75 protein-coding genes and 2 pseudogenes are annotated in these 86203 nt (G+C 34.0%); 12 read left to right on the top strand and 65 right to left on the bottom strand.

The window, feature by feature from the left end; genetic code table 11:
* On the top strand, nt 1-280 hold a 280-nt coding region (locus BLT22_RS07990; RefSeq protein WP_143020620.1), incomplete at its 5' end, for a transposase.
* A 194-nt stretch (nt 281-474) separates the two neighbouring features.
* Here the strand turns inward: BLT22_RS07990 and fliY are convergent.
* The 15 genes from fliY to BLT22_RS07915 form a co-directional block, all read right to left on the bottom strand.
* Nucleotides 475-1602: a flagellar motor switch phosphatase FliY gene (gene fliY, locus BLT22_RS07985; RefSeq protein WP_091762311.1), complete on the bottom strand. Its 1128-nt coding sequence runs from the start codon at nt 1600-1602 to the stop codon at nt 475-477.
* Nucleotides 1595-2599 (bottom strand): flagellar motor switch protein FliM, encoded by a 1005-nt coding sequence (gene fliM, locus BLT22_RS07980; RefSeq protein ID WP_091762309.1) that lies wholly within the window; start codon nt 2597-2599, stop codon nt 1595-1597. The genes fliY and fliM overlap by 8 nt, the downstream gene beginning before the upstream one ends.
* The gene (locus tag BLT22_RS07975; protein ID WP_091762307.1) at nt 2599-3012 is read right to left on the bottom strand and encodes a chemotaxis protein CheW; all 414 of its coding nucleotides are present in this window, start codon (nt 3010-3012) and stop codon (nt 2599-2601) included. The genes fliM and BLT22_RS07975 overlap by 1 nt, the downstream gene beginning before the upstream one ends.
* Nucleotides 3013-3097: 85 nt before the next feature.
* Nucleotides 3098-3460, bottom strand: a complete 363-nt coding sequence (locus tag BLT22_RS07970) for a response regulator (RefSeq protein ID WP_091762306.1) — start codon at nt 3458-3460, stop codon at nt 3098-3100.
* A 22-nt stretch (nt 3461-3482) separates the two neighbouring features.
* Nucleotides 3483-4082, bottom strand: a complete 600-nt coding sequence (locus tag BLT22_RS07965) for a chemotaxis protein CheC (protein WP_091762303.1) — start codon at nt 4080-4082, stop codon at nt 3483-3485.
* Nucleotides 4079-6112 (bottom strand): chemotaxis protein CheA, encoded by a 2034-nt coding sequence (locus BLT22_RS07960; RefSeq protein WP_091762301.1) that lies wholly within the window; start codon nt 6110-6112, stop codon nt 4079-4081. Before BLT22_RS07960 ends, BLT22_RS07965 begins: the two co-directional genes overlap by 4 nt.
* Nucleotides 6113-6135: 23 nt before the next feature.
* The gene (locus tag BLT22_RS07955) at nt 6136-6915 is read right to left on the bottom strand and encodes a CheR family methyltransferase (RefSeq protein ID WP_091762299.1); all 780 of its coding nucleotides are present in this window, start codon (nt 6913-6915) and stop codon (nt 6136-6138) included.
* 4 nt (nt 6916-6919) lie between these two features.
* Nucleotides 6920-7927, bottom strand: a complete 1008-nt coding sequence (cheB, locus tag BLT22_RS07950; protein WP_091762297.1) for a chemotaxis-specific protein-glutamate methyltransferase CheB — start codon at nt 7925-7927, stop codon at nt 6920-6922.
* A gap of 38 nt (nt 7928-7965) precedes the next feature.
* A complete protein-coding gene (locus BLT22_RS07945; RefSeq protein WP_091762295.1) occupies nt 7966-8448 on the bottom strand; it encodes a chemotaxis protein CheD in 483 nt (160 codons plus the stop codon).
* A gap of 19 nt (nt 8449-8467) precedes the next feature.
* Nucleotides 8468-8947, bottom strand: a complete 480-nt coding sequence (locus tag BLT22_RS07940) for a chemotaxis protein CheW (protein WP_091762293.1) — start codon at nt 8945-8947, stop codon at nt 8468-8470.
* 24 nt (nt 8948-8971) lie between these two features.
* Complete coding sequence (locus BLT22_RS07935) at nt 8972-11224, bottom strand: methyl-accepting chemotaxis protein (RefSeq protein WP_091762291.1); 2253 nt, start codon at nt 11222-11224, stop codon at nt 8972-8974.
* Between the two features lie 347 nt (nt 11225-11571).
* A complete protein-coding gene (gene hflX / locus BLT22_RS07930) occupies nt 11572-12810 on the bottom strand; it encodes a GTPase HflX (protein WP_091762289.1) in 1239 nt (412 codons plus the stop codon).
* Between the two features lie 4 nt (nt 12811-12814).
* A complete protein-coding gene (gene miaA, locus BLT22_RS07925; RefSeq protein ID WP_091762286.1) occupies nt 12815-13750 on the bottom strand; it encodes a tRNA (adenosine(37)-N6)-dimethylallyltransferase MiaA in 936 nt (311 codons plus the stop codon).
* A 123-nt stretch (nt 13751-13873) separates the two neighbouring features.
* Complete coding sequence (locus tag BLT22_RS07920; protein ID WP_091762284.1) at nt 13874-14203, bottom strand: hypothetical protein; 330 nt, start codon at nt 14201-14203, stop codon at nt 13874-13876.
* 86 nt (nt 14204-14289) lie between these two features.
* Complete coding sequence (locus BLT22_RS07915; RefSeq protein ID WP_091762282.1) at nt 14290-17574, bottom strand: DEAD/DEAH box helicase; 3285 nt, start codon at nt 17572-17574, stop codon at nt 14290-14292.
* Between the two features lie 149 nt (nt 17575-17723).
* On the opposite strand from BLT22_RS07915, the gene BLT22_RS07910 reads away from it, so the two are divergent.
* A complete protein-coding gene (locus BLT22_RS07910; protein ID WP_087058456.1) occupies nt 17724-18365 on the top strand; it encodes a pentapeptide repeat-containing protein in 642 nt (213 codons plus the stop codon).
* Between the two features lie 192 nt (nt 18366-18557).
* Here the strand turns inward: BLT22_RS07910 and BLT22_RS12575 are convergent, their stop codons facing one another.
* From BLT22_RS12575 to BLT22_RS07835, 16 genes and pseudogenes are all read right to left on the bottom strand, one after another.
* Nucleotides 18558-19196: a glycoside hydrolase family 127 protein gene (locus BLT22_RS12575; RefSeq protein ID WP_369596178.1), complete on the bottom strand. Its 639-nt coding sequence runs from the start codon at nt 19194-19196 to the stop codon at nt 18558-18560.
* Nucleotides 19197-19226: 30 nt separating this feature from the next.
* Nucleotides 19227-20504 (bottom strand): annotated as a pseudogene (locus BLT22_RS12490) (glycoside hydrolase family 127 protein); the annotation flags it as partial.
* A gap of 240 nt (nt 20505-20744) precedes the next feature.
* Complete coding sequence (locus tag BLT22_RS07900) at nt 20745-22346, bottom strand: xylulokinase (RefSeq protein WP_091762280.1); 1602 nt, start codon at nt 22344-22346, stop codon at nt 20745-20747.
* Nucleotides 22347-22429: 83 nt separating this feature from the next.
* Nucleotides 22430-23854 (bottom strand): L-arabinose isomerase, encoded by a 1425-nt coding sequence (araA, locus tag BLT22_RS07895; protein WP_091762278.1) that lies wholly within the window; start codon nt 23852-23854, stop codon nt 22430-22432.
* Nucleotides 23855-23880: 26 nt separating this feature from the next.
* Complete coding sequence (locus tag BLT22_RS07890; protein ID WP_091762276.1) at nt 23881-24576, bottom strand: L-ribulose-5-phosphate 4-epimerase; 696 nt, start codon at nt 24574-24576, stop codon at nt 23881-23883.
* A 189-nt stretch (nt 24577-24765) separates the two neighbouring features.
* A complete protein-coding gene (locus BLT22_RS07885) occupies nt 24766-25878 on the bottom strand; it encodes a GntR family transcriptional regulator (protein WP_091762274.1) in 1113 nt (370 codons plus the stop codon).
* 180 nt (nt 25879-26058) lie between these two features.
* A complete protein-coding gene (locus BLT22_RS12485) occupies nt 26059-26295 on the bottom strand; it encodes a DUF6171 family protein (protein WP_087058448.1) in 237 nt (78 codons plus the stop codon).
* A 2-nt stretch (nt 26296-26297) separates the two neighbouring features.
* Complete coding sequence (locus BLT22_RS07875) at nt 26298-27746, bottom strand: alpha-N-arabinofuranosidase (protein ID WP_091762272.1); 1449 nt, start codon at nt 27744-27746, stop codon at nt 26298-26300.
* A gap of 24 nt (nt 27747-27770) precedes the next feature.
* Nucleotides 27771-29399, bottom strand: a complete 1629-nt coding sequence (locus BLT22_RS07870) for a glycoside hydrolase family 43 protein (RefSeq protein WP_236048893.1) — start codon at nt 29397-29399, stop codon at nt 27771-27773.
* A 27-nt stretch (nt 29400-29426) separates the two neighbouring features.
* Nucleotides 29427-30389, bottom strand: a complete 963-nt coding sequence (locus BLT22_RS07865; protein WP_176935398.1) for a glycoside hydrolase family 43 protein — start codon at nt 30387-30389, stop codon at nt 29427-29429.
* Nucleotides 30390-30403: 14 nt separating this feature from the next.
* The gene (locus BLT22_RS07860) at nt 30404-30835 is read right to left on the bottom strand and encodes a hypothetical protein (RefSeq protein ID WP_091762270.1); all 432 of its coding nucleotides are present in this window, start codon (nt 30833-30835) and stop codon (nt 30404-30406) included.
* Nucleotides 30836-30855: 20 nt separating this feature from the next.
* The gene (locus BLT22_RS07855; protein WP_091762268.1) at nt 30856-31707 is read right to left on the bottom strand and encodes a carbohydrate ABC transporter permease; all 852 of its coding nucleotides are present in this window, start codon (nt 31705-31707) and stop codon (nt 30856-30858) included.
* 15 nt (nt 31708-31722) lie between these two features.
* Complete coding sequence (locus BLT22_RS07850) at nt 31723-32640, bottom strand: carbohydrate ABC transporter permease (RefSeq protein WP_091762266.1); 918 nt, start codon at nt 32638-32640, stop codon at nt 31723-31725.
* Nucleotides 32641-32730: 90 nt separating this feature from the next.
* A complete protein-coding gene (locus tag BLT22_RS07845) occupies nt 32731-33993 on the bottom strand; it encodes an extracellular solute-binding protein (RefSeq protein WP_091762264.1) in 1263 nt (420 codons plus the stop codon).
* A 454-nt stretch (nt 33994-34447) separates the two neighbouring features.
* The gene (gene arfA, locus BLT22_RS07840) at nt 34448-35947 is read right to left on the bottom strand and encodes an arabinosylfuranosidase ArfA (protein WP_091762262.1); all 1500 of its coding nucleotides are present in this window, start codon (nt 35945-35947) and stop codon (nt 34448-34450) included.
* Nucleotides 35948-36292: 345 nt separating this feature from the next.
* Nucleotides 36293-37264 carry an aldo/keto reductase family protein gene (locus tag BLT22_RS07835; RefSeq protein WP_091762260.1) on the bottom strand — a complete coding sequence of 324 codons (972 nt, stop codon included), beginning with the start codon at nt 37262-37264 and terminating at the stop codon, nt 36293-36295.
* A 188-nt stretch (nt 37265-37452) separates the two neighbouring features.
* On the opposite strand from BLT22_RS07835, the gene BLT22_RS07830 reads away from it, so the two are divergent.
* Both BLT22_RS07830 and BLT22_RS07825 read left to right on the top strand, forming a co-directional pair.
* On the top strand, nt 37453-39054 hold the full coding sequence (locus BLT22_RS07830; protein ID WP_236048891.1) for a PTS transporter subunit EIIC: 1602 nt from the start codon (nt 37453-37455) through the stop codon (nt 39052-39054).
* Complete coding sequence (locus tag BLT22_RS07825; protein WP_236048890.1) at nt 39044-40372, top strand: 6-phospho-alpha-glucosidase; 1329 nt, start codon at nt 39044-39046, stop codon at nt 40370-40372. The genes BLT22_RS07830 and BLT22_RS07825 overlap by 11 nt, the downstream gene beginning before the upstream one ends.
* Before the next feature lie 62 nt (nt 40373-40434).
* Here the strand turns inward: BLT22_RS07825 and BLT22_RS07820 are convergent, their stop codons facing one another.
* A complete protein-coding gene (locus BLT22_RS07820; RefSeq protein ID WP_171034312.1) occupies nt 40435-41181 on the bottom strand; it encodes a MurR/RpiR family transcriptional regulator in 747 nt (248 codons plus the stop codon).
* Nucleotides 41182-41331: 150 nt separating this feature from the next.
* Here BLT22_RS07820 and BLT22_RS07815 point away from each other — a divergent pair, with 150 nt between their 5' ends.
* Complete coding sequence (locus tag BLT22_RS07815; RefSeq protein ID WP_236048888.1) at nt 41332-42171, top strand: DUF72 domain-containing protein; 840 nt, start codon at nt 41332-41334, stop codon at nt 42169-42171.
* 44 nt (nt 42172-42215) lie between these two features.
* Here BLT22_RS07815 and BLT22_RS12355 read toward each other — a convergent pair whose 3' ends face one another.
* Both BLT22_RS12355 and BLT22_RS07805 read right to left on the bottom strand, forming a co-directional pair.
* Nucleotides 42216-42932 (bottom strand): VanZ family protein, encoded by a 717-nt coding sequence (locus tag BLT22_RS12355; RefSeq protein WP_176935394.1) that lies wholly within the window; start codon nt 42930-42932, stop codon nt 42216-42218.
* 38 nt (nt 42933-42970) lie between these two features.
* Entirely contained in the window at nt 42971-43912 is a 942-nt protein-coding gene (locus tag BLT22_RS07805) for an aminopeptidase (protein ID WP_218127255.1), read from the bottom strand.
* Between the two features lie 111 nt (nt 43913-44023).
* On the opposite strand from BLT22_RS07805, the gene BLT22_RS07800 reads away from it, so the two are divergent.
* The gene (locus BLT22_RS07800) at nt 44024-45046 is read left to right on the top strand and encodes a zinc-binding alcohol dehydrogenase family protein (RefSeq protein WP_091762252.1); all 1023 of its coding nucleotides are present in this window, start codon (nt 44024-44026) and stop codon (nt 45044-45046) included.
* 48 nt (nt 45047-45094) lie between these two features.
* Here the strand turns inward: BLT22_RS07800 and BLT22_RS07795 are convergent, their stop codons facing one another.
* The 14 genes from BLT22_RS07795 to BLT22_RS07730 form a co-directional block, all read right to left on the bottom strand.
* Complete coding sequence (locus tag BLT22_RS07795) at nt 45095-45991, bottom strand: sensor histidine kinase (RefSeq protein WP_091762250.1); 897 nt, start codon at nt 45989-45991, stop codon at nt 45095-45097.
* A gap of 43 nt (nt 45992-46034) precedes the next feature.
* Complete coding sequence (locus tag BLT22_RS07790; RefSeq protein WP_091762247.1) at nt 46035-46829, bottom strand: hypothetical protein; 795 nt, start codon at nt 46827-46829, stop codon at nt 46035-46037.
* Nucleotides 46822-47742, bottom strand: coding sequence for an ABC transporter ATP-binding protein (locus BLT22_RS07785; protein ID WP_091762245.1), 921 nt, complete (start codon nt 47740-47742; stop codon nt 46822-46824). The genes BLT22_RS07790 and BLT22_RS07785 overlap by 8 nt, the downstream gene beginning before the upstream one ends.
* 124 nt (nt 47743-47866) lie before the next feature.
* Nucleotides 47867-48556 carry a response regulator transcription factor gene (locus BLT22_RS07780; protein ID WP_091762243.1) on the bottom strand — a complete coding sequence of 230 codons (690 nt, stop codon included), beginning with the start codon at nt 48554-48556 and terminating at the stop codon, nt 47867-47869.
* 386 nt (nt 48557-48942) lie between these two features.
* The gene (locus tag BLT22_RS07775) at nt 48943-49923 is read right to left on the bottom strand and encodes a permease prefix domain 1-containing protein (RefSeq protein ID WP_091762241.1); all 981 of its coding nucleotides are present in this window, start codon (nt 49921-49923) and stop codon (nt 48943-48945) included.
* Nucleotides 49920-50252 carry a PadR family transcriptional regulator gene (locus BLT22_RS07770; RefSeq protein WP_091762239.1) on the bottom strand — a complete coding sequence of 111 codons (333 nt, stop codon included), beginning with the start codon at nt 50250-50252 and terminating at the stop codon, nt 49920-49922. The genes BLT22_RS07775 and BLT22_RS07770 overlap by 4 nt, the downstream gene beginning before the upstream one ends.
* A gap of 152 nt (nt 50253-50404) precedes the next feature.
* On the bottom strand, nt 50405-52003 hold the full coding sequence (locus BLT22_RS07765) for an ABC transporter permease (RefSeq protein WP_091762237.1): 1599 nt from the start codon (nt 52001-52003) through the stop codon (nt 50405-50407).
* Entirely contained in the window at nt 52003-52902 is a 900-nt protein-coding gene (locus BLT22_RS07760) for an ABC transporter ATP-binding protein (protein ID WP_091762235.1), read from the bottom strand. Before BLT22_RS07760 ends, BLT22_RS07765 begins: the two co-directional genes overlap by 1 nt.
* Nucleotides 52903-52927: 25 nt before the next feature.
* Nucleotides 52928-53569: a TetR/AcrR family transcriptional regulator gene (locus BLT22_RS07755; protein WP_091762233.1), complete on the bottom strand. Its 642-nt coding sequence runs from the start codon at nt 53567-53569 to the stop codon at nt 52928-52930.
* 96 nt (nt 53570-53665) lie between these two features.
* Nucleotides 53666-54739, bottom strand: a complete 1074-nt coding sequence (locus BLT22_RS07750; protein WP_091762231.1) for an ABC transporter permease — start codon at nt 54737-54739, stop codon at nt 53666-53668.
* Entirely contained in the window at nt 54740-56008 is a 1269-nt protein-coding gene (locus BLT22_RS07745) for an ABC transporter permease (protein ID WP_091762229.1), read from the bottom strand. It abuts the gene before it with no gap.
* A 13-nt stretch (nt 56009-56021) separates the two neighbouring features.
* The gene (locus BLT22_RS07740; RefSeq protein WP_091762227.1) at nt 56022-56954 is read right to left on the bottom strand and encodes an ABC transporter ATP-binding protein; all 933 of its coding nucleotides are present in this window, start codon (nt 56952-56954) and stop codon (nt 56022-56024) included.
* Nucleotides 56955-57067: 113 nt separating this feature from the next.
* Complete coding sequence (locus BLT22_RS07735) at nt 57068-57703, bottom strand: response regulator (RefSeq protein WP_091762225.1); 636 nt, start codon at nt 57701-57703, stop codon at nt 57068-57070.
* Complete coding sequence (locus BLT22_RS07730; protein WP_091762223.1) at nt 57700-58806, bottom strand: sensor histidine kinase; 1107 nt, start codon at nt 58804-58806, stop codon at nt 57700-57702. Before BLT22_RS07730 ends, BLT22_RS07735 begins: the two co-directional genes overlap by 4 nt.
* A 398-nt stretch (nt 58807-59204) precedes the next feature.
* On the opposite strand from BLT22_RS07730, the gene BLT22_RS07725 reads away from it, so the two are divergent.
* Nucleotides 59205-59732 (top strand): hypothetical protein, encoded by a 528-nt coding sequence (locus tag BLT22_RS07725; protein ID WP_091762220.1) that lies wholly within the window; start codon nt 59205-59207, stop codon nt 59730-59732.
* Between the two features lie 77 nt (nt 59733-59809).
* Here the strand turns inward: BLT22_RS07725 and BLT22_RS07720 are convergent, their stop codons facing one another.
* The 17 genes from BLT22_RS07720 to BLT22_RS07640 form a co-directional block, all read right to left on the bottom strand.
* A complete protein-coding gene (locus BLT22_RS07720; RefSeq protein ID WP_091762218.1) occupies nt 59810-60913 on the bottom strand; it encodes an NADH-dependent flavin oxidoreductase in 1104 nt (367 codons plus the stop codon).
* A 152-nt stretch (nt 60914-61065) separates the two neighbouring features.
* Nucleotides 61066-61557, bottom strand: a complete 492-nt coding sequence (locus BLT22_RS07715; RefSeq protein WP_091762215.1) for a hypothetical protein — start codon at nt 61555-61557, stop codon at nt 61066-61068.
* 193 nt (nt 61558-61750) lie between these two features.
* A complete protein-coding gene (locus tag BLT22_RS07710; protein WP_091762213.1) occupies nt 61751-62488 on the bottom strand; it encodes an SDR family NAD(P)-dependent oxidoreductase in 738 nt (245 codons plus the stop codon).
* 333 nt (nt 62489-62821) lie between these two features.
* Nucleotides 62822-63466 carry a ribulose-phosphate 3-epimerase gene (rpe, locus tag BLT22_RS07705; RefSeq protein WP_091762210.1) on the bottom strand — a complete coding sequence of 215 codons (645 nt, stop codon included), beginning with the start codon at nt 63464-63466 and terminating at the stop codon, nt 62822-62824.
* The gene (tkt, locus tag BLT22_RS07700; protein WP_091762313.1) at nt 63459-65465 is read right to left on the bottom strand and encodes a transketolase; all 2007 of its coding nucleotides are present in this window, start codon (nt 65463-65465) and stop codon (nt 63459-63461) included. The genes rpe and tkt overlap by 8 nt, the downstream gene beginning before the upstream one ends.
* 99 nt (nt 65466-65564) lie before the next feature.
* On the bottom strand, nt 65565-66011 hold the full coding sequence (rpiB, locus tag BLT22_RS07695; RefSeq protein ID WP_091762208.1) for a ribose 5-phosphate isomerase B: 447 nt from the start codon (nt 66009-66011) through the stop codon (nt 65565-65567).
* Nucleotides 66012-66103: 92 nt separating this feature from the next.
* Complete coding sequence (locus BLT22_RS07690) at nt 66104-67096, bottom strand: zinc-binding dehydrogenase (protein ID WP_212745545.1); 993 nt, start codon at nt 67094-67096, stop codon at nt 66104-66106.
* A 42-nt stretch (nt 67097-67138) separates the two neighbouring features.
* Nucleotides 67139-68188, bottom strand: a complete 1050-nt coding sequence (locus BLT22_RS07685) for a galactitol-1-phosphate 5-dehydrogenase (RefSeq protein ID WP_091762203.1) — start codon at nt 68186-68188, stop codon at nt 67139-67141.
* 33 nt (nt 68189-68221) lie between these two features.
* Complete coding sequence (locus tag BLT22_RS07680) at nt 68222-69502, bottom strand: PTS galactitol transporter subunit IIC (protein ID WP_091762201.1); 1281 nt, start codon at nt 69500-69502, stop codon at nt 68222-68224.
* 58 nt (nt 69503-69560) lie between these two features.
* Nucleotides 69561-69845, bottom strand: coding sequence for a PTS sugar transporter subunit IIB (locus tag BLT22_RS07675; protein WP_072695076.1), 285 nt, complete (start codon nt 69843-69845; stop codon nt 69561-69563).
* Nucleotides 69846-69859: 14 nt separating this feature from the next.
* Entirely contained in the window at nt 69860-70336 is a 477-nt protein-coding gene (locus BLT22_RS07670; RefSeq protein WP_091762199.1) for a PTS sugar transporter subunit IIA, read from the bottom strand.
* 11 nt (nt 70337-70347) lie between these two features.
* On the bottom strand, nt 70348-72441 hold the full coding sequence (locus tag BLT22_RS07665; RefSeq protein WP_091762197.1) for a BglG family transcription antiterminator: 2094 nt from the start codon (nt 72439-72441) through the stop codon (nt 70348-70350).
* 428 nt (nt 72442-72869) lie between these two features.
* Entirely contained in the window at nt 72870-74138 is a 1269-nt protein-coding gene (locus BLT22_RS07660; protein WP_091762195.1) for an MFS transporter, read from the bottom strand.
* Nucleotides 74139-74533: 395 nt separating this feature from the next.
* The gene (locus BLT22_RS07655) at nt 74534-75382 is read right to left on the bottom strand and encodes a PRD domain-containing protein (RefSeq protein WP_091762193.1); all 849 of its coding nucleotides are present in this window, start codon (nt 75380-75382) and stop codon (nt 74534-74536) included.
* A 41-nt stretch (nt 75383-75423) separates the two neighbouring features.
* On the bottom strand, nt 75424-76878 hold the full coding sequence (locus tag BLT22_RS07650) for a glycoside hydrolase family 1 protein (RefSeq protein WP_091762191.1): 1455 nt from the start codon (nt 76876-76878) through the stop codon (nt 75424-75426).
* A 6-nt stretch (nt 76879-76884) separates the two neighbouring features.
* Entirely contained in the window at nt 76885-78735 is a 1851-nt protein-coding gene (locus BLT22_RS07645; protein ID WP_091762189.1) for a beta-glucoside-specific PTS transporter subunit IIABC, read from the bottom strand.
* Between the two features lie 236 nt (nt 78736-78971).
* A complete protein-coding gene (locus tag BLT22_RS07640) occupies nt 78972-80060 on the bottom strand; it encodes a glycerol dehydrogenase (protein WP_091762188.1) in 1089 nt (362 codons plus the stop codon).
* Nucleotides 80061-80348: 288 nt separating this feature from the next.
* Between BLT22_RS07640 and BLT22_RS07635 the strand changes: the two genes are divergently transcribed.
* From BLT22_RS07635 to BLT22_RS07610, 5 genes and pseudogenes are all read left to right on the top strand, one after another.
* Complete coding sequence (locus tag BLT22_RS07635; RefSeq protein WP_091762186.1) at nt 80349-82157, top strand: DUF4153 domain-containing protein; 1809 nt, start codon at nt 80349-80351, stop codon at nt 82155-82157.
* 132 nt (nt 82158-82289) lie between these two features.
* Nucleotides 82290-83180, top strand: coding sequence for an SDR family oxidoreductase (locus BLT22_RS07630; protein ID WP_091762184.1), 891 nt, complete (start codon nt 82290-82292; stop codon nt 83178-83180).
* 557 nt (nt 83181-83737) lie between these two features.
* The gene (locus BLT22_RS07620; RefSeq protein WP_091762180.1) at nt 83738-84550 is read left to right on the top strand and encodes an aldo/keto reductase; all 813 of its coding nucleotides are present in this window, start codon (nt 83738-83740) and stop codon (nt 84548-84550) included.
* A 99-nt stretch (nt 84551-84649) separates the two neighbouring features.
* The gene (locus BLT22_RS07615; protein ID WP_091762178.1) at nt 84650-85756 is read left to right on the top strand and encodes a bifunctional glycosyltransferase family 2/GtrA family protein; all 1107 of its coding nucleotides are present in this window, start codon (nt 84650-84652) and stop codon (nt 85754-85756) included.
* A gap of 255 nt (nt 85757-86011) precedes the next feature.
* A pseudogene (locus BLT22_RS07610) lies at nt 86012-86203 on the top strand (IS21 family transposase); the annotation flags it as partial.

Genomic DNA, 86203 nt, shown 5'->3' with positions numbered 1-86203 from the left:
CAAATCTATTTTAGAGAACGATAGCTTACTGACCTTTTATGACTTTCCCGCTTCAATCCGAAGAAGCTTGTACTCCACTAATTTGATTGAGTCTTTTAACAAACAAATTAAAAAATACAGTCGGCGTAAAGAGCAATTTCAAAATGAAGAATCTATGGATCGCTTTTTAGTCTCAAATTTTGATCTGTACAACCAGAAATTTTTAACTCGAAGCCACCGCGGTTTTCAACAAGCTGAAGCAGAACTTTGGGAAATGTTTGGAGAACTAGAAGAAAGATAAGTTTTTTACAGAAGGAACTTTTTATTTACACAAACTTCTTGACGCTCTCTCCTACAAATTTACTATCGGTATAGTCTATTAATTGTTAAGGTAATTTTGAAATTAAGTTAGCTTTTATATTATAAAGCAAATCGATCTACGATTAAAGTACAATAAAAGCACCGGTCAATACCGATGCCTTTATCGTCATTTATTTACTTCAAGTGGCTAATTCGCTGTTCTTTACTTAAAATATTTGTAATACGGATACCAAAGCTTTCATTAATTACTACAACTTCACCTTCTGCAATCAATTTCCCATTAACATAGATTTCAAGAGGTTCATCCGTCATTTTATCTAGTTCTACTACAGATCCAGTACCAAGTGAAAGTATATCTCTAATGGTTTTTTTACTTTTACCGAGCACAACACTGAAATCTAACGGCACATCCATAATAAGATCCAAATTACGAGGCGCTGATTTCATTCCATTTGGTTCCAACTCTTGGAATTGAGGCTTCTGGACGCTTACTGGTTCGGGTTCTGGAGCTTTCTTAGTTGTTGGTTTAGCTTCAGTCTCTTGACGTTGTTCTGAAGCCGATACTTTTTCGGTATCATCCGTATCTCGTCCTTGCAATACTTCAGCTTCATCCCCAAGCATGATATCAACAATTTCATTAGCTGTTTCCATCGGCAAGATCTGCATAATTTCACTTTCAAGTAATCCCTCAACACTTAAATGAAAAGAAGTTTTACAAATCAAATTCTTATCTGTAATATTTTCTATAGTTGCTTCTTCGGGACTATTCCACATTTCTACTTCTGGTGGCAGAATGTCAATTTTTTTATTAAACATCGTAGCCATTGCTGTAGAAGCAGAACCCATCATCTGATTCATCGCTTCCGCTACTGCACTTAATTCAAGTTCAGTAAATTCTTTTCCTTCAACATTTTTTCCATCGTTCCCCATCATTAAATCCGCAATGATAATGGCATCTTCAACATCAATCATCAATATATTATTACCTACTAGACCTTCTTTGAAACCAATCGTCGTTACGACTTTTGGTACTTCACATTCATCTAAGATCTGTTTTAAAGTAACACCAGATACTTTAGGTGTAGTAATTTTAATCGTACGATTTAATAATTGAGAAAGAGTAGTAGCCGCTTGAGACATAGAAATATTTCCTACTTCTCCGAGAATATCTTTTATATTCTGACTAACTTGATCATCAGGATCTATTGTTTCAGTTACTGACTCTTCTTCAGTAGTTGTTGCTGGGCCAGTACCATTCAACATCGCATCTATCTCTTCTTGTGATAATTGTCCGCTACTCATCTGCACTCTCTCCTCCCATAAACTTTAATACTTCAACTGCAAGGTTATCTTCAATCATTCCAGGTTTAACTTTATAGTATGGTCTATCTTCAATATACATCGTCAAAGGTTTAGAAGTTTTATCATTCAATTGAATAATATCGCCTTCTTCCATCTCTAAAAAGTCCGAAATCGTCATCTGAGATTCACCAAGCAATACTTCTAGATTAACAGGCACATGATCTAGATTTTTAGATAATTGGCCTCTTTCTGACGAATCAAATTCTTTTCCAGAATGGAACCAATTTTTAAAACTTAATTTATCCAGAATTTCTTCAAAAAATATGTAAGGTACACACATGTTAATGAACGTTTTTTGCTGATCAAGTCCTACTGAGAAGGTCACAAGCAATACAGGTTCATTAGGTGACATAGTCTGAAGTAATTGTGGATTTGTTTCTGTATACTCTAATTCTACAGACATTTCTACGATTTCTTTCCAGGCTGTTTCAAAAGAACGAAGAAACGATTTAGTAATATCTTCTAGAATAGCTCTTTCAATATCCGTGAAACTAGTTTTTTCAGTTACAGAAGCTTCTTCTGTAACTTCATTATATCCGCATAGTAATTCAATCATTTGTAGACTAAACTGAGGATTAATTTCGATAATCTGCATTCCATTAAGCGGTTTGCTTTGAAAAATACCCATAAGTGTAAAGCTAGGTACGGAATGGACAAATTCATCAAACGAAACCTGCTCAATCGCTGCAATCTTAATATCCACGGGTTTTCTTAACTGAGTAGACAATAAATTGACTGCTAACTTTGCGAAGTCTTCAAATATCATCGTAATAGTTGATAGATATTCTTTAGACAGGCGAACGGGACGACGAAAATCGTACGGCTTTACTTTAGGGGAATCCAGTTCCTCTACCATCTGTTCTGTATCGATCTCGCCACTGTCTATCGCACCTAACAACGCATCAATTTCTTGTTGTGATAGGACTTGTTGGCTCACTATACTTCCTCTTTCTCCTTAAAGATCTGGTCTAAATCGATGATACTAACAATATCATCGTTCACTGATATATATCCAGAAATTATAGATTCTTCTTCCCCACTTGCTTGTAACTGTTCTTCTAAAACATCACTTACTCCGATTACAGGTCCTACTTTTAAAGCGATAGGATTTTCTTCAGTATGGATGATGATTGTATTTTTATACCATTCATCACTTGAAGAATCTGATTCGTTCAGCAAAACGTCTAAGTCAACAAGTGTCATCACTTGCCCTCTTAAATTGACTAATCCAACTGTCCAGTCAGGTGACTGGGGTACAGGTGTGGAAGTAAGCGTGGTTGTTATTTCTTCAACTCTATCAGTGGAGAATCCATAAGTTCTTTCTCCTAGACGAAACACGATGATCTGCATAACTCGTCTCTCCTTATTATACGTAATTTAAAACGGTGTAGGTGTGACAATTTTTCGACTTTCACATCTTCACCGTTTTAGTTTATTATTGACTAGCTTTATCTAACGCTTTAATGACACGTTCAGTATCGAATGGTTTAACAATAAAGTCAATAGCACCGGCACGAATAGCATCCATAACCATAGATTGTTGTCCCATAGCAGAACACATTAACACAACTGCATTAGGATATTGACTTTTTATTTCTTTTAATGCTTCTACGCCATCTTTTTCCGGCATTGTGATATCCATAGTAACTAAATCGGGTTGAGTTTCTTTATATTTTTCTACAGCTTCAATTCCATTTTGAGCTTCTGCTGCAACCTCATAACCATTTTTTTCTAAAATATCCTTTAATTTGATTCTCATGAATGCTGCATCATCAACGATCAATACACGTTTTGCCATTTTTAATTTTTCCCCTTCCAATCTATAATCCAAGTTGTTGCAATAATAATTCTAACACACCAGGCTTAGGTACAAAATATAAACTTCCTTCAATTTTGTGTCCAAGACTGTAATATTCATTTTTTATTATTAAAATTTGTTGATCATATTGTTCTTGTTCCATATAAACGCTACTAATAATTGAACCAAACATATCTTCAGCCATTATGGGTACAGTAGATACCATTTTTATAGCAATGATTTTCATAATAGCGGTCATGAAAGAATGAACTAAAATATTAACGATTTCACTAACCGCAGAATCTATAAGTTCATTAGTTAGCTCTACACCACTAGGCGTAATCATCTGCGCAAGTTTTTCAGCGTTTTTCGGATTGACTACGAATAGAAAAACACCATATTCTTCATCTCCAATAAGATTCATTAAAACTGCTTTTACGACTTCGTCTTCTTTTCTTATTTTTTGATAGATTTGATCATATTCCATGATCTCGAGTGTCGGAACTTCCATTTCAACTTTTCGTTCAATTAATTTTGATAAACTGGTTGCCGCATTTCCACCACCAATATTGATGATCTCTTGTAAAGCATCTAAGCGAAACAAGTGTCCATCTTGAGTCATTGTTTTGCTTCCTTTCTTCCTTTACAGATAGAAGTCAAATCAAGAATTAAACTAATACTTCCATCACCCATAATGGTCGCTCCAAGGAACTGCTTCATCACTCCTAATTCTTTACCTAACTTTTTAATTACAATTTCTTTCTGTTGCACCAGTTCATCAACTACTAGACCATGTTTTTCATCGCCGATCGAAACAATGATAATATGCGGTGAAGTATAGTTTGAATCATCTAAATTCAAAGCATTTGTTAAGCGCGTAATGGGTATCGTAGTATCCTTATATTTGTATACTTCTCCTTGGTGGACTTGAATCGCTTCTTCTTCATCGAATCGATTCACCTTGTCTATAATCGCTTGAGGTAGTGCAAAGGTTTCTCCACCTGTTCGGACCAACAATGCTTGAATGATTGATAAAGTCAACGGTAGAATAATTTTGAACGTTGTTCCTTTTCCAACTTCACTAACGGTTTCTATGGTTCCATTTAGACTGGAGATTTTTTCTTTAACCGCGTCCATACCGACGCCTCGACCGGAGATACCCGTTACTTTTGCTGCTGTAGAAAATCCCGGATGGAAAATCAGTTGCTGAATTTCTTCATCTGATAATCCAAGTGTAGAAACGCCTTTCTTCTCAGCACTTGCTTTTATATATTCAGGATTTAATCCTTTACCATCATCTGACAAGGTGACAACTACTCGGTTCCCTTCAGGATAAGCAGCCAATTTAACAGTACCAAGCCTTGGTTTCCCTAGTCTTTCTCGTTCATCAGGCATTTCAATGCCGTGATCAGCTGAGTTTCTCAACAAGTGAATCAAAGGTTCTCCAATTTCAGAAATGACTGTACGGTCTAATTCTGTATCTTCCCCCTCTGTTACTAACTGAATCTCTTTTCCTAGCTCATTAGCTAAGTCTCTAAGCATTCTTGGGAAACGCTGTAGAACAACATTGAAAGGTTGCATACGCAGCTGTAGGACTAATTCCTGTAACTCTGTTGTAATTCTTCCTACTTCTGTAAGAGGTTCAGAAAGTTCAAGCAGTTTTTCTTTTTCTGATAGATCTTCTAACCGCGTTCTATGAATAACAAGTTCTGAAACCAGATTCATAAATTGATCTAATCTCGTTAAATCTACACGAATTGTCTGTTTAGAAATAGATTTCTTCGGCGTCTCTTTTTTTGAAACATCCTGACTTTTATCTTTAACTTTGTCAGTCTCATTAGAAACTTCCGCTTCAACAGGAACCTTTTTATCTGATCGAAGTGACTGAGTCTTATCAAAAATCGCAATCTGAACTTCATCAATTTCACTGGTCTCAAGGATATTATTTTTGATATCTGATTGATCAAGTTTGCTTAACAAGATCATTTTAAAATAATCTTCAAAATCTCCTTCTTCGATTTTATCTGCAGAAGGTTCCGTATAGATAATATCCCCTTCTTGTTCTAACTTATTCATAACTAAAAACGCACGAGCTGCTTTCATAAAACTGTCACTATCTACTTTTACCGTTATAACATAGGCTTGATAGTCAGTCTGTTCTGCTTGATTAATTACTGTAAAATCCGATTCTTCCAAGTTAGATAAAACTAAATCAATTTCTTTTGACTTTGTCTCAGTTGTTGTTTCCACATAGGCTGCTTCAGTATTTTTTTGATTGGCCACATTTTCTAAACGTGATACAAGGTTAGCTATATCAAGTTCATCACTCTCATCGGCTCGCAGTGCTTCTACGATGTCTGTTAGTGTATCTAAACAATCAAAAACCAGTGAAACTGTTTCAGTATCGACTTTTGCTTTTTTTGACTTAAATAGTTCAAATACATTTTCGACTGAGTGAGTCAATTTCGCCATCGTATTATATCCCATTGTAGCTGCCATACCCTTTAAAGTATGTGCAGAACGGAATATCGAATCAATGATCTCTGTATCTTCAGGATTCTGCTCTAATCTTAAAACTTCTTCGTTTAATATTTCCAAATTCGAATCTGTTTCTTCAAAAAACAGATCACGGTAAGCACTGTTGTCATCCATGTTCGAATCCCCCTTTTATTTCTTTATTCTACTTTCTCGTAAATAAATGAAGCAATTTTCTTTAATCCATACTTTTCAGGTTGATAAATCGTTTCTGTTGCTCCTGTAAACAATAAACCACCCGTAACGAGTGAGTCTGCCATTTTTAGATAAATTTTATCTTTAATATCATTTTTAAAATAAATGGTTACATTTCTACATACAATAACATGAAAATTTTGTTCATAGCGTCCTTGAACTAGATCATGTTGTTTAAACTGTACTTTGCTTTTTATATCACTTTGTATAGTATAATACCCGTCTTTAAAATCAAAATAAGTATCTTTATCGACTAAAGAAACATTTTTCAATTCATTTTCTTTAAAGTAGCCTTTTTTGGCTCTCTCCAAAATGGTTAGATCAATATCTGTTGCTATTATTTTTTGCTGAAGTTTGATATTATTCTTTTTCACTATCATAGCTAATGAATAAGGTTCTGCTCCTATAGAACAAGCAGCACTCCAAATTTTAAGACTATCAAATTTAGTAGAAAGATGGGTATTGATCATTAATTCGAAATTATCAAAAAGATCTTTGTTTCTGAAAAATTCTGTAACATTAATCGTAATATAATCTAAAAATTGCTTTTTCAGTGTTTCATCAACAGATAATATCGTCGCATACTCTTCTAATGTAGTTGCGCCTGCTTGTTTCATAATTGTACCAATTCTACGCTGCAATTGTTTTTCTTTGTATGCATTTAAGTTGATTTTTAAGTTTGATAAAACCCATTCATAAAAAAAATCAAAATTTAGTGTGGACATATAATCACCCAATCATTTTTTTTAAAATACTGCCAATATCGTATAAACTTGCTACTTCGTCTGAAAAGCCTTTTTCTTCGACGTTTCTTGGCATACCGTAAATTACTGAAGTTTCCTGATCTTGAGTAATAACATAGCCGTTTTCTTCTTTTATAGATTGGCAGCCTATTGCGCCGTCATATCCCATACCAGTCAGCACTACACCGATTAAATGGTTTTTATATTTTTTTGCTGCGCTATTAAATAAATAATCTACAGCAGGTTTTACCCCATGAATTTTATCGTCATCATTTAACTTAATTTCCTGATCTTCTATAACCATGTGCATTCCACCAGGAGCAAGGTAGATTTTATCTTTAATAATTTTGTCACCGTCTTTAGCTTCAACTACTTCTAATTTAGATAACGTATTTAACCGATTAGCAAATGAAGCAGTAAACCCTTTAGGCATATGCTGAACTATAAAGACTGGAACGCCAATTGAAGCTGGGAAATCTTTTATCACTTCAATAATGGCTTTAGGACCTCCAGTTGAAGCCCCAATTACGATAGCTTTAACAGGTTTCTGAAATTTACTCTTATCTTGTTTCACCATCGGTTCAACCTGTTCTGCATAAAACTGATTTGAAAAATGAATTTTTATTTTACTTTTTAATTTTTCTTTAAATACGTTCCAATTCTTATTAATATCATTGGGTCTTACGACAAAATCTAGTGCACCCAACTCTAATGCTCTTAAAGTGATTTCTTTTTGGTCAGTTGGAGAGCAAATCATTATCGTTGGAATCGTGTATTCATGACTAATCTGTTTTAAAAGTTTAAATCCTTCTATATTTGGAATTTGAGCATCCACAAAGATAAGATCTGGTACTTCTTTTTCTATTGCAGCTACTGCTTCTTTCTCACTTCTGACAGCCTTACATACATTAACTCTATCGATTTCCTGAAGCATATGACTCAGGATTTTTCGCATCAATGCCGAGTCATCTATAACCATTACTTTTACCGACATCGTCCAGCTTCCTTTACTAATAATATTTAATAACTCTATTACAAAATATGATATTCTCTATTGACCATTCGTATTTTGACTTCAAAAGTCTCTAAATCTACAAACATAGATCTCCCCATTTCTCCACCCGTATGATCTCCTAAAATGGGGATGTTTAATGCTTTAAGGGTTTCTTTTACTGATGAAATATTTCTTTTTCCTATCTGCATGGAATCTGGTTTAGAACCAAAAGAGAACATGCTAGCTCCTCCAGCAATCTTGGCAATTAATTTTTTTTTGCCAGTTTTTTCAAAGATTTTTTCAGCTACTTTGGGAATTGCCAAGTCAGCAAATTTCTCCCATTTAGTGGTGTCTTTAAATCCTTTGCTATCTGGAAGCATGATATGAATAAGCGCCCCGACTTTAGTAGTGGGTTCATATAATGCAATTCCCACACATGAGCCAAGTCCTATTGTCACTAGTTGGTCAGGCGGTTCTGACATCTTATAATCTGATATCCCGACCTTGACTTGTTCTGACATGGCTTCTTCCTCCGTTTGACTAATGTCCATCATTAATTTGTTCTATTTTAAGCAATGCCTGTAATTCTTTTGCTTGTTCATCATCAAACAATAGTTGAGGGTCTAGAATCGGTATGATTTTCTCATCAGTTTGAACAAATGCTGAAATATATGATGTAGGAATACCTTCTACTTTTTCCATATCAACTTTGTCTGAAATTTGATTTTCATAATATGTTTCAACCGATAGTACTTCATTAACCGTCAATCCGATTTTTTCATTTTTCCAATGAACAATAATGGTATCTGATTTTTTTAGATCCTGAATTTTTTCGGAAAAAAATCGTTCAGTTAAATCAACTAGTGGAGTGATCGTCCCTTCAACATCTTGTATACCAATAATGTGAGATGACATGTCAGGTATAATCGTTAAGTTTTCAATATGAACAACTCGGTCCGTACTGGATATCGGGATAGCAAAGATCTGATTGCCTACACGAAATAAAATATGTTTATTCATGACTATTCCTCTTTTCTCATTCTTTTATACATACTCTGTTGAAAGATTATCTTCATCATTTGAATCAAAGTTATTTTCTTGCTTTTGATTAATTTCAAATTGTTCAGCAGAATGTTTTAGTGTTATTGCAACATCTTCTAGATTTTTAATTTGAGAAGTGAAATCTTCCATAGTGGCAAGGATTTCTTCAGCATTAGCCGATACTTCTTCAGTTCCAGCTGAATTTTCTTCAGCAGAAGCTGCAATATTTTCCAATTGAGATACAACTTGATCTTTTCTTTCATTGATTACAGAAGATGATTGGATGACGATGATCATACTTGCTACCAATTGTTCTAATGAACTTGCAACACTTTCAGAAGCTGATAAAGCCTCACTAATTTTTTCGGTTTGTACCTTACTATCTTCATTAGTCTCTTCTAAATGATTAACCATATCCGTAGATTTATTTTGAACCGTATGGATAATATTTTGAATATCTTTTGATGATTGAGCACTTTGCTCTGCCAGGGTTCTAATTTCTTCTGCGACTACAGCAAAGCCTCTTCCAGCTTCTCCAGCTCTTGCTGCTTCAATAGAAGCATTCAATGCAAGTAAGTTTGTTTTCTTTGCTATATTGGTGATTGCATTGACAATTCCTTCAATATTTTGGATGTCTCCATCCACTTCTTTGATTTGATCTTTTAGTTGATCCATCGTGCCTAATGTTTCTTTCCAGTTTTGATCTACATCTTGTGTAGCAAAAATATTGTTACCGTTAAGAATCATTGTATTATCAGCATGGCCGCCCATAGTACCGACAGCTTCATTAATTTCATTTAATGCCTGAGACAAATCTTTCATTTGATTTGCTGTTTCCTCAGTATCTTCTGTTTGTGTACTTGTAGCTTCAGCGACCCCTGTGATTGTCTGCGCTACTTCTGATGTAGCACTACTTGTCTGATCAGAAAGCTCTGTTAACGTAGCAGCCATTTCTGATACATGTTGACTATTTCCTTGAATTGTCGTTATCGTATTTTCAAAAGTGTCCATTGTTTCATTGAACGCAATAGCTATCTGGTGTATTTCGTTTCCTTTAGGGTCTAAATCATTTTTACTTGAGTTAGCTTGATGACTATCTTTTGATCGTTTCTTTTTAATCATCACAAATGGATTTTTAAAATTCACTAACTCTTTATATTTTAACCGATTAGTTAGATTACCTTGACGAACTTCACCGAAGATCTTCATCATTGCATTTGCAATAGAAGTAATAATTCCTGCAGCAAAGTAGGAAATAACAGCCGCTAGAATAACCGTAATTAGGATAATCGTAATAAATGTTTTTATGATGGCACTTGTTTCTTCACTCATTTCATTTTCATTTACCATACCAAATACAGTTAGCCCTATACTAGGAACTTTTTCATAATATAGACCAAACTTCTCACCATTTACTTGGTCATCATAAATGATTCCTGAGTCTGAATCAGATTCTTGATTTGATATCGTTTGGAAATAAGGTTTTTCATTATGGTTTTCTCCAATTAAAGAAGTATCTGGAGAAGCAAGAACTATTCCCTCATCCGTAAAGATCTGAATAGAACCTGTATTAGCGATCTTAGCTTCCGCGACATCTTTTTTTATTGTCTCAAAATCTAAATCGACTGCAAGGACTCCAATAACTGCTTGTCCACCGAATAATGGTCTTGATACTGCAATTCTAGTACTTCCATTTAAAGTATATGGCTTAGACCACTGAATTCCATTTGAAGTGGACGCTGATTCCAACCAAGGTAATTGTTCTGACAGGTCATCAGCATTAGATAAAGTATTAGTTGTAACAATATCTTGATCTTCTCCAATAGGAATATAATAGGCATCTGATATATATCGATTTCCAGAAGAAATGTATTGTAGTCTAGAGCTTAATTGCGACTCTGCTCCACTTATGCCAGCAGATACTTGGTTTAATATGCTATCCATTGCGAGTTTCTCGACTGTGGATTCTGCTGCTGCAGTAGCATTGTTAATTGTACTTACGATGTTTGAAGTAATCTGCTCCTCTTGAGCTTCAACTCGTTCAGTCATAATCTTCGTAGTTTGTATGTATGAAAAGAATAGGGCTGTCAGTACAGGTACGAGCATAACGATAGTTAATAGTATAGTTATTGGCCATCTTACACTTTTATGGTTTCGTTGAACACCAGTGCCACCTTTGGAAGGTTTAAATCTTGACCAGTTTATCTTATTTATATTCACTTTTATATTTCCCCATTGTTTCTTTACTTTATCCATTAATTTAACGCGCTCCTTTTCAGTGTATTATGCATATACACATTTATTCGTATTTTTAATCTCTAAAGAATACCTATTCTACTTTGTTTACTATCGGTAAGAGTTCTTAAAAGTTTATATATTAAATAGAATAAAATAATATAGGTATTCAGTTTCTTGACACAATTTTGTTACAATATATTTTGCTAAGTAATTTTTAACATTTTAGTTTATCAAATAATCTAGATTTAATTAATCAAGTATGCCGTCTTATTGTAGGTTTACAACTATTTAAAATATTAAAAAACTTACCACTGCAAGAGTTGATTTTACTCTTCGTGATAAGCTTTTTTAAGTTTTTATTCAATTTAATGCATTCTATTCCATCTTGAGTTTTCTCGGGTATACCCTTCAACAAAATAAACTTGATTTTCTTCATCATATAACTGTCTTTCAATAATGGTTTCATTTCTTAACTGGATCAATAGATCCCCGCGAGCGCTTTCTATTTCTATTGTATAAGGAATCATTTGTTTTTTTATACTTTTTTCGATCGCTTCAAATAAATTGTCTATATCATCATCATCTCTAGCTGAAATGACTATATTTGGATACAGACCAGGCTGGAAATCACCTTTTATTAAGTCTTTCTTATTGTAAACTGTAAGTCTAGGAATTTCATCCATATTTAGTTCTTTTAACAATTCAATAACGGTTTGTTCATGACCTGCGATATTGTCTTCAGAGGCATCTACAACATGAAGTAATAGATCAACAGCTTTAGATTCTTCTAATGTCGATTGAAAGGCTTCGATCAGTTGTGTCGGCAGATCTTGGATGAAACCTACCGTATCCGTCATTGTCGCTTGCAGTCCAGAAGGGAATTCAACTTGTCTGGTTAACGGATCTAAAGTAGCGAACAATTGATTTTTTTCCAATGCAGATGTCTCAGTGGTAACATTTAAAATTGTAGATTTTCCTGCATTGGTATAGCCTATTAACCCAATCTGGAATATATTGCTTTGTTTTCGCTGTTCTCTACTTCGTTCTCTATGTGCTTCAGTTTTCTTCAGTTCATGTCTGATATCAGTCATTTGTTTCTGAATATGCCTTCTATCCGTCTCCAGCTTCGTTTCACCTGGCCCACGAGTCCCGATGCCAGCTCCTAAACGCGACATGTTAACACCTTGACCTGCTAGCCTTGGTAATAGATAAGAAAGCTGCGCCAATTTCACCTGCAAGCGTCCCTCTTTACTTTGTGCCCTTAAAGCAAAAATATCCAAGATTACTTGAATGCGATCAATTACCTTTGCTTCTATTTCTTCTTGGATATTTCTAACATTTCTAGGTGAAAGTTCTTGATTAAAGACAATTGTGGTTGCTGAAAGCTCTTCACTTAAGTGTTTTAGTTCCGTTAATTTACCCTTACCTACAACTGTTTTTGCATCCTGTCGTTCTCTTTTTTGAGTTAATTCTCCAACTACTTCACCCCCGGCATTCTCAACTAATTGCTTCAGTTCTTCCAAAGAATAGTGAAACTGGTTATCCGTTTCTGTAGTTTGAACCCCAACAACGACGACCTTTTCATATTGTTCTTCGTTTGACAAATACTCACATCCTTAAAAAATTTTCTATTTTATTTTCTAATTCTTTCTGTTGTTCAGGTACTTGAACTAAATCCCACCAACTACTGATTTCTAGACGATTTCTAAACCAAGTCAACTGTCTTTTGGCATATCTTCTCGAATTCTGTTTAATTTGTTCTGTTGCTGATTCTAGATCAATACAATTTTCAAAATAAGGGATGAATTCTTTATAGCCTATTCCTTTTACACTCTGTGCTGTTATAGGAACTGTTTCCAGCAATATTTTAACTTCTTCAATCAGTCCTTGCTTCAACATAAGATCGACTCTTTGGTTGATTCTTTCATACAAAAGTGAACGATCCGTTGTTAGTCCAACTACATAAGCATCGTATAGTTTTTCTTTCTCACTCTTTTCCATCTGTAATGATGAGAATAATTGCCCAGTAGAATGGTAAACTTCAAGTGCACGAATCACTCTGCGCGTGTTATTATAGTGAATTGATTCTGCTGCTTTCGGATCAATTGACTGCAATTTCTCCCAAAGTTTATCTTTTCCGTTTTGCTCAGCAAAAGCTTCTAAACTATTACGATAAGTTAGATTCGGCTTTGCTTGACCACCGTGTGAAACGTTATATAAAAGTGATTCGATATACAGACCCGTTCCACCCACAATAATCGGCACTTTACCCTTAGCTGTTATATCATGGATTAATTTTTTTGCTTTAGATTTAAAATCAGCAACCGTATAGTTTTCACTAGGGTCAATCTCATCTATTAAATAGTGTGTCACTTCTTTTCTTTCATCATTGGTAGCTTTTGCAGTACCAATATCTAGCCCTTTATAAATCTGCATCGAATCTCCGCTAATAATTTCCCCATTAAATTTTTTGGCTAATGATAAGCTCAGATTTGTCTTTCCCACAGCTGTAGGACCCACAATTATAATTATTTTTTCTTTCACATTTTTCCTCCGCTGTTAAATCTCTTATTTTTTAGTATACCATACACCTAACTTGTAAACAGGTTATCTAAATAAAAACAAAAAGCAGCAACTTTTTATAGTCACTGCTCATTATAAACTACGCTACTTTAGCTGATCCTCTAAAGCATTATAGAACTCATTCCGATTCGTTACAACTAATGTATATTCATTACCTTGGCGGTCCCCAACAATGATTCGATTCGGAAAGACTATCAGAGAATTGCCTTTTCTCAATACATGTATATCATCTAAAACAATACGTGTGGCATCTTCTTTTAAATTTAATTTGTTTGAGTTAAAATATAAGGCTTTATTCGTTAATATAACTTTACCGCCAATATAGTTGTACCATTTATCTTTGATATTAGCTCTTTTTTCAAGAATGACTTTCTCATCCGGCGGTAATATTAAAGCAGATTGCTTATTTTCCATTTTACACACCTTCTATGATCGTTCAATTTTGATTATCGTCAGTTTAAGTCTTCTATGGTTTTTTTACAACTAAATACACTTTCATCCTATTCTGTCAGTAAAGACAAAACTTCTTCTTTTGTAAGGCTAGAAATCGGCTGTTCATTTCCAGTTTCTATAACAGTATCAATCAGTTCACGTTTTTTTGCTTGCAGTTCATTTATTCGTTCTTCTATTGTACCAGTAGCAATTAACCGGATGATCTGAACAGCATTTTTTTGCCCATATCGATGCACCCTGTCAGCCGCTTGGTCTTCGATCGCAGGATTCCACCATGAGTCATAAAGAATCACAGTATCTCCACCCGTTAAATTCAGACCGGTTCCTCCTGCTTTTAGAGAAATTAAGAATAAATCCTTTTCTCCCATATTGAAACGAGTCGTTAACTTGAGTCGGTCTTCATTTTTGGTTTGTCCATCAAGATAATGATAGTCAATGGACTGGCTGTCCAATCTTTCTCTTATAATACTTAACATGGAAGTAAACTGAGAAAACAAAACAACTCTTTTTCCATTCATCCTAGCCTCTTCAAGATATTCCAATAACCGTTCAAGCTTGGATGAAGTCCCGGTATAATTATCCATAATCAAAGCTGGATCACAACAGATCTGTCTAAGTCTGGTCATTCCGGCTAAAACTCTTATACGATTTTTATCAAAAGTATTTTCTTGTATCATTCCTTTGACCTCTTCACGAATCAGAGTCAGTTGTGACTGATAGATTCGTTTTTGCTCTGTAGATAAATCAATATACTCTGTTGTTTCAGTTTTAGCAGGTAAATCACTTAAAACATCGCGTTTTAATCGTCTTAAAACAAAAGGACGAATTTTAGCAGCGATCCGAGTTTGAGTTGCTTTTTTATAAGCTTTTCTATTTTTAAACAATCCCGGTTGGACAATAGAAAATAAAGACCAAAGTTCACCTAGGTTATTCTCAATCGGTGTACCTGAAAGAGCAAATTTCGTTCCTGCTTTTAAATGGTGGACGGCTTGAGTTGTTTTAGCAGAACTATTTTTAACATTTTGCGATTCATCTAAAACGATTGTTTTGAAATGATAATTATTATACAAGAGAAAATCTCTTTGAATCAGAGGATAACTTGTTATTAGGATAGAAGTTTTCTCAGATTCCATTTCTTTGATTGCTGCTTCCCGTTCTTCAATTGACCCTGCAATCAGAACCGTCTTTAATTCCGGTGCAAATTTCTTAAACTCATGTTGCCAATTATAGAGAACACTGGAAGGACAAACAATCAGATATTGACCGCCGACTTCTTGCGTTTTTGATAGTAGAAACGCTATGGTTTGTAACGTTTTCCCAAGTCCCATATCATCAGCAAGAACCCCACCAAATCCATAATAGTCTAGTGATTTCAGCCAATTATACCCTGTTTCCTGATAAGGTCTTAGCGAAGCATTTAAAGTATCCGGCAAATCAAATGAAAGATTTTGAGGTTCTAAAAGCTGCTGAGCTAGTTTCCGGAATCTATTTCCTTTTTTGATAATAGAATCTTCTAACACGGTCAGACCTTGGAAGACGGGCACAGTCATTTGTTCGCTAATATCATCTGACTCAATATCCATTTTCTGCACAGTATCATTTAGTTCCTTAAATTTTTCTTCTTTTAGATTCAATATTTTACCATTCGATAAGCGGTAAAATTGTTTGTTATTATTTAATTGTTTAATAATTTCTCTTAACTCATCTGTTGCAATATCTTCAGCGTCAAAATTTATATCTAATAGATTTGAATTCCGATTTAACTCTATTGAAATTGACGGGGCAGATTTCGGCTCATAAATGAGTTGTCTAGCATCCGTAGACATGAAAATCTCATACTCTTCTGATAGCATAGGCAAACTTTCATATAAAAACTCACTTAATTCATCTAATGAATCAAGAACCCAATGACCATCCACCACCACTGCAGTACTTAAACATTCATGAGCAAGTCTTAATAGTCCATCCTCTTTTATAAGTTGTCGAATAATAACTTTGTCTACCGATTCTGTAATCGGTTGATCCCTTAAAGGGTAAATCGATACTTCACCGTATTTGAATACTGGACTGACTAATAATTGATCATTTAATGTATCAATATAGCATTGAGCAATCATATCTTGCCTATATACAGTTTCTTGAACTGCTTCTTCTACTTCAATGTCCAAGAAAGAAGATAACTGGGACAAAACAGTGGATGCAAATTCCGTTAAATCTTTAGAACGCATCACTAATGGCGCTCTTTCATTTTTATTAAAGACTTCAATCAGATTACTGAGTAACTTGTATTGTTCGGAACTTAAGAAAAAGAACGCTCGATTCCATTCAACTATATTGGCACCACGATGGAAGTTCAATTCCAATTCGTCTACATCGTCGTCTGCAAACGAAAAATGATAAAGTTGATCATTTTTCTCAAGCTTAAATTTTAAAGGAAATTGTTCAAAAGACTCTTTAATCAATACTTTATCTAAATCACTTAATCTCATCAAATGTTTTGGCGGGCGACCAAATCGAATAAACCCTCCATCAGTTTTCTCTAATGTCCTCAAAACCAATTTTAGACTTCGAGCTGGTATTTCTAACTCAGTCTTATTCTGATAAGATTGTCCATATCCAACAGGTGTAGCTGATTTGACGAGCTGGTATAAATCATACAAAACTTCTAGCATTTTTCTGTCAGAAGGATGCAAGCCATGTTTTTCAGGATCAAAGGTGAAGTTTTTACCGAACTCATAAGTTCTTCCTTCAAGAATTTCCGAAATGACAAATGGAACATTTTTCACCACATAAAGTCTGTCAAGGCCGACTTTCATATAAAAATCATAGGCATAGGCATAACCAGTACCACTAACATTTAAAACAAATTCAAATTTCATCGATTGGTTTTTATAATCATTTGTTTGTCTTGAGATCTCTTGTTTAGATATCTGGATTAGCTGATTAAGCGCTTCTTCACTTTTTTTGTAAGAAAACATCGGCTTACTGGCAGATATAGACCTATTTGCTTTATTTACTTTTTTCAAATCTGTTTGTTGTATTAAATTCCCCTGCAACATACTTGCAACTACGTGCTTGCAGGCACCAGAATTTTTTTCGAACGGAACACACGTACAGTGATACTTTTTAGCTACACCATTAGGATAAAAACGCAAATGGACTTGTTCTGTTTTGTGATCCTCTACAGAAAAAGTTAACGTATTTTCTTTATCATCAACAGATAGAAGCTTGACTACTTCTTTTTTAAATAAAGAAGCACCATCTGAGTACACATTTGCATTAGAAGCAAGTGTTTTTATTGTAGTTTCGGGGAAAAATTGCTTTTTAAACATGAAAGCCATCCTTTAAACAGTTTTAAACAGTTCAGATTTCTTTAGATCTAATCATTGTTCATCTATACATTATACCAAACATTAAACAAACTTGTAACTGAATTAAGAAAGAGATACACTATTTTATATAAACGAGTAAAGGAGTAACTATGAAAAAGAAAGTTATTGAACCTGCTATTTCCTCTGACTTGCTTGAACAAGATTTTGTCTCTCTTATGGACGAGGAAGATCCTATTATCGAAAATGCTCTGATTAAAGATTGCACTATTACAATTGATTCAATTAAGAATATTGAATTTAAGAATGTAATCTTTGAAAATGTGATTTTTGATTATTTTAGTGTCCCAAATGCATATTTTAGAGATGTTAAGTTTGATCATTGTCAATGTATCAATGCTGAAATTCATGAATCCGGATTAAAACGAGTAGAATTTCTTCAATGTAGGATGAATGGCGCATCTTTTGGTGATAGTTTTCTTGAAGATGTCCAATTTAAGAGTTGTATGATGGATTTGGCTAACTTCGCTTATTCCAAACATAAAAATGTAGTCTTTAATGCTTCACAACTCAAAGAAAGTGATTTTTACGAAAATACTTTTCAACACATTTATTTTGAACAATGCGAACTAAGTGGGATAAGATTCTTGAATACTTCATTAAAAGGTATTGATTTAAGAACAAGTACTTTTGACGGAATAACAGTTGATACGGAAAATATTAAAGGAGTCATCGTCACTAACGAACAAGCCCTAGGATTTCTTCAGTTATTAGGCTTAGTGATTAAAGATTGACAAAAAGCAAGAACTCACAGTTTAAGAGTTCTTGCTTTTTTAGTTTAATCCTATTTATATAGCCCACCAATATTTTCAACGTATTCTATATTACATCTATGAACAGAAATATTCATTTTCTTAAAATAGAATATAAGAAACCTTTAGCAATTTTAAATATAATTATCATTATTCTGTTCATATAAATGTCATTTATTTTTTATGAATCCAGACCTGCATTTCACCTTCTGTTCGATTCCCCCATAAATGATATGGAATAAAAGTAAGATCATTTTTTGTAAAAGATGGTTTTTCGTAGCCTCGATAAAGCTTTTGTTCCCATTCTTTATCAATAATTTGTTTTTCACCTTTTGCTTTAATCGAAACTAGCTTACCTAAGTCACAATGATTTAAGACTTCTGTTTTAAATTCATCTAGTACTCTAATTAAGTGAATATCTTTTCCATTATCTTCTTCCTCTAAGCAATAAACAAAAGGCCCTCTCTGCAATGCGACTTTCCCGTAATCATCTTTCACCTTAGGATGAGCTTGATGCATGACCACAGGAATATCAAAGGTTAGATTTAGTGTTGTTGCTTGATCTATCGTTATAACCGCATAACCTCTAATAACTTCATAGCAAAACTCTTTTGTTTCTTTTTTAATCACCATATTTTCTACCCAAGTAGGAATACGCAATGCCAGTTTAATCGGGTTTGAAGATTTAACTTTCAATTGAATAGAGCCTTCACTTTGTAAAGAAATTTTTTGTTCAACTTCAACTATTTGTTTTTGCATTTCAACCCTTCCATGGTGATCCATATATAAATTGACATATAATGTATGATTCATTTCGCTATATATATATTGTTCTAAAGAAGTTAACGTTCTAGCAATATTCGGTGGACAACAAGCACAACCGAACCAGGAAGGTCTAGTAGGTTTGACATGACTTTTAGTTGGATCCAATCTACTTGATTCTGGATTCACTTCGAGTGGATTAACATAGAAAAAGTGTTTCCCATCTACTGCCATCCCACTAATGACAGTATTGTAAAGTGCACGCTCCATAACATGAGCATATTTTGCATCCGGTTAATTCTTAAGCATAGCTTTAGCAAAAAACATTAGACCAATGGAAGCACAGGTTTCACAATACATTGTGTCATTTGGAAGATCATAATCAAAGGTGAATGCTTCACCTAGTACAGTGGATCCAATACCTCCAGTAATATACATTCTTTTCTTCACAATGTTTTTCCAGATGCGTTTAGCTGCAGTAAGCATTTTTTTGTTTTTAGTATGATAGGCAACATCCGCCATTGCAGCTGCCATATAGACTAACCTAACCGCATGACCAGCTGCTTCTTCTTGTTCATAAACCGGTTTATGCGCTTGATAATACACTGTATTAATTGAAAATGGATGCTCTTTTCCCAATCCAAGTTTTCTATTTTCATCCAATTGCTTTTGGTAAAATTCAGGATCTTGACCACGTATTTCCAAAAACCATTTGCTCAATTCTAAATATTCTTCATTTTGAGTTACTTCGTATAATTTTACCAGAGCAAGTTCAATTTCCTGATGCCCGTCTGCTCCATTGATTTTACCTTTCTCAGAACCAAAATGATTTTGAATACATCTAATAAGCTTTTCTACTACTTGTATAAGTCTGTCATCATTCGTGGCAGCTTGGTAAGCAATGGCAGCTTCAATTAAATGTCCAGCACAATATAGTTCATGACTTTCAAATAACCGACGAAATTTCAATTCTGGTGCATCAATCTGATAAAAGGTACTCAAATAACCATCTTCGTCTTGAGCGTCTTCAAGCAAATCAACCACTTCATCCATCATTTCTTTTAATTTCTCATCTTGAGCAATACTATATACATTCGCAGCTGATTCTAACCACTTATAAACATCCGAATCTTGAAACAACCAGCCATAATGATGTCCTTCCGATCTACCAGCTGCAATTTTAAAATTTTCAATTGCATGACTTTTGTCCGAAGGAATGGAGGCATCATTACGTTCTTTATCAATTGTGATATTTCCCTGATCATGCAAAACATCCCATTGAAACGGTATCATTTCATTTTTTATTAATTCAATATATCGCTTCCAAAATTCATCTGTAATTGTAATTTCTGATATCAACGGGCTCCCACCTTCCTACAATATATTTTAATTTTTTATGAAATAGTTCAAAGCAAAAGCCACTAAAGTATTTTAGGGTTGGTTTCCTAAGTAAACTTCTAGTGGCCTATTATTAAATCAAGTTTTTATCTCTTTATTTACATCTCTTAATGAATAGTACCTTTACGCTCTTCTTTAGAGTAGAATAAATCACTACATCAATTGTTTTCTGATAAATTATTTAAACCTATCACTTCTAAATTAATTCAAAGATTGAACAGCTGTTTTTTCAATTTTTAACATTTTAACGTATCTCTCCATGAAAATGTCAAAACTATTTGATCCTAAATCATCCGGTTCAACAGAGTAGGGTACTTCAAAAGAAAATACTTGCGTATCCAAGAAATCTTCTAAAGATTGATTTGCTTCTTTCCTTATCAAGAAGCTGGCTAGAATAGCCATCCCCCATGGTCCACCTTCTCCAGCAGTATTCATAACAGAAACAGGTACTTTTAAGGCATCAGACATTAATTGTTGCCCCACTTTTTTTGTTTTAAAGAAACCGCCGTGACCTAATAGCTGGTCTACATTTACATTTTCTTTTGCAGTTAAAATATCCATGCCTAACTTCAAGGTTGCTAAAGCTGAGTATATTTGTGTTCTCATAAAGTTCGGTAAAGAAAGCACACTATCTGGCATCTGAACAAATAATGGACGACCTTCTTCAAATCCAGTAATCGGCTCTCCGGAATAATAATTACAACTGATAAGTCTTCCTCCGTCAAAATCCGCTTCAAGTGCTTTTTCAAACATAATTGTAAATAACTGGTTTTTATCAACTTGAAGATCTAAAGCAGCTATTAATTCAGCGAATAAATTAGCCCAAGCATTTATATCCGTTGTAAAATTATTACAATGGACCATAGCTGTCGGCTTACCAGTCGGAGTAGTCACCATATCTATTTCATTATAATAGTCTGAAAGTTCCTCTTCTAATACAATCATTGAAAATACTGAAGTTCCAGCAGATACATTACCTGTTCTTTCAGCTATACTATTTGTCGCGACCATACCTGTACCGGCATCACCTTCTGGTGGGCATAGAGCAATTCCAGAAATTAGTTGACCAGATGGATCAATTAAGTTAGCACCTTCTGATTTTAATGTACCTGCTCTTTCACCAGCTTTTAATACTTTCGGCATGATTGTTTTCAAATTCCATTTATAGCCGTCACTGCTAACCAGTTCATCAAATTGGTTTATCATTGTTGTATTATAATCTACTAACTCACTGTCAATCGGAAACATTCCAGCAGCTTCTCCAACTCCTAAAACTTTTTCCCCAGTTAACTTCCAATGCACATAACCAGCTAACGTTGTAATAAAATCTATTTCTTCAACGTGTGTTTCATTATTTAAAATAGCTTGGTATAAATGAGCTATACTCCATCTATGTGGAATATTAAATTTAAATAAATCTGTTAACCTATTTGCAGCTTCTTCTGTGGTAGTGTTGCGCCATGTACGAAACGGAGTTAATTGATTACCTTCCTTATCAAAAGCTAAATACCCATGCATCATACCGGAAAAACCAATTGATCCAATCTTAGTAAGCTTTACAGCATATTGTGCTTCAACCTGATTTGACACTTCTTGGTACGCAGACTGCAAACCTGTCCATACCTCTTCTAAATCATAAGTCCAGTAGCCATTTTCCAATCTATTTTCCCAATCATATGAACCACTGGCAATTGGAGAAAAATGCTCGTCAATCAATACCGCTTTAATCCGTGTAGACCCGAATTCTATACCTAAGGAAGCAGACGCTTGGTTAAATTCATTTTTTCCATTATTTCGTTTCATTTACTCGCCTCTTTTCTATAGAGATTACCTATTCCAGAGCTAGTTAAGACTTAACAATATGTTTATTCTTCAGTTTATGATTATTAGTCAATTACAACAGTTTCAATATCAACTAGTCTCGCCCAATCTAGTATAATATCTAAGCTCAAAGCTAATGTTGCAACAGTATGATGTCCTCCACCTGCTTCAATCCATTTTTTGATACTTGTTTTGAAATCCGGATTCGGCTTCCAAATTACTCGAGCTACAGGTAATTTAGGTGCTGGCTCAGTTGGTGTTTCGGCCGTGAAAGTATTAATCATTAATCTATAATGGGTTCCCATATCTAACATTGAAACGGTTAATCCTTCCCCGGCTTTACCATCAAATACAAGACGCGCCGGATCTTCTTTATCACCAATACCTAAAGGATTAACTACAACACGTGGTTTTGTAGCTGCTAAAGTCGGATCAACTTCTAACATGTGTGATTGAACAATATACTCATTTCCTTTGGTCATGTTATAAGTGTAATCTTCCATGAATCCGGTAGATACATTATTTGCCATAACCTTCAGCAAACGATCCAAAGCAGCGGTTTTCCAGTCCCCTTCCCCAGCAAATCCATATCCTTCAGCATTTAAACGTTGAACAGCCATTCCTGGCAATTGTTTCATACCATGTAGATCTTCAAAGTTAGTTGTAAACGCTGTGTACCCTCCTGCTTCAAGGAATTTTCTAAGTCCAATTTCAATTTTAATCTGTTCTTTTACATGTTCTTCGAAGAAATCAGGATCGTTATCTCCATGGTCCATTTCATAAAGGGAAGTACACTCGTCATAGGTTGCTTGAATTTCTTTCTCTGTCACATTTTCCATTTCAGCTACTAAATCACCGATACCAAAGTAATCTACTGTCCATCCAAATTGAATAGCAGCCTCCACTTTATCCCCTTCCGTTACCCCAACATTTCTCATATTATCTCCAAACCGCGCAACTTTAATATTTTGAGATTCAACGAATCCTATTGCAGATAACATCCAATCAGACACTTCTTTATGAACCTCTGAATCTTTGTAATGCCCTACTACGATTTTATTATTCAATCTTAAACGAGCATTCAAGAATCCATACTCACGATCTCCGTGCGCACTCTGATTTAAGTTCATAAAGTCCATATCGATAGAATCCCAAGGAATTTCTTTATGATACTGTGTTGCTAAGTGTAATAAAGGTTTTTGTAATAATTTTGTACCTGGAATCCATAGTTTTGCTGGAGAAAAAGTATGCATCCAAGTAACAATACCGGCAACTTCATCTCGATAGTTTGCTTCTTTCATTACTTCTTTTATTTCTTCAGCAGTCGTTACCAACGCTTTATACTCTAATGGATAAGGCAGGTCTGCTTCATTTTTTAATGATTCAGTCATTGCTTTCGCCTGATCTTCAACTTGTTTTAATGCTTCTGGTCCATAAAGATGTTGACTCCCCACAATAAACCAAAATACTTTCTTTTCTGTTTTTAACATATTGGCACTTCCTTAATATTTATAGTTTAGTTTTGTCCATAATAGGCATTATCGCCGTGTTTTCTTAAGTAATGTTTATCTAAAAGTACTTGACTCATATAAATATTGTCTGAAGACAACTGAAGACTATGATAAGTCATTTCAGCTACTTGCTCTAGAACTACAGAGTTGTGAACAGCTTCTTCAGGATTCTTCCCCCAGGTAAAAGGACCATGATCATTGACTAATACACCCGGTATTCTATTCGGATCAATCTTATTTTTTTGAAAAGTTTCAATAATAACTGATCCGGTTTTTAATTCATAATCTATTTCAATTTCTTCGTTTTTCATTGCTCTTGTAACTGGAATATCTCCATAAAAATAGTCAGCTTGAGTTGTTCCAGCAACCGGTATAGATTTCCCTGCTTGAGCAAAGCTTACCGCCCAAGGAGAATGAGTATGAACGATCCCTCCAATATCTTTAAAGTTTTTATATAGTTCTAAATGAGTTGCAGTATCACTAGAAGGGTTGAAATCTCCTTCAATAATTTCTCCTTCAAGGTCTACAACAACTAGAGTTTCCGGAGTCAAATCTTCATAAGCTACTCCACTAGGTTTAATAACCACTAGATTAGAATCTCTATCTATTCCACTTACATTTCCCCACGTAAATGTAATTAGCTTATATTCCGGCAGGGCCATATTCGCTTCATAAACTCGATTTCTAAGCTCTTCAAGCATAGTTTACCAACCTTCCTTTATTGCTATTTTTTTTTCATATATCACTTGAAACAAATCGTTAATACTAATCTTCTTATTTGTATAACGCTTACAAATATATTCTAAACTAAAGGTACGTACGTGTCAACCGAATAAATACAATACTTGCATTTATTTGCAGTTCAACACGAACGTACCTTATAAAATTTATTAATTTAATATCTCTGATCTTTGATTTTCTTCTAGATTTTTAGTGGAATTTCTTATAATCAGCTTTGGTTCAAATATATGCGATTTTAGTGGGATGCCATCTTCTACTGCTTGAACAATACTTTTAGCTGCTAATCTACCTAAGTTTTCTTTAGGATGATCAATTGATGTTAATTTAACTGAAGGTAACGTGGTACTGTAAAAACTATTATCATGACTCACTACAGAAAAATCATCTGGACACTCTTTTCCTATAGCATTGATTTCCTTGATCAACATTACGGCAACTTCATCATTATAACAAACGAAACTGGTAGGAACATTTTCAGAAAGTAAAAGCGCATGGATCATTTTAGGGAGATCCTGCTTAGACTCCGTATCATATCTAATGATGTAATTACTATCAAAAGATAGTTTCGCATCATATAATGCCTTAATATAGCCTTTTAGCCTATTTTTCCCTTGTAAGTCATCTGCTTTAGTAATAATCCCAATATCAATATGATTCAGCTCAATTAAATGCTCAGTTGCTATTCGCCCCGCTTTAACATCGTCTAATGCAATGAATGGAAAGTCTAACTCTTCATAAGAAGCATTTAGCATAATCATTGGAATAGGTCGCTCTGAAAGATTTAAATAATAATTCAAATTAGGATTCATTAAATTACTTTTTGTTGGTTCTACAATAAGCCCATCTACATTCTGATCAATCATACTTTCAAGAGAGCTACGTTCATTGTCAACATTATTGCGTGTACTTGAAAGCATTAAAGAATAATCAAGTTTGGATAACTCTTCTTCTATTCCTCGAATAATGGAAGGGAAAATATAATCCGATAAATAAGTAGTAATAACGCCTATAGTTTTTTTATTATTAGAAATAGTTTCTTTCTGATATAAATCACTTACGAACGTCCCTGAACCTTGCTGTTTAACTAAATAACCTTCATTAACTAGCTCAGAAACCGCTTGCCTAATTGTATGCCTGCTAACATCAAATTGTTTACGAAGTTCAGCTTCTGAAGGGATTTTTGTCCCTAGTGCATACTCCTTTTCTTTTATTTTGTGTTGTATTTCTTTTTTTATAATGATATATTTCGGTTCGTTTAACATTTGATTTCACTCCTAATGAATGGTACGTACATAAATTATACTATAAAACAGGTTATATTATAAAGAGGATACCCCTTCAACTTATTTGATTTTACTTATTGTATCTTTAACCATACCCTATTTATAGTAGAATACAAGAAAAGGATGCTAAAGCATCCTTTTCTTAACTTTATGCTTTACTTACCACTTATCAATAGGGCATTTTTTATATTCCAGGCTCGCTCTAAACATAGCATAGCAACCACATTTGATACAAGTCTGATTTTGAAAAAAAGGACACGATTCACAAATGATTAGTCTTTTCTCTTTCAATTCATTAGAAGCTAAATCGGTTTCTAGGCTTAATTGCTCTTCAATTGATTCTAATACATCTTGACTTGCTAACGCTTCTAATCTCTCACAAGTCTTGCATGACATGTTTACGCCCCTTTAATAAGTATAGTAGCTATGCTCATTGACGGTAATGTAACAGAAATCTGTTTGTCTTTAATTGAATAATCATCAAATAACTTTTTAGAAACAGCATTTGGATCTTCAAAAGTGTTATGCGCATCCATTTTATCGGCTGATAAAATCCATGCTTCTGCATTATCAAATGTATAATCTGGAAGATTAAAGTCGATCGTTTCTTTAGAATTAAGACTATGATTACAGATTGAAATAGCAATTCGCTCATCTTTTTTTGATACTGTATAATCTACATGTTCTTTTGTATCTCCATATGTGTCCATCAGTTCTGCATCTTGGTGATACTTGTAGAGATCAAATACATGATAGGTTGGGGTTTTAATCATTTTATTCCCTTCAGTTAATAGCATAGCTTGAAGTACGTTGACCATTTGAGCAATATTCGCCATTTGTACCCGATCCGCATGACGATGGAAGATATTTAATGTTACACTAGCCACCATCGCATCACGAATGGTATTTTGCTGATACAAGAAGCCTGGATTGGTTCCTTTTTCAACTGCCAACCATGAACCCCATTCATCAACGATTAGACCGATACGTTTTTCTGGATCATATTTATCCATGATAGTTGAATGCTTAGTAATCAGCTCATCCATTTTTTTCGCACTATCAATTAATGAGTACCAATGTGCTTCTGGGAAATCTAAAGCCGGTCCTTTATCTAACCATTCTCCAGTTAGCGCATAGTGATGCAAACTGATTCCATCCATAAATGGCGCTGCAATCTTCATCACTTGTTCCATCCAATTATAGTCATCAATATTTGGACCACAGGCAATTTTATATACATGTTTATCCGTATAGTCTCTTACATACGTCTGGTAACGTCGATACAGGTCTGCATAATATTCCGGTCGCATGTTACCACCACATCCCCAGCTTTCATTACCGACTCCAAAGAATTTAACATCCCAAGCAGGGTCACTGCCATTTTCTTTTCTAAGGTTAGCCATTGGAGACTCGCCTTCGAAGGTCATATATTCTACCCACTCTTGCATTTCCTGAACCGTTCCACTACCCACATTTCCATTAACATAAGCTTCTGCACCAAGTAATTCTAATAAATGAAAATATTCGTGAGTCCCAAAGTGGTTATTTTCTACAACTCCACCCCAATGGGTGTTCACAATCGTTTTACGTTCTGCTGGCGTTCCTATTCCATCTTTCCAATGGTATTCATCCGCAAAACAGCCCCCTGGCCATCTAACCACAGGAACGTTGATGTCTTTCAAAGCTTCTACAACATCTAATCTGATTCCTTGATCATTAGGGATATCCGATTCTTTCCCAACCCAAATCCCTTCATAGATACATCGTCCTAAGTGTTCTGCAAATTGCCCGTAAATATACTTACTAATTATAGGACCATTTTTATTTGTTAAAATTTCAATCGTCATACTTTTTACTCCTTTTATATATTATTATGGTTTAATGCCCCAAATCATTTCATTATTATCTCCGAAAGCCGAAAATACAATGCGTGTATCATCAAATTCATCTAATTGTACTGTCACAAAACCTTTGTAAACAGTATCATTTGCTTGTACAGTTAAGTATCCTTCTTCATCAAGCTCCCAGGTACCATTAAGAGCACCAGTAATTGTTTGATCATCAGCAAATTTTACTTCGAGCGTTTCAATCATTTCTGTAGAATTCTCTGTTCCATGATTAACATATTCAAATGTTCCAAATAAATCTTCTTTATTGACCTTGTCAATTTCTGAGATCTCTCCTCTATACTCATATGGTAAAGGAATTAACCAGCCATCTTTATTATGAATCATCTGATGAAATCTAACTTCATGCGCTTCAGTACCTTGATCAAATCTAGTGTGGAATACTAAAAACCAGTTTCCATCTTTTGTTTTGACAGCTGAATTATGCCCTGGTGCCCGATACCCAGTTTGCAATCCAATAAATTGATAGTTCCCAAGAAGCTTTATTCCGTAATCTGAATTGGAACTCCTTGCTTCAAATATAGCTGTATTACCTTTAGCATCTATATATGGACCTTCAACAGTTTCTGCTCTAAATAACCTCATGTTATATCCACCAGTAGCACTCAACCCACCATACGTTACCCACATATTGTAATAACCTGTTTCGTCATCATAAACTATGTAGGGACCTTCTCCAGATTGATGGTACCCACCGAATAATTTAATACCGAAATAACGATCAATTGTTCTTCCATCTTCTGTATTTCCATCTTTTCCAGGATAGATAGGCTTACCAGTTTCGGGTTCAAGTTCAAGTAAATGAATCCCCCCAGACCAAGAGCCGTAAACCATCCAGAACTTTCCGTTTTCATCATAAAACGGTGCCGGATCAATTGCATTTGGCGCATAGTCGGTATTATATTCTTTACCACTTAATCGCACCCATTTTTCATTGAATCCAGAAATGGTGCCATTTTCAATCAATTCTGGCAAATGAGTTCCCTCGTAATGAATGTTTCGGTCACTTCCATCTGTAGAATCTTCTGAACTGAATCCAGAATACATAACTGTATCAACATAAGCATAGGGGCCCTCTATGCCTTGAGAAGCCATCAATACAATTGCTGAGCGTCTCCAGGTAGAACTTGATGAATAATACATCAAGTAAGCTCCTGTATCTCCATTATCCCATTTAAAATCTTCATTCCAAATAACATCTGGGGCCCAAAGATTGTAACGGCCCTTTGAATCAGCATCATCATGACCGGCCCATTCAAATGTTTCTTTCAGGTTTTCATCTGTATTACCAAATATCAGATTATCTTCCATATTCTCATATTCAGTCATTTGTGGTACTTCCCAAGTCAAGAAATCTTTAGTTTTAGCTTGTGCAACATGAGATCCAAAAATATAAAAGGTTTCTTCATCATTTTCATCTATAACAGATCGTACAGCAGGATCATGTACGGATACTCTTTCTTTCTGCTGAGTCGTCCAGTTTCTAGCTTCAGGAGGTCTGATTCCACTTGAATAAACCATAAATCCACTCACTCCAATTATCAAAATAAGAATAAATAAGAGTCCAGTTATAATGAGTCTTTTTTTATTCATTCAACTATTCCTTTCTTACTAGATGAATTAATTAAAAACAGATTCTCCAGGTACCCCAAAGTCAGGGTATCCAAATTCGTCCCAATCAAAGATTTGTGCATTCGCATGTCGGTTCGGATTATCTAATGGATCCCCTTCTTTATTTTTTTCCGGTCTTGCATGGTATATCAAAACATCATGTTTTTCATCTTCAGACTTAGTAAAAGAGTTATGTCCAGGACCAAACAAACTATTTTCTTCAGAGGAAACAAATACAGGTTCTTTAGATTTTTCCCATGAATAACCATTCAATAAATCACTATCTTCGTTTGCAGAGAGTAATCCCATTGCATAGTTTTCATCGGTAGCACTAGCCGAATAGGTGATAAATATTTTTCCGTTACGCTTTATTACTGCCGGTCCTTCATTTACTAAGAACCCTATTTTTTCCCAATCATATTCTGGAATCGTTAATAAGGTGGTATGCCCTTTAAGTGTCCAAGGATTTTTCATTTTAGATATATAGAGATTAGAATTACCAGGAATTGCGGGATCTTTTTGGGCCCAGACATAATATAGTTCCTGGTTATGTGTAAATGTAGTAGCATCCAAACAAAAGCTGTCAATATGGGTTTTAACTTGGCCTTTTTCAACCCATTTTCCCGTTAAGGGATTCTCGTCTTTACATTCAATTACATACATACGATGTTGAAATATATTATTTTTTGGTTGATCTGACTGGGCAGCAGCAAAATAGATGTACCAAGCTCCATCAATGAAGTGAATCTCAGGTGCCCAGATCAACTGACTCATTTCTCCTTCATCGTGAGCATTCCAGACAGTTGAAATTTCTCCATTTTCCAATTCATTCAATGATTTAGCTCTTCTAACTTCTATTTCTTGATAACCAGGTACAGAACCAGTGAAATAATAGTATCCATCTGTATGTTTATATACCCAAGGATCTGCTCTTTCTATAACGATAGGATTATTATAGTTTATTATATCCAACAAAATTTCCCTCCTTAAATTGACGATCTAATAAATTCATTTTTTTCCAATTTGTATCGTATTGCTTTATTTTTAGAAGTGTACGTAACCAAGACAATCATATAAAATAACGAACTAATAATATCGATAGTAAAAAATGATCCTAAACATAAAACTAATATCCATAATTGCCACTTCCTATTTATTTCGTTATCTTTAAGGTATCTTAGACAATAAATGTTTGCTATACCGATTAGTATAAGGATAACTCCATAGCTTGATAGCACTGTATACAATATATCAACGAAACTTGAGCTACCTCCGGCTAATTCAGGATATAATTCCATTATGGCAAAGTCTCCATTGTTCTTAAACCAAAGTCCAAAAACAAATATGGTCAACATAGCATTAATAAAATGCCATAGTGAAGCAGCTACTATAATTCTTCTCTCTGTTTTTCTTTCCATAATAAAATTCCTCCTGTAAATTATCCCTTAATTCCCGTATTCAAGTTTAATGATTCAATAAAGTATTTTTGTGCAAAAATAAATAATAATGATGTTGGAATCATAGCTAAGAACGCAGATGCCATTAACTGACCAATTACCATATAGTTTCCATAAATATCTTGTAATAATTGTAGTCCTGCGGTTATAGTCAGCTGATCAACATTGTTTAAAACAATTGTCGGCCATAGAAAATCATTCCAAGAACCAGTAAATGAGAAGATGGAAGTTACAATTAATACTGGTTTAATTAAAGGGAGAATAATTTTAAAATAAATTGTGAAGTCATTTGCACCATCCATTCGAGCAGATTCATCGTAAGATTTCGGTAATCCTTGCATAAATTGTCTTACTAGGAATACATTTCCTACTCCTCCTAACCCAGGCATAATGACGGCTAATGGTGTATTTACCCATCCTAATTTATGAACAATCATATAATTCGGAATAATATTGACAACTGCAGGGAACATAGATATAGCGAGTATAGTAAAAAACATTGTATCTCTATATTTAAAATCCATTCTCGCATATCCAAAAGCAGCTAATGAAACAAATACCATCATTAATAATGTATGTGTAGTAGAAATAAAAAGTGAATTAAAAAACCACCTAACAATTGGCGCACTAGAAGTATTTGATAGAACTCTTACATAATTATCCATTATCCATGAAGCCGGTAAAAGCCTAAACCCTGTTTGCATAACATCAGATTGCGATTTAAATGAAGTGGTTAAAGCATATATAACTGGTAATAACCAAATGGCTGCCATAATTGTCAGTAAAATATAGCAGGCCCATTTTGTTAAACGAAAAGATCTTGATTTTGCCATTTGTTTTTCCCCTTTCTATTTTGAGCTTCGATACATTAATCTAAATTGAAATGCTGCAATAATTACAATAACTATTCCTAATAATATGGACATGGCTGCAGCCATTCCGGCAACTGATTGCCCTTGACCAAAAGCTAAGTTTCTTATATACATCATTAATACGAAAGTAGATTGCTCTGGACCTCCACTTGTAACCATTAATGGTTGAGCATATACATTGAATGCAGCTGCTGTAGACATAACTATTGTATATAATAGTGGAAATTTAATAGTAGGTAATGTAATTTTGAAAAACTTCACAAAACTAGTAGCTCCATCAATTTCAGCAGCTTCATATAAATCATTCGAAATTCCACTCATAGCTGATCTATAGATTACCATATTCCCACCAATTGCTCCCCATAAAGTCATCATGAATATAATAATCCATGCATAAGGTTGATTAACCGCCCAGGTAACATTAGAACCTAAAAGATTATTTACAGGCCCTAAACGAGGGTTGAATATAAGTAACCAGACTAGTGCTGCTGCAGTAACAGATATTAGACCTGGTATATAAAATATTGCTTGAAAGAAACCTTTTCCTTTTACACCTTTATGTTGCAACATAACTGCTAAAACCAATGGAATAATGACTTGAAGGGGAACAGTTCCAGCAACAAATATTAAAGTATTCACCAATCCATTTCTAAATTGACTGTAAAAAGATGATGTTGGATCCATTAAAATAGCTTCATAATTTTCTAAGCCAACCCAACTAGGAGAACCAATTAAATTCCATTTAGTAAATGAAGCATAAAAACCATAAATCATTGGAAATAGAATAAATACTACAAAGAAAATAAAATGTGGCCCAATAAAAACCCACTGTTTAAATTTGATTCCTTTTCTGTTCTTATGTTGAGTATTATCGTTATCAAATGAATTTTCCATTTTTTTCTCCTTTCAACCTTAAAAAGAAAAAAGCGAGCTCCCATTATTATTTAGAATCTCGCTTTTACCTTAATTAATTAAGTTAAACCGTTATTCAGCGTCTTCTTCTGCTTCAATATTTATATCTGCTCCATGACCTTGTGCCACTAGATCTTCAACTTCATTTTGAGCATTGGCCAAGCCCTCTTCAATAGAAATGTTTCCATATAACATATCATTAATATACAAGTTAATAGCTGCTTCTACATAGCCATAATATTCGTAATCAAAAATCAATAATGAATCTAATTCTTCTTGCGAACTTGTGAAAAATGATTGTGGATATTCTTTGAATTCATCTGATTCATATACTTCTCTACTAGCTACTATTTGTCCAGCATTAGCCCAAGTAATCGAATTTTCATTTATCCAAGTTAAGAAATCTGCAATACCTTCTTCTTTTTCATCTGACCGTTCCTCATTTTTTAACATTGAAAATAAATGTGAAGAACCACGATTATGAAAAGTTTCATTATCGAATGCATAAATATTAGTCATTCCATAATTTAAATCTTCCACCATGTCATGTGCCAACGATGACCAAGTTCCGTCTGAAGAAAATAGAACCGTTTCTCCTTGGAACATTGCAAATCCATCTTCGCCATTGGGCGTCATCAGTCCGGCTTTTTCAACTTCAACAATCGCTTCCATTGCTTCATGCATCTCTGGAGTATCAATTGTAGGATTCCCATCCTCATCACTAATATTTCCACCTAAATTTACAGTTTCAGCAAGAAGTACCCAAGAAATCAATGAATTGTTAATCGCATATTGTCCTTCGTCAAGTTTCCCTTGTAATGACATGATTTCATCAAAAGTCACTACATTATCATCTAAGAATTTTTCAGCATCATATTTTGCCAATAAATCTTTGTTATAGTATAGAACATTCGAATGAATATCTAATGGTATTGTATACTGAGTATCTCCTACTGTCCCGGCATCCCAAGCTTGTTCGATATAATTATCACTATTTAGTTTATCATGGGTATTCATTAAATCATCCATGGGCTCTACCATATCTAATTCCACAAACCCTTGAACTCTATCTGCATGAATAATGGACAAATCTGGAGTTCCTTCTCCTGTGTTCATTACTGTATAAATTTGTGTATACAGATCGGGAGTAACGACATGTGACACTGGAAATTCCGGGTCTGTACTATTATATTCTTCTATCATTTGATCCATTACTTGTCCATCTTCCCCGGTAAGGGGTGTCCACATAACAATTTCATCATCATTCCCACATCCAGCAATTAATCCTAATGAGAGTGAAGCTGTACCTAAAATTATTTTTTTGATTGAATTCATGTTAAACCTCCTGATTTTTTAAATGTACTTGTAAAACATCCCAAAAAATTTGTTCGTAAATTTGGTTAAAAAAACATTTACTAATTCGAATCAACATTCGACAAAAAAGGATTTCGCTTACTTTTCGAAATAATTAATACTTATTTTTCTTTCCTTCAAAAACTCAAATCTTAGAACCAACCATTAGTACGTACGTTTAATTTGAATATACTATATCATGATCGATACGTACGTGTAATATTCTTTATAATCTTTTGTGATTTAAGAAGTAAAGAAATTTCCATTTATTCTTTAATAATAAATTCAATCTATTTAAGAGGAAAGCTACTATAATTTCCATATTTTTGAGCCCAGTTAGTTACCTTCTCAATACGCAAAACTGTACCGTTCATTTGACTTTCAATAAAAATTCTACTAAACTCATTTTCATCAACTTTGAAAAGATAAGATTACGTCACTCAAAGGATAAGCGAACCATATTCCATGATAATGGTTTTATTTCTCCCGTTATTACATTACTTTCTACTCTAAATGACTGATTGTTTTTAATTTTTATTGATTCATGGTTTTTATCAGTAGTTTTTTTCGGATCATTTTCTGACAATTCGGTTGCTTCAATAAGAGATAATCCATCAAATCCACTTAAATCCGCTTCGAATAATTGAGACTCTTCTAATGATCTATTTACCATAAAAATGACCACTTCTTGATTTTCCTCATTTAAAATTACCGTTGATTCAACATAAGGTATATTTTTGTACTCTTTTGAATTATACGTTTCACTGTTCGATTGGACAGTTAAAACTTTTCCCCGACCAAAATTTGAGGCTTGCATGAATGGATAGAATATAGGCTGTTTCCATACCTCCCCATCTTTTACAGTCATAATAGGCGCAATAACGTTAACTAATTGTGCCAGACAGGCAATTTTAACTCTATCAGCATTGTTTAATAGTGTAATGATTCCAAGACCAACCAGTAACGCATCTTCAAAATTATAGATATCTTCCAATAATGGCGGTGCGATGTCCCAAGGATCGCGTTTAGAATCAACTTCTTTTGAGTGATACCAGACATTCCATTCGTCAAAAGATAAGTTTATCTTTTTATTTGATCCTTTTTTTGCTTTAACAGCGTCACAGATTGCTACAACATCTTTAATAAATCTATCCATTTCCAATGATTTTGCTAGATAGTTAGCAGTATCATTCTCATAATTATCCCAATAAAGGTGTAAGGATAAAAAATCAACATAGTCATAAGCGTGTTCCAGCACAGTATATTCCCATTCACCAAATGTTGGCATTTTACTGGAAGAACTTCCGCAAAGAACCAACTCGATAGAATCATCTACAAGTTTCATAGCTTTTGCTGTTTCTTCTGCTAATCGACCATATTCATCAGCAGTTTTAGCTCCTATCTGCCACGGTCCATCCATCTCATTCCCCAAACACCAAGTTTTAATATTAAAGGGTTGTTCTGCACCGTTTTGTTTTCGTAATTCACTATAGTACGTACCTTCAGGATGATTGCAATATTCAAGCAAATTTCTAGCTGCATCAATCCCTCTTGTTCCTAAATTCACTGCCATATCAACTTCTGTATTTGCTAATTCAGCCCATTTCATGAACTCGTGTAACCCTACTTCATTTGTTTCTACAGATCGCCATGCCAATTCCAAACGACGGGGACGATGCTCAACAGGTCCAATACCATCTTCCCAATTGTATCCGGATACAAAATTTCCTCCTGGATAACGGACTAGTGGAACATTTAACTCATTAATTGCATCAAGAACATCTTCTCTAAATCCTAATTCATTTGCTTGAGGATGATTGGGCTCATAAATCCCATCATAAACTGCTCTACCCAGATGTTCTATAAAAGAACCATATATCCTCTTATCAATCTCTGCTAAAATCGAATTCTTATTACACTTAATTGTCGCCTTCATTTATTGCCTCCTTTTAATTCGTACGTACCTTTGCAATTCAATATACCATCTCATTTAAACTTGTGCAAGCGTTTACTATAACTTTTCCAGATATTTCATTACATAAACCAAATATATTTTTAAATTTTTATAATAAATAGTGCATTGATATACAAAAAAACAGAAAAAACACCTATTAAAAATGCACCTTATTGCTTAATTGGTTAGGTATATATCCATAACGAAGTAATAAATATTTTATTTTTTCGAAAAAAAATCCCTAATCGATTTTCGATTAGGGTTTTCCGTCTTTATTGCTTATAATGAATCTTAATAACTGTCAATAATACATTATATCCTTATACTTTATCTTTTTCTGATATGTGCAATCTCTTCTAACACCTTATCTATTTCATCCAGTACATCTTGCGATAGCTTAATGCCGGATGCTTGCACATTCTCTTCGATTTGTGAAGGTTTGCTGGCTCCGATGATAGCTGAAGAAACACCAGGCTGACGTAGTATCCAAGCTAGAGATAATTGTACTAAGCTTAAATCAAGCTGATCTGCAATCGAATCAATCTTTTGAACAGCTTCCAGTGTTTCGTTATCCATATAGCGGTCAACAAATCGCCCAATTTCTTTGTTTGCTGCTCTAGAATCTTTTGGAATTTCAGCATTTGGTTTATACTTACCTGTTAAAACACCTTGGGCTAATGGAGAAAACACGATCTGTCCCATACCGTGGGATTCAGAAACTGGTAAAACTTCTTTTTCAATATATCGTTGCAGCAAATTGTATACAGGCTGGTTGGAAACCATTTTATGATAGCCTCGATGCTGTATAATGCCCTGTGCTTTTTCAATTTGGGCTGCAGACCATTCACTTACTCCGGTATAAAGCACTTTACCTTGTTTAACTAAATCTTCCAGTGCCATAATCGTTTCTTCTAAAGGTACTGTAGGATCAAATCGATGACACTGATAAAGATCTACATAGTCCATTCCTAGTCGTTGTAAACTTCTATCACACTGTTCAATGATATGCTTTCTTGATAGTCCTCTATCATTGGGCCCGTCACCCATAGGGAAATATACTTTAGTAGCAACTACAACCTTATCTCTATCATATTCTTTTAAAACTTTACCCAGTACTTTTTCCGCTTGTCCTTGTTCATAAACATTCGCTGTATCGAAAAAATTGATCCCTTTCTCATAAGCTAATCGAATACAATCTTCTGCTGTCGTATCTTCTACAGTTTTTCCATAGGTCAACCAGCTGCCTAAAGCAATCTCTGAAACTTTTAACCCGCTGTTTCCTAATTGTCTATATTCCATATTTCGGCCTCCGTTTTCTCATTTTTCTTAATAATGCCAGATATTTTTAAAAAAATCAAAATAAACATAATGTAATTTGTACACTGATTTGTGTACGTTAAGAACAAAAGTGTACAAGGCAACTCTCTCTTGTAAACGCTTATATAACCCCCTTACAATATGTTTATAAATAAAAAGGAGGAATTATCATGTCTAAAGATTTTTGGCAGCGTCTTGGCAAAGCATTAATGACCCCTATTTCATTGATTGCTGCAGCCGGGATTTTTCTAGGTATTAGTTCAGTGCTTCAAAATCCGGATATTGTAGGAGAAACGTTTGTATCTTTTACTGTTGTGCAACATTTCATTGGTATCGTACGTGCGTTGGCAGGAGCGATATTTGGAAATCTACCTATCTTGTTTGCAGTAGCAATTTCCTTTGGTCTTGCTAAGAAAGATAAAACAACTGCAGCTTTTTCAGGAGTTATAGGATTTATTTTATTTCATATCACAATTCAGTATTTATTAAGTGTCAACGATATTACTGCAGCAACCTACTCGGTAGAAGCATTAATAGACTCAGGTATGAATGAACTAGCTGCTACACAAGCTGCTTCTCAATATGAATCTGTTTTAGGTATATTCACTTTAAGAATGAATGTCTTTGGTGGAATCATTACAGGGCTATTGGTTTCATTCCTGCACAATCGTTTTCATACCATTGATCTTCCTACCGCCATCAGTTTCTTTGGCGGAAAAAGATTTGTCCCAATTATTACAACAGTAACGGTTCCTTTCTTGGCTTTACTGATGTACTTTGTGTGGCCATATTTCGGAGCTGCTATTGAAGGTGTAGGCAATTTGATTGCTGAAGCTGGACTAATCGGAACATTCTTGTTCGGCTTCTTAGAAAGATTACTCGTTCCTACAGGATTACATCATATCCTAAATCAGATTGTACGCTTTACTCCAATTGGTGGAATAGCTGAAATAGATGGTGAGCAAGTAGTAGGGGCGTTAAATATCTTCAATACTTCTCTAGCGCAAGATTCTCCAGATATGGGTGTTATGGCTGAAGCCACTCGCTTCTTAGCACAAGGTAAAATTCCATTTATGGTATTTGGTTTACCGGCTGCTGCATTCGCTATGGTCAAAACAGCTTTAAAAGAGAAAAAACAGGAGGTAAAAGGATTAATGTCCGCTTCTGGACTGGCTAGTTTTACAACTGGAATTACTGAACCAATCGAGTTTTCATTCATATTTGTATCCCCCATTTTATATATCTTCCATGCATTTATGGCTGGATTGAGTTTTATGCTGATGGACGCTTTCGGTGTAGTCATCGGTAATGTCCAAGGTGGTGTTATTGATTTAACTGTGTTTGGTATCCTTCAAGGAACCGCCACTAACTGGTACTGGGCAGTAATCGTAGGATTATTCTATGCACCTATTTATTACTTCGTCTTTAAGACAGTGATTGAAAAACGTCACGTTCTGACTCCAGGTCGAGAATTAGAAGACGATGAAGTAACCAATGAGTCAGTTAACAGTTCTGATCCCTCTGGAGATCTAGGAAGCACTATCGTCAATGCATTAGGTGGAAGCCAAAATATTAAGAGTATTGATAACTGCTTTACTCGCCTTCGTCTAGTACTTGGTGATACCTCAATCGTTGATGAAGATGCATTGAAAAAAACAGGTGCAGCAGGAACACTGAAATTAGATGAAACAAATTATCAAGTAATTTATGGACCAAAAGTTGAAAAAATCGCACCACAAGTGAAAGGAGCAGCACATTATCATGATGAATAAAAAAAGTAAAATTGTATTAGTAGGTGGAGGTTCCACTTGGACTCCTGGAATTCTGAAAGCAATGACAACTCATTTAAAACAGTTTCCTCTTGAAAAAATCACTTTATACGATATTGACGAAGAGCGTCAGAAAGTCATTGGTGAATTTGCTAAAATCCTATTCAAGGAAGAGGCACCTGATGTTAAGGTTTCTTATACAACTGATGAAAAAGAAGCTTATACAGACGTAGATTTCGTATTCTGCCAGATGCGTACTGGTGGTTTTGAAATGCGTGATAAGGATGAAAAAATACCTTTACAACATGGAGTAATTGGTCAGGAAACTTGTGGACCTGGAGGCTTTGCTTATGGTCTTCGTTCTATTAGAGACATGGAGAAAATGGTGAAAAGCGTACGCCGATTCTCCCCCGACGCTTGGATATTAAACTACACGAATCCTGCAGCGATTGTGGCTTTGGCTTTAGATAAAATATTCCCTAAAGAAGATAAAGTTTTAAATATCTGTGATCAGCCTGTCAACTTATTACGTTCGTTCGCAAGCTTGATCGATTTTGATGCTAATGACTTTGAACCGGTCTATTTTGGATTAAATCACTATGGCTGGTTCACACATCTATACGACCAGACTGGGAAAGATAGAATGCCGGAAATCAAAGAAATCATTTTGAATGGCGGTTTCAGACCAGTTGATGCCGAGCAGAGAGATCAATCCTGGTTAGACACTTATGCAATGGTTGAAGATATGTTAAAAGACTTCCCGCAATATTTACCAAACACTTATCTTCAATATTATCTGTATCCAGAATACAAATTATCTAAAATGGATCCTAATCGTACTAGAACAGATGAAGTCCGTGAAGGTCGTGAGACAAAGGTCTTTAATGAATGTAGAAGAATTGTTGAGAATGGTACAGCTAAAGATTCTTCTGTTGTTCATAATGATGCTCATGGAGATATGATGGTTGAAGTTGCGGCCTCTATTGCACACAATCTAAGAAAAACATATGTCGTTATGGTAAGAAACAACGGTATAGTATCGAATTTGCCTAATGACAGCATGGTTGAAGTTGCGGCTTCTCTTGGAGCAAATGGTCCTCATCCATACGCGGTGGGTGAAATTGATACATTCTATAAAGGATTGATCGAATCACAGCATGCGTATGAAAAACTTACAGTAGAGGCTTATATGGAAGAATCATATACTAAAGCTTTACAGGCTTTAACGATGAATCGTACAGTAGTTGATGCTAAAAAAGCACGCAAACTACTGGATGCTTTAATTGAAGCTAATAAAGAATACTGGCCAGAACTAAACTAGTAATTTAAATAAAAAGCATCGAACCTCCTTTCAGAATTAAGGTTCGATGCTTTTTTATTTTCTTAATCTGACACTTGATACTTTTTCAAATAATCATTGAATAGTTTGTTCACTAAATAATGTAATCCGAATCGATCAGATGCATCGATGCCTTCTATTTTAATCTCTGTGCTATATGCGTATAACTGATAGTCTGTTATTTTTGACAAAGCATTGCTTGAGAAGCCCGTGAGACTGATTGTTTTAGCTCCGGCAATATTAGCACGATTGGTTGCTGCAAATACATTTGAATTTTCTGATCCACTAAGACTGATCGCAATTCCTACGTCTTTACGTCCCATTTGCTTTGCATTATGCTTCATTAAATGCGGATCAATGAAAGTTTGGCTTTTCTTACCTAAAATTTTTAATCGCTCACTAAGTTCCTCCGCTGGAAATCTAGAAAGTCCAACTGCGAAAAACAGAATATTATCAGCATCATGAATTTTACTAATAATTTCTTCTAAAACTTCCTTATTCAAGAGTTGTTTAGTCTTGATAACCTTCTCATCTAGATCTGTCATATTAAGTATCGTTTCTTCCGCTTCTAAAGTCTTTTTCAATTCTTCTTTGAATTGAGTGTATCCTTTAAATCCAAGTTTCTGACACATTCTCACAATTGTATTAGGGACAGTATAAAATTGTTTTGCAACATCTCTGATCGTCCACTTTTCTACTTGTGTTTTTTCATTAATCAGATAGTTGAGTATTTCTTCTTCTGTTTGATTCAATTGAGTGCGATTTTTTTTTAAACATTCGTAGAAATACAAAGGTCTCATTCCTTTACACGTTGTTTATATAGTATATCAGATTTATTAACTTATGATTATATTATTCTTCATGTAATCAATTTTATTCGAACTGCTTAATTGATCATGTTATTATATAAGTATCTATGTATCCGTAGAAAGAAGGTTTGTATGATGATTACAATAGGATTAACGGGTTGGGGAGATCACCCTACGATTACCCTGGAGAATTCCAAAAAATTGGAAAATTACTCGAGCTATTTCCCTGTAGTTGAACTAGATACTAGTTTTTATGCTATACCTCCTCAAAAAAATATCTCTTCTTGGATTGAGAAAACGCCAGAAGCTTTTCAATTTATTCCAAAAGCCTATAAAGCCATGACTCAACATAAAGAATGGATAGAGGAGTTTTCCAGTATTGAGCAGATGTTTGAAATTTTTAATAAAACTTTTGAACCAATGGTTGTTTCTAATAAAGTAAAAGCTTTCTTATTTCAGTTTCCGCCCTACTTCGACTGTACGAAACAAAACGTAGCTTATTTACGACGTGTTCGAGAACTAATGAAAGATTTGCCAGTTGCTATAGAGTTTAGGAGTCAAAGCTGGTTTACTGAACAGAATAAAGAAAAGACTCTAGACTTTTTACTTCAGCAACATTTTATTAATGTGATCGTTGATCAGCCGCAAACTCCAAATAATAGTGTGCCAACTATACCTCTATCAACTAATGATACTTTGGCTATTTATCGGTTGCATGGGCGTAACTATGAAGGCTGGTTAGGAGAAAGTCTTAATGATTGGCGTGCAGAACGTACCTTATATAATTATAAAAAAGAAGAATTGGTTGAATTCGCAACTACTGTTGAAACCCTAGAAAGCAAGACGCAAGAAGTCTGTGTTATTTTCAATAATAATTCAGGTGGTCATGCAGCACAAAATGCATTTTCTTTGCAGGATATTTTAGATATCTCCTTTGAAAATTTGTCTCCAAGGCAATTAGATTTATTTTAAAAACCCCCGATAGGCATTAAGTCTATCAGGGGTTTCACTATTTATTATTTTTTGATATTCCAGAATGCTTGCCATATACTTCTTCTTCCAGAGATCCAATCAAGAATGGAATACAAAATAATTCCTATGAATGAACCCGTAGAATCGATGAAGACATCCGTTACTAATGCTGTTCTACCAGGAACGAAATATTGATGAAATTCATCTGATGCTGCATATGCTGCACAAACGACAAGTGCAAACAAGATCGCTTTGAATCCTTTTATATTAGAGGTAGACAAGGCATTTTTAATCAGTATCCCTAAGAACATATAAATAAAGAAATGCGCATTTTTTCGAATAAAGTTATGCAGAACATAGTAATTCATTTCTCTTAAATTATTGATTCCTAAACGTGGTCGTACAATTGTTAGTAAAAAGTAAATCGTGAGACCACAAAAAACTAAAAATACTAAGAAAACTATAACTTTACCCCATAGTGGCATACTTCTTCTCTTCAACCAGATTAAGAATATATTGAAAAATAGAAGGAATCCTATTGCCCCCACTATTCTCCAGTGATTCACAACTTGACTGCCAACTTCCATAGCTCCAAAACTCAATTGAGCTGATTCGTTTGCTGGTTGCGAAGAAAACCAAAAAATAATAGCCATCCATATGAATACCGTGAGCCATGCAAAAATTGCCGGATATCTAGATGAATGCGTTGTTCTCCTCATTGGTTTCCCACTTTCTATTTTAAGATAATATTTTATCATCATACCTCATTTTTTTCCTAAAAGCTAGACCAAGTCATATACTATACAATTTTTCCACGTTGCATAACTTTCTTACCATCTATCCAAACTGTCGGTGCTTTAACAACGCAGTCAATATGAACGCCAGCTTCCGTTTCTCCACCGAATGGTTTATTACTGCCGAAAGCAATATGAATGGTTCCATATACTTTTTCATCCTCTAAAACGACTCCAGTTATTCGAGCTGTCGGATTTGTCCCAATTCCAAATTCAGCTATGATACGGCCTTTGTCTTCTCCAAGAAGAGATAATAGAGCTTCTCCCTGTCTTCCAACGGCATCTACCAAACGACCTTCTTTCAAAACTAACTTGATAGGTTCAGAGACTTTTCCTAGTTGAGCAACAGACCCATCTACAATAATTGCACCATTCGCGGAGGTTTCAATTGGAGCAATATAAGCTTCTCCTGATGGAATGTTTCCTCCCTGACCTTTTTTTCTAAAGATCCCCGTACTTGGAATGCCTTTTCTCCCACCAATAGTAAATGATAGAGACTCCCCTTCTTTTTCAATGGTCACTTCCGATCCTATTTCAAGAAGTGACGTAAACTTATCTGTCAATTCTTCTACTTTTGATGGATCGGCTTCAATTGCACCTTGTTCCAACATATCAAGTGTAATACCAGGCATGGTTCCGATTCGAGTTCCTGCTGTAGTTGCTGCCTTTTTAGCTTGCGTATGTGTTAGACTCGCTGCCGTGATACATAGAGCAACATCCACTGCTCTCATAGCTGAAGCAATCACCTTTGGAGGCTCTTCTCCACTTTTATATTTGGCTGGAAACTGAACCATAACTGTTTCATTTCCTTTTACGATAGCTGCTTCATAGAAGTACTGGGCAATTTCTTTCATACTATCATCAGTGACAATCAAAACCGATTCTTGCGGCTTTAAATTAAAGTTATTTTCAAATACTTTCTGTGCATTTTCTATATATCGTGTCAAAATAACCATCCTTTGTTTGATTCATCTTTTTCCATTTTATCACATATAGTTTGTTCTCGCTTTTTTAAAAGAGTAAACTAAACTTATTAAAGAATAGAAAGGAAGATCACTTTGTCAGAAAAAATGACAGCGTACGGTTTTGGACATCCTGGAGATAAAAGTAACTCTCCTATCTTTGAAGAAAAAACGATTGATAAACCTAAGCCACATGGTAGACAAATCCTTGTGGAAGTAAAGGCAGTTGCTCTGAACCCCACTGATGTTGCTACTTGGCAGATGAAAAAAGAAGATGACGACTCTTTTACTGTCTTAGGTAGAGATATAGCAGGTATTATTGTAGAAACTGGAGATCATGTAGAATTATTCAAAGAAGGAGATGAAGTCTTTTATCCAGGTTCCAGTAACGTTCAAGGAGCGCAAGCAGATTATCACGTAATCGATGAAAGAATGGTGGCTCTAAAACCTGATAATTTAGACTTTGCTGAAGCTGCAGCTCTTCCATTAACAGCACTCACTGCTTATGAAACATTCTATGATCGTTTAAGGATTCCAGAAAATTCTAATGAGCCCGTCACACTACTAATCATAGGTGCAGCTGGTGGTGTCGGTTCGATTGCAACACAAATCGCTTTAAATGATGGTATACATGTCATCGGTACAGCTTCAAGGGATGAATCTAGAGAGCACCTTGCCCATTTAGGTATTACAAAAATCATTAATCATAAAGAGCCATACCAACCTCAATTAAATGCACTTGGAATTGATACAGTCGATTATATTTTCTTAGCTTCTAATGCTGATGAAAACATAAAAGAAGTAAGTAAAATTGTCAGCCCTCAAGGTCATGTATGTTCAATTTTACCTTTAAGGACTCCACTTCCTATGTCTTTCTTTTCAAAAAGTGTTACATTCAGTTATGAATTAATGTACACAAGATCTGTTTATGAAGCATCCGATTGGATTAAACAACACAACTATCTAACACAATTGAAAACGCACATTGAATCCGGTAACTTAAAGACTACTATTAATCATCGCTTTCATTCGATGAACTCAGAGAACTTGACAAAAGCTTATGAACAACTAATGACTGGTCATACAATCGGTAAAATTGTTTTAGAACATCATAATTAAAAAATACGCGAAGTTCTTCATTTAAAAGAACTTCGCGCTTTTTAATTATTAATTGAGTGGAATGGTCAACTTAAGCTGAAGAGTCGATTCTTTCATTGAGGCTTCCAATTGATATTCTAGAGCTTCTGCTATTTTTTGTGCAATCGATAACCCAAGCCCTGTGGAGCCAACTGCTCTAGTATCATCGCCTTTATAAAGTCGCTCAAATAAGCGATCAACCTCAATTAAGTTCGCATCTTTTACTTGATTTTCAAAATAAAGTATTAATGATTTTTCAGTCATTTCATTATATAAAGCGAACCTTTTTATTCCATGCGTATAGGCATTCTTTAATAAATTTCCAATTAATCGGTTGAAATCAACGGGACTAGTCAAAAGTGCTATCTTCTCTTCAAATAATTGTATAGAAATATGATCAAATCTGTTTTCTAATTCAGAATAGTACATCGCTACTTGTTCTTGTACTAGAATTATTGGATTTGCTGATTCAAAATTCATTTGATATTCTTTTGATTCTAGCAAACTTAAACTATAAAATTCTTCAACTAAGTTTTTAAGAATCTTAGTTCGTTCTTCAATAATTTTAAGATATTTTTCATCTTTCAAAGAGTTTGAATCATTCTGAAGAATTTGAATATATCCCAGCATGGAAGTCAGAGGGGTTCTAAAATCATGTGAAATTGATGATACCATTCGTTTATTTTGTTGAACCATTTCTTCAAATTCTATTCTTGTTTCACTCACTTTTTCAACCATTCGATTAATTTCATTCACCAGATTGTCATGCGATTTAGAAGAACCAGAGTGCCTAATTTTAGCTAAAGCATTCTCATCTATAATCCACTGAAGTTGTTTTTCAACATCCTTTTTCACTTTCCGATCCTGATATAACTTCAGAAAGAGCCCTACATTAACTAACAAACTGAATATTATAATCCAGACCATCTTATTTCCACCATTCTCTATATTAAAGAGTCTTAGCTACAAATTACTTTCCTTCTTTAATTTCAATTTTATTCAAAATAACTACTCCTATTACACTTGCAACAATGAGATAGATTAACGCTACTCCCCATGCTAGGAAAGATGCTGAATAAGAAGCTTCCCCTCCTAGTATTGTCGGCATCATACCATTAGTAGCTTCGTTCATGTGATAAGATAAAGTATATTCTCTTAAAAATTCGATTTTATCAGTAAATAATGAAATCAAATTAAATATTTGAAGAATAACCCCTGATACGAGTACACCCATGCTAATGACAGAAATTGTGCTATTTTGAGTAAAGTATGCCAATATATTTGCAACCGTAGCGTATCCTAGTATTCCGAGAAAAATAGTTACACTTACAATAGCTAAATTCTTGAAACTTTCAAAATCGAATGATCCGTCTTCTATCATTAACAAAATAACGTACATAATTGAATAAAGAATTGCACCTGATAAGAATGTTGTTAAAAGATAAACAATCATTGTAATAACTTTACCAATGATAAATTCAACCTTTGAAAGTCCATTAGTAAAAATGTTCTGATAGGTATTTGCAGACAAGTCATTTGTATACACCGCCACATAGGCTTGAATACCAAAAACTAAGGGGAAAAATTGAGTAAGCAAAATAATTCCAAGCTCCAAATAGCCTTCTGCAAAAGGCGTTCTCCCCTCTACGCTTGTTCTAGCAATAATGACAACAGCTATAAATAAAGCAAATACCACTCCGTAAAAAACAAAATTAGATTTTTTATGGAAGAGTCTATAAAGATCCGCTTTGATATAATTAAACATTATTCGCTCCTCCTTTAGCAATAAGCTGTAAATAGTAATCTTCAATCGATATTTCTTGGGTATCCAACTTATAAAGACTCAGATCATTTTGAACGAATAAAGCCGCAATTTCGGCAGTACGATCTGTCATTTTCATAATGACTAATTCTTTATCTCCATTTACCGTATATTCAATTGATTCAAATTTTTCTTCCAGTAAACAAGTAGCTTTCTCTATATCGCTCACTTTAACGATGACTTGTTCTTTGGTTTTATTTCGAATGACCTCACGATCAATCTCTTCAACTAGTCGACCATCATGAATAAAACCAAATCGTGTTGCCATCATCCCTAATTCACCTAATATGTGAGAGGAAACCATAAAAGTAGTCTTATTCTCTTTATTAAGTTTTTGAACCAAGTGGCGAAAATCAGCAATTCCTTGAGGATCCAGACCATTAATTGGTTCATCTAGCACTACTATATCAGGATAGCCCATCAGAGCATTCGCGATACTTACACGCTGCTTCATCCCCATAGAAAATGATTTGAATTTTTTTTTGACTTTTTCCATTTCAACTAATTTCAAAACACGATCCACTTCAGTTTTATCTGGAATCCCTTTTAATTTCCTGAAATATTCTAAATTTTCTCTTGCAGAAAGATAAGGAAAAAAGTGTGCCCCCATCATAAAACCAATTCTATGATGGGCCTTATTTAATCCACTAGTTGAACTATCTCCAAACATTTTAACTTCACCTGAAGAATAGGGTGCTAACCCCATCATTGTTTTAAAAAGCGTAGACTTTCCGGCTCCATTTTTACCAATTAGACCGTAGATTTCACCTTGTCTTACGTGAATAGAAACACTATCAAGTGCTACAGCTTTACTATAGCGTTTAGTCAAATCGACTGTTTCTATAATATTCTCCATTATGTCACTCCTCGTATTATAAGTTTATAAAAGAATTTATTATCATACTTTCTCTTATTAAATTTTATTTTAAAGTACACTTATTTCATAAGTCTGAAGTGATTCTTACAAAAGTCTTAAATCTTCAGAAATTACTTAAGTCCTTTTTTAATTTAAAGCCAACTCCCCAAACCGTTTCGATTAGTTCTTCACCATGATGATGGCTTAATTTCGATCTCAATCTTGATATATGTACAGAAATCGTATTATCATCACCAAAATAAGGCTCGTTCCAAACAGTCTCAAATAAATTTGCTTTAGTAAACACCTTTTGGGGATGCTCTAAAAAACACTTTAACAAGTCGTATTCTTTTTGCGTTAAGTTTACAGCCAAATGATTTACAGTAACAACCCTCGTTGCATGATCCATTTCGATCGATCCAACCTTATAAAGCGTTTGTTCGTCTGATTGTTGGTCTATATAATTCCTTAATTGTGCCTTTATTCTTGCTTTCACCTCTATCGTATTAAAAGGTTTTGGTATATAATCATTTGCCCCTAAGCTCAGTACGTTAGCTAGTACGTCTACTTCTGCTTTAGCAGTAATCACAATGATAGGTACACTTGAACTCAGTCTGAATAATCTAATAAATTCTTCACCAGAAATACCTGGCAGCATGAGATCCAGTATAATTAAATCGAATGATTCCTTTTCTACTATTCTTTTAGCTTCTGATCCAGCAAAAGCTTGCATTACTTCATATTCTTCATTTAACAAGTCAAAAAGCAGCTCATTAATAGCATTATCATCTTCTACAATCAAAATTTTCTTCATAACATTCACTCATTTCAATAAATAATACATACAATTATTCTCTTCAACAGTTAGTGTACAAGAAGAGGTTACTAATTTCTAGTCATCCTCTAGTTTTATTAGTTTACTCATACATTTTTTGTGCACAACGAAATACTCTAAAAGAGTAAACAGGGTAAAAAATAACAGAATAGTAAAGAATATGAATATGATATTTTACTATACGAAATACAATAATTGAGTCTTAAAAATTAATAAGCTATTGCGAAAAATAGCATGGTACCAAAAAATTCGATTTTCTCTATAATAAAAAAACTCCTAATAAAGTAGTAGAATTCTTATTATTTCTACTTTATTAGGAGCCTATCATATCAAATGCCGAATATCCTTTTAGTATTTTAATAGATTCAATCGTCTTCAATGCCAAACATCGCTTCAATAGTACTTTCTAATATTCCACCAATTGGAAATAATATCCAAGACCATGCCCAAGAGTTCGTACTAAAGCTTATGATCATATATAAAACAACGATACTTGGCCAGTAGATATTTTCAAGTAGATTTTCAATTTTTGTTTTTCTTCTACTATAGTCTCTAGCGGCTATGACCTCTTCTACGGTTTTACCCTTTCTTAATAAGTTTTGATAGCCTGTCCATTTCATTCCTGTATAGATAAATAATAGGACACCTACACTGGCTAGAACAAACATAACGCCTGCACCTAAAAACATAGCTGCTTCAGAATACATGAATGCGCCGAATATTACGGGAAATAAGGAAAAAATGCATAATACAACTCCGAAAACTATACTCAAACCATGAGATTTTTTATAATTTTTGGAAAGAACTTCAATTGTTTCCCGAGCTTCCGGCACCAATATAAACGGCTTATCGTACTGTTTGTAATTCGATAAACGCAACCCTTGAAAAATAAATTGAGCTACGCCTAAACAGCTGAAAATCAATAACCAGATCATTCCAATAAATAATGGTCCATCATTCCCCATTGCTAAAAAAGAAAATGTGGATACAAGTCCACCAAGTCCTACTGAACAAGCTAGTACTCCTAGCCCAATTCCCATTCCCGCTTTGCTTCTTGCTTCAATATACTCATGTGCATCAGCTAATTCAACAACTAACACATCTTCAATATCCATTTCATCTGGAGTTTTCTCATAGTTCAGACCCATTTCATCTAATACTTCTTCAATATTTCCAAATTCCACAATTACGGTTCCAATTGCTTCGTTTTCAGATGCTCCTTCTTCAATCAAGGCTAGATAACGATCTTCCATATTTGCTAATATATCTATTCTCAGTTGTTCCGTTTCTTCAGTCTTTACAACTTGTTTAAACATTTTATCTACATATTCCTCTATTGTATTCAATTTTCTCCACCTCCAAAAAATGTATCAACAACAGACTTAGTTAATAACCATTCCTTTTCTTTCTCTAAGAAAAATCCTTTACCTTTAGCTGTTACTTTGTAATAGGTTCTTTTACGTCCTTGTGTTTCATTTCCCGGATAGGAAGTAATATATCCTTTTTTCTTCAACCGAGTGAAAGCTGGATATAAGGTTGTCTCTTTCATAACATATTGACCCTCTGTTCGTTCTCTAATCTGCTTCGAAATCTCATATCCATAAGAATCCCCTTCAATCAATATTGATAAGATAAATGAATCATTATATCCTCTACTAACATCACTACTGATCATTCACCTCACCTCTTTACGTATTGATTTTAAATTACTTCATCTGTCGTTGTAATCAGTATAGCAAATTTTATTTTATATTACTACATCAGATGCAGTAAAATATAAAAATCAGACCTAAGACGGAGTCGTCTCAAATCTGACTATTATTTAGATTATATTATACTATCTCTTTTGTTGAATCCTATAAATCCTATAAAACTGAATAAAATACCCAGTATTAAAAGTACAAATAAACGGAGAAAACTCATTTCTCCAGCCAAAACATCTGGCACATGATAAAATGGAGAAATTCCTTTAAGCCATTCTGGTATATCAAACAAATTTGAAAAATAAAGTATTACAAAACTAAACCCTAACAGGATCCAAGTACTAAAAATCATTCTAGGCAACCAGCCAAATAATAAAATAACCAGACCAATCATGGTCCATAGCGCTGGAAGGTACACTAAGCCGCTTAATAAGATATCAGTAAAAACAATACCCTTGACTTGAGTAGTCATAACTGCTGCTGCAAAAGCAGAAACTTGAATAGTTTGTAATAAAATACTGACCAAGAAACTTAAAGCAACAAATATCCCTAATACATAATTTTTTGACCGTTTCCCTACTAAAAGATAAACAGATCGTCCTTTTTTCTCTTCACTGTATAATTTCATTAATATCTGAACAACTGGAATAACCGTTGCTATGGATAATAAGCCTAATATAATAGCTATAAATTGATTCACAATATTCTGATCAGGATTATTTTCAATAATTTTTCCAATCACTTCATTCCCCGCTATCAATGTCTCTAAATCACCCATTACAGATCCATATGTCACTCCAAGCACAATAAGTGAAAGGCTCCAGATCAATAGCGGGGTTTTAAGCAGATTTAATGCCAAACCAGGAACGGTCTTCAAAAGTTTTGAAGCAGAACGGCTGCCAGCCTTAGACGGTAGTAAACCAGAACCTAAATCTCGATAGTTTTGAAGGACAAACGCTATACTAATGAATAACAATGTTCCAATCAATATAAGCAGAACGGGCATCCAATCATTAGTGACAAACGGTTTTGTTCTATATAATAGACCTAACGGGGAAATCCAGCTTAACCACTCAATACCTGTATCTCCTATAATTCTCATAAGATAGGTTAATCCTAAAAAAAGCAATGAATACATAGTAGCATTTCTACTACTGCTGGATAACTGTGAAAACAACAATGCAACTGAACCATAAAAAATACCCACTAAACCATAAATAACGCCAGTTAATACGGCGCCATTCACATCCATACTATTATCACCAAAAGCAATCAGTATAATAGTGGAAAGTAACGCAAGTATAATGTTGTATATAGCAAGTAATACCATTGCTGAAGTGGTATGAGCTAATTTACCAGTAGGCAAGGATCGGAAAACTTCAATCATTCCTTCTTCTTCCTCCAGCCTAGTATTTCTCACAACTAGAAGAATTGCACTGATTGAAATTAATGACAAAGTCATCACAGTCATTGTATGTGAATACATAGCACCAATCGTATAGTTGTCTATGCCAATTACTTTCCCAAACAAAGCTTCCATTGCTGGATTTGACATAGCACCTACCATTGCCTGCCTGTCAATTGGATCATCATAAATAAAAACAAAAGCAGTAATTCCTATCAAAACAAATGATAAACAACCCGTTAGCCAAAACAATAGTTTAATTTTTTCTCTTTTAAGAGAAAAATAAAGCAGCCTCTTTGACTGTTTAAATGATTGCATCACACATCACCTTCCGAGCTTCTAGAATAATGTCTCATAAACAAATCTTCCAGTTTAGAAGGCGTACTTTCAAATTTCAATACCCCCAAACCTTGGATTTCTTGAATCAAATCTTCCGTATGATTAGAATCTAATTGAAAGAAAACAGTATCTTTTTCTTGTATAAATTCATGAATATAGTTTTTTTCTTGCAAATAATCGGCAGCCTCTTTTACTTGTAACTTCACTTGAGTACGCGTTAAATGTCTCAAGTCATCAAGGTTTCCAGATTCCACTATTTTACCTTTACGAATAATTGCTACTGTATCACAGAGCTGCTCTACTTCTGATAAAATATGACTCGATAATAGTACACTAGCACCTTTTTCTTTCACTTTTTTAATATGCTCTTGGAAAACTCGTTCTTGAAGAGGGTCAAGACCTGAAGTGGGTTCATCTAAAATGTACAAATCTGCATCTGCTGCAAACGCAGCAATTAGAGCAACTTTTTGTCTGTTCCCCTTCGAATAGCTTCTGCATTTTTTAGTTGGATCGAATTCGAATTCTTTCATCAATTCTTCCTTTTTTACTGTTTCTACTTTTACACCGCGCATACTTAAAAATAAATCAATGACTTCTCCTCCTGTTAGATTCGGCCAAAGATTCACGTCTCCTGGTACATATGCAATTCTTTTATGTACTTCAACCGCCTCATTCCAAGCGTCTTTACCAAATAAAGTCACTGATCCTTTAGTTGCTTTAAGCATACCTAATATAATCTTGATAGTAGTAGATTTCCCCGCTCCATTAGGACCAATAAATCCCAAAATTTCTCCTTCCTCTAGCTTAAAAGATACATCTTCTAAAGCTGCTTGCTTTCCGAATAACTTTGATAAATTTTTAATTTCTAGAATACTCATTTGATCTCCCTCCAATATTTTTAATCTAGATTTTTTTATAATAAATCTTTTTTAGCATTTTTACATAGCTGAAATATTCATCGTAATAAGTTTTGATATTTTCTTCATCCATTAAAAAATCTTCGTTTTGTTTGACTCTCATTTCTAATTCTTGACGGTATCCTTCGAGTGTCCATCTGATAAAATTAAACGTAATTTCTTGAGGAAGATCCTCTCTGAATTTTGAAAAATCGATATTTTTCTTCAATACTTGGGCCCATGTTTCTTCTACAATGGCTCTTTTTTTGATTTGTTCTTCTGACAAATCAAATTCGCCGGTATTTATAAGAATTTTTGAAATAAACCCCATAGGCGCCTGATATTTTTTATATACTTGCTGTTTTAATTGACTCACTTCTACCAGACGTTTGAAAAAATCCGTCTGCTCAAAATCTATTTTATTGAAATACTCCTCATAGGTTAACTGAAAAGAAGTATTAATTAAAAAATCAAACAGTTTTCGCTTATTCCCAAAGTAATAAAATAAGGTCCCTTTTCCAATTTCTCCATTTTTAGCGATGATATTAGTAGATGCTTTTTCATATCCATTTTCCGTAAATTCTTTGTATGCTGCATTTAAAATTATATTCTGTTTTTCTAATGAAAGTTTATTAAATCCTTCATTCACAACTAACGCTCCTTATCTATAACAAAAAGTGACCACCCTGGTCGATAAATTCATTTTATCACTTTTGACCAGGGTGGTCAACATAATTAAATCCTATTATTCTGTTGCTCTTTCCATTAAATTGATTCCAATTCCCATAAATAAAACACTACAAAGCAATAAATACCCTATGGGTTCTAAAGAATTCAGTAGACTCTTATTATAGATAAGTGTTTCAACAATTCCATAGACAGCATGTTTAATCGGCATTAATTCAGCTGCAAATAATAAAATAGGATTGTCGACAAGTTGTAAAGGCCAAAAAGCTCCGCCAATCATTGCCATTGAAGTTGCTACAATAGGGATAACTACCTGTAAGGCAGAAATTGATTTGGCTAATGCTGTCAGTAGTATTCCTAATGATACGATTGATAAAATAAAAGCGAGAATAATCAATAGTAGCGTTAAATAATGTCCACTTATTTTTATTGAGAGCATTTGACTCAGAATAATTAACAGTGTAAATATTTGTATAACGCCTATAGAAAAATAAAATAGTAAGTGTCCTATATATATTCTAGTCTTAGAAACAGGAGAAAAGATTAATCGATTCCAGGTTCCGTATGTTTTTTCTTCAAATAATTTAATCATTAAAAACATAATCGAATATATTGAAAAATAAAAGGTCATTCCTAACATCACAGAAATATTTGTAATCCCCGATCCAAAAGTCGAAAGAGAACTTACATCAAAGCTTATTGCCTCTTTCAATTTAACTTCTCTTTCAGGATGAAGTTTCTTAACTTCATTTATTATCTTTTTCTCTCTGTAAAATTGATTCACATATTGTTTAACAATCGGTAATTGTGAACTTTCTCTACCAACCAAGTATTGATAGGCATCATCATTTAATTCAAGTGCAAAACTATAGTTATCCATTCTAATATCTTTTCTAACTTTATCAGCTTCCGCTGGAATAAAATCAAATGAAGCATTATGGTTTAATTCCTCTACCCTATCAGCTAATTGTTCTCCTGTAAAAGTTTCACTATATACCCTAACTGGAATAGTATCACTACCCTGAGAACCAGCTATTACATTTACCATTAATAAGGTTAACCCTGAAAATAGTAAAACGAACAAAGGATTCTTAATTAACCTCTTCCACTGCATTTGATAGACTGTCCACATTTAGTTCAACCTCCTTTTAGGAAACACGTAAATTGCAATAATCACAAAAATACCCATCATCGCAATGACTCTTATCAATAACGGCATCACCTCTATTAAATCGAATCCAAGCATAATTTGAAGATAAGAAGTTAATACTGCCCCATTGGGAGTCCAGTTTCCAATGGTCTTGATTGATTCAGAAAAGGTTTCAACCGGTGTGAAACTTCCGCCTAAAAAGGCTAACGCAGCAGTAAATGAACTGAAAAATCCTACATTCGATGCACTATTTGATCGTAATGATAGGGAGGTTAATAAACTTGTAATACTCCCAATTAATAATGAATAGATGAACGTAATTATCATCATATTTATCCAAAATGATACATCCTTACCTCCAAAAGTACCGAAAATCAGAGTAGAGAAAATAAAAATAATACCTAATTGTAAAAACGTTAATATCGTTCCAGAGAGTAGTTTGCTTAATAAATAAGTATTTGGAGAGGTGTTCGTCAACATAATTCTTGCAAATACATGTTGTTCTTTTTCTCTGTAGGAACGAGCTGCGATAATTGTTCCGGTACTGAAAGCAAAGAAAACACCCATGCCAATAGTGTAGTACTGAAATGAATTTACTGGATCTTCAGTAGAGATATTGATCATTTTGCCATTATTATTTGAATTATCTAGATTTACCTTTTCTTTATCCGTCATTGCAATTGAACTTTGCAAATTATATTCTTCTACAAAACTATTAAGAAGGCTTTCTAAAACAACAGCATTTAATTGACTCTTATCCTGAACCTTAAGGTCGAAATTTGTAGTTGCTTTATCCTCAAATAATACATTTCTCCAAGTGATATAGCTAAATTCTTTGGGTATCTCTATAATTCCTTGTATTTCATCATTCTCTAAAGCCTTTTCTGCTGACTTTATATCATCGAAATCTTTAACCTCCATTATTTCTTTTATCTCATCACTTCTAAGGAAAGTTTTTAACTGGTTGATCGGATCAATAGATACACTAGAATCTAAAAGATTTTTCATGGTCTCTTTAGGTATATTTTCATTCTCTAAGTCTTCTTCCAGTCTGGATAAATCTTCTTCGTAGTTTTGTTGATTTACTATTCCAATCTTGCCAGTTTCTATAGGACTGCTTGTATTATTCATTAGGTTGCCTAAAGCAAATCCTAAAATAGAAATAAGCAAAAAGGGCGTCAATAACAATTCAATCATCTCGCTCTTGTTTTTTGAAAGTGTTAAAAGATCTTTTTTTAGTAAATTGAACATGCTGCCACCCCCTTTAATCTCGCAGTTTTTTACCAGTTAAATGTAAAAACACATCTTCTAATGTTGGTTTCTTAATTTGGATACCCGTAATGACAATATTAGAACATTTTGCATATTCAAATAATTTGACTAGTAGCTCTTCACTTTTAGAAACGATCAATCTATACCCATTCTCTTCTTTAGTAATCTGATTTATACTTTGATTATTCATTAAACATTCTGTGAAGTGATCATCATGCACGTTAACAGATACTTCTATCGTTTCTTCATTTGTTAAAATACTCTTTAATTCCTCATTTGTTCCTGATGCCACAATTTGTCCATGGTCCATAATGTATATACGGTCACATAGCTTTTCGACTTCTTCCATATAATGGCTGGTATATAATATCGTCAGTTTCTTTTCTTTATTTAATTTCTTAACCATGTCTAAAATATAATTTCTTGACTGAGGATCAATTCCAACTGTTGGCTCATCCATTATTAATATTTCCGGATCATGCAGTAATGCAACTGCTAAATTGATTCGACGCTTCATTCCACCAGAATAGTTTTTAACTGCATCCTTCTTTCGATCTGTTAACTCTACTAATTCAAGTACTTTTTGAATTTTATCTTTAAGAACTTGACCTCTTAGCCCATGAATTTTTCCAAAAAAAGTAAGATTTTCTAATGCAGATAACTCATCATAAAGTGCAATTTCTTGTGGTACAACTCCCAAAAATGGTCGAATTGACTCCGGTTTATCGAATATATCTTTCCCATTATATTTGACAGTTCCTTTAGTCGGAGGAAGTAAAGTAGAAATCATAGAGATCGTTGTAGACTTACCAGCTCCATTTGGTCCTAACAACCCCACTGATTCCCCTTTTTCAATATATAAATTCACATTGTCTACAGCCAACTTATTTTTGTATTTCATTTCCAGATTTTGTGCTTCTAGCATCTAGATCACTCCTTTGTATTGGTTTAATAATATTATACGAAAAAAGAGACAGTCAAAATACTGTCTCTAGTCATTAAATAGGGGTGACTTAAGTCACATTATATTATAATAAGTCAAAATATTTTATGTTTTAATGCATAAATGGCAATTTGTGTACGGTCTCTTAACTCCAGTTTAGTTAATATAGACGAAATATGATTCTTGACTGTCCCAACAGATAAGTATAAAGTATCAGCAATTTCCTGATTATTTTTTCCTTCTCCTATTTTTTTTATAATATCTAGTTCTCTATGTGTTAAAAAACGATTGACTGGTTCATTTGTAGGCTGCCGATCGAGTAGTGTAGGCATTACTCTAGCCGCTACATGGTCTTGAATGACCAATCCTCCATTTAGGGCACTTTTTACCGATTTGATCAATTCAAATGAATCTCCATCTTTCAGTAAGTATCCATTTGCTTTATTTTTAAGTGCTTCTAAAGCATACTCTTCATCATTGAAAGTTGTCAGCATCAAAATTATTGTTTGAGGATGTTGATTTCTAATTATTTTTCCAGCCTCTAATCCATTCATCTCGGGCATTCTAATATCTAGCAATACAAGGTCAAAAGACTTTCTTTGACACCACTCAACTGCTTCTTTTCCATTACTTGCTTCTGCCACGACACGAAACTCCGCTTCTGTTTCCAGCATCATTTTAAGCCCTTGTCTAACTAATACTTGATCTTCTGCAATTAAAATATCAATCATTTCTTCACCTCTAGTGGAAATTGAAAAATTAAACTTAACTGATCTTCCGTCTGGCTGAAATTCAATCTGCCACCGATTGTTACCAGTCGTTCGCGCATACTTGTTAAGCCAAATCCTTCAATGATCCTGATCTTTTGAGTAACCGGATGGCTAATTTCAACTCTGAAATCTTTCTGAGCAATTATTTCGAATTTAATGTCCGCTGTTCTGCTTTCACTATGTCGCATCATATTAGTCAGGGCTTCCTGTATTGACCGATATAACACAACAGATTGTTGATTTGTAAAATTTAAATGGAGCACACCTGGTTGGAATCTGAGGGCTAATCTTAAATGACTCTCTGCTTCTAACTTTCTTATTAATAAAATGATCGCTTGCAAACCGGAGTGTTCCTGAGTTTTAAGGGCTCTGACAGCTTTACGGGTATCCTGCAAACTACTTTGTGCTAATTGTTTAAGATTATCATATTGCATTTCTGTATGTTTATCATTTGCTTTTAAACGAGCCACTTCTAGCTGCATCAATAATGCAGTTAATCTATGTCCCACAGAATCATGAATTTCTCTAGCGACTTGGTTACGTTCTTCTTGTCGAATGACTTCTTCATTATTTATAATTTGTCGTTTCATAAATCGATGTTCATCATACACCTTTATGTACTTTTTCTTTAACTCTTTATTTCTTAACTCATATTTTCTTAATTGATTGATTAGTAAAATGGTTAAGAAAACCATAAAAACTATAAATAATACTTGTGTTATTTCAGCGTTTAATAAAAATGGAAATAATGATAAGGCATACACAACTATTACAGTTAGATACAATAATTTAGGTTTAAATAACCCATTAAATTCTATCAAAAAAATCGTATACATAAACCAAGTAAAGAAATTTAGATTATTAGAATAAAAAATAGATAACATCAAAAGTAAGGATAGAATGAATAATCCTTTTTTTATTTTATTTTCAAAAAGCGGCATTAAAAAATAGATAGAAAAAAATAAAGCACTTAATAGAATTGCTTTGGTGTCAATCCCTTTATTTATTAAAGCGAACATCCAACTAAAAAACAATAACAAAAAATTCAACCAAAAAGTTTTCAAACATTCCCCTCCTATGCTACATAATATTAGCAGTATAATTCTATTATACTATAATTAACAAGTGACTTTTGGACAATATCCTTTTATATTTCATAAAAAAAGAATAGGTTACACCGAGTTTGACAGAAAAGATAAACTGTGAAAAAAGAAAATCTAGCGGGTCAGCATAATTAATCATTCTGACAACGAGGTAGCCTTATTATGTGATTTACGACAAGAAAACATCTACTATATAAACTTTGCTGTGAATATTTTATTATTTGTTACTCTCAATGCGTAATAGTTGAACAAATACAATGTTTTCTGTAACATATTTATATAAGAGTTGTTATTTTAAACCGAAGATTAACTAAATTTAAATTTTGTTTTCAAGATTTTTTAGAAAGGGGGAATTCATAATGGGATTTATAAATTCCATTGAAAAATTCTGGAAGAAACAATCGAATCAATCGCAACAGCTTATAAAAGATATTCCGGTATTTAAAAAGAAAAATCGTACACCACTTTCAATAGAATATAAAATTCAAATCAATGCGAGTGAATTAACTTCAAGCCAAGATCTCATCAATCAAATTACGGAAAATATGATTAGACATACTCAAATTAAAAGAAATTATGCTGGTAAACGAGAAGAAGATTTGAGAAATTACAACGAAAAAGTCTATAAATATGAAAGTTATTCTACTAAGTATGTTAAGCTCATTCCTAATGAAATAGGCCGTTTAGATGTCTATATCAATTCTATATTTTTAGGTAAATTACCTAAAAATTATACAAGTAATACAATTCATTATCTACAATCAACTGTGATAACAGCCTTTGCTTTTGTTAAAGGTGGACCATATAAGTATTTCAATCCTAAGACACAAACCGTTGTACAAGAAGCAGATCCTTTTGATATCAGTATCTACATTCAATTTAGCTGATTCTTAAATTAGAATCATACAAAAAGCTGCAAAGAAATGCTGAAATATTCAGCGTTTCCTTACAGCTTTTTTATTTGTTATTTTATGCGTTCCGGCATCATTGCATTCATGAACATCCATACACCTGTATTTAACTTCAATTCATCACGCTCTTCTTCAGTAACTGTGTAGCGGATCAAATCTTCTCTATTACTTAGTACTTTGCTTGTCCAATGTGGATCTGCAAGCAAGACTCTACCTAGAGCAACCATCTCACTATCTTTAAGAGCTGTTTTAGCATCTGAACCTGTTTGAATATTTCCAACACTGATTAATGGAACTCTTCCGGCAATTTTATCATGAACCACTTCTAAAATGGTCTGTTCTTTTTTTTCATCAAATTTAGAATACTGTTTGTAATCCCCTAGAGAAATATGCAGATAATCAAGATTCTTATCAGATAATTGATCTACAAGATAAAGAGTATCGTCTATTCTAATTCCAGGTTCTTCATATTCTTCTGGTGAAAATCTATATCCTACAATAAAGGGTTCTGAGGCATTTTCTTTTACCGATTTGATTACTCCATCAACTAACTGATTAACAAAATGGAAGCGTTTATCCAGACTGCCGCCCCATTTATCCTCTCTTCTATTAGAATGTGGAGAAAAAAATTGCTGAATTAAATAAGTATTTGCTCCATGTATTTCTATCCCGTCGAAACCAGCCTTAATTGCTCTTACAGTAGCTGCTTTAAAATCTTCAATTACTTGAATAATTTCATCATCTGTTAATGCTCTAGGTTCTTCAGCATCTGCTCGTTCTGCTTTTACTTTACTAGCTGAAACTGGCTGTTTTCCTCTTAAAATTTTTGAATTAGTCATTCTTCCACCATGAAAAATTTGCAGTATAGCTTTAGTTCCAGATTTTTTTATAGCAGCCGCTAAATTAGATAGCCCTTTGATATGTTTATCATCATAAACCCCTAGCTCGCCTTCCCAGCCTTGCCCAATTTCTTGTACATTGGAAGCAGCTGTAATAACAGCACCAACTTCTCCACTTCTAAGTGAGTAATATTGTAACTCATTTTCAGTGATCGTTCCGTCAAAAAAGCTCATCATATTAGTCATTGGTGCCATAATCGCTCTGTTTTTTAAGGTTACGCCACTTTTTAATTTAATTGAATTTCCTAATGTACTCATTCAAAACATCCTTTACTTTTTATCTACTTACTTATTGTAACTCTTTTCTTGAATAACATCAATCTTTATTGCTAATTAAAAAACAGTCTATTAGATCAAGTTAAATAACATGACCTAATAGACTGTTTTAAATTTAATTATATAAAAATTCATTACACTGTTTTATTCGTTAATTTCGCTCCATAAATATCTTGCACGGTCTTATCTGGATCTATTACGATATATAATTTATCCTCATCTGATATCATACTTGATTGATATTGATTATCATGTCCATCAACATCCAACGCTTTATATGGAAAATAAATACGATCCTTATCTACACTGACAGGTTTATCTCCATTAATGCGATCACGATAAAGGATATCCATCATTTCTATATCTTGGAATTGTTTTACCCGATTGAACATGCCGGCTTCTAATCCACCTAGATTTATATCATTTGAGTTAACAGAATCTGCTTCTCTTGTTATTTCAATTTTTAATGATTCACAAGGATGAATTTCTTGAAAGTCATTTTCACCTATACGACCAAAACTAGTTGTTACTTGTTTAATCCATAAATCGCCTATATGCTTACGTTCAATTGTCCAAGTTTCACCATTTCTAAAAATAAATTTTAACGCACACATTACTTTTTTCACCTAAATCTCCTCCTTTTATTGTGAATAGTTTAACAAAAAATAAGAGAAAAATAAAGCTAAAATATAGATTTAAATATTTATTTAACTATTCATTGTTAGTTATTGAACAAATTATGACGAGATATATGATTTTTATTAAAAAAGCATAAAATGACTTTAGAAGTCATTTTATGCTTTACTTCAAATGAAATGATTATCTTCCTACTGTCCATCCACCATCTATAACCAATGAGGCTCCTTGCATATAGTTTGAGTCCTCTGAAGCTAAAAATAAAGCAGCGGAGGCAATTTCTTCAGGTTTACCTCCTCGTTTAGCAGGAATATCACTTAATCTCTCATCATCAATTCCTTCAGTCATTGGTGTATTTACAAATCCAGGTGCCAGCAAGTTTGCTTTAATCCCTTTTTGGCCAAAGTCATAAGTTAATTGTTTAGTAAACCCTTCAATTGCATGTTTAGAGGTAACATAAGTGGATCCACCTGGTCCAGCTACTAAAGTGGCCTGAGAACCTACATTTATAATTGTACCGTTTCCTTTTTCAATAAATATAGGCAGAACGGCTTTAGTGGCCAGATAGGGTCCTTTTACATTTACTTCCATAATTTTATCATAGTCAGATTCTTCAGTGTCTAATACTGTTTTGTACCCATCATGTATTCCGGCACCGTTATATAGTATATCAATTGTTCCATATTGATCCAGAATTTTTTTGGTTGCCTGTTTAATCTCATCAGCTTTAGTAGTATCAACTTGAACAAAAATTGCTTCATTCTGATTATCACTAATCTCTTGAACTATTCTTTTTCCTTCTTCTTCATTACGTCCACCCACAACTACCTTTGCGCCTTCTTTGGCGAATAGCTTGGAGGTTGCTTCTCCGATACCTGAAGTTCCACCTATAATAAAGGCTACTTTATTTTCTAGTCTCATTACACTATCTCCTTTTATCTAATTTTTTTAATAAAGCATTAATTTCTATAAATTTAATTGTCTTATACAATGCATTCTAAATTTTATTATTTAGTTACAAACTGATCTATGAAGGAATGGATTACACTGTCTGACTATATTCATTAAATAGAAACGCTTTGTCCATATTCAATGTACATCATGTGTAATTTTTGTTCAAAATATTCAACTTATTATAGAAGGATTATTACAATAAAAATTCTATTACTATAAATAAATTTTCTATTCAAATGGCAGTTAATAAAAAATCCTTATGAATACATTAATTAATGTATTCATAAGGAAACTATATTATTAATTTTTTAATTCTTGAATTATTTTTTCTCTATTTAATGCATTGATATAATAGGATCCAACTGCTAATACATCAGCTCCAGCATTCACACATTTTTTGCCTGTTACCTTATTGATTCCTCCATCAACTTCTATCATATAACTTAAATGATGATGTGTCCGATGAAGATCCAACGTTTGTAAATTTTCTAAAGTAGCTTCTATAAATGCTTGGCCTCCAAATCCTGGTTCAACTGTCATTTGCAATACCAAGCTCACTTTATCTAAATATTTTTTTATAGATTCAACACTTGTCGTTGGTTTAATCGCTAATCCTGGTTTACATCCATGTCTGCGTATCAGACTAAGCACTTCATCCAATTGATTACAGGCTTCATAATGCACCGTTAATATATCAGCTCCCACACTGGCAAATGTTTCAATATATCTTGCTGGATTATCTATCATGAGATGAACATCAAGCGGTATCTTCGTCATTCTTTTTACTTGAGCAACTATATCAGGACCGAATGTAAGATTGGGAACAAAATGTCCATCCATTATATCAATATGAATATAATCGGCCTTTGATTTTTCAATAGACTTAATTTCTTTTTCCAGATTCAAAAGATCGGAGGAAAGTATTGATATCCCAATTTCAGTCATTTGAATCCCTCATTTTCATTTGCTCTAAAACTGTATTGGCTATGTTATCTGCTGTAAATCCGAATTTTTCAAATAATATCTCTCCTGGTGCTGATGCACCAAAATGATCGATTCCTATAGAAACACCACTGTCCCCAACAATCTCTTTCCAGCCAAATGTGGAACCAGCTTCAATCGATACTCTTACTTTTACATCGTCAGGTAAAACAATTTTTTGATAATCCTGGTCTGTTTGTTTAAAGAGTTCCCAGCTAGGCATACTAATTACAGATACAGAAAGATTATGTTCTTTTTTTAACTTTTTCTGAGCTTCTATAGCAATAGATACTTCAGACCCAGTAGCAATTAATAATGCTTCTGGTTTACTGTTAGACTCAGAAACGATATAAGCACCTTTTTGAACCCCTTCAAGAATTCGATCTTGTTTGTTTGATAACACAGGAAGATTCTGACGAGATAAAACTAAAGCAATAGGTCCATCATTATTTTCTATGGCTATATTCCAAGCAGCAACCGTTTCTTTAGCATCTGCTGGTCTAATTACTCTTAAACCTGGCATAGCTCTTAATGAGGCAAGCTGTTCAATGGGCTCATGTGTGGGACCATCTTCTCCTACCGCTATACTATCATGAGTAAATACATACGTTACTGGCAATTTCATAAGAGAAGAAAGTCTAATTGCTGCTCTCATATAATCGGAGAAAACAAAGAATGTTGAACCAAATACTTTTAATCCACCATGTAATGCCATACCATTCAAGATACTGCCTACAGCAAATTCTCTTACACCGAACCAAATATTTCTTCCATCAGTTGAATCTTTAGAATAAGCATTACTTGAATTAATAAATGTTTTATTTGATCCCCCCAGATCAGCTGATCCTCCAAAAACTTCAGGCAAAATATCTGCAACTTGATTGATCATCTCTCCTGAAGCAGATCTAGTAGCTAGCTTAGTGTTAGCATCCTTAAACTCTGGAAATACTGATGAGAGATTCTCTGGAGTTTCTCCTTCCACCACACGTAAGAATTGCTCAGAAAGAACGGGATATTCTTCTGTATAGGCAGAAAATAGTTCTTGCCAGATACTTTCCAAGTTTTCCCCTTTATCTTTATAAGTTCTTAATTCTGTTTTTACTTCTTCGGAAATATAGAAAGGTTCTTCAGTCCATCCATATGCTGCTTTACTTGCTATAGCTTCCTCAGCACCTAGAGGAGCCCCATGAGATGCAGAACTTCCTGCTTTATTTGGTGATCCGAAACCAATAATAGTTTTAACTTCTATTAAAGTCGGACGATTCTCATCACTTTTTGCCTGAGTTAAAGCTTTATCTATTTCTGCCAGATTATTTCCATCTTCCACACGGAGTACCTGCCAACCGTAAGCTTCGTATTTTTTGTGAACATTTTCACTAAAAGACATATTCAAATCTCCATCCAATGAAATATCATTGGAATCATAAAGTACAATAAGCTTACTTAACTCATTATGACCAGCAAAAGAGGAAGCTTCTGAAGCCACGCCTTCCATCAAATCTCCATCACCACAGATAACATAAGTAAAGTGATCTACTATGGGGTAGTTTGGTTTATTATATTGAGCAGCTAGATGAGATTCAGCAAGTGCCATACCTACGCCCATTGCGATTCCTTGTCCTAAAGGGCCAGTTGTCGCATCCACTCCATCTGTTTCTCCATATTCTGGATGTCCGGGTGTTTTACTGCCCCATTGACGGAATTTTTTCAGATCTTCTAACGATAAATCATAACCAAATAGATGTAAAAGACTATAATACAGTGCGGATCCATGTCCAGCTGACAGAATAAAACGATCTCTGTTGAACCAGTCAGAATTATTAGGGTTAAACTTTAGATGATTTGCCCAAAGAGTATAGGCCATTGGGGCAGCCCCCATCGGCATCCCAGGATGACCGGAATTAGCTTTTTCCACCATGTCTATTGATAAAGTTCTAATCGTACTGACTATTTTTTCATCCATTAAAGTAAATTCTTGAGTCTTAGTTTTACTCAAAATCAATCATTCCTTTCTTCTCGCAAAAACTTTTATATTTTAACTTGCAAATTTGTTAGTTGATCTTTAGTTATCTTGTGCTTCTAAATCACTGATTTTATCTATACGACGTTCATGACGTCCACCTTCAAATTCAGTGTTTATCCAGGTTTCAAGTATTTTAACCGCTAATCCTTCTCCAATAACTCGCTCTCCCAGACATAAAACATTGCTGTTATTATGCGCACGGGTCGCTTCAGCGGAAAATGTGTCTCCTACCACAGCTGCTCGTATACCCTTAATTTTATTTGCAGCAATAGACATTCCAATCCCTGTCCCACAACATAAAATCCCAAAATCTGCTTGCTTATTTACAACATAATCTGAAACTACAACAGCATAAGATGGATAATCTACACTTTCGAAAGAATAAGGTCCTATGTCAGTTACTTCATAATCCTTATCTTTTAAATACTTAACTAGTGCGCTTTTGAGGTTCATCCCCCCATGATCACTACCAATTACAATATTCATATATAACCTCCTTAGATTAATCAACCACATCACTTTAGAATGAGAATCCAATCTACTATTAGATATTTTAGATTGGATCCTCCTTTTCTTATTTAAGATTTCACTAAAACTTTCACTTCATTTCCTTCCATCACAGCTTCAAATGCTTTGCGCCAATTTTCAAGCTCTTCAGTCATCGTAACCATTTTTTCAACTTGTACACTTCCATTAGCGATTAGTTCTAACGCTAGCGGCCAAGAAGTTGGTTTCTGCGAACGGCTACCAACATAATTGATCTCTCTTTGAATAATACTTTCTACATCTAATTTGATGTACTTATCTGGAAACAAACCTACTTGAATAAAATCACCTTTTTTGGCAGTCAGAGCTAATGCCTGATTAACTGCCGGTACCGCTCCTGAACAGTCAAAGACTTTATCTGCTCCATATCCATCAGTCAGCTTGAGAACTAATTCATCCAGATTTTGAGTTAAAGAATCAATAGTATAATCTATACCAAGTTTTTTTGCTAAGTCTAATCTTGATGCATCTCTGGTTACTCCGGATAATATGACTGTTGCACCTTTTGATTTAACCACTTGAGAAAGTAATAACCCAATCGGTCCAGGTCCCACTACCAATACAATATCTGTAGCTTCAATGCTGGTTTTCTCCAAAGCTGCATGTGTACAACACGCTAGCGGTTCGGTAAATGCCCCAGCTTCTAATGAAACATTTTCTGGTAAAACATGCACACTTTCTTCTCTAGAGATCAAATAGTTTGTAAAACTACCATTTTGTTGCGTTCCAATGCCTTTTCGATTGCTGCATAGATTATAATCTTTTTCTTTACAATATCGACATTCTCCACAAGTTTTAAACGTTGTTTCGCTTGTGACACGGTCTCCGACCTTTATGTTTTTCACATCAGGTCCAATTTCTACAACAACACCAGAAAACTCATGCCCTAAAGTAATGGGGGTAGTGGGGTTTTTATATTCCCCTTTGAATGTATGAATATCTGATCCGCAGATTCCGGTAAATGCTGACTTTATTTTTACTATATCCCCGTAAACTTCTGGTTCTTCAACTTCTTTAAATTCCATATGATCATAGCCTGGTTCTGTTTTCACTACTGCTTTCAATCTTTACATCTCCTTATTTGGAATAATCAATACCTTTTTGTGAAGTTCTTTCTGTTCTAATATCATCTCAAAGGCTTCTTTTGTCTGACTTAAAGGAAAACGATGAGTGATCATATCTTTTACATTTACTTTATTTTGTTTTATCAAGTTATAACTATTAGTCCATTCTTTTCCTGGAAAAGGAGCACTATATGAATTCCAGAATCCTTTTAACGTAAGTTCATGTCGAAAAATCTTTTCAAATGAGTCTTCTGGGAGATGAATGTCTTCATAAGCTATACCGATATATGCTATTTTCCCATGTTTTTTTACCACTCTTAAACATTGCTCTTGCGCAATTGCCGAACCTGCACACTCTAAAACGATGTCTACTCCGCTATTACCAGAGTATTCTTTGACAAGTTTTTCAAGATCTTCCACTAAAGAATTTATAGTAAAATCTGCTCCATATTTCTTAGCTTCTTCTAGATTTCCCTTTTTAACATCTACTGCAATAATATTTTTGACTCCAATAATTTTAAGGGCTTGAATGGTTAATAATCCTATATTTCCTGCTCCAAAAACAAGAACAGTATCTCCTAATTTCGGATCAATTCCCTGCACCCCATGGAGAGCAACTGCTAATGGTTCTATCATTGTCGCTTCTTCATAATTTAAATCATCAATGTTGAGAAGATTTTTTTCTGGAACAACCACTTTTTCTGCAAATGCCCCATAAAAGTGCGATCCTATCATTTTATAATTTTCACATAACGAGTATTCACCTGACAGACAATATTCACATTCATAACAAGGTAATAACGGTATCCCTACAACTCGTTCCCCAATGCTGAATTTAGTTACTTTGGAACCTATCTCTATCACTTCTCCAGAAAATTCATGCCCCATAACTGCTGGAAATCCATATTTCCATTTCGTACGCATTTTATGAGTATCTGAGCCGCAAATGCCTGCAGCCATAACTTTTACCCGTACCTCTTTCGCTTCTAAAGGCTGCTCATGTACATCTTCGATTTCTATAGAGTGTCCTTCATGTAATACTGCTGCAAACATTTATACGTCTCCTTATATTTTCATTAGAGGTTTTTAGCCGCCAAAGACCATCTGATAAAGTTCAGCAAATTTTAAGATTAACCAGTTAAGAGGATTTCCTCCAGTAGTTAATGAAACGATTTGAGTTGCATCACCAGGTGCTTGGAATCCTGTTCCTGCCATCATCTCTGTGTGCACTGCTGCAAAATCTGTTGCTAACCAAAGAGTAATAACCATCATCAAGGCTCCTGTAATAACTGATTGAACAATATTTCCTTTACTTGCTGCTAGTACAAATACAACAAAGAATGTAATCCCTACCAAATCTCCAAAAGGTAAAACACTATTTCCCGGAAGAATGATTGCAATTAGAAGTGTTACCGGTACTAGTAAAAGGGACGTTGATAATACCCCTGGATGGCCTACTGCTAAAGCTGCATCAACACCAATGAACAAATCTCTACCCGGAAATCTTTTTTTCATAAACGTTCTTGCTGCTTCTGATATTGGAATTAGACCTTCCATTAAAATTTTAACCATACGAGGCATTAAGAGCATTACCGCCCCCATGGCAATCCCTACTTGGAATGCTTCACCAATTCCATATCCACCTAATAATCCTATTGCTGTACCTAAAATCAATCCAATCATCATGGGTTCTCCAAAGATCCCTAAACGGTTCTGAATAGACTCTGAATCAGCTTTGATGTTTTTAATGCCAGGTATTTTTCCAACTAACCATGCTAATGGAATACCAATAAGTCCAAATCCTATAGGAGACCCAGTTGGGAAAGTTAACCCTTCTAATCCGAAAAAGTTTTCAACATACGGCTGGGTTTTATCTGCTACAACTAAGATAACGACTTCATAAAGCACAGCACATACTACAGCAAACCAAATATTACCGCCTGTAACGATGTAACCAGTAGCACCCGCAGCAATCATATGCCAGTAATTCCATATATCTACATTCAAAGTGTTTGTTAGTTTTAAGACAATCATCAGTAAGTTTACAAAAAGCAATATAGGAATAAGTAATACCGAAATTGGCATTGCCCAGGCTGCAGCTGCTGACGCTGGCCAACCAGCATCAATAACATCCAATCGTATTCCGAAGTTTTGAACCATTGCTTCAGCTGCTGCTCCTAGTTCATCCATTAGAAGGCCAATTATTAAATTGATTCCTACAAACCCTATCCCAACAATAATCCCGGAACGAAAAGCTTTTTTAAACCCAGTTCCAAATATCATCCCAATGAACACTAATGTAATTGGGAGAATAACTGTCGGCCCGAGATTGATAATGTAACTTATTGCATCTGTAATATAATCCATTTCTGCAACTCCTCTATTTTTATATTATTTAATTTTTTAATTTACTTTTGAAACTATATCAACGAAGTTCGGAAAGAATTTTTTCATCTAGTTGCTCTGCATTAATGCCTGAGATATATCCAGTAGCAATGATTGTTGGAATATTATAGGTAGTCGGTAACATAGTTGTAGAGACAATTAGATCCGCGCCTTCTTGCTTTCCTTTTGCTTCTGAAATTTTAATTTGTTCAACTTCTGCATTGATTCCATTTTCTTTGATCAAACGTTCTACCCGTTCTACAACTACTGTAGATGTTGCAATACCAGTACCACATGCCACTAAAACTTTTTTCTTTGTATTCATTATTTCTCCCCTTTTCATCTTTGTTTTTGTTTTGATAGATCTGAAAGATATTCAATCATTTGCTTTTTATCTGTTGTTTTTCTAAGATTTTCGACTGCTTCTTTATCTTGGAGTAAGACCATTAGTTCCTGGAGCATAGCTAATTGACTATGCGGTTGATTTAACCCCAGAACGAAAATAATTTTAACCTTAACTTCTGCAGTAGAATCATCCATTCTTTTAAATGAGACATCTTCTTCTGGAGTGAAAACTGCTATAAACTGTTTATTCACACATTCAGGATCTGTGTGTGGAATTGCAACGCCATACCCATCTAGCTGCAGTCCAGTTGGAAAAACTTTTTCTCTTTCTTTTATTTTTTCTAAAAACTCTTCACTGACAAATCCCTTATCTTGACATTTCGCGGAAACTTTTTCAAAAACATCTAGTTGTGACTTTACTGGTTCATTTAACCAAATAAAATCTTCTGATAAGAATTCTTCAATATTCATACTGCTTTCTCCTAACTTCTTAATGATTTATATAATGGATCTTTTTCTTTAATTGATTTTAAGATAACTTGATATATCTCATCTTCATTTCCACTTTTAGATAATTCTTTTAATAATGCATCGTTTCCTGCAAGTTTCATAAGTTCCATTAATGCTGTGAAATGGGATTTTCTATCAGTCGCTGCTATAACTACAATGAAATGAAGATCGGATCCATCAAAGTTAGGAATCCCTTCTTTTATAAATAACATACTCATTCCAAGCTCTTTAACACCTTTTTCACTTTCAGCATGCGGTATAGCAATATTTCTCTGTAAAACAATATGTTCACTTACTACAGGGTATTGATTATTAAGCGCTTTCAGATAATTCAAAGAGATTTTCTTTTTTTCTAATAAAGGTTGGGCTGCTACTTCCATCGCTTCTTTCCAATTAGATACTTTATCGACTATTTGAATCATTGATGAGTTGATCAGTTCTGGCAAGTGAATAACTTCTTTCTGATCAGATTCACTATTCATTATTTTATTATCTTCTTGGATGACACCTTTTAAATTGCTTATTAATTGCTGTTCATCAATTACTTCCGTATACTCGCTAATTATTTCCATTAGCTTAGAGATTTCTATCTGATTATTCTCACTATGAAATACTGATTTCATAACCATTTTACGTAATTCGTTTCGTTCAGATTCTTCCATCATCTGATTAACAACAAAAAGCTTTTTGTCTGAAGGTACCGTTATCGGTCTGGCTGAAAACACAATATCATACGGGAGGTCTGTTTTCTTAAATTCTCGAATTGACATAGTTGGGTAAAAGTATATTTCAGGAAATAAAGACTGCAAATTATGCTTCATCAATTTTGAAATGGATAGTCCATTTGGACAGACTACGATAGCTTTTTTCTTTGCCCCGAAATTATTCTGCTCATTATGTTCTAGAATGTGTCCTACCACAAACAATGTAATAAACATTATTTCACTCTCTGGTAATTCACTTTTAAGAAAGACCTTCAGTGGATCTAAAGATTCTTTAACAAAATAATGCAGCATTTTAAATTCTTCACTTACTTTTTCTAAAGGTCGATAATCCGTTGTCAGTTTATATTTAATTCGATAATAAGCAGGTTTAAAATGAAGAAATAATTTGTCGACTAAAGTTTTCTTATCAATTAAGTTTATTACTGCTTTTCTTTCAAATTCTTCTAGTGTTTTCTGTAAGGCATATTTTAACTTTGGTAATTCTTCAACTTTTAAATGCGTTTTCTTGATGGTATTGGATGTCAGAAGTTGCAATGCCAGGTAGAGTCTTTCTTCTTCTGGGATCATTCCCTTTCCTTCGATCAGTACTTTTACCGCTTCAAACTCTCTTGTATCTGATAACTCCTGATTATCAATATAGAATTCTGTATTAATATACTTTCCTTGCATCATTCTCTTGAAGAGCCCGTAGAAGGAATAGGGTAAGGTATCCATTTCTGTATCCGCAAAAGATATCGTTAATTCCTGTTCAATAATATTTAACCTTGAACGAATCTCGGTGACCTCTTCTTGACTAATACCCATTAACTTTTTAAGATAATATTCTCCTCCATGCATATGAATAATTCTATATATTGCATCTAACATAAGAGACCGTTTATCCCATTCATCCCCGACAGTGTAATATCCTTCGGATCGTGTATATTGTATGTCTAAGTTTAATGAGTCTAGTATCTTATTTACCTCTTTTAAATCTTGAAGGACAGTATTTTTGCTGACATTCATTTCTACTATAAAATGATTTAATGACAGTGCTTCATCTCTTGACAATACATATAAGATGATTAAATACTTTCTTTCATTCGGAGATGGAATATAAATTTCATGATCTTCTTTTTCAATTTCGAGAAGTTCTCCAATATTATCATCTACTCTATAATATCCATTCATTTTTTTTAATGCGTTAAAACCTTGATCTTCAAGCCATTCATTGACTTTATTTAGGCTGTAATTGACTTGTCTTCTTGTAAGTTTATGATCTAATTGCAGTTTTTTGTTAGTCGTATTTGGTTTCTTTACTATTTCAATCAACAATTTTTTGCTTCTTTCATCCAGATACATGTGCTTCACCTCCTTCTCTAGTATATTGAAAGAAATATAGTAATTTTCAGATTCAATCGACAGTTTTGGCAAAACCTATTAGACATTTTCTTTTTTAGCAATGATTCTAAATGGATCGTTTGTTTCCTACCTCCTGACTATATTGTACTTGTGAAAACCCACAAAATAAATACGCTTTCATCCCATTATATGCGCATAGGAATGTACACTTTTGGACTTTACCATATTATTAACTTTGTGAATTATTTATCAAACAGTAAAAATATACTGTAGCTGCAAATAACCACCTTTGAATAAATCAAAGGTGGTTATCAGATAATTGATTTTTGTTTATATCTTTTTTAATAAAAATTCAAGTTAATCAGTAATTAACTTGAATTCCTAATTTAGTTCAAAATATAATAAATTTTCACAGTAGATTTTAAAATTTAGGTTTTGAGATTGTTTTTTATAGGGGCTGGAGAAAAAAAACAGGCTATTGCAGCTAAAGTTGGAAGAATGAGTGAAATTAACAAAATTTCGTTATATCCTCCAAAAACATCAAATGCAATACCAAATGGTAATGGACCAAGAGCAGAACCGATTACCATAGCTGACATAGCTAATCCTCGAATTTTCCCTAAATGTGCTCTACCAAAATAATCTGGCCATAAAACATTGGTGGACACACTATCAAAAGCTGCAAAACTTCCTTGTAAAATAGCGAATATAATCAAGATAAACTGTTGTTCACTAAAATTCAATAATAACAAAATAATAAAGTACAGGATGAAATTTGTAGCTTTGACAATGTTGACTCTAACTTTCTCCAATACATAGCCAGCTGCAAAAGTCATAGCCATCTGTGTAATAGCGATTGCACTTAGTAAGTAGGCTGCAAACGCAGCATCATAACCTTTTTCTGTTATAATCGACACCATATGAAATGTAAAAGCGGTATTGATCATTGCAGGGACAATACTTGAAAATAACATCAACCAAAAACTTCGTGTTTTTTTAGCCTCTTGTAGTGTCCAGGATTCATCATACTCATTCTTTAAATCGATATCTGATTTATTATCTGAGGTTTTGGTTTGTTTATTTGGAATTCCATCAGTTAATTGACCAATATCTTCAGGCCTATTCCGTACAAAGATCACTCCAATCGGCATCATAACAAATAATATAGCAGCTGCCCAAAACAACCATGCAAACGTTAAACCACTACTTTGAATAAGAAAATTATTCAATGGAGGGATAGTAGCAGATCCTAAGACCGCTCCTACTGTAACAAATGAAAAAGCTCTTCCTCTCTTTTTATTGAACCATTGAGGGATTAAAACAGATGGAATTAAACTCATCGCTCCTTGACCGAACATGCGAATAAATAGGAACCCTATCAAAATCATCCACGGAGCATTTACTTGACTCATCCAAATCAAAGCTATACCGAATAAGAAAGTTACCACACCAATAGATGTTCTATGCCCTTTTTTATCAATTAGATTCCCTACAAAAGGCATGGATAAACCTGAAACTAGAGTTGCAATGGAATAAAAACTTGAAATTTGACTTCTGCTCCAACCAAACTCCTCAATGTAATAATCAATGAATATCGAAACCGAAAAAGTTTGTCCAGGTGAATTAAAAAAAAGTGTCATTGCTCCTATAAATACAATGATCCACCCATAAAATATTGGCTTTCTTTTTTTTGACATCTTTTATTCCTTTCTATAATTATAATCTTTACAAGTATAAAGAATCTAATCATACCATTCAACCAATCTATACTACACCAAAGAATTTTATTATATATTCACAGAATTTATTCATCATAAGTCTAAAAATAAATTTCATAATATTATCATAAAATATATACTGTGCTCATAATCGATATCTACTCGATTAATAAAACATACTAAGATTAGTCAAGGCAATATTAGTTAATCTTTGATCTTGACTAAACCGTAGGAAAGAAGCTGGGACAAAAGTTTCTATTAAGCCATTATTTGAAGTGTGTAACAACCAAAAACCCCGTCAAATCAAGGATTGGATTTCCTGGATTTGACGGGGTTTTACATTCTATCTAGTTTTGTCCCAGTCTCTTAATTTTTCACTTACTCAATTCTGAATACTTCAGCAGACGATTAATATGCACCGCAAGATAAGTCAATTCATCTTTTGGAACAGGTTTCTGATGAACTTCTTGCATATATTCTTTGATCTTAAATGCAATATTCATTGCTTCTGGGTACAGAGTTGAAATTTGTTCAAATAATTCTTCGTCTTTTTCTTCCATAAGTTTATCGGATAAATAGCGTTCTACAAAGAATTTAACATGCGTGATAAAGCGATTATAGTGAATTGAATCTGTTTGAAGAGAGGTCTTTAGATTATACCGCACTAAACTTACAATACTCCCAAGAATTTTAGCTGTTCTCATACTGTCTGCATGACCTTTTTCAGGATTTTGCGCATTAATCAAATGAAAAGCGATATTTGCAGACTCTTCTTCCGGTAATTCAACATCTAATTGTTGATTCACAAGATTCCTCGCATACTCACCAACATTGAATTCTTTAGGGTAATAACTTTTTACTTCCCAGTACACTCGATTGCTAATATTCAGTCCTTTCCTTGCCCTCTCAACAGCAAAGTGTAAGTGATCCATTAAGGTAAAATAAATACTTTGTTGTAATTCCGTATCTAAGCGTCCTTTAGAGTACTGTACAATTTCTTGAACCATAGTGAGATAAATCTCAGGAATGTTGCTCAGCAGCTCTAAAACTTGCTGCATGCGGGTGTTTTCAGCTGAAAAGAATACCTGATCCACTCTTGTCTCGTCAATTACCTCACCCGGTTTCGCCCCGAATCCGATTCCCTTACCAAAAACAACGATTTCTTTTCCATCTTTTTCTATTAAAACTACACTTGTGTTCAATACTTTTTTAATACGGGACAATCCGCACTCCCTCCTTTCTTCAAAATAATCGGGTTAGTAAATTATAAATTCTTGCCATTTGTCTCAATGATATCTTTATACCAGTAAAAGGAATCTTTCTTTATTCGCTCCATTGTACCATTTCCTTCGTCATCTTGGTCTACATAAATGAACCCATATCGTTTAGACATTTGAGATGTACTGGCACTTACAATATCGATTGCTCCCCAGCTTGTATATCCTATTAAATCAACACCTTCATTGATCGCTTCTTTCATCGCTCTAAAGTGAGATTCAAAATAAGCGATTCTATACGGATCATGAATTTTTCCATTTTGTACTTCATCTTTAGCGCCCATACCATTTTCTACAATCATTAAAGGTACGTTGTAACGATCATAAAGCTCAAGTAGTGAAATCTTTAAACCTTTCGGATCAATTTGCCATCCCCAATCAGTTGATTCCAGATAAGGATTCTTTACTCCGAGAACGGTATTTCCAGGTGTACGTTCAGCATTTTCATCACCAGATTCCGTCATAGACATATAATAACTGAATGATACAAAGTCAACTGTGTGTTCTTTCATAATTTTTAAATCATTCTCTTTAAATTCAAGATTAATTCCTCTTAATTCTAAATTTCTTAAGATTAATTTTGGATACTCACCAAAAACTTGAACATCTGCATAGAAATTATTTTCTAAGTTTTTCTTTAAAGTCAGTTCTACATCAAGTGGGGAACAAGTCCTTGGATAGGTTGTCAACTTAGTAATCATACACCCTACTTGACTGTCTTTAATAATTTCATGACAATCTCTTGTTACAAGAGCTGAAGCCACAAACTGATGATGAAGAGCTTGATAAATTTCCTGTTCTTCTTTTCCTTCTTCACATTGATCAGGAATAATACCCGCTGTAGTAAATGGATGTCTATGAATACTATCAATTTCATTAAACGTTAACCAATATTTTACTAAATGACTATATCGTTTGAAACATACTTTTGAAAAACGAACAAAATCATCTATAACTCTTCTGTCTACCCATCCGTTATATTTCAGACTCAAAGATAACGGCATTTCATAATGAGATAATGTAACGATTGGTTCTATATCCAAACGCTTCATTTCATTAAATAAGTCTTCATAGAATTGTAATCCTTTTTCATTCGGAAGAGCTTCTTCTCCAGTTGGGAAGATTCTTGACCATGCAATCGATACACGTAATGTTTTAAATCCCATTTCAGCAAATAAAGCTAAGTCTTCTTTATAACGATGATAAAAATCGATCCCTCTTCGTTTAGGGTACCACTTATCCGTTGGATCCTCTGCAGCTCGGCGTACAGTGTCAGAATCAATACTCATATGCTTAGCATAGTTTTTTACGTCTACATTTGGTTTATAAGTTGCTACATCAGCAACTGATAAACCCTTTCCATCTATATTCCAAGCACCTTCAGCTTGATTTGCCGCAATAGCGCCGCCCCACATAAATCCTTTTGGAAATCCGTTCATCATATTTAATTATCCTCCTATTGGTGATACTGTCATTACTGATTGTTGTACAGATACACTTTCATTAACTTTGGTTTGATCTACTGCAAACTGATCTTGATTGGTGACTACAGAAATCACTGTCGGATCATATTTTGCATCTTTAATAGCTTGTATATCAAAGGTTACTAATAAATCACCCGTTGCAACATTATCTCCTTGCTTCACATGTGCCTCAAATGGTTTGCCATCTAATTGAACGGTATCGATACCAATGTGAAAAAGTACTTCTGCACCATTGGCCATTTTCATGCCTACAGCATGTTTTGTATCGAATACCATACTGATTGTTCCATTTGCCGGTGCTCTCAATTCGCCTAGAGTAGGTTCAACAGCAAACCCTGCCCCAACCAACCCTTTAGAGAAAACTTCATCATTTACTTTTGATAATGGTAAGATTGTTCCTTCAACAGGACTATTTATTTCTGTTGGTTCAAAGCTACCATTGTTAAATGTCTTATCCGCTTCTTCTACGTGTTTAACTTCATCTTTCCATAAAATTAACACAGAAAAGAAAGAAATTGTAAGAGAAATTAAAAGTGTCACAATTGCCCATGTTAAGTTCATTGGATTATCAGGATTAGCAAACATTGTAATACTTGCAAGTCCAGGTCCTACTAATGCAAAAGCTTCAACCGCCATAATCCCAATAAACGACCCACTAATCAAACTACTAATAATTACACTGTATAAAACACGTTTGTGTAAAATTGTGACCCCATATAGTGCTGGTTCTGTAATACCAAAAAGTGCAGAAATACCAGCAGAAATTGCTGTGGCTCTAAGTTTTTCATCTTTTGTCTTAAGCGCAACTGCAAAACAAGCGCCTGATTCAGAAATATTATGTGCCAAAGAAGCTGGTAGATATAGTAACTCTTTACCTATTCCTCCCATTGAAGATACAGCATAAGGAATCATTGCTTTATGCATACCTGTTACAACCATGAATGGTAATATAGCCGCTAATAGCCCTGTTGCGACCCATCCAACATTTTCAAAGACGAATAAAATAACAGTTGATAACTGTTCCCCAACTACATATCCAATCGGTCCTAAGAATAAAAGAGTTGTGCTAACTGAAATAGCCAAAGACATCATTGGAACGAAGAATATACGAATAGCTTTTGGTGAAACTTTTGTAAAAAATTTCTCTAAAACAGCATAAAATAATACTAATAAAATTGCTGGGAAAACTTGAGATGCATAACTAATTCCTTGAATAGGAATACTAAAGAGACTAGCGCCTTCTTCTATCAAAGCCGTCATATCCGGCAAGAGCAATGCGCCTACTGCTGAAGCTGCAACAACTGCGTTCACTTTTAACTTATTGGCTGCTGTAATAGCAACGATTACTGGTAAGAAATAAAGGGGTGCAGAACCTATCAAGTCAATCACTCTATATGTTTGAGATGCTGGATCCATCCATCCAAACATGTTGAATAACAGTAGAACAGACTTTAAAACTCCCCCACCAGCTACAGCAGGAATGGTTGGCTGGAAAACCCCTATAATGAAATCCAATAAGACGGCGCTCCATTTTTGCTTCTGCCCGTTGTTTCCATTTCCAGAAGAATCAATATCTCCTACGATTTCTTTTACCTTATCATATACCTCAACAACATCATTTCCGATTATAATCTGTGTTTGCACATTTTTTCTTACGCCCATAACGCCATCGATCAATTCTAATTTTTCTATATTTGCTTTTCTATCATCTTTTAAAGTAAACCTTAGTCTAGTAGAACAATGTTCCATATGAGAAATATTATTTTTTCCACCAATATTTTTCACTACTTCACTAGCAATTTTTTGATAATCCATTTTTTCGTCTCCTTCATCTTATTTTTATCTGATTGGCCAAATCAAATAAAAAAGACAGGACATAATGATTGAAATGACTACAGTTACCCTGTAGGTTTCAAAATCATTAGGTCCTGCCTGCATTACCAGTCACATGCCTGTTATTTACATTTACTATACCATCAGTTTTTGAAAACGTCAACATCTAATTTTTGAAAAAAATGAATCATTTAACTTTTTTCCACAAAATGATGTTTTCACATACTTAAAGCATCTACCGCTAATATTGCATTGGCTACTTGTTCAGAGGTAATTTCCTGATCTAAATTTTCCATTGTTTCACCTTCAGCAGTTGCTAATTTACCCACTTCAAGTAAATCCTCATAAGAAGCATTCTCAAGATGCATGGATTTAAGTGTTGTCGGCATATTGATAGAATTATAAAAATCAATGTATTTTGTTATTTCCTTTTCTGATTTACCTTCCAATACTAACTGTACAAGTGTTCCATAAGCTACTTTTTCCCCATGAGTTAATTTATGGATTTCACCTTGAAGCGCAGTAAATCCATTATGAATTGCATGTGCACCTGCTAATCCCCCATTTTCAAATCCCAATCCTGAAAGTAAAGTATTGGTCTCAACAATCGCTTCGACTTCAGGCGTTACAATTCCTTCTTTAGCCGATTTATACGCTCCGATTCCATGTTTAAAAAGCGTTTTTTCAGCCATTTCAGCAATTGCTTGTGCTGCTAATGTTGGTTTGCCTCCAGCCATTGCATTTCCCTTACTCCTAATCGTGGCTTTTACTTCTACTAGTGTTGCCATTGCGTCGCAAATTCCGGATGCAAACAAACGAATAGGGGCATTAACAACCACTTGAGAATCTATTAGTACTAATTCGGGGTTTTTGTCATAAAACTTGTATCCTTCAAATACACCATTATCTGAATAAATAACGGATAAAGCACTTGTTGGTGCATCAGTAGAAGCTGTGGTAGGGACTATTACAACGGGTATATTTAATTCATCGGCAATTGCTTTTGCCGTATCCAATGTTTTTCCTCCCCCTACACCCATTACCAAATCAGCGTGTTTATCTTTTCCTATACTCGCTAAACGATCAATTTCTTTTCTCGAAGCTTCTCCATTAAACTGTTCAAAATGATAATCCGATTTTGAATTCAAAAAACTGCTGTCGACTGCTTCTTGGGTAATTCTCCAAACAACTTCATCTGCTATTAACAAGGGGCTTTGACCAATCATTTCTGTCTCTTTTGCTAGGTCATTGATTACACCAGCACCTTGGATATACCGACTAGGCGAACGAAAAATAAATTTACTCATTATACTTCTCCTTTCAAATTATGTCTTTTATCACCTAAATAATAACAAAAGTACTTTAATCGTTTCAAAGAATACGTTGTGAAAATCTAAACTTTTTAATATTTTTGATTTCTGAAAATATATTGCTGAATAAAAATAAATTTAGCAATAACCTTTAATATTTAATCTTATTTCTTGTGGTTTTCTATCAATGTTTTTCAAAGTATAATTTATGACGTATGTATTTATTTGTCTTGCCACTACCAAACGGTTATGATACAGGTATATTAAAGCAAAGGAGTATTCCTAATGAATTTTTATAAAAAAAGCGCTTCAAGAATTATGCATGTTTCTCAGGCTATCATAAGATACCCATTGTCTTCGTTGTGCTTTCTGATTTTAGTATTATTAGCAATTGTGAGTATCCATTCTGATGGATCAACTATTTTTGATATCGAAACACTAGCTATGTTGATCGGCGGAATTGCTGCTTTTACTGGACAGGCGATTTATGAACGTTTTTTTAGAGGCAATCAATTGATTAGATGGGGAATTTATATAGGTGTCATTCTTTTTATCTTATTATATTATTGGTTATTTTTACGCAATTATACCGAAATTAACACACCAACTTACGTCCGCTCAAGTGCGTTAATTAGTGCATTAGTAGTGGCTTATATTTGGATCCCTTCTATCAAGAATAAATTATCTTTTAGCACCTCATTTACTACAATAATTAAAGGATACTTCATCAGTTTACTTTTTTCTATTGTTCTAGAGATCGGCATACTATCCATACTGACTGCTTTCAGTTTATTGATCTTTGATCTGGATTCTAGAGTATATTTTGATCTTACTGTTCTAATTTTCGGATTATTCGCCCCTTTATACTTTTTATCATATATTCCTCTGTATCAGATTAATGGAAAAGGATTGAGTGAAAAGGATAAACAAGCTATTTTGGTACCAAAATTCTTAGAAATCCTTATATCATATATAATTATGCCATTATTAGCTGCCTATAGCCTTATTTTGTTATTATATATAGTTTCAAATTTAGGAGGTCAATTTTGGAATAACAACTTACTAGAGCCTCTACTTGTAAGTTATGTGATAATTGGTTTTATCATTTTGTTTCTCTCAGAAAGAATCGAAAGTAAAAGTGCTGTTATTTTCAATAAGTCCTTCCCGAAAATATTGCTCGTTATAGCTACGCTACAAACCACAGCTTCTCTATTAAAAATAAATCAGTTCGGACTAACTCATGGTCGATATTATGTTATTATGTTTGGCGTATTTGCAATCATTTCGAGTATCATTTACAGTTTCGTCCAAAATAAACAAAATTATGTTCCAGCATTATTCGTTATCATGTCCATTGTGTCAATCATCCCTCCTATTGATGCCATTACAGTAGGATTAAATGCTCAGATAAATTTTGCAGAAGATATTTTGAGAGAAAATAACATGTTAGTAGATAATACTATCGTAAAAAATGAAGATATTAGCTTGTCTGATAGAGAAAAGGTTGCAAGTAGTATAGAGTATTTGTATAACACTGATGGAGTAAAACTAGTTGATTGGCTTCCGAATAATTTCGATATTTATTATGAAGATTTTGAAAATACATTTGGATTCAATCATTACGATTATACATTTACTGATGATTCTAATAATCAAGATTTCGATAGTAACACAGCTGAATATGCTATTGTAAGTTTAAATGACAATGAAACTTTTTCAGTTACAACGGAAAACACAGATCAGTTTTTTTATGTTTCTATTAATAATACAGAGTACGTATCAGTCCCTGAGCAAAATGTACCTTTTGACATCAATAATGATGATTTTATTCTTCAAGTTCTATCTGATGATCAATCCTTCGCAATTAAGGTCTTAAATAATCAAAATGATGAAACTATCAACTTCAATCTAAAGTTTTTATTAAATGACACTTTTGAATATTTACCAGAAGTGCAGCAATTACCTATTGATGACTTAACATTTACAGAAGAAAATCAAGAGGGATCTATTAAAGTAATTGTAAAAAATTTGGAAACTTATGCTGATGGTACATACTCAGGCAAAATGTATGTATTTGTGTCTTTAAATAATTGACCTTTCTAAAGAAAAGGTTCTGTTCATCTCTCTGCAAATTCTTTTATGGATAGGCATATTATTTGAGGTCTGGATATTTGTAGTCTAATATGATGTCATAATCAAATGATAAACCAAAGGAGCGATTTTTTAATGAGTAATGAACAAAATGTCAATCCGTTAGATGAATATTTCAATGGTAAATTCCCTAAGCAACCACAGTCTCCTCCTGGTCTACAAAAAGAAATGGATCCAGTACCAGATTGCGGAGAAGCAACCTATAAAGGAAATGATCAGTTAAAAGGAAAAAGAATTTTAGTAACTGGTGGGGATTCAGGAATTGGCCGTGCTGCAGCAATTGCGTATGCTCGCGAAGGTGCAGATGTTGCTATTGTATACTTGCCAGAAGAACAGCCTGATGCAGATGAAGTAAAAAAACTTATTGAAGCTGAAAATCAAAAAGCAGTGTTAATTCCTGGAGATTTAAGAAACGAAGACTTTTCTAAAGAAATCGTCAAAAAAACAGTTTCTGAATTAGGCGGACTTGATGTTTTAGCTTTAGTAGCTGGTAAACAGCAATCAACAAGCAGTATTGAAGATATAACGACTGAACAATTAAAAAGTACTTTTGAAACAAATATTTATTCAATGTTCTGGACTATTCAAGCTGCATTACCGCATTTATCAGAAGGTGCTTCAATTATTACAACTTCTTCTATTCAAGGGTACAGCCCTTCTAAAAATTTATTGGACTATGCATCAACTAAATTCGCGATTAGAGGATTCACGATTGCTTTAGCTAAGCAACTTGCACCAAAAGGAATCCGCGTGAACAGTATTGCCCCTGGTCCAATCTGGACAGCTCTACAGGTTACTGGTGGACAACCACAAGATAATATCCCAGAATTTGGTCAAGAAACACCCCTTAAGCGTGCTGGTCAACCAGCAGAATTAGCACATCAGTATGTCTATTTAGCATCTGAGAAGTCAAACTATGTAACAGGAGAAATTTCTGGTATTACTGGTGGTTTACCTTTAGGATAGAAACTTAATTTAGCTCATAAGAAAATAAGCACTTATCAAGAATAAAACTCCCTCAAAAATCTAATGTGAGAAACATTAGATTTTTAGGGAGTTTTATTTATTCATTTGATTATGTTTTTTATAAGCTTTAACCAGATAAAATATGATTATTGGAGTAACTAACTGATTTATAGGAATAAAAAAGAAAATAATTGGACTTTGCGAATAACCTGAAGAAGGATAATAAATAAAGCTAAATAAGATGACTAGGTTTAGAGCCATACTGATTATGTATATAGTCTTGATTACTTTCCTCAGTCTTCCTTCAAAACTCTGTAATTCCTTTAATGCAGTAGTTCTATAGCAGAAAAATTTAACAAGAAAGCTATCTACCTTCCCTCTAATAATGAGAAGTATGGACATTAGATAAATACAGACAAAAAGTGTTAAAAAAATAGAAAAAAGAATCATTTTATCCTCCTTGATAAAATCCTCAAGTTGTATGAAAAGACTTACAATTACATTTATTGTAAAATAAACTCAGGAATCAATCAAACTAAATGGAGGAATATATAAAGATGATTAAAGGAAATTTTGTTTTTCATAATAATGTAGAAATACCAAAAATCGGATTTGGAACTTGGCAAATACCTAACGATGAAGCTTACAACTCAGTAACAATGGCTTTAAAAAACGGCTACACTCACATCGATACTGCCTTAGCTTACAAAAATGAAGAAAATGTTGGTAAAGCCATCAAAGCATTCGATATAGCTAGAGAAGATATTTTTATCACAAGTAAATTGCCTGCTCAAATTAAAGGATTTGATGAAACACTAGCAGCTTTCAACGAAACCATTACTAATTTAGGTGTAGATTATCTGGACCTATACTTGATTCATGCTCCATGGCCATGGGATGAAAAAGGCAAAGACTGTACTGAAGGTAATATTCAATGCTGGAAAGCTATGGAACAATTATATAATGAAGGAAAAATCCGTTCTATTGGCGTTTCTAACTTTGAAATTAAAGACCTTCAACCCATACTTGATCACTGTGATATTGTCCCAATGGTTAATCAGATTCCATTTTATGTTGGACGGGATCAAGAAGATTTACTTGCATTTTGTAAACAACATCATATTGTAGTAGAAGCTTATTCTCCATTAGCTACAGGAGAATTATTAGATCATGCTGATATAAAGAAAATGGCTGAAAAATATGACGTTACCCCAGCTCAATTATTGATTCGTTATTGCTTAGAAAGGGACACACTACCTCTACCAAAATCAACTCATGAGGAACGAATCATACAGAATAAACAAGTTGATTTCGAAATATCTAGCGAAGACTTAGAAGAATTAAAGAAATTCGAAGATATTAGAAAATAATACTTGAATCTATCTGAACTAGGCTGTCTATTCATTAGGCAGCTTTTTTTATCTATTTAGATATTTCAACTACTTTTTACTATAGGAGGTCTTCAAGGTGTGAATAAAGATATAAAAGATCAACTAGATGATATTGTAATTGTTATTCCTTCATATAATCCTGATAAAAAATTACTAGAACTCATAAAAAATATAAGACGGATTATCAGTCTAACGATTCCAATCGTCATTGTAGATGACGGAAGTGAGAGTGAAACTGAAAAGTACTTTGTTCAACTTCATGCTGAAAGCAATTGTACTGTTTTATCTCATTCTGAAAATGAAGGAAAAGGAAAAGCACTAAAAACAGCTTTTCATTATATTTTGAACCATCACCCTACTTGTAATGCAACTGTGACAGTTGATGGAGACGGACAACATACTCCAGAAGATATCATGAAGTGTATAAAAGCTTATCTATATAAAAAACATACTGTTATACTTGGTAGTCGCAACTTTAACAAGGAGACTATTCCTATCAGAAGTCGTCTTGGAAATATTTTTACCAGAAAACTAATCAGCAATATGAATAATCTCCAACTTACAGATACACAGACTGGTTTAAGGGTTTTACCTTTTTCTACTCTAAAATACTTAATAGATATAAAGGGAAACCGTTATGAATATGAAATGAATATGCTGTTATTTTTCAAAGAGCAAGCTATACCAATAAAAGAAGTCCCAATAGAAACTGTATATATTGAAAATAATGACTCTTCTCACTTCAACCCCTTAGTTGATTCTGTTAAAATATATGCACTATTTCTTAAATATTGTACATCTGCTGCTGCTTCTTTCTTAGTTGATATTTCTCTATTTTCTTTATTAGTCTATATTTTTGAAAACCGAATACCTTCGTATTACATTATCCTAGCGACTATAATGGCTAGACTTGCATCCGGTTGTTTCAATTATCTAACCAATAAACGTTTTGTCTTTCGAGCTAAGAAAAGTACAAGCTCAGTTCAACGGTATATCCTATTATTTTTCATTCAGATGGTTGCTTCAGCAATTATTTTACAACTCGTCTTCACTATTGCTTCTTACGAGACAGAATGGTTGATCAAGATCTTAATTGATTTAATAATATTTTGTATTAGTTTCTATGTGCAAAAAAATTGGGTGTTTAAGAACAATATTAAGAATAAAGCTTTCTTCAAAAAATAAAAATACGCTAATATATATCATAATCTTAATATTACTACGCTTACTTGTAAATTTATATTATGATCATTCCCTAATACCTTTAGTCAAAGATTTCTAAAGGTATTAGTGTGTATGGCAGAATAAATATGTAGAATAGTGCAAGAAAAAATCCATAACTCGGGCCAAATAAAATAGCCCATTGCTTCCACCCATACCATTCGCCTAAAATGGAGTTTGACTAAGAACTTCAGAAAGGCGTGGGAAAGGATGCTCACAATGGACCAAATTTATTCTATCAAAAAAATGAGAAATGAAGAAGGCTATTCTTTAAATAAAATTGTCACGGAAACCGGTTATGATTGGCGTACAGTTAGAAAATACGCAGATCACGATGTTCTTCCAAAAGAAAAAAACAGTAAAAAGCGCGGAATGATGTATACGAAAGGGTTTGAAGGACAAACCTATGGA

It is taken from the genome of Marinilactibacillus psychrotolerans (assembly GCF_900101525.1).
Taxonomy (GTDB): domain Bacteria; phylum Bacillota; class Bacilli; order Lactobacillales; family Carnobacteriaceae_A; genus Marinilactibacillus; species Marinilactibacillus psychrotolerans.
The sequence above is the reverse complement of the archived record's forward strand: the minus strand, read 5'-3'. Positions and strand labels throughout refer to the sequence as shown.

Excerpts from the sequence above, each read along its gene's own strand:
- fliY (WP_091762311.1), bottom strand. The coding sequence starts at position 1,602 with ATGAGTAGCGGACAATTATCACAAGAAGAGATAGATGCGATGTTGAAT.
- BLT22_RS07975 (WP_091762307.1), bottom strand. The coding sequence starts at position 3,012 with ATGCAGATCATCGTGTTTCGTCTAGGAGAAAGAACTTATGGATTCTCC.
- BLT22_RS07970 (WP_091762306.1), bottom strand. The coding sequence starts at position 3,460 with ATGGCAAAACGTGTATTGATCGTTGATGATGCAGCATTCATGAGAATC.
- BLT22_RS07965 (WP_091762303.1), bottom strand. The coding sequence starts at position 4,082 with ATGACTCAAGATGGACACTTGTTTCGCTTAGATGCTTTACAAGAGATC.
- BLT22_RS07960 (WP_091762301.1), bottom strand. The coding sequence starts at position 6,112 with ATGGATGACAACAGTGCTTACCGTGATCTGTTTTTTGAAGAAACAGAT.
- BLT22_RS07955 (WP_091762299.1), bottom strand. The coding sequence starts at position 6,915 with ATGTCCACACTAAATTTTGATTTTTTTTATGAATGGGTTTTATCAAAC.
- cheB (WP_091762297.1), bottom strand. The coding sequence starts at position 7,927 with ATGTCGGTAAAAGTAATGGTTATAGATGACTCGGCATTGATGCGAAAA.
- BLT22_RS07945 (WP_091762295.1), bottom strand. The coding sequence starts at position 8,448 with ATGTCAGAACAAGTCAAGGTCGGGATATCAGATTATAAGATGTCAGAA.
- BLT22_RS07940 (WP_091762293.1), bottom strand. The coding sequence starts at position 8,947 with ATGAATAAACATATTTTATTTCGTGTAGGCAATCAGATCTTTGCTATC.
- BLT22_RS07935 (WP_091762291.1), bottom strand. The coding sequence starts at position 11,224 with ATGGATAAAGTAAAGAAACAATGGGGAAATATAAAAGTGAATATAAAT.
- BLT22_RS07920 (WP_091762284.1), bottom strand. The coding sequence starts at position 14,203 with ATGGAAAATAAGCAATCTGCTTTAATATTACCGCCGGATGAGAAAGTC.
- BLT22_RS07915 (WP_091762282.1), bottom strand. The coding sequence starts at position 17,574 with ATGTTTAAAAAGCAATTTTTCCCCGAAACTACAATAAAAACACTTGCT.
- BLT22_RS07910 (WP_087058456.1), top strand. The coding sequence starts at position 17,724 with ATGAAAAAGAAAGTTATTGAACCTGCTATTTCCTCTGACTTGCTTGAA.
- BLT22_RS12575 (WP_369596178.1), bottom strand. The coding sequence starts at position 19,196 with ATGAATCATACATTATATGTCAATTTATATATGGATCACCATGGAAGG.
- BLT22_RS07900 (WP_091762280.1), bottom strand. The coding sequence starts at position 22,346 with ATGAAACGAAATAATGGAAAAAATGAATTTAACCAAGCGTCTGCTTCC.
- araA (WP_091762278.1), bottom strand. The coding sequence starts at position 23,854 with ATGTTAAAAACAGAAAAGAAAGTATTTTGGTTTATTGTGGGGAGTCAA.
- BLT22_RS07890 (WP_091762276.1), bottom strand. The coding sequence starts at position 24,576 with ATGCTTGAAGAGCTTAGAAATCGAGTTTATGAAGCGAATATGGCCCTG.
- BLT22_RS07885 (WP_091762274.1), bottom strand. The coding sequence starts at position 25,878 with ATGTTAAACGAACCGAAATATATCATTATAAAAAAAGAAATACAACAC.
- BLT22_RS12485 (WP_087058448.1), bottom strand. The coding sequence starts at position 26,295 with ATGTCATGCAAGACTTGTGAGAGATTAGAAGCGTTAGCAAGTCAAGAT.
- BLT22_RS07875 (WP_091762272.1), bottom strand. The coding sequence starts at position 27,746 with ATGACGATTGAAATTTTAACAAATAAAAATGGTCCTATAATTAGTAAG.
- BLT22_RS07870 (WP_236048893.1), bottom strand. The coding sequence starts at position 29,399 with ATGAATAAAAAAAGACTCATTATAACTGGACTCTTATTTATTCTTATT.
- BLT22_RS07860 (WP_091762270.1), bottom strand. The coding sequence starts at position 30,835 with ATGGAAAGAAAAACAGAGAGAAGAATTATAGTAGCTGCTTCACTATGG.
- BLT22_RS07855 (WP_091762268.1), bottom strand. The coding sequence starts at position 31,707 with ATGGCAAAATCAAGATCTTTTCGTTTAACAAAATGGGCCTGCTATATT.
- BLT22_RS07850 (WP_091762266.1), bottom strand. The coding sequence starts at position 32,640 with ATGGAAAATTCATTTGATAACGATAATACTCAACATAAGAACAGAAAA.
- BLT22_RS07845 (WP_091762264.1), bottom strand. The coding sequence starts at position 33,993 with ATGAATTCAATCAAAAAAATAATTTTAGGTACAGCTTCACTCTCATTA.
- arfA (WP_091762262.1), bottom strand. The coding sequence starts at position 35,947 with ATGAAGGCGACAATTAAGTGTAATAAGAATTCGATTTTAGCAGAGATT.
- BLT22_RS07835 (WP_091762260.1), bottom strand. The coding sequence starts at position 37,264 with ATGGAATATAGACAATTAGGAAACAGCGGGTTAAAAGTTTCAGAGATT.
- BLT22_RS07830 (WP_236048891.1), top strand. The coding sequence starts at position 37,453 with ATGTCTAAAGATTTTTGGCAGCGTCTTGGCAAAGCATTAATGACCCCT.
- BLT22_RS07825 (WP_236048890.1), top strand. The coding sequence starts at position 39,044 with ATGATGAATAAAAAAAGTAAAATTGTATTAGTAGGTGGAGGTTCCACT.
- BLT22_RS07815 (WP_236048888.1), top strand. The coding sequence starts at position 41,332 with ATGATGATTACAATAGGATTAACGGGTTGGGGAGATCACCCTACGATT.
- BLT22_RS12355 (WP_176935394.1), bottom strand. The coding sequence starts at position 42,932 with ATGATGATAAAATATTATCTTAAAATAGAAAGTGGGAAACCAATGAGG.
- BLT22_RS07795 (WP_091762250.1), bottom strand. The coding sequence starts at position 45,991 with ATGGTCTGGATTATAATATTCAGTTTGTTAGTTAATGTAGGGCTCTTT.
- BLT22_RS07790 (WP_091762247.1), bottom strand. The coding sequence starts at position 46,829 with ATGTTTAATTATATCAAAGCGGATCTTTATAGACTCTTCCATAAAAAA.
- BLT22_RS07785 (WP_091762245.1), bottom strand. The coding sequence starts at position 47,742 with ATGGAGAATATTATAGAAACAGTCGATTTGACTAAACGCTATAGTAAA.
- BLT22_RS07780 (WP_091762243.1), bottom strand. The coding sequence starts at position 48,556 with ATGAAGAAAATTTTGATTGTAGAAGATGATAATGCTATTAATGAGCTG.
- BLT22_RS07770 (WP_091762239.1), bottom strand. The coding sequence starts at position 50,252 with ATGATCAGTAGTGATGTTAGTAGAGGATATAATGATTCATTTATCTTA.
- BLT22_RS07765 (WP_091762237.1), bottom strand. The coding sequence starts at position 52,003 with ATGCAATCATTTAAACAGTCAAAGAGGCTGCTTTATTTTTCTCTTAAA.
- BLT22_RS07760 (WP_091762235.1), bottom strand. The coding sequence starts at position 52,902 with ATGAGTATTCTAGAAATTAAAAATTTATCAAAGTTATTCGGAAAGCAA.
- BLT22_RS07750 (WP_091762231.1), bottom strand. The coding sequence starts at position 54,739 with ATGTGGACAGTCTATCAAATGCAGTGGAAGAGGTTAATTAAGAATCCT.
- BLT22_RS07745 (WP_091762229.1), bottom strand. The coding sequence starts at position 56,008 with ATGTTCAATTTACTAAAAAAAGATCTTTTAACACTTTCAAAAAACAAG.
- BLT22_RS07740 (WP_091762227.1), bottom strand. The coding sequence starts at position 56,954 with ATGCTAGAAGCACAAAATCTGGAAATGAAATACAAAAATAAGTTGGCT.
- BLT22_RS07735 (WP_091762225.1), bottom strand. The coding sequence starts at position 57,703 with ATGATTGATATTTTAATTGCAGAAGATCAAGTATTAGTTAGACAAGGG.
- BLT22_RS07725 (WP_091762220.1), top strand. The coding sequence starts at position 59,205 with ATGGGATTTATAAATTCCATTGAAAAATTCTGGAAGAAACAATCGAAT.
- BLT22_RS07720 (WP_091762218.1), bottom strand. The coding sequence starts at position 60,913 with ATGAGTACATTAGGAAATTCAATTAAATTAAAAAGTGGCGTAACCTTA.
- BLT22_RS07710 (WP_091762213.1), bottom strand. The coding sequence starts at position 62,488 with ATGAGACTAGAAAATAAAGTAGCCTTTATTATAGGTGGAACTTCAGGT.
- rpe (WP_091762210.1), bottom strand. The coding sequence starts at position 63,466 with ATGACTGAAATTGGGATATCAATACTTTCCTCCGATCTTTTGAATCTG.
- tkt (WP_091762313.1), bottom strand. The coding sequence starts at position 65,465 with ATGGATGAAAAAATAGTCAGTACGATTAGAACTTTATCAATAGACATG.
- rpiB (WP_091762208.1), bottom strand. The coding sequence starts at position 66,011 with ATGAATATTGTAATTGGTAGTGATCATGGGGGGATGAACCTCAAAAGC.
- BLT22_RS07690 (WP_212745545.1), bottom strand. The coding sequence starts at position 67,096 with ATGGAATTTAAAGAAGTTGAAGAACCAGAAGTTTACGGGGATATAGTA.
- BLT22_RS07685 (WP_091762203.1), bottom strand. The coding sequence starts at position 68,188 with ATGTTTGCAGCAGTATTACATGAAGGACACTCTATAGAAATCGAAGAT.
- BLT22_RS07680 (WP_091762201.1), bottom strand. The coding sequence starts at position 69,502 with ATGGATTATATTACAGATGCAATAAGTTACATTATCAATCTCGGGCCG.
- BLT22_RS07675 (WP_072695076.1), bottom strand. The coding sequence starts at position 69,845 with ATGAATACAAAGAAAAAAGTTTTAGTGGCATGTGGTACTGGTATTGCA.
- BLT22_RS07670 (WP_091762199.1), bottom strand. The coding sequence starts at position 70,336 with ATGAATATTGAAGAATTCTTATCAGAAGATTTTATTTGGTTAAATGAA.
- BLT22_RS07665 (WP_091762197.1), bottom strand. The coding sequence starts at position 72,441 with ATGTATCTGGATGAAAGAAGCAAAAAATTGTTGATTGAAATAGTAAAG.
- BLT22_RS07660 (WP_091762195.1), bottom strand. The coding sequence starts at position 74,138 with ATGTCAAAAAAAAGAAAGCCAATATTTTATGGGTGGATCATTGTATTT.
- BLT22_RS07650 (WP_091762191.1), bottom strand. The coding sequence starts at position 76,878 with ATGATGAACGGATTTCCAAAAGGATTTATGTGGGGCGGCGCTATTGCG.
- BLT22_RS07645 (WP_091762189.1), bottom strand. The coding sequence starts at position 78,735 with ATGGATTATCAAAAAATTGCTAGTGAAGTAGTGAAAAATATTGGTGGA.
- BLT22_RS07640 (WP_091762188.1), bottom strand. The coding sequence starts at position 80,060 with ATGAGTAAATTTATTTTTCGTTCGCCTAGTCGGTATATCCAAGGTGCT.
- BLT22_RS07635 (WP_091762186.1), top strand. The coding sequence starts at position 80,349 with ATGAATTTTTATAAAAAAAGCGCTTCAAGAATTATGCATGTTTCTCAG.
- BLT22_RS07630 (WP_091762184.1), top strand. The coding sequence starts at position 82,290 with ATGAGTAATGAACAAAATGTCAATCCGTTAGATGAATATTTCAATGGT.
- BLT22_RS07620 (WP_091762180.1), top strand. The coding sequence starts at position 83,738 with ATGATTAAAGGAAATTTTGTTTTTCATAATAATGTAGAAATACCAAAA.